Raw genomic sequence first — 115343 nt, 5'->3', positions numbered from 1 at the left:
CTGGGGGCAAACTGGCCATGAGCGGATCAGGCAAGTACCTCGCCGTTCCCGTCAGCGGTGGTGTCCGTGTGGTGGAAACGGAGACGGGCGAGCTACTCGGCGGTGTTTCAATTGCCACCACGCTCACCCCGGAAGCCCACTTCTCGCCAGACGGAAAGCTGCTTGGCCTGATCGCCGGAAGTCAGTACGTCGTGTGGGATTTGACGAGCGGCCGTGAACTGGCAGATGGAACCGTCGAAGGAGTGCCGGGCAAGTTCTTCGGCTGGATCGATAACGATTACATGATGACGCAACTGGCCGGCATCATCGACCCGGAACTGGGGATGACGCTGTGGAAGTACAGTGTCCCATCGGGAACCGATACCGTGACGCTCTCAGGCGGAATTGCTGTGCTTGATAGTTATGGCAGCCAGCCAACAACTTTGGTGACGCTGCCGGTCCCTCACGATCCAGTCACCAAAGTGAAACGCAAGCTCACCGGCAACTCAAGTGATCTCTTGCTGATCCAACCAGGGACCGAGGTCGCACTCAAGATCGATGCGATCCCCGGGGTCGATCAAGAGATGATCAAGACCGGACTATCCGAAGCGGTAGAGCGTGCTGGGTGGGTGGTGAATCCAGATTCGCCCATCGTGCTGGTCGCCAAAATCGGTCGAGGCGAACCGATGGAACTCAACTTCCGCATGTTGGGCGCTGGTTTCCGTTCGCCGGGAGAAACAGCCAAGATCACTCCCTACACGGCCAGCTTGGAAGTCAAACATGGTCCGAAGGTATTGTGGACCCGCAAAAGCGAGAACATGGTGCCGCGGCTTCTTCATCTGAAGAAAGACCAATCGGTTCAAGAGGCGGTTTCGGAATACGAGAAACCCGACCCCAAGTTCTTCACCTATCTGCGTCTGCCGCCCAAGGTGTTGAAGCCGGAAGTTGCCCAGTTCGTCGGTCGCAGCCGTATTAAGGAAGGTCGCTGGGCCGATTCCAACTAAAAGAACCGGCGTTGACCTTAACGTCCGATACCGATCGGTCTCCTTTTGAGTTCGACCAAAATCAGGTCGAACTCATCAGGTGGCATTTGCAAGGTTGGGCATAAATTGTGAAGCTGTCGCTGGTGGCCCGGCTTCGGTGGTCCACCGGCCGACATCACGCGGTACGCCAGTTCGACCGCCGTTTGCTTTTGTCGCGGCGTCATCAATTCGGCATACTGTTCCAGGTAGGTATTAAGGGAAGTCGACTCCCGCTTGGCGGCCGAGATTTCGAGTTCGAGTTGATCTTCTAACAGCGCCATCTCGAACTGCTCGTCATACAGCTTCCCGATCGCTCTGCGTTCCGCATCGTCCACCAAACCATCGGCCAGCGCCGCATAGACCATCGTGCGCAGCATTTGTTGATCGAATGGCGGCGCGCTCTTACCAGGATTCAGATTCAAAATATCCATCCCGTATTTCTCGCCGCAACGGCCACATACGAGAAAGCGTTCGAGAATCCACATCGGTAACACGCGCGCCCCAAACGCTGTCATCCACAAGCGAACTCGCCACACGGTTGCATTGCGGCCCGTTCGACAAGTGCGGCAGTAGATGAGCCGCGTACCTTCCGGCCTTTCTACTTTCGCGTGCCCCAGAACAAACATCGAATCACCTACTCGGTTACGTCGACCCAGATACGGCCAGCCTCGACTTTCACTTCAAAGCAGTCGAGGTGAATCGAGCTCAGCTCGTGCTTTCCCGTCGTGACGTCGTACTGCCAACCATGCCAAGGACAAGTGACGATCTTGCCACAGAGCTGCCCCTGTCCCAGCGGCCCACCTTGATGGGCGCACATCCCGTCGGTGGCGAACATGCCATCGGACGTGTGATAAAGCGCCACCATCCGTCCAGCGGCGACCACTTCCAACGCCGATCCTTCCGGACAAGCGGCTTCCGATGCCACATCAACCCAATTGGGCATGATTCAATTCCTTCGCTTTCACGAGTGCTTTCAACCTGCGCAGCGATGCGTTGGCTGCGACGTTGCCGCCCCATTTTCGTCCGCCAAGGGGGCTTGATGCAAGTAGATGAAGTTTCGACGACGATGGGGTGCCACGCGCGACCGAAGCTGCGATAATGCAGGTCGCCACCACACGCTCCTCAATCAAGTCGCAGGTTCCCACCATGAACGTTTCTCGTCGTCAATTCGTTTCCGCTTTGGGTGCGGCCAGCATCAGTATGGTTGGCTTGGGCCTCGCATCTCACCGTAGCCAAGCCGAAGATGCAGACGCGAAATCGAGCTTGCGAGTGATTGCTTACAACATTTACGCGGGCAAGGGATGGCCTTCCGATCGGCCTCTGGCCAAGAAGGCGGTCAAAGCAGGGCAAATGCCAGAACGGTTGGCACTGGAGCTCGCCCTGTACGATCCGCACATCGTCAACTTCTCCGAGTCCCCGAGCGAAGCATTCACGCAGGAAGTTGCCGAGCGATTAGGAATGCACCATGTGCGTTTCCCCAGCGGAGGCAACTGGCCGGGCACGCTGCTCAGCAAATACGAGATCCTCGAATCAGAAAACACGCCACTCGGTTACGATCGCCCGAAAGATCTGTACACACGACACTGGGGGAAAGCGATTATCAAACTTCCCAATGGCGATCCGTTGGTGGTCCACTCGGCCCATCTCTACCCTGTCGAAGATCCGACGATTCGCCTTAAAGAAATCCCCGCGATGCTCAAATCAATGCAGCCCGACCTGGACGCTGGTCGTTCCGTTTTGCTGATCGGCGATTTGAATCACCAGCCAGACGCCAAGGAATACGAACTGTGGCAAGCAGCCGGCCTGGTCGATACATTCGCCAAGCGAGGACAGGGGGACGGCCTAACCTTCCTGTCCGACAAACCCTACAAACGGATCGACTATATCATGGCGGCCGGACCGATCGCCCAAAAAATCACTGAAGCCAAGCCACTATTCGAAGGCGCGTTTCGTTTAAACCCTGAAGACGAGAACGCATTCGCCCTAAGCGACCACCTGCCGCAGTATGCGGTGTTTGAGATGTAAAAGCTGTTCTAAGCAAGCAGCGTTTTTCTCCGAGTAACCACGGATAACACCAGATATCACGGATGAGTTGGCAACTAGTCGAAGTCAATTCACCGAGCTTCCTAATCTGTCGCCGTCCCTGTAATCCGTGGTTCATTTAATCACTGACCAGAGATTACTTTTTTACCTCAAGCGGGCCAATGTGCTGCAGTTTGCGGTCCTTCAAGCCTTCGCGGAATTCGTCCCAGGCGAAAGCGTCTCCTGGGTCGTGCTTGCGGCCTTGGGGAATCGCGATGTCGCTGTGGCCGGTGATGTGAGTGATTTCGTATTCGCTGGTGAGGTACTCGCACAGCTTTAACAGGGAAGCATACTGAGCGTCGGTGTATGGTTCCCAGTAGCGACCATCGGCCGATTGAATCGGCGTCGGACCATCGTACTTTCGTCCTGAGTAGGTGACAAACTTTCCGTCGACTTGACGCAATGGACCCCAGTTGCAGATTTCGATTCCCACGCTGTAACTGTTGACACCCGTCTTCTCACCGATCTTGCTCTTACCGGCATGCCAGGCAGCTTTATCGAGCGGGACCATCTGCACCACCATTCCATCGCGACCAACTACGTAATGGGCCGAAACTTTCGCGTTGGGATTACGGAACCAACCGACAGTGCCTGATTGCGTGCCGCCGGCGGTGAAGTGCATGATGATTGCCGAGATCGCTTCCCCCCGGCGACCGCTCTGATGCGGGCTTGGGTTGAACGTTGCCCAATCTGGCCGGGCGTTGGCCTGAACCGAGGCCTTCTCATCGGCAGCAACCGGGGAGGCGAAGGAAGGTAGCAAGAGACAACAAATCAGACCGAACGTGATGCGTTTCATATGCTTGGTGAAGCCTGGTAGGTAATAGTCGGAATGGAACCACGCGAGTTCGATTCTAAACAACCACCCCAAAGCGACGGAATGAATGAAGACGCTCTTGGCGCGGATTTCTACGACAAATCGACACCGTTTTGGCTGACAGCGGCCGGCGTTCTCGCTTTTGCGCAGGGGACTTTTCGTTATGCGTTTTTCAGTGTCGATAGCTCTGCTTCCAGCTTCTTTATCTTGGTCTCCAATTCCTCGATGACTGGCGCAACCAGTTTCTGCGGGAAGCGTTTGTGGATGTGCTGCGGACAGTTGATATCCCAAGCTTCCACCACGAATAAGATCGCTCGTTCGACTTTGCCTCGATAGTTAGGATCGTGCAAACGCTGCTCAAGTTCGGCATCGCCTTCGACCACTTTTGCCTTGCCCCACAATTTGATGCGGCGGCTATTGATGTAGTCGATCAGAAAAATGAATGCTTGCGGATTCTCCGCCAGGTTACCCACGGTGATGTACTGGCGGTTTCCGCTGAAATCGGCGAAGCCAAGCGTCGTCTCGTCGATCACCTTCAGGAAGCCAGGACTGCCACCGCGATACTGAATGTAGGGTTGGCCAGTCGCATTGGCGGTGCCGAAGTAGAACATGTCTAAGTCGGACAAAAACTCGACCAAGTCAGGCGTGATCTTCGCTCGCCAACTACCACGCTGTTCCATCTTCTCGTACGACGCGCGTGAACCTTTGTCGGTTTGAATCGCCTTCACCGTCGGGGTGAAGGCGATATCGCTGGTATACGTTGTCATGATTTGCACTCCATGTTTGTGGGATGGGTCGGCATGTTCACTTCACGGCCGGGATACCTTCGTCTTCGCTTGGTCGCGGTCCAGGTGCCGCCCAGTGAAAACGTCGCTCTGCTTCCGCGATCTGCACATCGTTGATACTTGCTTCGCGGCGTCGCATCAGGCCTTCGTCATCGAACTCCCAAAGCTCGTTGCCGTACGCGCGAAACCACTGACCAGCGGCATCGTGATATTCGTACTGAAAGCGAACCGCGATGTGATTCTCTGTGAAACTCCAAAGCGATTTGGTCAAGCGATAGTCTTGTTCCCGTTGCCATTTGTCGTTCAGAAACTCGCGAATTGCATCACGGCCGGTAACGAATTGACTGCGATTTCGCCACTGGGAATCGACCGTATAGGCCAAGGACACGCGATGAGGATCGCGACTATTCCAGGCATCTTCGGCGGCGCGAACCTTGGCGGTTGCCGTTTCCAAAGTAAAGGGTGGGCGAAGGGTAGACATTGTAAACCTCCTGCAGGTTAGGTTTTGAAGAAAGGAGTCAGCTGGAACACGCGTTTGCCCGTTCCAGCTGACAGATGAATTTGTGGGCACTTCGATCAGCGTGCCGAGCAGGTCCCTGAGTGGCAGCTTTCCGCCGTTACGACTGGTTCTGCCTGCGGGATATCCAGCTCGGTATCGGCCACGTTGTTCAGAAAGTTCGTGAAGCAACCATGTACGACGCTGGCAACGATCTCGACGATTTCGGCATCGTCGAAACCAGCATCGCGGACGGCGGCCAGTTGGGCATCGCTGACCTTGCCACGGCTTTCCAGCACATCATTGGCAAACGTCAACGCCGACTTGATGCGCGCATCTTCCGATTGACCGGTCCGACCTGTTAGGACATCGGTGGCCGACATACCGGCTGCTGGTGCGGTAGCGCTAAGAATCGACGTGCAGTAATCGCAGTCGTTGTTTTCGCTGGTGATCAGTTTCACTTGGTTCTGTAGCTTCGTGTCGATCTTCGAATCGGCGAGGGCGGTGGTGAACCCAATGAAGCTGCTGAGTACCGCTGGTGAATTGGCCATCACTTTTGCCGCATTGGGAACCACGCCAAAGGCTTGATGCACCGTATCTAACAGTTCCTTGGTGCGACCTTGGGCCGTTTCTGGATTGACGGATTGGAGGCGTTGCATGGGAAATCTCCTGGTAATTAAGTGGGTAAACCCAAAAAAGAAACAATACTACAGACAGGTCTGTCTGGTTCGTCGAAAAAAAATGGGGATCGGAATGTTGCCTGATTCGTTGCATATTTCAAATCAGACGTTGAATTGATCGTCCCAAACATGTTCGGTCGTATCCCATTGATTTAGGTCTGAAATATAGCTCTCAATCATTAACCGGCCGTAAACACTACAGACCGGTCTGTTTCTATGATGACAAAAAAAGGGGAAGGTTACACTCAATGGGAAGGAATCATTCCTGGGAACGAGTCAATCAATTGCATCGCGGTTGCTTTCGCGGTATCGGCTGGTTTGGCGGACGCTTCTAATACAGCGCTGATGATTGCCCCTTCCACCAGAAGTGAAATTGCCGCCGACGTGGCCTTGGCGACAGCTGGGCTATAATCCTCCGCGATCAGTTCTTCGATTCTGCTGTGGAAGCGTTGTTTATGGGCGGAAGCAAATTGCGACGCATCATGCTGACTATCGGCCAATTCGACTGCCGCGTTGATGAACGAGCAACCACGAAAGCCAGGTTGTTGAAACCAACGTTTCAGCCCGCTGAAGAATCCTTCCAGCTTCGCTCCACCCTTTTGGACGGATCTCTCAATGGCTTTCTCAAACATGTTGTCGACATCGACTTCTCGCTTTTGTAAGACGGCCAGAATCAATGCATCCTTTGACGGGAAGTGGCTGTAGAGCGTTGTCTTAGCAACTTCCGCTTCGGCGATGATTCGGTCAATGCCGACTGCCCGAATCCCCTCGGCATAGAACAATCGTTCGGCCGTTTGGAGCAGGCGTTGTCGGGCACTCGGTTGTTTTTCCGTCTTACTCATGCTTGAATCATACAGACCTGTCTGTTTTCGTCAAGCGTGAAAGCAGGAAGATTTTTGGGACACTTAAGAGCAGCGTTTGTGTGGCTGCGATTTGTGTCGGAGGCAGTGGTTTCGCCAGTCGTTGGGTGAAAGGATATTTTTTGTCCACGTTCGTTTTTTTGACTTAGTAATCCTCCCCGCAATTCGCCGCCTAGGGGGCTGTTTTTCACTCCGGTAATGTTTCGCAGATTGGGCGTTGTCGCCTACGCGAGTTCACTTAGAATGCAGCACTGCTCATACAAACACTCGATTTTCGTTCTCGCAACGAATGCTTGATTCAACTGCTAGATAGGACTCCTACCGCATGGCTTCACCTACCCGCCGACAGTTCTTACAAACCACCGCCGCGACTGCCACGGCCTTGGCAACGCCGCTCTTACTTCGGGCGGAGAACAAGTCCGATTCGAATCCATTGCGCGTTGGCTCGGGTGAATATGTCTACGAGTGCCACCATTACTGGGGCGAACTGCCGGACAACATTCAGTGGGGCGCGACGCACGACGTCGCGATCGATTCGGACGGCTTGATCTACATCACCCACCAGAGCCCAGCCAAGGATCCGATCGACGCGATTGTCGTATTCGACGCCGACGGCAAGTATGTCCGGTCGTTCGGTAAAGAGTTCCATGGAGGCGGCCATGGCCTCGATCTGCGAAGTGAAGAAGGGCAAGAGTTCCTCTACTTAAGCGACGTGAAGAATCACCAAATCGCCAAGCTCGACCTCAATGGCGAAGTGGTCTGGAAAAAAGGCTTCCCGCAAGAGTCGAATCGCTACAAAGACGCCGGTCGCTATACCCCGACCAATATTGCCCTGGCGCCAGGTGGCGGCTTCTACGTGGGTGATGGTTACGGTTCGCACTTCGTCCATCAGTACGATGCTGATGCGAACTGGGTCCGCAGTTGGGGTGGCCGTGGCAGCAAGCCAGGTGAGCTGAATTGCCCGCACGGGTTGTATGTCGATACCCGCCCAGGTCGCGAGCCGTCGCTGTGCGTCACCGACCGCGCCAACAATCGCCTGCAGTACTTTACTCTCGACGGCGAGCATCTGAGCTACGTCGACAATCTGGTCTATCCTTCATCGCTCGATATCCGTGGCGAAGTGATGTTGGTCGGTGAATTGGATTCGCGATTGACGCTACTCGACAAAGAGAACAACGTGCTGACCTACCTCGACGACGATCCGGCATGGCGTAAGGAAGTTAACGCCAACGGCCGCAAGGTGCGTCAACAACGCGATAAGTGGGTCGACGGCAAATTCGTTCACCCGCACGGCGCCACCTTTGATGCCGATGGCAACATCTACCTGGCCGAATGGGTCGTCGGCGGCCGCGTCTCGCTGTTGAAGAAGGTTGGCTAAGCCAGATCCATATGACACAACCTATAAGCGGTGTTATCCAGAAGGACGACGCCGCTTTTTTTGTGGACGTTCACATGCCAGCACGTTTTAATATCTGTGCGTCGTCTCAGAGGTTCGTACGTCCATCTTCCGCCCATAAAATCAGCTATGTCCGAACGCTCCACTCGCTGCTTCTTGCTAACATTCTGTTTGCTGATTTCATTTCAGAATTTGAGTGAAGCTCAAGACCCACCATCCAATCCGAATCTGGTCGAATCTACCAACCGAACGCCACTCTATCACGCTGGTACGATTCTTCGTGATCGCGTATTAAATACTCAACCTGAGCGGACCAACTATCGTTATGAACTCGCGCTAGAGGCCGTACTGAGCTTTGCCGAGGCAACCAACGATGAAAACGCGGTCGCCAAAGTGTTCGCCATCGCACAGCAGTTGCAGATCACGCCTGAAACGAACGTTTCTTGGAAGGCTCAACCTTTTGGTTGCTCAACCTGGGCACTTTACGAAGCCTCCGAGGATGACGCTTGGCTGCCCGTATTCCGCAAACAAACGGATGACTTGCTGCAGAACGTCTGGCGAGGCCCCAACGGAGAACTACTTCATCCACGCGGTAAAACACGTGGCGGCGGTTACGCGATGTTGATCGATGCAATGCAGCAATACGTGGCACGAATGGCTCGCATGGCGACGATTGTGGAATCAGAGCAAAGCAAGTACCTGGAAGAAATTGTCCTTCAGGGTAAGATCCATCGGGACGTTCTTCGAGATCCAACTACCGGCTTGTGGTGCCAAGGGCGCGGGTGGCTAAAGGAAACACCGGAACAATTGTCACCAGGAGCCTGGTCGCGTGGACACGGTTGGTTACTTCAAGGCTTTTCCCAGGCCTTAGAAGTTCTTCCAGAAGATTCCAAGGCACGGCAGGTGGTGCTTGCGAATTTCCGTGAGCTTTGCGCGAGCTTGTTGCCGTTACAGCAGCCTGATGGAAGCTGGCATACGCTGTTGCAGCGGGATCCAACAGAATCTCCTTTAGATACGAGCGGAACTGCGATGATTGCCACCGCGATGTCAAAAGGGGTTCGGCTTGGCTGGCTGCATGATCCATCCTATGAATCGGCCGCCCAGAAAGCATTTGCCCTGCTACCCAACTACGTGACAAAAGATGGTCAAGTCTTGAGTACCAGCCCAGGTCCAGGGCCGCTGCAATCGGAAGAAGACTACTTGGTAGAGGCTTTCCCCCCTGACAATGATCATGGCATCTTCGCCGTTCTTTTTGCAGCGGCAGAACAACAACGCTTGCTTCAGTACATCACCACTCGAAAGACCGCACCTTAATTATGTTTCGTCACACTTGCTTTTACATAATCTTCGTGATGTTAGTAATCGTCTTTGCTGTCCGTCATGGCAGTGCCGCTGAGCAGAGTTTGGACAGGAGCACACCCACGGTTCAGCAGCCCATTCCACAGGACATCGTTGACAAGTTTTCGCTGGACGACTTCTATCAGAAGTGCATTTTGGTCGATGACTTTCCGATTGTGGCGTCAGCCAAGGTGCATGATTCCGCGCTGCAAGAGACCGCCTATGTCGTGCAGGCGATGCTAGAAGGGCGGGGGGATGTGTTGCGGCAGTTGGCAGCCAATCGGGTTCGCTTGACCGTGATGGCCGTTTCGGAACGAACCTGCGATGTGCCAGAGCATTCCGACTTGACGCCGAAGGAGTATTGGAACCGACGTGCGCGCGGGCTGGGGGCGACGAAGCACCGTCCGTCAATATCGTGCGCTGAGGAGAACGTACTCAACTTACCGGGCGATCCTTACCGCAAGGAATGTATCTTGATCCACGAGTTTTCGCATGCCATCCATCAAATGGCACTCGTCGATCTCGATCCGATGTTTCAAGCCAATCTGCAAGCGTGCTTTGAGGCCGCTCAAGAAAATGAAGCGTGGAAGGGAACCTACGCCGGATCCAACGTCAACGAGTACTGGGCCGAAGGGGTGCAAAGTTGGTTCGACTGCAATACCGAAAACGACTCGCAGCATAACCACGTCAACACCCGCGAAGAACTGAAAGAGCACGATCCGAAGCTGTACGCGTTGATCGAATCGGTCTTTCCGAACGCCTCGTACCGCTATGTTCGCTCCGATTCGCCTGAACGATCTGAAGCGCACCTGCAGGGATTAGATCGGACGAAGCTGGGCACGTTTAAGTGGGATAGGGGCGAGAAGTAGTTGCTATCTACTTCCAGAATTGCCACCACTTCTTTTCCTTTGCGGCAGTCTCTTGCAGCATCTTATCGTGGCAAGTCTGGCAGATAGCCAGAGGGATACCTTTGACCTGGATGACCACACCTTCTTCGACGTGCGTTTCGCAGACGATGCACTTGGTCATATCGATTTCACTCTGCGAAGCAACCGACTCCATCCGCGCTGCTTCGCCGCCGCTACGCAAGTGTTGGATGTACTGAAGTTCTCCCATCGCGATTTCGTTGTTGGGTTCAAACTCCAACGACTTTTTGAACGCAGATTCCGCCGCATCAAGCTCTTGCATCTCGATCAGCACGAACCCTTCACCGCGCCGGGCAACTGCCAGATCGCGCTGGCTGACAAACGGTCCCAAATCGGATACCTTTCGGTAGCGGGCCAGTGCCTCGTCCAGCTTCTTCTGATGTACCAAGATTTGTGCGCCCTCGAACTGAATCGCTGGCTTGGTCGGCTCTAGCTTTTCGGCGATTGTGATATGGTCCCAGGCCGAGTCATACTGCTTTAGCTTCACATACAGAAACGCCAGGTAATAATGTGCTCGTGGGTAGGCACTCGGTAGCCAATTGATGCTTGTCTCGGGGATGTGACCTGCCTGCATCCAGGCGATATAGTGCATGAAGCTGGCTTGATCCCAAAACTTGATGTCGAATCCCTCGGCGTCTTCTTCCACCACCTGATAGTCATCAGGCGTATTTTCCGTCACTTCGAGCAGCAATCGCTCTGCTTTCTTATGGTTGCCGGCCATCAGAAGTTCTAATGCCTGATCGACTTTCCTGGCGTCTGCCGCTTCTTGGTCGCCTTTTGACGGAACGCTCATGTGGTTCAACCTTACCTGTGGCCATTCATGATGTGGATGCTGGTGCCAAGGTAGATGAATTGTTCGTGCTTGTCGAACGCTTTGCCGCTGTTTAACTGAGTGAAATACGATGCGTAAACAAATTCCGCTTGTCACCTTAAATCGAGGCGATACATTGGCAGCAACTAAACTCTCGGCATCCCTAATGGATTTAAAGTGAAATACAAACAGTCGTACATATTACCGATCATGGCTGCTCTTTTAGCGTTTCTTCTTAGTGGCTGCGATCCAGCCATGGACGCCATCACCTCGTCTCGATCCATTGAAGACAATCTGGTAACGGATCGAATTAATCGTCCTGAGAATGCAATGCTAAAATCGCTCCCGGATGTCGCTCAATTGACCGAGTCATATCTCCATTCCTTTGAGAAAGAGCGATCGCTTAAACTACCGAGTGAATATCGCGAGTTTGTCCTTGATCACAATGGAGGATTTCCCTCACCGAATTGCGTGATCTTTGAGGAAGATGGTAGACAGACAGCAAGCGATGTTTTATGTTTCTTCGCGCTTAATGACGAACGCTCGTGGGCGAGCGTCGAATAGCATCTCGAAATACTCGCCGATCGCCTACCGGAAAGTACCCTTCCGATTGCTCGTGACGCACACGGCAACTTATGGCTGTTAAGTCTCCGCAAGGAGGATACAGGGGCAGTCTACTTCTGGGAATTAGGATCGTATTCCAATGTTCAAGAGACGAAGCTCGCCATGTGGCCGAAAGTGGCGAATAACTTCCAAGCGTTTCGTCAGCAGTTGACGACTTACGACCAATTCGCCGAACCAGGGGATATTCCCAGTCGTTACGCGCTGATAAAGCAAGCTACCGCCGCAATGACTCAGCGCGACGAAGGCTTTTCCTTGCAGGCCACCCCTGAATTCGTCTGGCATTGCGATTGTAATGCCGAAGGTAAGGTCCGGATGGAGTTCGTGCAGTACCAGATGCACGCTGGCGTGACGCACACGTGCGGCTATGCCCGACTGCGGGCAATTCAAAATCTCATTGAGGAAGGGGAGGCCCGCCTTCCTCAATGAAACTTAAACTTGATTTAACCTTTGCCTGGGGCATGCTGAACGATGCGTTCGGCCATGCGGCTGAAGGGGAGGCTTTGCAGGTAGACGGTTCCTTCGCCACGTAGCGTTGCCAGGAACAAACCTTCGCCACCGAAGACCATACTCTTCAAGTTGCCGGCCCGTTCGATGTTGTAGTCGATACCGTCGGTGAAGCCGACTAGGCAACCAGCGTCGACGCGAAGCGTTTCACCGTTAAGTTCCTTCTTGATGATGGTGCCGCACGCATGTAGAAACGCCAAACCGTCTCCTTCCAGTCGCTGCATAATGAATCCTTCGCCCCCGAAGAAGCCAGCCCCGAGGCGTTTGTTGAACGCAACCGATAGCTTGGTGCCAAGGGCCGCACACAGGAACGAATCCTTCTGACAGATCATGCGACCGTTTACCGTCGACAAATCGAGCGGCAGAATCTTTCCAGGGAAAGGCGCCGCAAAGGCAACGCGTTTTTTACCGCCACCATGGTTGGTGAAGTGGGTGAGGAAGATCGACTCGCCGGTGAGCATTCGTCCACCAGCTTGCATCAAGCTGCCGAAGAACCCTTGATTGGCATTGGAACCGTCGCCCATCTTCGCGTCGAATTGAATGCCTTCCTCCATGTAGCACATCGCTCCTGCTTCGGCGATCACGGTCTCGCCTGGGTCGAGTTCGATTTCGACCAACTGCATCGATTCACCTAGGATTTCGTAATCGACTTCATGCGCGAGTTGTTGCGTTGACATCAGAGTTGGGCCCTTGGATAGATTGCTGACTGCGAACTTTTCGTCGTATCGCGAACCGCATCAACCGAGCGGACGTCGACGTATGAAAACATAGCTCGCGCCGGGAGCTCGTTGAGAAGCAATCTGCCAGGTCCCGGGTCAACGCCAGGACAGCATCACTTAATTGCCGATTTCGATTGTGGTAAGCACTGCGGTTTTAAGCTTTTAACGAGATTTATTTCGTTAAAAACATCAAATGCCATGGCAATTACCTTAGTTTATTGCAGCTTACACATTCGAGAAGGGCGTTCGCTTTTCCCATAGCTGGCTCAATCAAGTTCTTTTGGTAACTTTCTCGGCCACACGCACCGAAATTTGTCGAGACAAAAAGGCGATTTTCTACGAATTCCAATTCGTTGACTAAATTACTTAGCGTTCTTAGGATCGGAAAGAAATACATCATTCTGTCCATATTTCCACAGGTTTCGTGATGAAAACAAGGTCAGGTTTCACACTCGTCGAGTTGCTTGTCGTCATTGCCATCATTGGTGTGTTGATCGCTCTGCTGCTGCCAGCCGTTCAACAAGCCCGCGAAGCAGCTCGTCGGATGCAGTGCACCAACAATCTGAAGCAGCTTGGTTTAGCAGTTCAGCTTTACCACGATGCCTTCAACGCATTTCCGGCGCTGCGGGCTGGGAACCCTCGCGGGGCGGCTTCCTATGCGGGAAACAATCGTTTGAATGCTCGTTTCGCCGTGTTGCCGTTCATGGAACAAGGTGCGATGTACGATAACGCCATGACCTCGGCCGTGGGTCCCTATGATGCGAGCGATCCGATTTGGAAGACGACGGTAGATTCCTTCCTGTGCCCGAGCAATGCAGGTCCGCTTCTGTCCCCCGAAGCTCCTGATCAAACGGCCGGTGCCGCTGACTACTACTTCTTTGTTGGCGATCGCCCTTATCGTTCCTACCCCGGGGGAACCTATACTTCTGGCAATATGAACGCCGGCGTGTTCCTCAACGACGCCTGGTCGCGGATGTCCTCGATCACCGACGGAACCAGCAACACCATGGGGCTCTCCGAGGGAGTACGCCCATCTAGTAATCGTAGCTACGGTTCGGTGGTCACCAAACCGGGCTCTACCAGTTGGTACCCGGTGGCGTTGACTCCGCTATTGAACAAGCAAACCAAGCAATACATCTCGACCGTCGGGGTATTCAGCAATCAGCCGCTACGAGGATTCCGCGCCTGGGATGGAGCCATCTTGTTCGTGGGTGTCACCGCTGCGACCCCGCCAAACTCGGTGCTGATCGCCGATGGGACGAGCCACGGAGGAAGCCAATATCTGCTCTCGCCGACCAGCTATCATCCTGGTGGCGTGAACGTTGGCATGATGGATGGTTCGGTTCGCTTTGTGACCGAAACAATCAACACCGGTAATCAAGGCGCGAACTACCGCGGTTATCCCGACACCGGTTCCCCCAGCCCTTACGGTGTGTGGGGAGCAATGGTCACCAAGTCTGGTAGCGAAGCAATTAGCGCTCCGTAAGTTAAGACTTCTCGGATTGACCGGCCTGACGTATCGCGCGCCGGTCGATGTTCTCGATCGTTATTATAAGTGCTGGAAGTTTCCTTCCGACGAGATATTCAATGCGTATCAATCAACGTCTTCTCCTGGGTATTGCTCTGCTATTTACAGTGCTACTTGTGGGTTGTGGTCCTTCGCTGGAACCTGGCAAGATTCCATTTGCCGTCACGGTGATGTACCAAGGGCAACCGATCGAAGAGGCAGTCGTCATCTTCGTGAGTGACGAAGGCAACTACGCCAACGGTTTGACCGATTCCAACGGCGTTGCTCAGATGGGTACGACAAATCCCGGTGATGGAATTTTCGCAGGCAAGTACCAAGTGGCCGTCGATAAGAGTCAGCTAATTTCAGAGAACGATCCCAACGATCCAACCGGCAACAAGCTTCTTAAGAACGAAGCAATCTATCATGTGCCGGCGAAGTATTCCGACTTCATCAAGTCAGGCCTGACTGCCGATGTGACTAAAGAAGGGTCGCACGAGTTGACGCTGGAATTGAAGGATTAACGCGTCGCAGTAGAAAATTGGGACAGGACTTTTTCCCAGGCTAACTCCACGGAAAAAGACCTGTCCCGAATTGTTCGGTATCTATCGTCGAATGATTACGACTCGAGATTGAAATCGAAGGTATTATCACCTGGCTTGACGTCAGCTTCGAGTTCGGTCTTGAGGTTGTACTTGGCTGGAACCTTTGGCTTACCCGATTTGACCGGTTTGGCTGGTTCGACAGAGTCTGGGTCTTCCGCCTCTTCTCCCTCATCTTCCCCTTCCTCGCTGGGGGCGATTTCGACTCGGTTGTGCCCGACTTTCGTTCCACGTTCGTTACGAATGTAGATCAGGTCGTACTTGCCTTCGGCATCGGTCATCCCGCGGGCCGGACGACCATTGTCTGGCTGAAAGACCACGGCAACTCCGCTAAGCGGCTGCCCATCCAACGTGACGGTTCCAGTTACTTGCCCCAAGTCGGGCTTATCCCCAGTCCCGCCGCAACCGGTCAGCCCCAGGAACATTACCAATAAGGCCACTGCGAGGTGACCAGTATGTATCAATTTCACAGCACACACTCGTAATTCTGACATAGATGATTGGGAGATTTCAGCAAGTAAGCCGTGCCGCCAAGATCGGCGGCGCGGCTAGATTTCGACGAGTTTGGCAGCTTAGTATTCGCCGAGCGTTTCGCGACCGTTACGGGTGCTCAGCCCCTGATAGGTCGGCATGTCCATGTTCTCCGATAGGAATCGGACACTCCCATCGCACATGACGAAATTCGCTCCGCCTGGGTGCCAACTACCAGCGGCTTCTTCAGCACCGCCGTTAATCGGGTCGTTTCCTTCCGCAGCAATCAGGTATTCCGACATCTCGCTCGGTGGATTGCCGTCAGCCCCGCCAGAAAAGATGGCTTTGCGATCGCTGCCGCCGCTGAAATGTCCGATCGCGTCACCACCAGAGTCGCCCACTTCGCTCACGCAGATCGTGTTCGAGAGGCCGTCTTTCACGTCGGCAAAGCGAGTCTTGCTGTCGACGTAGAAGATGCCGTTTCCATTCATGCAGCCCCACGCCTTCGTTCGCATTTCTGCGAGCGTCGACACACCCGTGCAAACGCAGTTGTCGTTGCCATTGCCGATCCGGGTGCCCATGTTGCCGTTGTAATTTGATGGCTGGTATCCGCCATTCTTCTGAGCGCCGTTGCTGACATCCGGCTGCGAGGGGCACCAGAATGCGTTCACGATGGTGGCACGAACGACCAATCCCTTTAAGCTGGTTGTTCCGCCGTTTTCGTTACCAAATCCACCAGCAGGATCCGTGATGGCGTCCTGCAACGCCCCTTGTTCGATGAACGGCAGGATGCTTGCGTGCCAAGTCCAACCGTGTCCGTAGTATTTAGTGCCCGCCGCATTCACCAGCCCATAGTTTCCGGAGGGCAGGGTGTTGTAAGTACCGTGATAATTCTGCATGGCCAGCCCGATCTGTTTCAGGTTGTTCTGGCACTGCATACGCCGGGCTGACTCGCGCGCTTGCTGCACGGCCGGCAGAAGAAGTGAAATGAGGACGCCAATAATCGCAATGACTACCAGCAATTCGACGAGCGTGAAGCCGCGCCGTGAAATCAATGTTTTTCGCACTTGAAACACCTATTCAAGACTTGGTAATCCCTGCACCCACTTCGTTCGCATTGACAAAAAGCACGCGCAGAGGGAAGAAATCGCTCTCTCGATAGAACGAAAACAATCGTTGACGAAGACCGCCAATTAAAAATGACCGCCCGAGTCTATTGCCTTCTATGATGAATGCGGAACCGCTATTTACCTTGTGCGCCGCGAATTCACCGAACCTTCATCTTCGCCTAATAAAGATCACCCAGTTGGCTTAGGGAGAGGCATAATAGGGGGCAAAAAGTGGCGAGTTAGAAACCATTCGCCAAGCAGAAGATATCGCATTAGGCCACTTGCGGTGACTTTCGTGTAGAAGTGTTGTTAGCCGCTTCGATGCTAATCGAGGATCGTTACATCGGGGTGTCTCTTTTGAAACTCATCGATCGCTTGTTTGCTAATTCTGGTCCCTTTGATTTGCAGTTCTCTCAGGGACGGTAATGATTCAAATATGGCGATTGACTCATCCGTTATACTCGTATGATCGGCCGACAACTTTTCGAGATTTGGATGATCACGAAAGTATTCCAGTCCTTGATCTGTTAGCGGCGTCTTTGCAAGGGAACAAACTTTCAGAGACTGCGAACGTGCAACTCCCACAAGTGAGTCATCTCGCAAATCGGTCCTGGCGGCCAAAAAGGTAGTAAGCTTAGGCAAGGTGCGGCCCGTAACAGAACGGCCCTGCGGTTGTATCTTGAACTATTACGTGGCCCCCAATGCTCTCAATAGTATTCCTCCAGTAGTTTATCTTTTGCGCACGTCGGTGGAGATAAGACCACCATCCCAGCGGCGCGGCGATTAAACCTATCAGCAAGATAAGTGCCCAGAGACGAAAGGAAAATCGCCAGTTCGCAGGTTTACCGTCGGCTTTGCATCGACGGGTTGGCACAGAGAAACACCATTGTTTGTTGTGAGTTGTCGTTGCGTATTATCAACCGCGTCAGGCCCTTCAAACCTCTAATCGCAATTGTCTTACCATACCAGGACTTTCTATCCCTGCTTGGTTTGGGACAACGAAAAAGGGCGGTCCTCAGTAGCGATGTGCTATGAGTCCGCCCTGTGGAATCGGCCACGCTTCTGCCTTAATCCCCGAACAAGTTCCCTAGCCCGCCGAGAACGGAACCTTCGCCTTGGCTCTTGCCGCCAGCGGCCGGGGCGTGTTGGATGATGCGGTCCGCCATGCGGCTAAACGGAAGGCTTTGCAGCAGGACCGTTCCTTGACCGCGGAGGGTCGCCAGGAACAAGCCTTCGCCGCCGAAGACCATGCTCTTCAAGTTACCGGCGCGCTCGATGTTATAGTCGATGCCGTCGGTGAACCCGACCAGGCAGCCGGTGTCAACTCGTAGCGTTTCTCCCTTTAGCTCCTTCTTGATGATCGTGCCACAAGCGTGCAAGAAGGCCATGCCGTCTCCTTCGAGTCGCTGCATAATGAAACCCTCGCCACCGAAGAAGCCAGTGCCGAGACGTTTGTTGAAGGCGACCGACAGCTTCGTGCCTAGCGCCGCACAGAGAAACGAATCTTTCTGGCAAATCACCCGGCCATTAATCTTGGAAAGATCAAGCGGAATGATCTTGCCCGGGAAGGGTGCTGCGAACGAAACCCGTTTCTTACCACTTCCTTGATTGGTGAAGTGCGTGATGAAGATCGATTCGCCAGTCAACATGCGACCGCCTGCTTGCATCAAGCTGCCGAAGAAACCTTGCGCTGGGGCAGAACCGTCTCCCATTTTGGCTTCGAAGTGGATGCCTTCCTCCATGTAGCACATCGCCCCTGCTTCGGCGATGACGGTCTCGCCCGGGTCGAGTTCGACTTCGACTAATTGCATCGAATCGCCCAAGATTTCGTAGTCGACTTCATGTGATTGCATCAGGCGTTAGCTCCTTCGTCATACGTAATTCTAGGTGGTTGTCGTAGCGATCCATCTCGCCGAGCGGCGATTGTAGAAAGTTCGCCGCCCGAGTTCTAGTTCGCTGTGGGTGGCCCAATATTGCGCATTCAGCACCGTGAAGCCTTCGATCTCGACGAGTTACCTAGCCCCTTTTAGGGTGGAACAAGCTTGACGCGGATCGCCATAGCAAGTTCAATCAAAACAAGCTGATTATTAACCATTAGGAAGGTAACCAATGCCAATGTTCCGCTTGCTTGTCGTTTGCATCGTTGCCGTTTTGTCGCTGCCCACCTTGGCTTTCGCCCAGGCCTCAGCAGAAACGGGCGGAGCGGCTGCGCGGCCGATGGTTTCGCTTGATCAAGCTTTGGCAGGCGTGCGGTGGCAAGGTCGCGTTCCTTCGCCTGCTTCAATCGGCGATAAGACGCCCGTCGTGATGGTGTACGCCACGTGGTGTCCCAAGTGCAATACGTGGACGCCTGAGTTGTTCGCCCAGTTGGCCGAGGCGATCAAAGACAAGCCGATCATTCTGTTTGCCGTGAACGCTGACGAAACGGTTCGCGGGGTCGACTATGCCCTGCAACGAAACCTGGTCGGTCCCAACATCTTCCACGGGGACGATCCCAGCATCGTGGCTCGGATGGGTTTCCAAAGCGAGTTGTTCAATTACTCGATCTTTAAGGAAGGCCAGCAGCTCGATCGCAAGCAAGCTGGCAGTTACTACAAGCAAGATGACGGCTCGAAAGAGTTCGTACTCAGCCGCCAAATCAAGACCGGGCTCGACGGTAAGTTCTCGCTGCTAACGGACGAAACGTCTGATACGCTGAAGCACGTTCTTTGGCCGATCGAGCTCGGAAGCAAGCTCGACGAACGTTCGCTGTTGGCCATGCGGAAGATGATGGACGATACGTTGGCCGAAGAGTTCAACTCGGCGATTAGCTCGTTCCTGGATCGCCAGGTGCAGAAGATTGCTGACTCGCGCGAAGGAACCGTCCCCCAGCAGATCCACGGCTACGAACTTGCCGAGTTGATCGCCACCGATTTCAAATCGACACCGCAAGGTCGCGCCTGTCGCGGGTTACTCGATAAGCTTGATGAAAACGAATCGTTCCAAAATGAGCTGACTGCGAAAAAGCTGTACGATCAAGCCATGCAGAAAGGCTCGACCCCAGTCGCCCTCCGCCGCATGATGGCCCGCGCCTCAAGCCGCTTTCCAGAGACGCACTTTGGGAAAGAAGCCCAAAAGGTGATTGACGCGGTGCAGTAATCGGAAACGAGAGATCGTCGTGGGATGGGATGCACATGCCGCTGTCGAATGCAGCGAAGACATTTGTCGATTGTGTAACTGATTCGTTACGCACGCTGCTTCCGATGAATTGCTCCGGATTCGCCATCGGCCAGACGGTTCTGCTCCTGGCAGGGACCGGGGCAGGGTTAGCCCCCGCCAGGAACAGACTTCCGTCCGATACATGCTCGCCTGACGACTCCTGGCCAGGCGGAATCGTCAGGCGTGCGGAGTGATTACTTCTCTTGAAAGTCGTCGCTCTTCTTAATCGTTTCGCAGATACCGCGAACGGTTGCCTTGTAGTGATCTTCCAGTTTCGCATCGGCCGCGAAGCCAGCAGCAACCAGTTGGCCATCGCCGGCGTCCAACACGCCTGCGGCGAAGACAAGCTCGCTGCCGGACTTCTTACCCTTGGCGGTTCCGGTGACGACGCTTGCCGATTCCTTCTTTTCGGTCGCTTCATCGAACTTGATATTGGTCATGTAATTTTGAAGTCCGTCTTCCACCTTCTTCAATGCGGCCGCTTTATCGGAGGTTGACTTGATGGTCACAAACATCGACCAGCAATGGCCATCAGGGCTGACTGCCGAGATGTAATTGTCGCCCGTCTGTTGCTTCCAGTCGGCAGGGAAAGTAACACCGAGAATCGGCTTCCCGTCTTTACGGATCACCGATTCTTCGCCAGCCTTTGAGGTTGGTGGCGTAGCTGGCGTTGCCGTCGAACCTGTTTCGCTCGACATGATCACATTGGGCGAAGACTGGTTGAAGTCGGCACCTTGATAGTTCTGATACTCAGGCGTCGATTGATACTGAGTTCGCGATTGGGATTCGCGATTGATTGCAGAACGCGTTGCCCCGGTAACGACTCCGACCTTCGCCCCTGTCCCGGCCCCAGACTTTCCCCCGACTAAGCCCCCGACGGCCGCGCCACGCATTCCCCCACGAATCGCGCCTTGCGCCAGAGCGTCTCCAGCAATCAACGACAATACCAGTACTGCCGATCCCACAATCATCAACGGTCTCATCGCATTTCTCCAAGATAATAGGTCCGATGGTTCCATCTGCCTGGAAATCGGGTGCTCGATCACCCATGGGTTGCAATACGTTCCAATCAGGTGTGGATAAAGTCTCTTGAAAAGGCAACGCGTTTGATATCGCGATGTAATCATCGAAGATTAGGAACTCATCCAAATGTCATCATGAATGGATCACGCATCTTTGGCTGGTTCGAGCACGCCGATTTCGATTGGCATAGATGTCATGATTCGCAGATGACCAGGGGACTTCGCAATCCGCTTTCGGCAAAAACCTTTCGTTTGCTTACTTCATGAAAAGCGGATGAACTCTCATAAATTCACTGGTCGATGTGTGATCGATACGATTCAATAGAGACATCTCATCTAACAACCACCATTCCGAAACTCAAAGGCAAATCGCTCATGATGGCCGACACGTTTCGCGAGTTTGAAGCTTACGCGTCCGCGATCGAAGACGCCGATCTACGCTTGATGCTTCCCAAGCTGGGGCAGCCGCGGTGGGAGTTGTGTTCGTTCCACCTAGGCGAGATCCATTTGCAATATGGCAGCGAATGGAGCGGGATCATTGCGGAGGGTGCCAGCCGCTCAGACGGACAAATCTTGTTCGTTCCATTGCATGGCGACTACCGGACCAACGGCATTCCATTAGAGAATCATTCCGTATTTCTGATCGACGCGGCTAGTGAGTTTACGATCAGTGTATTCAAGCAACACGCGTGGTGTTCGGTCTATTTACCGTGGCATTTGCTCACCGGCTCATCGCACGAAATCGAATATCTGCGTGCCAGTTCCGCTCGTCACCAGGTCACCCGCCTCCCAAGCGATGAGATCGCTTCCACGCGACGACTTCTCATTCAACTGCAGCGAATGGTCCGCAATCAACCGAGCGCCCTGACATCGACCTTCTTGTCAACGCTCGTACGCCGCGAGATGGTCTCTCTCTGGCGACGATTGCATACCATCGCCTGCGAACCGGTCAGCCAAACGGGGCGTCCACTGCTACACCGTAACGACTTAATCCGCACCGTCCGGCAACTGATTGAATCGCAGCCAAACGAGAGCCTCACGATTGACGACCTCGTTTCCGCGACACGCGTTTCCGAGCGTACGCTTCGTTCGATCTTTCTCGAGTTCTACGGACTGCCGCCCCAGCGCTACCTGATGATACGGCGGTTGAATCAGGCCCACGCTACTTTACGTTCCGCCGATCCGGAAACGACTACCGTAACCAACATCGCGGCTCGCTACGGGTTCTGGCACTTCGGCCGCTTCGCTGGCGCCTACGGAAAACTATTTGGCGAAACTCCTTCGGCAACCCTTCACGCCCGGGAGCGTACTCAAGAATCATTCTGGATTGGGGGATCCTACGTCGATGTTGACTGAAGACAACACGAATTTGACTGATCACCACACATCCAATTTGCTTTGCCGTAAGAATAGCCGAATATCGACGTAATCTTGCCGAATGTAACTGCTTTTTTGTTTACCGACGATCAGCACCATAGTAAGCATTATTTAGGCTCGCTTACTTCTCTTCCTACTACCATGCTTCACTCAACTTAACTGGGAGAAACTGCCATGAGGTTATTCGCTTGCCTTGCGATGGCCACCGTATTCACGCTGATTTCCGCAACTTCCGGTACCGCGGCGGATAAGCCCAATATCTTAGTCATCTTTGGCGATGATATCGGCTGGTCCAACTTAGGCTGCTACAACCACGGAGTTATGGGTTACAAGACACCCAACATCGACAGTCTCGCCAAAGAAGGCGTTCTGTTTACCGATCACTACGCCCAACCATCGTGCACCGCGGGACGCGCCGCTTTCATCACTGGTCAGTATCCGATTCGCTCGGGCATGACAACCGTGGGACAGCCGGGCGACGCTTTGGGCCTGCAAAAGGAATCACCCTGCCTGGCGGAGTTCTTAAAGGCGGAAGGTTATCGTACCGGCCATTTCGGAAAAAATCATCTCGGCGATCGAAACGAACACTTACCAACCGTGCACGGCTTTGACGAGTTCTTCGGCAACCTCTATCACTTGAATACTCAGGAAGAAGCAGAACAACGCGACTATCAAAACTTTGCCAAGAAGTACTCCGGTAGCTTGGAAGAGTACGAAAAGAAGTTTGGTACCCGCGGCGTGATTCACTCGTTTGCCACCGATGTCGAAGACGACACCGTTCAGCCACGGTTCGGCAAAATCGGCAAGCAACGAATTGAAGATACCGGTCCTCTGACGCAGGAACGGATGAAAAACTTTGACGCGGGCGAAGTCATTCCGAAAGCGCTCAACTTCATCGAAGACTCGCAGGAAGCAAAGAAGCCCTTCTTCGTGTGGCTGAACACGACCCGCATGCACCTCTACACGCGTGTTGACGACTCGTGGCTAAACAAGGTCGAAACGATCACCAGCGAAGCCGACTATCACGGAGCTGGTATGATGCAGCACGATCAAGACATTGGTATCGTGCTCGACGCACTGGAAAAGATGGGGTTGGAAGAGAATACCCTCGTAATCTACTCGACCGACAATGGCCCTGAGCACTCCTCCTGGCCGCACGGAGCGACGACTCCATTTCGTGGTGAAAAGATGACAACCTACGAGGGAGGCGTGCGGGTTCCGTGTGTTGCTCGCTGGCCAGGTCAGATTCCGGCCGATACTAAGCTGAACGGTATTCAGGGACATCAAGACCTGTTCACTACCATCGCGGCTGCCGCTGGGATCCCAAACATCGCAGACGTTGCCATGAAGGAGAAAACCCAATATATCGATGGTCTGAACAACCTCGATTACTGGAAGGGGGAAGCGCAAGAATCGCAGCGCGATCACATCTTCCACTATTACGAAAGCAAGCTGACCGCGGTCCGGATGGGACCTTGGAAGTTCCACTTCTCGACCAAGGAAGATTACTACGCCAACCTTGTTCCGCGGACCGCACCGCTGGTTTTCAACATTCGTATGGACCCTTACGAATCGTACGATAGTCCCGATGCATACGGACATCTGATGCAGAAGGTTTCTTGGTTGATGGCACCTATGGGTGAAATGATGGGCAACCATCTAGCGACACTCGAGAAGTATCCACCGGTGCAAGGTGGCAAGTCATTCGACATGTCGAACGTTGTCGAGCAATTCATCAACAAGGTTCGTCAATAACCATGTGACAAACGGCTCACGCAACAGACGCGCAGCCTCAAAAAGTGGGTGGCTGCGTAGGTAGACCGGAGTGACGTTAGTATCGAAGCGTGATTCCGGTAATGATGTAGTCGCGGCCTCCCATGCCACCTTCGACCATCACCATCAATCGTTCATCAATCGCCCACATCCCACCTACCAGAAAGTTCCACTGGCGTGGTTCGTATTGATCGACCTGGACCTGCAAACCGTTGCCCAGTGCTGGGTGATTGATCAACAGATCGACGGTCTGTGCGGTATCTTGATACATCGCACCGAGGTGGGCCTCCCCTTTGAAGAACGGCAGATCAATCGGCACGCCGACGCGTGGGGAGATCACCAAAGCAGTCAGCGACGATTCCACCTGAGAGAAGTTCGTCCAAGTCTTGTTCACATCTAGCGTGGCGAACCAATGTTTTCCGCCGACACCGGTCGTAATGCCCCAACCAGCTGTGGGACCTTCCAACTCGACCGGTACATGGATGGTTGCATCAGGGGAAAACATGGTAGGAAAATCGCTAACCACCACGTCGACGTTGCCCGTCGACTTTGTGTACCCAACCAGCCCATAGACGTTGATAAACGGCAAGATCCAAGCGTCAATCCGCGCGATCTGACTTGAAGCATGGAACTTCGTTGTCGGCACGCTGACGCGATTAACCGAAGTGGGTGTTCCGCCATTAAGCGCTAAGCGAACGTCAGAAACGGCCACTTTGCGGTTCAGTTCTGTGAAGACGATGCCCGTGCCAAGCTCGGGAGGTAAGGTCATCCCGCTCCCTTCAACCAACCCCTCAAAAAGCGGAATCGGTAGTGGAGAAGGAGGAATGACGGCATCGATGAGCTCGCCAATTCTTTCCTGAGCACGACCAAAACGGCCTCTCAGTGTGGGACCGCAGCAGCCGCAACCTTGGGCTCGGCTTTGGTGGTAGGCTAGGCAGTCATCGCAGTAATCCCACGGCACACAATAATCGTCGATCGCCGCGTCTCGTTGAAACAGCTGAAAACGGAGGCCGCCCCTGGAATCCTCGCAATCGCAAGTCGCATCCGAGCAGGCAGGGGTGAAGTCGTCCGCATCGTCTCCGACAACCGTGCCGACGCACAAGCAGACAAAAAGTAGGACCTTCTTAATCTGGAGAAACATGGAGACCAGCTCCCGTGTCGTGCCTTCGCCGTTTGATGATGGATCAGATTCGACGACGCGCTTACGTCGTCAAAACCTCAAAAGATAGAATTCGTCGCACTCCCTGGGGATGAATTACTCCCACAGTGGGAACTATCGGACACCAGCCAGCACGGCGGGAGGCTTTCTTGGCAAATGTCTGGCTTCAAGGCAAACGATCCGAAGCTTTGACTTTTCGAACTTCTCTACCTCACCTGACCGATACCTCCTTTCGCATTAACGCTAGCACCACAATTTGGCGTCACTCATGATTCGCCCTGAAAGAAGTCTTTTAACGGAGGTGCCATATTGGCCGGAATATTGTCTCCCCAGGCTCCGCCATCAATACTACGACCAGTCGGCTTTCCTTTGTCGTCGACTTCGTAAAACACGGGAATCGAGCTGAAATCGAAATCAGAACCTTTTAACTTCTTCGACCAGGCATCGACGTCCATTTGAATGATGTAAGTTCCCTCAAAAGCGTCCTGCATCTTTGGATGGCTCAGACTGTTACGGAGCGACCGGCACGGTGCGCACCAATCGGCCGTTCCTTCCACGTATGGCTTTCTTCCTTCTAGCTTCGCCTGCTCGATTTCTTTTTGCAGTTGATCTGATAGTTCGCCAAACTCGGGAAAAAGCTGGACGACCGTAAACGTGGTAGGTGGCGGTGCAGGTTCAGGAACCTCGCCACAACCGGCTGCGGCCGTGAGAAGTAAGAGCAAGCAAATCAGGAGACAACGACCGTCAGCGACATTCGCTATCCGTACTGATGGGGTCTGTGGCATCGTCGGATCTCCTGTGTAAGGTGAAGACGTTGATTTTGGTCAAGCCAAGATTTCGGCGATCGCTTAAAACTCGGCCTGAAACTGCGACCGAATCAGTGTGCCGGTATCTCCCACCATAATATCACTGGCCGTGTTTTGCAGGGGGCTGTTTTCGAGTTTAACCGCATCGATGGAAATCTTCATCCGCGACGTTTTGAGCGGGTACCAGTTCATGCCGGCGCCATACTCGCGCCCGGTGCCGAAATCGCCGGAGACTTGCGAATACCGAGCGTTGATGTCGAGCACGCCAGGAATCAGAAACTTCCCCGCCTCCACGTAGAATCCATGCTGAAAGAGTTGCTCGCGTGAGATCGGTCCATCAGCTTCTATCTGCTGAATCCACCGGAGGAAGACTTCCGCATCGACACTCCAGCCACGATACTTCCAAGCCAGATCGACTCCATATAGATAGACGTTGAACGAATTGATCGTCACACCAGGTCCCAACGCTCCGGTTTCGGTCAGTCGTGTTCCATCCGACAACCGAATGAAATCGGCTTCATCGATCGGAACGCCATCTACCACCCCTTGCTGCGGCGAGTAAACGAATGAATGCCCGACTCGAATCAATGGCTGCTCGCTATAATCGATGTCGGCAATCTGCTCGCCGAATGCTCCCCAAGGGTCAAAGTAGTTGGTGAAGGCAAAGGTAAGTTCGTTGTCAGAGGATGAATTGGGAGCGTTAGAAGAGAAGTAGCCGTTGCCGACCATCGCCTCGTAGTGGCCCGTTTCTCCCAGCTTGCCGACACCGAACAATCCCACGGTCAGGTTCGGGCGGAAGAAATCGAGCGACATCGGTCGATCAACGAGCCGAGTTCGGCGCGAGCTCATCAACCACTGTCGGGTGCCAGGTACTTTCCGTTTGCCAAGCTGCAATTCAAACGAGTCGCAGACCTGCCAGCGAAAGTAGTAATAGAAGAAGTCAACCGTGTGTCCGCCATCGGTGTCGCCATCCAACAGCACCAAATAGCCTAACTTCCGATCGAGGAAGTGTCCGGAGAACATCAAGCGGGCGCGTTCGATATCGAAGGCATCGCGGTTGCGAACCGGACGCGTAATCCCGGCGTTATCGGTCCAAGTAGTCACGCCACGCGAGAAAGCATGGTAACGAAACTGTCCCCATCCGTTGATCTTCAGTTCGAATGGGAATTCCTCTTTGTCAAACGGGCGGATCATAAACCCGTTATCGTAATCGGCGAAGTAGTTCAGCTTGTAGTACGACTGGTCAACCGGTGTGCCGTCGCACTGGAAGTCTAACGGTACTTCGGCCACGAGAGGTAACCGCTGCAATGACGTATCATCGCACGAGTTGGGATTGGCTACGTTGCTTGGCGCGAAATAGGCATCTCTCTGATCGAGACGGCTTCGTAGTTCCGCCAACTCTGCTGCTTGCTGTTGGAGTTGGCGCTGCAGCTGGTCGATTTGCGCATCGGTACCGGTCTGCCCCCAAGCAGAGGCCGATCCGAAGGCGCACAGAAGCATGGCGCACCATGCTATCCACCTGCTCACTCGACCTGTTCTCCCGTATGTGGCAAGGAAGCAACCCGAAGCCTGATCGGTTGTCGACGTTCGCGCGAATCACCACGATCCGGCAGCATATGGATAAGAAATCGATCGAGCACGGCGCTCGACCGTAACGATTCCCCAACCTACCGGGGGAATGATGTGCCCATCGGTAAAGCCTTCGCGCTTGCAGCGACTTTACCGACGCAAGCAGCTAGCAAGGGGTCGCCGAATGATCAATTGCTAACCATCGACCGGATTGGTAGGTGTCTCAAGCGTAAGTTGAAAGAAGCCGAAATCCAACCATCGATCGAACTTGTAGGCGGCTTGCTTGATGGAACCTGCCAAGTGAAAACCTAGCTTTTCATGCAACTGAATGCTGCCCTGGTTGCTTAAGTCGATGCAACCGACCATCACATGCAAGTCTTGCTGCTTCGCCATCGCGATCAACTGCATCATTAAGGCCATGCCCAGGCCTTTGCCACGATGTTCGGTGTGGATGTAAACGGAATGTTCGACCGTGTATTTGTAAGCAGGGAATGGACGAAAGGTTCCATACGTGGCGAATCCCATCAGTTGCCCATCAGCATTGACGGCGCCGATCACCGGAAAGTTGCCTTTCCGCTTCGCTTCAAACCAACCGGCCATACTTTCGGCAGGACGCGGATGGTAGTCGTACAGCGCGGTCGAATGAACGATTGCTTCGTTCAGAATCTCGAGAATTGCTGAGGCGTGATCTTCGTACGTACAGGCGACGAACTGCATACAGATGACTTCAGGCGGGAACCAAACAGTGAAATGCTCCCGCCTATTCTAATCTACGGCATGCCGTGTGGCAGGGGCTCCATGGTGATTGGCGTTGGACCAGTCGGAATGCCGTCGCTTGGCGAGGGGGCAGGGCCAATCATCTGTTCCAAGGCACTGACTCGTTTCTCCAGGGCGTTCATCCTGGCTTTGGCTTCCGGGCTATCGCCAGAACAATTCCGTGTTCCCAGACTCAAGCTGAAACAGCCAGAGCTCGAACCACAAACCCCGACCGCTAGCAAGGCCACACCCAACGAACGACCAAATATCATCGCCGAAACCTCAGTGGATTGTTGTTTCCAGAGACCATCACAGTGGGGGGATATTCCTGAGATTTAGAAGCGCGGTCAAGGGCAGTTTTAGAATGGATCGCCAGCGGTAGCTTGTTCCCCAACGTGATCGCTTAGCTACCAAGTGCCAGTGATACTCGCCACGCTATGCGTCCGAGTATCTGTGGATCGATACGCTTCTGTTTCTCCTTCAATTCGATTTTTCGTGAGATCGATTCGCCCTAGGGATGCAGGGACGAGATGCCGCTGACGCCTGATCGTTCTCGCTTATTGTTTCGCGCTAAGCGACTATCTCGGCATGTTCCTTGCGGCTGATTTAATTAGCTCACAACAACTGCTCACCGCTCGGTCAATCTCCATCCGCCCACTGCCCATACAGGAGTGCTTCCATGAAATGGATTCGCCAGACGTTAGCAGGACTCAGCGTCCTTGCTCTCGCAGTAACGACGACGGCTCTCTTCGCCGAACCAGCCAACGCTGACAGTCGCGACACAGATGCCCCAGCCAAACGCGTTGATACACCGCCGAAAGCTCCCTCAGCACGAGCAATGCCTCCAAGAGCACCTCTCTACTATGACACAATCCCGAGGGGAACTACCTCAATGATCGACTGTCTGACCGCTCACGACGCCTGTCTGAGCGTGAGATCAACGACATTGACCCACAGTTTGGACAGTGGCAGCGTGACAACTACTGGGAAGACAGCAACTTCATCGGCTACCCAACCTACGACTCACCCTACCAAGGCTACCCCGGTACAGGTCCGCTGAATTACGCCTACCCAGCCTATGGAAGTCGTAGTCGAGGCTACATGACCGATCCCAATTACTTCACCGATCGTTGGTGGGATTGGTAAGGCACGAGTAGCTTCCTACCCGAACAATCAACAGCCACGCCCCGACAGTCGGAAAGGTTTCGTCCGTCGGGATGAATGTGAAGATGAATTTCTTACGAGAGAAAGGAGTTACGACTCATGAAATTGTCCCCCCATCTCGCCGTGGCCCTCGCCCTTGGTATGTCCGCCACAATGGTCATGCCGGTTGCAGCCCAATCGCAGTCGGGTCGACGTGATCGAGCGGAGACCAATTCCAACCAATATGATAAGGCACAACAGCGAGGTCAGCAGCAAAATCAGCGACGGGATCAAAGTCGCGATTCGGAAGGCCATCACGAATATGAAGATGACTGGCGCGAATCGCATCAGCAATCATCGCAAGATCGAACGGATCGACGAGCATCGAACCAGTCCCAACGTCGCAACCTAGAACTCGATCTCGAGGGTTGGGTTAACATCGCCACTGATTACGATCACGATGGTCGCTACGACACGATCGAAACGATCTACCTCTACGATCTGGAGCGAGCACGACAGCAAAGCCAGGCACGGTCGCGTCAGAAGCATCGGGACGGCCAATTCGCCAATTCACAGCGAAGTCAGCAGATGCTGCAGGTTCGTGGTGAAATCCAGAGTCTCGAGCGCAAGCAGATGATGGATTCCAACCAGAAGAATGTCGTTGCCAAACTGAAGGATGATCAACAACGAATTGCAACAGTCTGTCTCGGCCCTGAGAGCAAAGTAAAGCAGTTGCAACTTTCAGAAGGCGACACGATCCAAGCCCATGGGCAACGAGCCCGCATCGATGGTCGTCCTGTGCTCATGGCCCAGAAGGTAAAGGCCAACGGTCAGACGATTCAAAACCAGATGAATCGTCAGCAACAACGACTTAAGCGTCTCAAAGGTGAAGTCGTAAGCACGCGGAAAGCAAACTTCGATGGTCGAGACGGTCAGTATCTCGTAGCGCGAGTGAACACGGATGAACAAGGGACGCAACAGATCAATCTTGGTCCCGCCAAGAAGCTTTCGGAACTTAACATTTCGGAAGGGACGGAAGTTCGCGTCCTCGCTCGTGAAGGTCGGATTAACAGTCGACCGGCGATGATCGCCGAGGTAGTTCGCGCCAACAACCACAGCGTTGATGTGCGTGGTGCCACCCGTCGCACCTTGAAACCACAATTGCCGGAAGATCAACACGATGCATCTTCGCACGATCAGTCTTCCGACCAAAAATCGGTTTCGCAACCGCAGAAGTCAGATGAACAGGACAGCGCGGTTACGGTAACTTCCGACGACGATTCGTCTGATTCCGATCGATAGTTGACACATTCACGGTCGCTAAGAACCGGGCGATGGCTCATGACTCATGGGCCATCGTCTTTTTTTGTGCGCTGATTTCAATTCGCCGTGCTTCATCGGAAAATCGCCCATACTGCAAGAAGTGGAGCGTCTCGCGCATGCCGGTTCGATGGAACATCAGCATGTTATGCCCGCACGGAATCACGATTCGATCGCGCTGACAAGCAAGCGACGTACTCTCGCACGCGACGAGCATGTCGCGTTTCCCGGCAATAATTCCCGTTTCAAAGCAAATCGGCTCGGGCAGTCTTTGAACCAAGCTATCTGGTCCATCGGAAATATCAGCCAACGCAGGCAGCGGCCAACGTAAGAAGTAGGAAGCAATCCGCGCTAACCGAGAGCCGTGGTTGGGCGGGGCGAGCATGACCACGCGACCAGGATGGCGCCAAGTCATGCCTTCCAGCGCCGCACGCAGGACGATGCCTCCCATGCTGTGGGTGACAAAGTGCGTCGGTTCGTCCGACTCGGCGTAAACGGCCAGATCATCCCGTAATCTTGCGGCATCGTCTTGGACAGAGGTTCCCAATGACCGATACCCCCAACGCGTGGCATGAAACGAGCGATGCCGCAAGTAACTTTCAAACGGGCGCAGCAACAGCGGAAATGCTGAAATACCATGAATCAGTATGACATTATCCTGCGTGCCCATGCCCAATTCTTTCATTCCGTCGGCTCCACGAACAAGATAATTCGAAACGCTGCGTGAATGCCATCCCCAATTTGATTGTGTTAAACTGGACTCTTATTGACGACTGCATCGCCAATCCAGCAGGGGCGACCGACCGCAGCCCTCGATTCGTGGCAAGTCGGCCCGTAGCACTTTCGAGTTTCGTGCGCAGACATCAATATTCGAACCTACCTTCTTGCTGCCCACCACAAGGATTCACCTCGATGCGAACCTTCCGTACCTTGGCCAACAGCGTTGGTCTTCTGTCGCTTCTCCTGACAAGCGTTGCTTTCGCCCAAAGCAAACCAAGCCTCGGCGATATCGACCCCGACATGAAAGCGGACAAGCCAGCTGCCGATGGACTGGTTTGGCACGACATCACCGAGTGGGGCGTCGAAGGACGTATCCTCCCAGACCAACCGCGCGATCGCTGGTTCGATCGTTTCCCGAAATCGGCCAATGGCCATGTGACGCCGGCCGTCTGGAGCCTTAGCCGCGATAGCGCTGGCATGATGGTTCGCTTCAAAACCGATGCCACCGAGATCCATGTCCACTACAAGCTGATGGATGCCGGGCTTGCCATGCCGCACATGCCGGCCACGGGTGTCAGCGGCATCGATCTTTATGCACGCGATAAGGATGGCAAATGGAAGTGGGTGATGGTCACCAAGCCAACCCAGCAAGAAATGAAAACCGCCATCATCAAAGGCCTGGCCCCAGGCATGCGCGAGTACGCCGCCTACTTGCCTCTATACAACGGAGTCGACTTCGTGAAGATCGGCGTGAAGCCGGGTGCCAAGTTTGAAGAGCTGGCACCACGCGAAAAGCCCATTGTGTTCTACGGAACCAGCATCACGCACGGCGCCTGTGCCAGTCGACCTGGCATGGTTCATACCGCAATTCTTGGTCGTTGGCTCGATCGTCCCGTGGTTAACCTCGGATTCAGCGGCAACGGCAAGATGGACAAGGAAGTGGGGGATTATCTGGTGCAGCTCGACCCAGCGGCCTATGTGATCGACTGCCTACCGAACATGAATGCCGCTGCGGTGACCGAGCGCTGCGTCCCGCTGGTCAAACAGCTTCGCGCGGCCCGCCCCGACACGCCGATCATCCTGGTGGAAGATCGCCGCAACACAAACGATTGGATCTTGCCAGCGCGGCACGAACATCACACCCAAAACCATGCCGCTCTGAAAGCCGCCTACGACGAACTCACCAAGGCTGGCGTCAAACACCTGGCCTACATCGAAGGAGACACCCTCTACGGAGATGACACCGAAGGAGCGACCGACGCATCCCACGCCAGCGATCTCGGCTTCATGCGTCAAGCGGAAGCTTTTAAGCCTGTGCTGGACAAGATGCTCGGCGAATCGAAATAACGTCTTCACTTCAGGCAAGTAAGCTGGAACGCAATATTGCTCGTTCCAGCTTTCGCCTGGCGAATCACCCAGTCCCTAATTTTCGACGCGCTTCGTCTTGACACCCAGGATTTCATGCAGGACTTAAACACCACATTCAGCGAACTATCCGCAGAAGTTTTTCGCGTCTTTCAATCGGAACAATTTCTCAGCAATCACACTTCGTATTCCACGCGGGTTGCCTGTTCCGGTAAGAAGGATGTCCATATTCGTATCGTCAGCAACGAGCAGTACCTGCAAGACATCGACATCCACAATGAGTCGTCCGCTTGCGTTGAACTGGATGAAGGAACAATCAGCAGCATCGAGCTGTCGTTCTTCAATTTCTCGTACCACGACATGTACGACAACTTTCAGCATGCCTCGGATGAAGCGACCCGGCTGAGCAATCTGTTGATGGAGAACGACAAGCTTCGCGTGTTTGCCACACAGTTTGCCGCAACCCAGTCGACGATCGATCCCGAAGAGCTTTACTCGCACATCATCTCACGTCCCATCTTGCACGGTACGGCCATCCTGTACGCACGCGTCATCCTCATGGGACGCCGTTACGCGATATTGGAAGCAGTGCTCGAAGCTTACAAAGATGGACTCCTGCCGTTTGGCTGGGATCTAGAAACCGATTCAATCCTTGCCATACGCCCGGTCATCGATTGATTTCGATTTTTCCCGCCGGTGTTATCGCTAACTCCCCCGATCCTCGCGTTTACCACACGCAAGCCCATCGAAAAACCCTGGCGTGAACATCTGGCCTCAATCGCAGGAGCGACCGACACCGCCCAAGTAGGCAACCTAGGTTTCATTTGGCAAGCGAATGTCTTTCTGCTTGTATTGGAAGGAATACTTGAAGCAAAGATCTGAGTCGCTAATCCATGTGAATTCCACGTGAAGTAGGTTCCTTTCTCATGGACCGTGCACTAGACTCACGACAGAAAGCAGACCGTTTCGGTTTGCCTATTCGCTTTTCGGCTTCGGAGTCTGCTTCGTATGTGCGGTTCGTCTTTCGCTCGGCTGGTTCTGGTTCTTTTTGTTGCCGCATCGTCGTGCTTCTCCTATAGAATTTCGTCGGCACAGTTTGCCGCGGACGAAACCGTCGGGCCAAAGCAGGACGGGCAGGGGATGACGCCGGTCAATCAAGTATTGACCCCCTACGGGCGGCAATTGGACCTGCCAGGCATGCGACCTCAGGCGTTGGCCCTTTCCCCCAGTGGCCGCATTCTGGTGACCTCAGGCAAAACGAATGAGCTTATCGTCGTCGATCCTGTGGAAGCCAACATCAAACAGCGCGTCAAGTTGCCGGGGGTCTTGCCGGAAGAACGTTCGCAGGAAGAATCGAAACAAGCGGTCGTACCGACCGATACCAGAGGGCAACTCAGCTATACCGGGCTCCTGTTCTCACCGGCTGGCGATCGCATCTACATGAGCGATGTCAACGGTTCGATCAAAGTGTTTGACGTCGCCGCGGATGATACCGTTAGCCCCGCTTTCGCCTGGAAGTTGCCAGCCGCCAACGCCCCGCGTCGCGCGGCAGAAATCCCCAGCGGCCTGGCACTCTCGCAAGAAGGATCGCGGCTTTACGTTTGTGGCAACCTTTCCAATCAACTGCTCGAAATCGATACCGAGACCGGCAAGGTACTGCGTACGTTCCCTGTCGGGGTCGCCCCGTTTGATGTCGTGCTGATCGGTAACAAGGCTTACGTCAGCAACTGGGGTGGACGTCGCCCGAAACAGGGTGATCTCACCGGTCCTGCTGGCCGGGGAACAACCGTCCGTGTCGATCCCGTGAAGCACATCGCCAGTGAAGGCTCGGTCAGTGTCGTCGATCTCGGTAGCGGAGAAGTCGTGAAGGAGATTCTCACGGGACTGCACGCCAGTGGTTTAGCGGCCTCTCCCGAGAATCCACTTCTGGTCTGCTGTAATGCGGGCAGCGATACGCTGAGCCTCATTGATACTCGCACGGATACCGTGGTGAAAACCGTGTGGGCCAAAGCGAGTCCGGCAGATTTACTCGGGGCAGGGCCCAATGCCGCGGCTTTTGATGACGAAGGCGAGCGGCTATACGTGGCAAACGGCTCCCAGAACGCCGTTGCTGTCTTCGAGCTGGAAGAAGACGAGCCGGAAGATACCAAGTTGATCGGCATGATCCCGGTCGGCTGGTACCCTGGCGCGATCTTGGTCGACGACGCTCGTAAGCGAATTGTGACCGCCAACATCAAAGGACTCGCCAAAGAACCCAAGCCGTACAACGGTGGTGCAACGCCTGACGCGAAGGGGTTCAATACGCATCACTACTTCGGAACGCTCTCGCTGTTCGACATTCCGCTGGATGAGCTGTTGCCTTCCCTGTCAGAGCGTGTCTCGCGGAACATGCGTGCTCCACGAATTGCAGACGCCTTACTCCCGGCTCGCGAGAATCAACCACCGCGTGCAATTCCGGAACGCATCGGCGAGCCAAGCCTGATTAAGCATGTCATCTACATCATCAAAGAGAATCGCACTTACGACCAGGTACTCGGTTCGCTCGGACGGGGCAACGGTGATCCCTCGCTTTGTATTTTTGGTCCGCAGGTGACACCGAACCACCACAAGCTCGCCAATGACTTTGTCCTGCTCGACAACACCTATTGCTGTGGAATCCTCAGCGCGGATGGTCACCAATGGAGCACGACCGCATTCTCGACCGACTACATGGAAAAGAGCTTCGCAGGTTTCCCGCGTAGCTACCCCGACGGGATGGGTGTCGATGAAGACGACGCGCTCGCGTACGCGCCGTCTGGCTTTCTGTGGGATAACGCCTTGAAGAAGGGAATCACCGTTCGCAACTACGGCGAGTTTATGGGCCCTGAGGTTCGCTGGCGTGATGCGTCGAAGAAGGGAACGCCCAACTTCCTGGCTTGCTACAACGCTTGGAAGAATAAGACCGAGGATGTCGTCTTCGGCTGTTGGCCCAGTGTCGAATCGCTTCGGCCGATCTCGCCGCCGAAGTACGTCGGGTGGAATATGTCCGTCCCTGATCAATACCGGGCCGACTTCGTGCTGAATGAACTGGCCGAGTTCGAGAAGCAGGGTGAGTACCCGCAGTTGGTGATCATCTGCCTACCGAACGACCACACCAGCGGAACTTCACCCCGTTGTCCGACCCCTGCCGCTTGCATGGCCGACAACGACCTTGCGTTCGGCCGCATTGTCGAAGGCTTGAGTCATTCCAAGTTCTGGAACGAAATGGCTGTCTTTGCAATTGAAGATGACCCACAAGCTGGCTGGGACCACGTCAGCGGTTATCGCACGATCGCCTTCTGTGCCAGCCCGTACGCCAAGCGGGGCGAGCTTGTCAGTACACAGTACAACACGACCAGTGTGATCCGCACCATCGAACAAATCCTCGGGCTACCACCGATGAACCAGTTTGACGCCAGCGCGACGCCAATGTTCGATTGCTTCCAAGACGCACCCAACAAGGCACCTTATGATGCAGCAAAGGCGCTCGTCCCACTCGATCAAATGAACCCTGATCCGAAAGCCATCGACGATCCGATTCTTAAGCAAGATGCGATCGTGTCGTCGACACTCAACTTCCGCGAAATCGACCGCGCGCCAGAAGATGTCCTTAACCAAATCCTGTGGCGCGCAATGCACGGCAGCCGTGATCCCTACCCAGCCTGGGCGGTGTCGGAAGATGTTGAGGACGACGACGATTAGCAAAGGGGCAGTCGTTGAGGTATGACGTAAGCCAACTTTGAATCGCATTTACTGTTTTGGCTCTCGTGCCATGGGGCCACCTATCCTACAAACTCCATTTTTCTGGTTCGGCCGACTAGCGGCTTCGGTTAAGCGTCGATCCGTTGGACGCACGCTTTCCGATTGCTTTGCGACCCGTTCATCATTCTCGGGACGTTCGACGATTGCAATTCATGGCACACCAATTGGGCCACCTGAAATGGTGACTTGATCATTACCTCAGACCGACTTGGAACCGACGAAAAGTCTATCCAGGATCACGCTCAGCTCATCTCTCTGTTAAGATAAGCCGTAGCCCCGCCAATCTCCCTCCTGCCGAAGACAACGATGACCAATCACCGAATGCTCTCAGCATTGCCTCTGTTCTTGCTGCTTTCGTCCGTAGCCTGGGGTACTGAGCTTGCCGAGCTAGAGCCGCTGTCTGAAACGACCACCAAGCGTACCGATTGGCTGATCGATATCGCTCCGTACAAGGCAGGCATCTATCGAACCCACAATCCACGCGAATTCGTCCTTGATAACGGCCTCGTCCGCCGAACCTTCCGCACGGCTCCGAACGGGGCGACCGTCGCGCTCGAAAACTTGATGACAGGTCAGTCGCTTTTGCGGGGCGTCAAGCCGGAAGCCGTCGTGACGATCGACGGTCGCAAGCTGAACGTCGGCGGTCTCGACGGGCAGCCGAACTACGCATACTTGTTGCCAGAGTGGCTCGACGGGATGACCGCCGACGCAGGGGCGATGCAGCTGACCGGTTTCGAAATTGGGGCACCGGTCGAGCGTTTCGCCTGGAAACAGGTTCGTCGTCACGCACCGAACGTTGCGTGGCCACCGAAAGGAGTCGCGCTGCGAATGGACTACGCGTTGCCCGACGGAAGTGGCCAGATGCCAAGTCCCAACGACACACGGCCGCTCTTGTGGAGCGATTCGTTCAAGACGATGGACAAAGCGTGGACCATTCACGCTTCGCCAAGGCACGAGCGGACTAGCTTTGAAAACGAAGGACAGCCAGGGCAGATTTACGCCTTGAGTAGCACGTTTTGCTTTGCTGATCGCCAACTTCCTGACGGCGCTGGTTTGATCGAAGTCGAGATTCAGCCAGGAACCGATCGCAGCACCAGTTGGGGCCCCGGCATGACGCTCGTCTACGACGGCCAAACAGTCGGAGTTCGCCTACGAACCGGCGACCGTGGTGTGCATGGCCACTTCGAGATGCGTGTCAACGGTCGCGAATCGCTAAAGACGATTGACTCATTCGCCGCCGAAGATGGGGGCCTCAGCGTCGATAGCAACTACCGACTTCGCGTGGTAATCGAAGCAGGCCGATTAACGTGGTACGCCGCCCAGCTCAACGAGAAGCAGCCTGTCTTCGAACGGCTCTTCACCGTCGATGTCCCCGCAGATCAGGTGCCGAAGATGGTTCGCATCGGTAAGACCGATCGCCAAGGTGGCCCATCGGACGAAGCGAGGCACCCAGGTGAGCTTGGGCGATGCCGCTTTGAGTCGATCGACGTTTACGGCCAGACGGATGCCGCAAAATTGCAGCAATGGAAATCGGCCCGACAAACAACGAGAGAAATCCAAGTTTCGGTCCATTACGAACTGTACGATGGCGTTCCGGTCATCAGCAAATGGATTACGATCCATAACGGTACCGATAAGCCAATCACGGTCGATCGATTCACCAGCGAGATGCTGGCCATCGTCGAATACGACAACCCGGTCGAGGCCCGCGAAGGGTATCCGCTATCGACGCCAGACTCGCTGCATGTCGAAACTGACTTCGCGTTTCAATCATTCAATCATGGTTCGGCCAATCGACACGTGGTCCATTGGAAGCCCGATCCGCAGTACACCACCCAGGTGAATTACCTGAAGGAAACGCCTTGTTTGCTGACCGTTGAACCAACATACGGCCCCTCGCAAGATATTGCTCCTGGAGCGACGTTCACCAGTTGCCGGGCCTTCGAGCTTGTTTACGACTCGACCGAGCGCGAACGTCGCGGCCTGGCCCTTCGCAAAATGTATCGCACGATCGCTCCCTGGGTGACCGAGAACCCTTTGATGCACCACCTGCTTAGTTCGGATCCCGAGGTCGCTAAACGGGCCGTCGATCAGGCGGCGGAAGTTGGCTTCGAGATGCTGATTCTCTCGTTCGGCAGTGGTTTCAACATGGACAATGAAGATCCTGCGTACCTGGCCAAGTGGAAGGAAGTCGCCGACTATGCGCACGCCAAAGGGATCGAAATTGGATCGTACTCGCTTCTATCGAGCCGTGGCGGCGTGCCTGCAAGCGACATGATTGTCTCCCCGCCGGGCGAACGTCCCACGCATGGTCAATGTCCAGCGTTAACCAGCGAATGGGGACAGGCGTATTTCCAACGGATGCGGCGATTCTACGAGCTTACAGGCTTCGATCTTCTGGAACATGACGGCTCGTACCCGGGCGACGTCGACGTGACACCGCGGCCGCCACTTCAGAAAGGGAAAGCTGATTCTCGTTGGGTTCAATGGCGCATCATTTCCGACTATTACCATTGGTGCCGCGAGCGAGGCATTTACTTGAACGTGCCTGATTACTACTTCTTGTCGGGATCGAACAAATGCGGAATGGGTTACCGCGAGGTGAACTGGTCGCTCCCGCGCGAGATGCAGGTCTTGCACACCCGGCAGAACATCTATGACGGAACCTGGGACAAGACGCCTTCGATGGGCTGGATGTTCGTTCCACTAAGTCAGTATCACGGAGGCGGCCCCGCAGCAACCGTCGAACCACTGCACGAGCATCTCGATCACTACCAAGCGATGATCCTCAGCAACCTGGGCAGCGGCGTGCAAGCGTGCTACCGTGGTCCGCGCCTGTACGATACCGACGAAACGAAGGCAGTCGTGAAGCAGTCGGTCGACTGGTTCAAACACTATCGCGACATCCTCGAGTCGGACGTAATCCACGGCCGCCGCGCCGATGGCCGTGATGTTGATTGGTTGCTGCACGTCAATCCAGCCCTGCCGCAAAAGGGAATGCTGGTCGTCTTTAACCCGCTTGACGAACCGGTCGAACGGATCTTGCGTGTTCCCTTGTACTACACCGGACTCACCGAAACGGCGACCGTTTCCAGTGCGCAGCTACCCGCACAGTCGTACGAACTCGATCGACAATTCACGATCGAATTGCCGGTGACCGTTCCAGCCAAGGGAATGGGGTGGTTCGCGATTGAGTAAAATCAGGATCACGCAAACTGGCGAAGCTACTTTCGGACGAACGACACCTACTGCGGAAGGTCGTTAAGATTGATCCCATATAGCTCCGCATTTTGCTTCATGTAGGTAGCACGGGGCTGAGGCGTGTCGCCTTGGGCGATGGCCGTTACGAGGTCGAGATAGGTGTGCCAGCCCATTTTGGTTTGGGCGCTGAACTCCGGCGGGATCGGCATGTGGGTTAGCGTCAATTGAGTGACAGGACCGTCGGGCTTAATCTCGAACGTGAGGTAGCTTTCGGGAAAGCTCGATTCGGTTTCGCCAGGCGAAAACACGTTCCAGGTATAGGCCAGCTTGCGGCCCGGCTTCCACTGCGTGACCACGCCACGAATGTGGCCCCCCATCAACCACACGGTGCCCCCTTCGCGCGGTTCGATCCGGCCATCGTCGCCGTACCACGCGGTAATTCTTGACGTTTCGGTAAGAAAGGCCCAAACCGATTCCGGGCTGGCAGGCAAGAATCGCACGAACTTAACCGCGTCGATGCGGACAATCTCTCCCAAACTACTCACGGCGCCGCTTCTCCCTTTTGATTTCCGTTTCCAGTGCGTCAAGCTTGGTTCCCCAGAACTTCCGCACCTTGGCAATCCACTTCACGACCTCGTCGATTCCAGCCGGATCAAGCTCATAGATTCGCTGCTGCGCCGCCACTTCGGCCCGCACCAGCCGTGCCTCACGCAGCACCTTCAAATGCTGCGAAATCGCCGGAGCACTCATCGTAAATCGCCTGGCAATCTCTCCCGCAGCAAGAGGCCGCTCGGCCAGCATCTCGACAATCTGGCGACGCGTCGGATCGGCAAGGGCAGTGAAACTGTTCATGCCTGCATGATAAAGCGGAGACTTATTTAAGACAATGCTTAATTACAAAGCTTTGGAGACTGGAGGTATCTCACCAGCATTGCGAATACTTGAACCGTCTGGTCTACGTGACTCACTCAGATGCTATCGGGTAACCCGTCTTCCGTATCGTTGACGCCACTTCTCGCAGCGATACGGCAACGTTCAATTGGCGAACCAGCGGATTAGTTAACGGGACATGGTCGAAGATCTGCTTGATGGGACTCAAATCGAAATCTTGCTCATAGTTTTCCTCGGCCCAAGTCTGGAAACCCTCGGCATCCCCAACGACCAAAAATAGTAAGAGTTCGGCACCATCCGTATCGTCACCTTGCGTGGGCAACTCGGCTCCGAAGGACCACTCCAAGTCAGCATGCAAATACCACGCGTTAAAAGTTACCCTGTTGTTTTCGATAAGGCCCTCATCAACATAACTTCGCAAGATCGATGGTGTGTTGATCCGCTGAAGTTTGCATCGATTCTTGTCTCTAATTAGGGGACAATCGTGAACCGATCCTTCCACGAGCGTTCCTGACTCCGTAAAAGCGAATACCGCACGATCCCCTTGATAGTTATCGATCAACGCTTGCCGTGCGTTCTTCCGCCACGTTGCGTCGAACGAAACCCTCGGCTCGCCGAGATCCCAAGACAAAATCTCGGTCAATACGGCCAGTGATTGAAGCCGGCGTTCAAGCGTGTTTGGGTCGGGCAGACGCTGAAGAATGTGATCCCGCGCTGACATTGCTTTTTCTCCCTGACGACACTCAGAATCCGAGTATTAAACCCCATCCGTCAACCAAGCAATGCCAGGCACTTTCAACGGCACTTCGTGGTCGAGCGTCACCCCGAAGTGCTCGTCCAAGATCGACAATAGCTGCTGCTTCGATTCGATCGATGTCTTGGTTGCTTCTCCGCTAGCGGCTCGGATCGAGAATTCGTCATTCATGATAGTCAGGCGTTTTCCTTCGGGGGCGGCGCGGGCCACCATCAAGACGTTTCGGAAGCGGGACTCGGGGTGGGTTGAGGTGTACCAGTTGCCGACTTCGCGATCGATCAGGGGCATCGGTTCGAGCGTCAGTTCGTAGACGTCCTGCCACTCGCTGCCAAACTGAACCTGGTGGTAATGCACGTCCCCCTCTTTGATGATGCGGCGTGTTTCGTGGGGCGTTGGTTGGTGCTGATCGAGCTTAAGCATCAAGGCCGAAGTTAAGCTCAACCCTCCCACACCGACGTCCGCCAGATACGATTGCCCTTCGATTTCGATTCGCAGACACATGTGCGTGCGAGGCGTGACGATGTCGCGGGGCCAGCCGATCCGAACCCGCGCGCTGAGTGGAACGACATCGAAGCCAATCGTTTCCAGCACGGCCAGAAACAATCCGTTCTGCTCGAAGCAATACCCGCCACGCCGCTGCTGCACGAGCTTGTCAAACAAAGAGGGAACATCCAGACGAATCGGGCGTCCCATCAGCGGATCCAGGTTCTCGAACGGGATCGTCTGTGAATGAGCCTGCATCAAGCCATGCAGCGTTTCGAGCGTAGCTTCGCGCGGCCCAGTGTAGCCGATGCGGGCACAGTAAGCGTCAAGATCTAGCGAGGTTTCCACCTCCGCTGAAGCAGTATCCGGGAGATCGATCACGGGGCACGTCAATCAAGAAGGAAACAAAGGGTGCAGGAATGCCCCGTATTGTTCCCGCAACAGGTCTCGTAGGCAACGGCTGGCTACCGATTCTCGTCGCGAATCTTTTGTTCCAGCTGTTCCATCGTGATCTCACCGCGCCGCAGTTGTTCTACCTCTTGCTGTGTCGTGCTGAACTGCTCCGATTGGCTGGTACTTTTTATGAAGCCCAAATCGTAATGCATGGTGGTCGAAATGGAGTACCGCCCACGAAGATCCACTACCAGATCCCCTTGCTCAGGAAACATCAGCATCCGAGACGATCCGTCCGGTTCGGACAAAAACACGCCCTGCTGGCGATCAAGCGGTCCGTCCAGATAAATCGTCCCTGAGGAATTGGTCGACCGGTTGGCAAATGTCTGCAGATCGTTCACCGTGACCGAAGCCATCGGCTTACCGTCACGCGGGATTGTCAGCGACGGTCGCCGATTTACATGATGATAAACAGCAACTATGCAGGCGATCAGGCAAGACACGACGACAACGGCAAACAGTTTCCAACGTGATCGGGTTGTATTTTTTTGCGGTGGGTTAACATCCATTGTTTTCATGACCTAGCTAAACCGATCACGGAAGCACGTATTCCCGGAGGCCGCCCGTGTTTTCCAGAAATTCAATCGATCGTAGTATTATGTCGCGACGGTTTCGTAGTAGCAGCTTTTCATTGGTTGTCGTGATTAAGGCGTCATTCTCATTCCACGACTCAGGCGCAATGTTGGATCGCAGATCGTTGGCCAGATTCTTCAGTATCTTGGGAGACAATTCCGGCTCACCGTTCACTTCTCTCACTTGGTACGTAACGGTAATGACTTCCGCTTCTAGCTTATCCAAATAGGTCAGGAACTCGTCCGGGTTCACGGTTGGTCGGCTTTCGCGAAGGCGATTTAGATAGGCCTCTATTTTTTCGTGCCAGGGTAACGTTGTCGCGATGACCAGGCAGTCTGCCTCGCCAAACCATTCAACCCGGCGAGGGCCGTCCCACTCTTCTGGGAATAGATCGAAGATTTCGTACTCTAACTCGTGGATATTTGGGAGCCGTGGAATATCAGGCACAAAGTCCGGACTGGGAGGGGGCACGCTACTCGAGCTTCTAAACAAGAGGCTATGATTGGTGATCTCGGTAGCTCGCCGCTTAGTATCACGGGTCAACGACATCCCGTACCAAATCAAGTCGCGAACCGGATATACACGAATTACGGGGGAATAGTTCGCTTCCGTTGCTGAGGTAACCTCGATCCGATCGTCCACGATTCGCCAGCCAGCCTCGTACTTGGACGAGAACTGATCGAGAGCCTGCCATACCGTGCAGTCATCCCAATGAACTGACAGCTTCCCTTCATTTGCCAAGAGGGGCGTTCGTTCTAACGAGGAGTTAATCGCACACACCGGAATGGACATGGTCTGTTCGATTTTCTTCATGACCTCGCTACAAGTCGCGCTGTTCATTTGCCCGCTGATGCGAGTGGAATGCAGCTTATCGGTGATGGCTTCGACTTGATTGATCGGCTGCGATACCTTTAGCGGCATGCCTGAATATGGGACGTCGGGTAGATCCTTCGCAGTTTTCAACTGAGCCAACAGTTGATCGATTTCCCATTGTATCTCCGGCCGTTGCCGTACGATCAACGTGTTTCGAAAGCCGTCCACAGAACCATTCCCTTCAAGCCCCAGGTCAGGCCAATAGCGATCGAGCACATCCTCAATGAGTCGTGCGATGAATCCCAGACCAGGATTGGGACCATGCCCTTTGGGTAGCAATGGTGTCGTGTCATAATACTTCGTCGTTACGAAGTCGATAGCTGTCTTTTCGTCGGTAATGACAATCTCATTTTCAGCAGGAATATAAGCCAACTGGTGCGGGCGAAGCATCATCACCAGCGTGCTATGCAACGAAACATCACGCACGTCGATTGACACCAATGTATCTGCACGAACCAGCTTTCCCCAGGCGATATGAATGGCGCAATCGGCACGCTTCGCGAGTTGCTTCATCGCCTCAGACAGGGGCATTTGCTCGCAGCGGAACGTGACTTTCGTTCGCCAGACATTTCGCTGCACTTCGTCGATGGCTCCCTGGCGGGCTTCCACACCGTTGTCGGCAACTTCGACGGTTGTAATCGCTCGAATGGGCTGTTGCGACATCGCCACATTTCCGGTCAGAAAAGACGAAAGGATCATCAATATCGCAGTATAGTTTCGCATCGTGATCTCCCTTTCCGAAGCAAGCTGTCGGTTACCACCAGAACCGATCCCACGTTGGAAATCCAAACTTGATCCCTTCCACCTTGCCTAAGATCGGCAGCGTTTCACGTAGCACCTTACGTTGGTGCCTAAGTAGCATCCTACGGTTCGTTACCACGATGTACGCGTCCTCTCCGTTCCACGAGCCAGGGGCAACCTTCTCTTTGATTTGGGCGGCCAAAGCTTGCATATTTTCAAAAGAGATTCTTTCTGGGTAGACGAAAGCGTCGACGGTGATCACTTCTTTTTCGACCTTATCAAGATAGGCCAAGAACTTCTCAGGGGCGATCGCATGCTGTTGACGACGTAATTGTTGGAGAAGGCCGGCGATCTGTTCGTGCACTTGCGGTGTGGCACCAATCACGAAACAATCCGCCATCGAAAATGATTCAATGACGGTACCGTGATACCAAGGAAGAACGGTCTCAACGGTGTGATAGTCAGGCAACGATGGAAGGTCTGAATCGAAGAACGGATTCGGCGGAGGGATACCACTTCCACCGCCCAACATCAACTTTCCCGGATCGAGTGGCAGCAGGCGGGCTTTCACTTCATCCGGAAGCTCCAGCCCGTACCATACCAGATCTCGCACGGGATACACCTTAAGCACGGCTGTTCGATGCGTTTCGGATTTTGACGTTATTTCAATTCGGTCATCCGCGATTCGCCAACCGGCATCGTATTCAGTGGTGAGTTCATCTAGTGCCTGTTCAATGGTGCGATCTTCCCAATCGACATTTAGCAGGCGTTTCCTGCCGACGAGTTCCGTATGACGAACGAACTCGGTATCACTGCAAACCGGCACACCAGAGGCCAGCCGGATCGCTTTCATCACCTGAGCGAGCGTGGTGTCTTGCTGGCTCCAAGTGATTCGCTGGGTGCGAAGTTTCTGATAGACTTCGTCCGGATTTGCTACCGCATGGGGTAACTCGATTGCAGTGGTTGAGTAGTGATCGCTGGATAGCGATTTCGCTTTCTTCACCGCCTCGATCAGGTGCTTTATTTCCCAGTGGATTCGTGGCGAAGCCTGAACCACCACGCCGTTACGATAGCTCTCGCATTTCCCCTCTTGAGCGATGCCACCAAACCGCATTTCATCATCGGCAATCTCCCGAAATGGACCAAGCACGTCCCAGTTATTCGGGTCCAAGTCAGGCGTTTCAGGCAGGATGTCGGACGTTTCGTAAAAGTGAATCGGCGGAGAATGCAACGCCGCTGACAAGGTCGTGATTACAATCTCGTCAGGATCGACACGATAGGCCAGCCCGCGCGGGCGTAAGAGCATCACCAGCGTGCTGTGCAAAGACACCTCGGATACATCGACCGTGACTGGTGTCGACAAATGCACCAAAAACCCGTTATCGACGCGGATGCTTAGGCCGGTCTTCTCAGTGAGTGCCTCAACCATCTTGTCGAGGCGCATGTTCTCGCACTGGAAGGTCACCTTCGTCTGCCAGACTTTCTGTTGGAGTTCAGCGATCGCCTCGAACCGTGACGCTTCTCCTTCAGCCGTGAACCTACCAACTGCGATCTCGCGTTTGATCCATTGATCTTGCGCCCGGCCAACGGTTGAAAGCGGAAAACAGAATATGAACACGAACAGCCAGAAGCGCATGCAGGCACAACCCATCAAAAGAAACGTCACGGAACGCGTTAACTTCTCAGCATAAGCGTCGCGCGCGGCCGGGGCAATTATTTGGCTGGGGCCGCGCATGGTTGGCGCTGCTGATTGGTTGTTATTTGTTGCCGCGAGATTTGATCATGTAGACCTGGATGCCGAAAATTGCCAGGCCGATCGGGGCGCAGATTAGCCCAGTCGTGCGCATGGTTGGGTCTTCGATGACCAGGTAAACGCCAAGCGCCGCGCACGCGAGTCCGAGGAAAGCCCACCATAATCGGTACATTAATTTCATTTGCCAAGGATCCTAAATCAAGGTGTGAAGATGGTTGTTGAAAGGCTTACTCCGAGGAAGCTCGATTCACAGTGCCTCCTTCTCAATAGCCAACAACATGCAGATGATTTCGCCCAGGTGTTCGTTGGTGCTTGCCGAATATTGGGGATTGTGGCTGCGGTTGGTGGAAAAAAGTGAAACATTGCATTAAACTCTGCCTAAACACGCCACCTTCCCGGGAGCCTTTTGCACGTGATCCAACTCACCAGAATGATCGTTCTCGCGACAATTCTGATGGTCGCTCACGTCCCGCTTCCGTGGCGACATTGCCATAAGGGTATGTCGACCGTCCAGCTGACTTCGCATCTGCAAAGGTATCATGCGTCGTCCAGCCAATCACAACTTCCCCGCGGCTGGCATTGGCATTTCTTTCAAGCCGAACAAGCGAGTGGCAATCGGCTTACCTCGCAGGGCGAAGCGAGCGTCTGGGAGGCAACCCAAAGCACCAAGTCGCGAAGTTGCCTGGCGTCGATCGGCTTTCCACGGCAAGTGAATTTAACTCCGAGGCGGGCGTTTGGTCGACCTATTTCCGCGGACGCCGTAGCGTCCGAACATCAGCAGCTCTATCTGCGATACCACGTTCTGTTGAACTAAGAACGTGCCTGGGCCAAATCTTAGATTGGCTGATATCGACACCGGTTCTTTCCATTCTTAACGCATGCCGCGCCGTTGCGCGCGTATCGATATTCAGTTATCGCTACCACTTAGGATATTAACTTATGCGAAACACAATCTCGTACGCTTTGTTTGCTACCACGACGTTCGCCGCGATCGCTTGTCTGACAGCGGCTCCAACGATGCCCACGTTTGCCGCAGCGCCGGGCAATGCTGCCGAACCTACGCCGGTTGAACCTGACATGCACGAGTTCATGGAGTACGTCTTTCAACCAAGCTTCAAAGCGTTGAAGCCTGCCATGGCTTCCGAACCAGCGGATAAAAAGGGATGGTTTGCCATCAAGTCGAACTCGCTGATTTTGGCAGAAGGGGGTAATCTGCTTCTTATTCGAGAAGCTCAAACGGATGCTGAAGACTGGGCCAAGCATTCGTACGAAGTCCGCGACTACGGCGGCAAGCTCTATCGTGCGGCTCAGGCAAAAGACTACACCGCAGCGAAGAAGAGTTATCAATCGATGGTCAAAAGCTGCAACGCTTGCCACGAACAGTTCGCCGGTGGCGAACATATTCTGACTCCGTAAGGCGGTGTCGTTTGCCGTCTGGCAGTTCTATTGAGTCTGCGCACGTAACTCAATACTGCTACGAGCCAACTTGCCACGAATTGGGGGCTTCCATGGGTCGCCCCTGTTCGCGTGGCGGCGCAGTCGTTAATAAGGCGAATTGCCAGATGGCTTTTCTTCTTCACAGTGGCCGTGTGGTTCCAGGTGCACCAGCACATCGCGCAGCGTGGGGAATTTGTCGAGCAGATGATCTTTCACACGGTGACCAATCCGATGCCCTTCGGCGACGGTCATCTCAGGATCGACCTCGATATGAATGTCGGCGAAGTATTCCAGCCCGCTCTTGCGCACCCATAACGTTTCGACCTCCTTCACACCGGAGACGGTGAGAGACGCGTCGTGAATCTCCTGGATAAAGTCCGGGTCGGCTTGCACGTCCATCAGTTCACTGGCGCTCGAACGAAACAGTTGGGCGCCAGACCAGATAATCGCGGCCGCGACAACGAGCGAGGCGACCTCGTCGGCCCACATCAGAGACTCGCCACCCAATCGAATCGCGCCCAATCCCAACAACACCGCGAGCGAACAAAGGGCGTCGCTACGATGATCCCAGGCATTCGCAATGATCGCGGCCGAGTTCGTGCGTCGTCCGATGCGAACTTTGTATTGATACAGGGCTTCCTTAATCACTACGTTGCTGCCCGCGATCCACAAGGTCCACGAGGCAGGGATCGCGTGGGCGCTGCCCATGCGTTGGAACGCTTCCCAGGCGACAAACACGGCGGAAACGATCACCAGCAACGCAACGTTCGAGGCCGCGATCGCTTCGGCTCGGGTATGGCCGTAAGGGTGTTCATCATCGGGAGGCTGTTGTGCCACGCGTAACGCAAACAAGACAATTACGGTCGTTACAACGTCGCCAATGGAGTTCACCGAGTCGGCAATCAGAGCGAACGAGCTGCCGACAATTCCGCCAATCAGCTTGACCACGCCCAGCAGAAAGTTCACCACCAAACCAAGAATGGCGGCGTTGGTGACTTCGCGGTAGACGTGCGATGCGTTGGTTTGGTCGTTCAAGATACAGCTACCTGGCGACGGTCGATTCGGGAGAGTTCCTCATTCTAACGAGATGCTAGTTCTGGGGCAGGGCGGATCGAGCCGCCAATCAACTATATCGCATGAATTCGACCATCTGTGCCGAACGTGTAGATCTCTTCCCACTTATATCCCCAGTTACCGCCCAACTCCCGAATATGCGGTTCGATCGTGAAGTACGGAACGTCGCTGAGCCGTGAGGCATTGCCTGCTTCGATGTATTTTCGATCGGTCAAACACTTCTCAATGCTATGTCCAAAATTGCCGAGAAAGTCGATGCTCTCGAATTGATGCGTCACGACTGCCTCTGCTAGCAGCGAGTGAAGTTCCTCGAACGTCATTTCGGTGTGCACGCGCTCGCAAGCGAACACGTGCAACTTCCGTAGCAGCTGGTCACCGCGGACGAATTCCGCACGAGTCGGCATCAGCGAGGCGTTCCCTTCTTCCACGTAGAACGACCGGGCACAATCTCCCCAGGCTTCCTGGTAAAGCGGACTAAGGTCAACGGTCACCACGTTCGTTTCACCGACAACTTCGTCCGCCGGAACGTAATCGCGGCCTGAAATCGAAAGGCAACTTCGCGAGCCCAGCAAGACGTAGGCGGGACAATCGTAGTACCAAGTCTGCGTGATTCCGGCGTCATGCAGCCTATCGACACATCGCTTAGCGATGGTTCGCTCGGTATCCGCAGGCTGAATCGTCGCGGCCAGATCTTCCAGCACGGACTTAGCAATCGCTTGCACGTGACGATGATCGTTCATGGCCTCGGTACCTCATTGATTCGCAGTCGAAAGATTCGTGGTATTCAAGATCGATTACCGCATCAGCCAATTCGACTCGTTCTCACTTTTTTTCAAATTCTACTGAAAGGTCAACGCAACACCGGCCATCTATCTACGGATAACCAATTTACCCGTAACTGTTATGCGAACAAGAAGAAGGCCCGATCATGTCGACCACAACTGAAGCAACCCGCGCACCGGATCATACGGTGAAGTGCATCGCCAATTTCCTCCAAACCGGCGGCTATCTCCAGAACTTCAAGTTCCCACGCATCAAGTATCCGAATTGGCCTGGTTACAATCCGGAGTTGTACGCCGAGATCGGTCGACGAATTGGCAGTGGACGGATTCCCATCTTTCTGCGGGAAGGCAATATCGAAGGTGCCAAGGCGTTCTACAACTTGACCGGCAACGAATTGAATTTGACATCCGCCACCAAGCCGCTCAATCGTCCGTCGCACTGGGGCACCATCGTGCACGAAGCGACACACATGATTCAAGACATGAAAAACTGGAGAATGACCAAGCAAGAGATGGAAGCCGACGCCCACTTCGCCCAGGCCTTGTTTCTCCATTACAAAGGAACACAGCTCGAAAGCGGCTTGCTGCAGGCGTTTAACATGGCTGCTCGCCATTTCGCCAAAGGTGACAAGAAAGAATACAAGAAGAAATTTTCGCTCATGCTCTCGCAAGCTGGAGCCAAATACCACGGCAAGGCAGGCTACGACGATCTCTACATCAATAAACGCTGGGGCGGCAATTGACCTACATCAGGTCACGCTGCATCACCAACACATCTCGCCCATGGTGATGTACCTGCTCGACTGGCTTCCAACCGAGTCGCGCGTACAGTCCGCCATCAAGGCGCTCGGTTTGAAGGCTCAGTTCGCTTACGCCATGTGATTTAGCGAGCTGAGCGATCTCTTCGGCCAGGCGACTTGCCAACCCGTGACCGCGGGCTTCCGGGGCGACATAGACGTTCCCCAGCCAGAACTCTCGTTCGGGATAGATCGCCATCTCGCGAATCTTCCATTGGGCCGTGCCCAGCGGGCGGCCACCTTCCACCGCCACAAGATGCAACGGCGCTTGATCTCGGTTCAGCTTTTCTCCGATACGTTCGCATGTCGCTTCGAACGAATTCCCCGGCACATCGCGGCCCCACTGATCGAAGAACCAGCGAGCTAAGATCGGTATCGCATCAGGAATGTCGGCGAGGAGTTTAAGTTGCATCTGATTAACTTAGAATTCATCCCTTGGCGACCCACTAGCTTTCGTAGGGAAAAGACGCTCGTTCCCCGGAAGAGGTTCACTTCGATTGCTGAGAATCACGTGCCGCTTAGTTCAGCGAGTCAAAGGCCGAGCCATTATCATTCGGCGCTAGGTCGTCGTTTTCCGCCGCGGTGGATAATCTTCGCCGGTACCTCACGGCATAGTAAACGAAAAGCGCCTCCGCACCGACCGTTAGCCCCAATAATATTAACGCCAAGTACATCATCAGACTGTGGTCGCTACGCCCCTGTAACAGTCGCAGCAACGCGAAAACAGCTGCGAAGATCGCCGTGGTTACCATCAAGGTTTTTAGCGATATCTGCTGTCGCTCGTCGCGAGCACGGTTGATGACTTGTCGTAGTTGCAGCAGGATGATCGGCAACGAGAGCATTTGATTAATCAGGAAGATGATCATGAACGGCTGGGCAGCTCGGCCTGGCCCCAAATTGAGAAACATAGCCTCAGCGATGAATAACGTGACCGCCAATATCGGCGCCGCGAAACAAGCAATCGCCAAGATCGGCCTTCTTAGGAATAATGCAGCAATGCCAGCCACAATTCCTGTCACGCTACAGATCGGACCACTTACCAAGATCGTTTCGATTTCTGTCGACGCGACATAAGTCGAAATCGCCATGGCGAGAAGATGAATGCAACAAAACACGATGCAGAGGACGACTCGGATCATAACGCTTCGCGTGCCAGGGATTTCAGGTTCATACCCACAACGAGCAACCCACAATCATGCCAATGATCACCACAATGTTCAAGCAAAGCCCATAGAAGCCGACTTTGACCGGCCCGTCGAGCGGTTCGATCACCAGAACCATCATCCAGTAACCCAGGGCTAACCCAAGGCGAACCTGAAACAGCTTTTGATGGCAAAACAACGCCACCCATTGCGCAAACCAGTTCTGAAGATTCGCCGAACTGATCATTCCCCAGTCAGCGATCAAAGGATCGTCCGGCGAATGGCTAACGGCGACACACGGTAGCAGGATGAAGGCACTGCCAGCCAGGAGAAACATTCCATAGAACCGAAAACTTGTCGCGGAGAAACTGCCAAGAAATGCCAGCTGGGTTGAGCGGTTGGTGATCGGTTGTTCTGCCGTCTCCCTCATCATCCTCTCCCTCGCGGCTCGCGGGCACACCGACTGTTAAAAACAGGGAATTGCCATCACGAACCCTAATGCGAAACAGGCAATCGCACCGCTACTCAGGAAGATGGCCAGCGAACAGATTCCTTCAGCAACACCCGGCCTCCGCACCCAAACGCTGGCCACGACCATCAGCACGAAGACACCACTCACGACAAGGCGAAGTTCCACGAAGTCCGTCCAATAGTCAGCCCATCGACAAGAGGCATGAATGTTATTCGTCTCAAGGTCCTCGCTGAGCCGATAGAACCAGATGGCCTTTTCCCACAGCGCCGGTAACACCAACGCGGGCAGGGCGATGATCGCCAACGTTACCCCGGTTCGAAACCAGGCGGACACCGTCTGCATACAATCTGCCCTTGGATATACCCCAGCAATTCCCTCAACCGATCAGCATGACTGCCTGGGGCGGATTCTAACAGAGTTCTACAGAACGGTCGCAACCTTGGTTGCCTTTTCCCAACTCAATACAACAGTTCGGTAACACGCTTCCCACCCATGCGACAATTGTCGTGCCAAACAGTATTACCGGGCCCTTTTGCCACTTCTGTGTCATGTTCGATCGTTGAGGATTGGAGAATCATCGAGTGACGACGTGGATTCAATAGCTTCAAGACGATTGATTTCCACCTGAATGATCTCGCTTAAATTGCCATCGGAATCGGCAAGCTTAGTTCGTAGAACGGGTAGGGCAGAAGGCTTGCCTATCGCTCCTATCGCTTCAACCGCAAAGTAGGTCACATCGTAATCTGAGTCACTTTGTATCTTGGCGACCAACAGTGGCAGCGCATCTTCCGATATTGGACCGAGTCGAGAAAGCGATCGAGCCGCTTCGCGCCGGACAGTGCCATTCCTTGCGTTCATCAGTCTAGCGATTCGGGGAATAATGGGCCGTGCTGCTTCTCCCAAATCTCCCAACGATGCAGTCGCATAAACGGCGAGAAAGTCGTTATCCCCTTCAGCAATAGCGAGGATCGAATTGCCGAATGATAAGTCGTGAGGATGCTTTTGCGCTGAAGAAACCAACGCCTGAATCTCTTGCGTTCTTTGTTCAACTATTTTGCGTTCTATTCTGTAAAGACCTCTCGCGGTCAGAATTGCGAGCACGGCAACAATTGCGACTACGGCAAATGTCGACGCGACCAGAATTAACACACTATGAGCGTTGCTTTGTTTTTCGCCAGACATAACGGTACAAGATTGGTTGTATCGAGTAGGAAGCACTACGAAGACAGAGGTAGCTCCCGAGCACGGAGAGGTTGGCTCAAGTCAGTCAATTTAGTCACCTGTATGCTCTCCACTCTACCAGAGCTAGGTGTTCGCTTCTAACCTCAGTTGCCTTTTCCCAACGACTTCGAGTACCTTGTGGCGGAAGCCAATTCACCTTACGGCAAAGGGGCGCATTGGCACGGACCACTCGACTTCAGCACCAGGTTTGACTTGCGATGATCATTACGGAAAAAGACAGCTGGCTGGGCATGATCTTCGCCCTGCATGGGACCTCGTGGAACCGGATTTGGCCGAGGATCATGTTCGTGACGGCGTTTTCGGTGGTGGTCACGATCATCGCGTATATGTTTCCCGACCATGCCTACAGCTTGTCACCGATGCCGTTCACGGTGGTTGGTCTGGCCCTGGCCATCTTCCTTGGTTTTCGTAACAACGCCGCCTACGACCGGTTTTGGGAAGGGCGGAAACTGTGGGGGCGGATGGTCAACGTTTGCCGTACGTTCACGATGCAAATCAACACCCTGATCGACGACGCAAACCCGGAGACCGGCCAAGCCACTTCGGCCGAGGCAATTCGTCTCCGCCGCGAGATGGTGCTGCTGATCATCGCCTATATCAACGCCCTGCGACATCGCCTGCGCGACACAGACGCCACGGAAGAGATGCGAGAACGGTTGCCAGACGATCCGGAACTAGACGCCTACCTGGCCCAATCGAACGTTCCGGCCGCCATTGCTGACCGACTTTCGCGTTGTATTAACGAAGCGTGGCGGATGGGAGCTTTGAATGCGTACCATGTGCCTCTGCTTCATAGCTGCTTAACCGAAATGATGGGAATCCAAGGGGGATGCGAGCGAATTAAGAGTACTCCGATTCCTTTCACTTACAGCGTGCTCACCCATCGCACGGTGTTTTTGTACTGCCTGGCCCTGCCGTGCGGTCTGCACGATACGGTCAAATTGGCCACGCCGATCGTTGTTTGCTTAGTTGCCTACGCATTTCTGGGGCTTGATGCGGTCGGGGACGAAATCGAACAGCCTTTTAGCACCGACGACAACGATTTGCCGCTGCTGTACCTGACCCGGATGATCGAAATTAACGTCCGGCAGCTATCTGGACACCCGGCCCAAGAGATCCCTCCACCCATCACCGCAGTCGATCATTTGCTGATTTAGGGGCGTTTTCGGCTCGTTTGAGCGGAATATGACGAAGAAAAGCCAAGAACTTCGTCAGAAGACGTCTATTTATTATGTCGCAATCATCCGGGATCCCGTATACTGATAGCTTCGCAGTGACAACCGTTAAACAAAGTGTTTCTCGGGAGTCATGCTCTAGATTTTTTGATTTGAGGTAATGGATCGATGCCGGAAGGAATCATCAAGCGATTGACCGACAAAGGGTTCGGTTTTATCGACACCGGTCGTCAAAAGGACCTGTTCTTTCACGCTTCCAACGTTGAGGGAACCAGTTTTGAGAATCTTCACGAAGGTCAAAATGTGACCTACGATGAAGGTCAAGGCCCAAAAGGCCCACGTGCTGAAAACGTGACGCCTGTCTAAACAGTGACGCCTGTCTAGATAGCGCTCCGTAGAGAACGTAATAGACCGATCACAACAAAAGATCTCGCCGCCAATTCGTGTGGTGAGATCTTTTTTCATGCGCTGTAAGCTGCGTCAGACGCTGTTGGCTTCGTCAGATCGAAGCGTAGATCCAACTCAAACTGCCGTCGTTGAGTTCGCTGATGCAAATCGTTGCGAAGGGGACCGCATAACAGTAGGTCCACGTTCGCTGGCAAACGACTGTCCCTTCTGGAAGCCCGCGGCCACTTCCCATCTCTTGATTGAGATTACCGACGGCGTTGGGTGGACCGAACTTTGGCTCGATCTGCTCGGCCGTGGTCACTTCGTCCTGCAGTTGTTTGAGCAACGCCTGTTGCTCTTCGCTCAGTTCCAGCGGTGTCCAAGCGAACCGAACCATCGAACCACACATGGGACAATGCGTGACCAAAAACTTGCGACTGGCCGCTTGTAAGTAATAACTTGCCAGCTCGACAGAATAGCGTAGGGGCGAACGACGATCTTTCACTAACCGCTCGATCCCTCCACAGTAACAACGACACTCCGGTCGCTCTTTCGGTTTCTTCCAAAACATCCGCGCCTTACTCCACCTCACGTTCGCTCCATCGCACCATGCGTTGCCTGTAGCCATGGTGATACTCTGCTGGTAGTTCCATTGTACACAAAGAAGATGCTTAACGACCTCCGTAGCGCTTACCAAAATCAGAATGATTGTCGTACTGCAGCGAAGCAATCGAACGTTGGTCGTCTAACCGCTGAGCTCCCTCGGCCGTGAACTGGGTGGAAAGAAGCGACAAATGTTCCAGCTGAGGGAAGTGCTTCAGCAAATAGGCGAGCCCTTTATCCGAGAGCCCGCCGGGGGCATCGGGCAAAGCCGTCGTTCTCCCTTTCGCACCTGGCCAAATGGCTAATCGACGCAAGTGCGGAAGTTTCTCGAGTACCTTTACTTGCTGGTCAGCAGGTGAATCTTCTGTAGGGTACAGCGTGATTGATTTGATGTGGCAGAAATAGTCAGGCCCCAATGCGTCGATCAAAAAGCGAGGAACCGGCCAGCCTGATTCCTCATAAGTAATGCGACCCTCCAGCTGGACGACTGCCTGGGTCACGCGCATTTGTCGCTTCGCTTGGGCATCCCAATAGCCGACGATCGTTGCCACCAGGGCACACAAGCCGAACAACAGTCGCAACGAGAACTTCCGTGTCACTTTCACGATGCCTCTTCAGCGCAATGCGAATTTGGTCCCTTAGAACTGTTCTAACCCAACGATACCCGACCTGAACCGCTGGCGTTCCGTAACCTATAGTAAAGGAAACCAACTACCACGCCCAGAATCTTGTCTGCGATCAAGCCTATGAAAACCCTGCTTACCTTTACTGCCGCTTGTGTCATTCTGTTCAGCGGAATCGCGACCAACGGCCACGCACAACTGGTCGATCACGAGGAAGCGATTGCTACCGAAGTTGAGAAGTACCTGAAAGACAACGCAATTCCTGGCGCCGTGGTCCTCATCCGCCAAGGGGATCATCAATGGGTCAAAGCGTTCGGTATCGCGGATTTAGAGACAGGTCAGGAAATGGATGCGAATATGGCATTTCGCGTCGGCTCGAATACCAAAACCATGACTGGCACCGTCATTCTGCAGTTGGTTCAGGAAGGGAAGCTGAAGCTTGACGACAAGGTGAGCCAATACTTCAAGGACGTCCCCAACGGCGATGAGATCACGATTGCGAACCTACTGGAAATGCGAAGCGGCATTCCTTCCTACAGCGAATTGAAGTCGGTCAACAAGATCTTAGACGAGCAGCCGAAACACGTTTTCACACCGCAAGAACTGATCCAGTATGGCATCGAGCAGAAACCGTTGTTTGCCCCAGGCCAGGGGTACGACTACTCGAATACCAACTTTGTCATGCTGGGCGTATTGATTGAACAGAAGACCGGCATGACCTTGGAAGAAGCGTTTGCGAAACGAATCTTCGAGCCGCTCAAGCTTAGCCGTACTTTGCTGCCGGCACCTAACGATACCAAGTTGCCGCCGCCGTTCTCGCACGGCTACCTGTTCGGGACTAATGTTAGCTCTCTCGAAGATCCCTCGCTGCCACCCGCCGAGTTGAAAGAGGCCCTGGCAGGCAAGCTGCTTCCCCACGATGTCACCTTCAGCAACCCTTCGTGGGCTTGGGCCGCTGGCGGCGCGATCTCGACCGCCGAACAGCTGGCGACCTACGTTGAAGCCCTGGTCGGTGGTGGCCTGCTCGACCCGGCCATGCAAAAGCAGCGTCTGGCCAGTCTAAAACCCACCAACCCTGCCGAGCCCAACGGACCGCAATACGGCCTGGGCATCGTCAAACTGGGCCCCATGCTCGGTCACGATGGCTCGCTGCCTGGCTACCAATCGTTCATGGGGCACGATCCCCAATCGAACACCACACTGATCATCTGGACCAATCTACAATCCGCCCCCAACGGAAACGACACAGCCATTGGCATTGCCAAGAACGTGATTATGAAGTTTGGCATGAAGTAAACTTGCGAACGGTCAGGCAATCTCATGAAATCAAAGCGTCTAGCGAGATGAGACCGCCAGACGCAGTGCCTCGTGCCACCAACCTGAAATCTGTGTGCCACGGGCATCCTGCCGAGCAAATGTGGGGCATTGGAAACCTCGGACTTCCCGCGAGCTCTGTCTGTCGTGACATTGTTTGCGAGCCAATTCAAATTGAAACACTCGCGAAACGCGTGACCATCGTCTATCATCGGAGCCGGGCGGTGGGGTTTTCCAAGCTGGCCTTGCTTTTGCTTCGGCTTCGTTAGGCCTCTCTGGGGTTACCCCAGGGGATCGTGAATGGTTAGACTTTCCGCTGCGTGAGTGCCCGATGCCCGCCTAGGCATGATTCCTCACGCCGAACGAGACTCGTTGGTAATCCCGCCGTCCACTTTCTTTCTTATGCGAACCTCGAAGAAGACCCTTGCTGCCGCTTTGGCGACTGCTTTCGTCGCAGGTTCGTTCGAAGTCGACGACTTGGTCGAGCGCGGATATGGCGTGATTGGCAAGAAGCCGCGTTGGATGCAACCGCTTGCCGAACGTCTTCATGCCGCATTTCCGTGGGACATGCGACCTCGCCGGGCGTCGGTCGAACGGTTCCTCTTATTCGACTACGGCTTTCATCGTGCCTATCGCCGCAGCAAGCTAACGGTGGCCAGTCGGATTGGTTCGTCCCCCGTGATGAACCAGGGAGTCGTGGCCAGCGGTTGGAAGGCAATCCGGCCGCTCACGACACCGGCAGAATTAGCCGACTGGCTGGACGTGCCGCTGCGACAACTCGATTGGTTCGCCGGGGTAGGGCCCTACAAGCGTGTGCCCACCGAAATGAAGCTGCAGCATTATCGTTACCGTGTCCTAAAGAAAGTGGACGGAAACGTTCGCTTGCTTGAAGCTCCTAAGGCGCGGCTGAAGCGCATGCAGCAGAAAATACTGACGGAGATCCTCAACCACGTACCACCCCATGCAACATGCCATGGTTTCCGCCGCGGCCGATCGATCACAACCTTTGCGAAGCCGCACCAAGGACAAGCCGTGGTGGTAAAGCTCGACCTGCGTGACTTTTTTCCTTCGATCCGAGCCGCTCAGATCCACGCGTTGTTTCTCTACCTCGGTTATCCCGAACCGGTCGCTCATCTCCTGACGGGTCTCTGCACGACGAGCGCCCCCGAAACCGTTTGGCGAGAGATCGGAGCATCCCCCCGAAACAACCTGACGCAGGAACAAATTCGCCGTTATGCGCGGCCGCACCTTCCGCAAGGAGCTCCCACGTCTCCGGCGCTGGCGAACCTTTGTGCGTATCGCTTGGACTACCGGTTGTCAGGTCTGGCGCTCGCGGCCGGGGCAACCTATACCCGTTACGCGGACGACCTGGCATTCTCAGGCGATGCCGTGTTTCGTCGCGCGGCGCAGCGGTTTGTCGTGCATGCCACGGCCATCGTGCTGGAAGAAGGCTACCAGGTTCATCATCGCAAAACCCGCGTCATGCGTCAGAGCGTTCGTCAAAAGATTGCTGGGCTTGTCGTTAACCAGCAGGCCAACGTTCCGCGTAAAGACTTCGATCGCTTGAAAGCGACGCTCACCAATTGCGTTCGACATGGACCCGAGTCCCAGAATCGCGCGGATCACGCGAACTTTCGGCTTCATTTACGAGGACGGATCGCATTTGTTGAGAGCATCAACCAGAAACGCGGCGAGCAACTGCGGAGCATCTTCGCGCAGATCACTTGGCCTCAATCAGCTTAAGCAGCAATCGCGGATGATCGGTATAAATGCGATCGATCCCCATCGCTAAGAATTGCTCCATCTGCTTCCGATCGTTTACCGTCCAGGCTCCGACCTTCAGACCGGCGGCTTGGATCAGCTGAATCTTCTCGGCCGTTACCCCTTGCTCGTTGAGAACAAGCGTCTCGAAGCGGTGCTGTTTAGCAGTTTGAATATCTTCCATTACGTTTGAATTGGCTGGCCGATCCCAGAATACCGGAATCGTTGGGTCCAACTGTTTGACCTCGGCCATCTTCGAGAGGGCACCATCGTTGAAACCAACCCACTTCTCGGCGTTCATTTCGCGAATAATTGCCATCGCATCGGCCACACAGTCCGACTTTGGTTGTATCGACACGCGTGTCTTCTGCTGTGACATGACCAGCTTCAACACATCACGCAGCAAGGGGATTTTCCGTGGCGGACAAGTTTCAAGCGTTTGCCCTTGTTGCTGCCGAAATTGCGTGGCAACATCAAGCTTTTGGAGCGTTTCGTAGGTTGAGGTCTCGACGGTTCGATTCTTGCCAGCGACTCGGTTCGTCGTCGCATCGTGAATGACGACAATCTCTCCGTCTGCGGATCGAAAGATATCGAGCTCGATCCAATCAGCGCCCACGGCGATTCCGCTTCGCATCGCGGCGATTGTGTTCTCCGGTTGCTCGCTCGAGTTGCCACGATGGGCAGTCACTCCATTGTCAAGAAAGGAGTGATCGGCGGCAATCACGTCCACAGTGAATGGCCCTGCAACGAGAATTGCCAGGAGAAGCAGACGACAATTGAATCGATTCAAAGACATCGCAGGGGCACTCTTCAAAGAGGTAGGCAGGCTATTCGCGAGATGCCGTTAGCCTACCGTCTTGCCCCATCCCCTGACCACCACCGATCAGAGCCGATTCACCCTAACCGGTCAAGCGATTCGACTATGCCCCTACGCAGTATCGTTCCACCAATTCGCTCAGTGTTTGCGTGGTGATTGGCTTAACGAGGTAGTCTTTTACCAAGTCGAATTCCTTGGCATCGGCCCGATCTTCCGCGTGATTGGACGAGGTATACATCGTCACGACCATCACGTTGCTGCCATCACCGAAGGTACTGCTTAGACGGCGAAGCACCTGGAATCCGTTCATCCGCGGCATGTTGATGTCCAACAAAACGAGGATCGGCGGAGGCGTTATTCCGAATGTGGTGAGGCGAGCCTCCTCTTGCTCGATTCCCTCGATGAAGCTGTCGCCAGACGAATACTCGATGAAATTGACCTCAAAGTCGAGATTACGGATCGCTCGCTTAACCAAATAGCGATCGGCTTCGTCGTCGTCGACAACCACAATTGAAATCTTCATAGAACCTTTTCCTCAACTAAATCTGAAGGTGCCCCTGAGGAAGCGTGACTCGAAAGGTGGTCATCCCATTGTCACAATCCACCGCGATCGTACCGCCAAGTTGGGTGACGTTCTTCTTGGTGATGGCCAGACCAAGACCGCTACCGGGATGATCGGTATCGGAGACGCGTTGAAACAATTTGAAGATGCGATCTCGATGTTCCGCCGGAATGCCAATGCCATTGTCGGCGATCGACAAAATGAAGTGCTCTTGCTCGTTCCAGGTTTCGACACTGACTACGCACTCTTTACGCGACTTATCACGATACTTCACGGCGTTGGACATCAAGTTTTCGATGATCGCATCCAAGCGAACTGGGATGCTCCAAAAGCGATCGGCGTGTCGGTACTTCGTGGTTAGTTTGCTGTTGTCGGTCGACAGTGCCGCCCATGCGGTTCGAATACGTTGATCGATATCGATCTCGACCCAATCGTCCATCACCATGTCGCTGCGAGCCAACTGCAGCATGTCTTCAATTCGTTTGGCCAAGCGATCGGCAAGCTCGCGCGATCGAGTTAAGTTGCTTTGCACCTCTTCCACGTCGCCTGCCGCCAGATCCGCCTCGGCGTAACTTAATAGACCGGCAATCGAAGCCAACGGCGCTTTCAGATCGTGCGATGCACTGTAAGCAAATTGAACCAGGTCTTGATTGAGACTTTCCAGTTGTTGGTTCTTCGCGGCGATGAACCGTTCTTTGGCCTTCCGATCGGTGACGTCGATAATAGTGCACATGGTTGACTTGCCATCCGCTTCGTGGATAGGAGTCAGTCCGATTTCCACCGGGAACTCAGATCCGTCCTTACGGACCCCAAACAGTTCGCGGCCATCGCCCATCCGCCGCGCATCGCGGGTTGCCTGATAGCTGGTCCGATAAACGGTGTGCTTGCGACGATAACGCTCCGGAACCAAAATCTCGATCGGCTCGCCCAGCATTTCATCGATTTCGTAACCGAACAAGCTGGTGGCCGACTCGTTAACTAGTTCGATAATTCCATGCTCACTGACCTGAATCATCGCGCTCGAAGCGGCGTTCAAAGCACGGAGGATCATCGCCTCGTTCTTCTTCCGTTCGCTGATATCCAAGATGGATACCATCACCATCATCTCGCCGTCGAACTCGAGTGGATCGAGCCCGATCTCGACCGGAATCATCTCACCGTCTTGGCGAACGCCGTAGAGATCGCGGCCGGTGCCCATACGGCGATTGGTGGGAACTTCAAAGTAAGCATCGCGTAAGTCGGGATGTGCCGGGCGAAACTCCTCGGGCACTAAGAGGTCGACCGATTTGCCGAGAAGCGCCCCATGCTGATATCCGAAAAGCGACTCCAGGCGTTTGTTGGTTCGCACGATCTTGCCGCTTCTAGCCACCAACAAAATCGGCATGGGACAGATTTCCAAGTCAATTTTGTATTGACCTTCTGCCTCCATCACTTACCTCCCTGCGAGTGTTTTGAAACGCGACGTCTATTCCATGCGAAGCTGCCTTGCGGCTGGTCGCCGCACGTTGCGACGCCAACCACGGGTAAATCCCGCCGATCGGAAACGAATCGAGAGGTCACTTACCCAGCAAGCAACCGCAGCAACGGCAACTTGCTTCTTTTCTTATCGGAAGAATCGCCCGAGACTAGCAATTGAAATTGGAATCAACAACATCGCATGCTCACTCGGGAGTGGATCACGCCACCACGAGCTGGCGGGTGCGGTCTTCCGTAGGGCCAGTCTACGCAAACCGTCGTGCTGTTGCACTGCTATCTTCGCTGTTTTGTGGCTGATCTACAGGCAATTCTCGGGAAGATTCGTTCGGCACACGAACGACAACCTCGCCGCTTGGATATGGTTAATCGCAAAAGCATGCGGTAGCAACTATTTGCGTAAACCGCGCGAACATTCGATCGCACCAAGCACCGTCGTGCCGCCATGACTGCCCGCTTAAGCAAGCGACCGGCAGAAAAAGATTGCCGGTGAACTGCTGCCTTTGGCCGTCTAACGCTGGAATTCGCGAATCAGCGATTGGAATTCTGCCATATCTTTTAGCGAAGCGAAGTCGGTATCGTTTGCCGCGGCTTGGACATCGCGGTAGCCAGACTGGAACGCCTCGCGTAGCGATTCCAACGCCTTGGTCGAGTTGTTTTCCACACCGTAAGCACATGCTTCGTTGTAGATCGCCAGCGAGATGGCATCTCGCTCCTTATTGGAAAGGGGACCGTACTGGTCACGGAGTTCGCGGTAGGCCTTGGCGGCGCCATGAAAGTACACATTGGCGGCAACGCGTTTCCCAGGTTGGACAGCGACCTTGAAGCCCTGCGATTGCAACGATCCTGCTCGCACCAAAAGGGCCCCACGAGCAATCTTCTTTTCGTTCGATAGCTGCGTCGCTTTCTCTGCCAATTCGATGGCGGTATCAAAGCTTCCTTTGAGTAGAGCGATACGGGCATCGGCCAGTTGCTCTTCGGCCGGAGGCAACAACGAGAAGAACCGGACTCGCTGGGTTGAAGGTTTGAGCTTAGCGCCAATTTCGTCTTCCATCAGACTGGCAAACTCTGCCGTCACAGCACCTTCTCCCGCCTGAAGTGCCTTGGTGTTGCACTGCATGATCTTATGGACATTCCCCCATACTTCGCTGTCAGGCATGATCAACGACTCACGCTCGGACTGACTCAGCAGCGTGGCATACTGCTTCAAGTGCCCCAATAGCCGCTGCTCCGAGGCTCGATCGCCGCGTTGCTTAGCAACCACGGCGCCATGCAGGAAACAGTAAACGCCTTCCTTCGCATATCCCTTAACGATCAGGAAGATGCCTAGCTCGTCCCAAAAAATCGCCGCATTGGAGAACTTGGCCAGTGTTTCCATTCGCACGACTACGCTGTTTTCTTCGCGGTCCTGCTTGATCATTGACTTATACAAAATCTCGTAAGGACGCGACTGGCCGAACGGTTGCAGACGAATCGATTCCAGCATGTACGCCTGGGCGGCTGGAAATGACTGCCCCAGAAAGCAGAGTAGTCCCAGCTGATTGAACACTTCTTCGTTGTTGGGATCGTACAGCGCGGCTTCTTCGCAATTTTGAAACAGGATTGCCCGCAATAGGAGCATCTCAAGCGATTGCTCCGCTTCGCCGCGGTTCTCCTTGTTCGATTGCAAGCGAACCTGCTCCATTAACTTCTCCGCCTTCTTCAGCAAAGCGACTGCGCGATCGGCATCGATCGTTTTGCGCGTGTACGGCTCGAAGTCAGCCATTTGGATGTCGAACAAGGGAATTGCAAAACCGACGTTGTCGACATCGGAAAGCTTAAGCGTTACGATCCCGACCACCGCGCCGGTGCGATCACTCAGCGGACCGCCAGAATTGCCTGGGTTGATGGCAGCACTGATCTGATAGTACTTGGCCCCTTCGATGTCGCGATCGACACCACTAAGGAGTCCTTCGGTGATCGTCTTGTTAAGCGTGATGTTGCTTTCAGTGGCTGGGTTGCCGATTGCGTAAAGTCGCTGCCCGGTCACCGCCTTCTGTCTCGACAAGCGACAAGGTCCGAGGATCGCGTTGTGTTCGGCCGGATCGATTTGCACCAGCGCAAGATCAAGTTCTTTGTGAACCTTGGTGACCTTCACCTTTTTGAAGATGACCGTCTGGCGTTTGCCATCCTTCATCACCTCGGCGGTGCACTCAAACGGAAGCGGATTACTGACCACGTGGGCATTGGTCAGAATGATCCCTTGCTTCGTCAAGACAACGCCTGTCCCGGTGGAGGCAGCGTTGTGAAGCCGGACAACGCTAGGACTCACCTGTTGAAAGACGGTAACCGCATCTTCTTGAGCGACTACCGCTGGCGCCAACAAAAACAAGGACAAGAAGGCCAGCAACTCGATCTTTCGCTGCATCATCTCTTCCCAAGAGCACATCGAATTCTTCAGACAAGATTACGATTGAAGTCTGCGTCAGCAATCAAGTAGGGGCGACCAACGAAAGCCCCGGATTCGTGGCCAATCGGTCGATTTTCAGGTTGGATTACGGGTGCAGATATCAATAATTGTGAGTCCCATGATATCATCCACAATCACTGATATCACCCCAAATAGAAAGAAATGAGCTACACATTGTTTGGGCATCTTCCGTGACACCGATCGCACGAACAAGGCCAACCAGTCTGCAAATTCTCGCTAGATGGAAAAGTGACCAACTTCGCACTCCTACTCACGTACTCGCTGCCACTCAAGCGGCGCGCAATACTCGCCGCTTATCGCCGCCCTAGTATCAAAGGTTCGCGAAATCGTGGCATTGTCACCTTCGCCGCCGTCGACGCCATCTTTGCCGAGACTTGAAATGGTGACATAACGGACGCCGTCTGATTCCAACAACAGGGATCGCCCCCAGCCGTCGAGAAGGGAGTTCGAGCGATTCTCGACAAGGGGCAAATCATCGATGCGCTGCGGCAAAGTACCATGCTGCTCCCAATAACGGAGAATCCGATGATGCGCATTGATCAGCGCCATTTCCGTGTCTTGTTTCGGTGATACGTCGGCATACGTCACAAAGTGCTTGGCAACCATGTCCGGCATCAACACCACGGGTAAGAAACAACCAGTTGATGTCCCCAAGACCGCCATCAACAAAAACATTCGCAAGATGCTCACCGCTGGTGCTCCCCTTCGTAAAGCTCTTTGACTTCTTCTGGCGATAGAAGCGGAACGTAGCGCGTCTCGTGCAGCAAGAGACGAGGCGACTTGTGGATAGGATCTCGCCCAAGGATCACAACCGTGGCCCAGCCGCCGTATTGCATGTCGGCGAGATCGTGCCCCATCTGCGTGCTGGAGGGGAGCGATCGACCGTTACGAAAGCTCGAAACGAGTTCGGCACCAGACCAATCCGCGCGGTGCGGCTGAAGGGAGGTGTCGTAGGGAATCAGAAACAGGTCATACTTGCTGGTCACGTACGCGCCATCCTGCGGCTTCGCATTGGTCGCGTATCCGTATTCGACGTGTAAGTAGACCGTGTCGGTTGGCCTTTCGGTCGAAGCCGCCGTCCCGAATAGCTTCACCGCGTCGACATAAGTGCCCACCTTATCGCGGGCCAAATAGCGAGGGGGCTGAAACCAAGCGGGGCCTTTCGGCTCTCGCACGTTGTCATCACGAGGCGGAACATAACTCGTTTGATGGGCCAGAAGTCGCGCGTGATCGTCAGGCGAGCTACGAGCCACGACGATCCATGTCACCCAACCACTTTGCGGCCGCTGAATTCCGCCAACCAGTTCAGCATCGGTATCAGGCCGCGCTTGGTCGAAGTGGATCGTCGTTCGACGACATGCTACGATGCCTGGCTTTTCTTTCGTTTCGTAAGGAACCCAGTAGATTTCCACAGGCAACGGCTTAGCCGGAACTTGCCCAGTTGGGGAAACGTAACGAAACGCGATCCGATAGTTAATCAGCCCGGTTGTTCGATCCTCGTCGTGCGCGAGCTCAAACTCTGTCACCCGCAGGCCGTTTGCATGGGTCTCGAAGTAGCATCCCAGCTGACGATGCCCCTCGGCATTCGCTTTTGCTTCATCCGCCGGGCAAGCGTTGCACCACAGGACGAACGACATCGCCCCAATAGAAGCAGCGATCCATCGCAAGATAGAGGTTTCCATGAGTGGACATCTCACCGGCAGTGGCATTCCGAAATAACGATCCGCCGTGGTATACCAGTTTTCCGCGCGAGCGGAAAGCGATATCTGCCTGCACGATGAAGCGGCCGGTGCTCAACGGCTGCTGGTCACCGTCGTTTCCGTTTCGATAGTCGGGCAGTCCGCTGGCGGATCAGCCAGCAGTTGATCCATCATCGCGGCCAAACGAAACGCACCGCGAGCAATTTGACGCTCGGCCAGCTTCTTGCTCTCTGCCTGATACTCGTCGCTGAGGACGATCGTTTCGATTCGTCTCGTGTTGCCCACTTCCTTTTCGTAAGCAGCTTGAAGGATCTGCGGCGAATAGACCTTCGCCTTCGCCAGTTCGTGCCCTTGTTCGACCCACTGCATCGGATCGAGTTCCGCCGCATCGGCCGCTTGGTGCGGCTTCATTTCTGCAAGCAGCGCCGAAGCACGTTCACGAGCCTCGGCGAACGAGATCTCCCACCCCAACAGCCCGTCCCAATAGGCGTGCAAGTTCTTCTCTGGCTGAACCGGAATCGCGTTGCCACCCTTGTCACCAGCGGGATCGGGAAAAGTGAGTCGGCTGTACAGAGCGGTCGTGTGATTCGGTTGCGCCAGGTCGGTGGTCAGATGATTCAGCCAACAAATATCAATCGCCTTGTCCGCAGCACTCCGTTGGCTGCGCAGATTTTGCGCGGCCAGCTTAATGGCCTGAACCGCGTTCAATTCCGCGTTGTCGATAACTTCCGGCAACGTTGGCGACATATTTACCGTCAGCTGACCATGCATCACGGCCCGATCGCCCTCGGTCAGATAAAGCGGGAGATCGATGTAATGCCACGTCGGCCGATCGAATTGCCGATTGCCACGAATCAGATCAGGCCAAATCGTGGCTTGGGCGAACAGCCATTCATTCTCAGCCGCTTCGCCCAGCGCCGTGACTTCGGCCGGAATGGCGAACTCTTGCGCGGAGCGTGGGTGCTGCCGTAACAGCTTGCCGAGCTTCTCTTGCGTTTCGCATTTCATCGAGCGCCAGGCCATGATCGCGGCAATACGATGGCCGCCACTTCCCCAGGCAAAACAGCTCATCGGCATGCTTGCCAGAACCAACCACGCGACCAACCCACGGAACATTTTGTTCATCGAAACGACTCACCCGAAAGCACGACCAATACTCGAATGTCGCATCGTAAAACGGTCACGCCGAATCTGGCAATGCGCCGCGCGAAAACTTAACACGCAGGTGCGCTTTGCCGCGGCCTTCCGGACCGAATCCTGGGAAATTGGCTGGCATCTTCCCCGTCATCTTGCGGATTTCTTGGCTTTTCCTGGCAGCTTGCGAGGCCCAACCCGGCCGATGTAGCGCTGCCGTTCCTCCGCTGCATCGGCGCCTTGATGCGATCGACACGTTGATTGGCTTGGCGCGAAGCTCTTTTCGTCCAATGGGACGGTGGCGTGTTCGACCCGATCTGGTATCGGCGGCGTGACCGCGTCCACATCGCGGACGAGCTTTTCGGCAGCAGGCGTTTGGGAGGGAAGGGGAGACGCCGGTCGTTTCGTGGTGGGCCGCAGATCGGCTTGCACGCTGGAACCGACGTCGCTGGTGATCGGCGGACGTGACGTTTTGGACGCACTCGCTGCATTCTTCTGAGTCAACTTCTCGCGGTCGAGCGTCTGCTTGAGAATCACCTTCACCATGTCTTGCACCATCTTGGCTGCCTGCAGGCGCACGTTAAGCGGGGCCGCCGCATCGAGGGCGACCTCCTTAGGAACTTCGAGTGCTGCTTGCCAATGTTCGGCAGTGATCGTGACTTGATCCATGATCCAAACCTCTCGTGAAGAAACCAAAAGCAAGGCGCGCAGAGACGCCACGAAAGTCGAACAGAACGACTTCCCCCATGCCGCAACTGCGACCGACAATCGGTCAGGTGGATCCAGAAGCCTGACCAGGTTGCGTTTGCGGCGGGAATAGATTTACCAACTAAATGTTTCAATGTTAAACGCCGCGCAGCGATTTTTTTCGGCGGGGTGGCGTTAAGTTGCTGCAGGCTGGAAGGTTAAGCCGCGCGAAACTTTCTTGTTGGGTTGATCTACCGGGGGGGCGGGTGCTGCGATCCACTGCCGATTCAAACCAAGTCAGCAAACACTGGTCCGCTGCTAATAGGCAACATCATGACTACACAATGCGGCAACTTGGGTTAACACGGCATGCTCGTAGACGATGCCGTTGTCGACCAGCAGGTTGTTGGTGTATTTGCTGGATCCTGGGGGATAGCTAGGGAAACACCCGGTGGCCAGTAACGCCGAAAGAGGAATCAAGCAGACAGCGATATTACGATCGATTCCCAATATCCCGTTGCCTTCGTCGTATAGGGTACGTCTTGACGCACAGGAGTTTGCGAATGCGGTAGACAGGAACGTTTCGCGGGACTCGCGTTTGCACGGCAGCTTGCGTCGTGAGACGTTGCCAAACTGCGAATGTTGATTGAGCTGATTTGCACAATACTTCAGGCAAGACCTAGCACTTGAATTCATTCATTGTCGTACTCATCCATGAATAAATAGTCATCTATCATGTCTGGGTTGTTAGAAAGTGCGTCTGCAACTAACTCGTTAATCGCATCAGTATTAGCAGGGTCGATTAAATTGTAGTATACGTCCGGTTCATATGTTGTTGTCCTGGTGTATTGATCACCCAAATCAGCGGCCTTCAACTCTGCATACCCGTTTAATTTCAGCCTGCAGACAGAACAAGTGAATGCATTCGGTACGACGGCCTGTTTTACAACTATCTTTCCCTCATTCTGTGTTACACTTTCTCGACCGAAAGTAGTACCTTGAACAGTTGCACTGTTTTCACAAGCAGGACAAACGACGCGATGATGACGTTGATATGCTAGTTTCTTAGCGAGCTCGTCCGATGCCTTAGCTGCCTGCATTTTCTCGTCCGTTGAATAGCCTTCATAAACACTTCGGTGGGCAGCGATGGCATTCTTCACCCGCTGTATTACCTCTTTTCTCGTTTGGTCAAGGACTTCAATGGCAACAGTGGCTTCATCGGCACCAAAGAGTGATTCGAGGGACTCATCTAACGGCAAACATAAGGCGCGGCAACATCTGTAAAATCCTGAAATCCATTGGTTTGTTGTGTATTCCTCAAATGCCGCTGCGCCAGAATGTAGCTCGTCGTTACGCCTACTTATTAACGCATTTGCTGCCTTTTGGTCTTCGGGTGTGAAATCTACGAATAATTGTTGACACAACGTTAGAACTTGCGCCGTTCCAATAGACTTTCGCGGGACACGCTCAGAACCTCGATTTAGAGCGTGCAATAGATGTTTTTGATCTCGGTCTGGTTCAGCTAAAAGCGTTGGACTGACGGACGCAATTGCAGCGCGTGCAAGTAGCTCAAGGCCAAGCGCGCACCACAATCCAAAATTAGGCGTGTCGCGAGGTTGATCGAAGGCATGTTGAAAAAACAACTTTGCTTTGGCCCATAACGGATCGCGTTCCCAACTCATACGTCATTCCACATAAATTCTTGATATTTGCCTGCTCAGCTCCGCCTCAGGACGATTACCACGCCCATGAAGCACGTGCCAATTTGAAAGTACAAGCGCAGTACCTTTCTTCCATTGAAACGGTTGAGCTTCGGAAAGAGAAGACGCACTATCCAAGTACTGCTTAATAATCGCGGCCGAATTATTTGCTGGTTTCATGCATATCGGATCATAGCGACATCCAATATGACCGTCACATTTGAACCGGATGGAACAGCAAAACCTTCGGGATGTCGTCCCTGAATACCAAACGGACTTTCCAAGACTCTCTCTCACGATATCGTCAGCGTGCGTAAAGAGTCGTTTAAATGGATGGATCACCGTTGGTCTACGTAGATCTCCCGCTGCACGTAGAACGATCAGTCGCGCCGGGCGCGGCCAATGGGCTGTGTCAGTATGAAGAGGATAAGCGCCCTCTCCAAACTTTTTGCCGAAGGTGCCAGTCCTTGCCTGCTGTGGCTTACGGATCTCGAGGCGTTTTAAGTACGTTCCGTCCGATAAAGCAATGGGATTTCCAAGATCATTTGCTAAGTCATGGAGATCTGCGTCACTTGTTACGCCAGAATACGTTGTCCAACCGAACTCCTCTAATTCTCTGATGGACATGTGATGACGCAAATTGATGCACGATTATGTAACTTGAAATTCTTATGCGGCGCTGGCCAGCTTGGCGGGGGGCGTTTCGGTTTGCTTTTTCTTTTTCGCGGGGCGTTCGTCTTTCCAGCGGTTGTGGACCCACCAATATTGTTCCGGGTCGCGGCGGACGACGCGTTCGAGCATGTCGTTGTACCACTGGGTGACTTCCTTTACACCCTTAGGCTCGTCGCAGAGAGCTGGGTCGTAAATGCCTTCGACTCCCATTTCAAATTGCATCGGGCCGCCAATGCGTCGCATGTAAAGGAACACGACCGGGGCGCCGCTGGTCATCGAGAAAACACTGATCGCCTTGTGGTACGAAGCCGGGCGGTTGAGGAATTCGACCCAGCAACCTTTTGGGCCGGCGTTCTGGTCGCACAACAGGGCCAGGGTGCCGTTTTGTTTCAGCACTTCTTCAATGTACGGGGCGCTGCCTTGCTTCGGCAGAATGATCTGGCCGGTCGCGCTGCGGAACTCTTCCAGGTAATCGTGCAGGAACGGATTGTCGAGCGGGCGAGCGACCGTGTAGGTTGGGAAGCCTAACAGCCCGGTGCAGTAACCCATCAGCTCGAAGTTGCCAAAGTGCCCCAGCAACACGACGACCGGCCGGCGACCGAGGGCTTCCTTGATTTGAATTTCGATCTGATGCATCTGGATCGATTTGTGCCAGTTGGTGGTATGCAGCTTCCGCGGAGCATGGGCGATTTCGCAGATCATCAAGCAAAGGTGGTGCCACGAGCGGCGGGCCAGCTTCTTACGTTCTTCGGCCGAAAGCTCGGGGAAGGCGTGCTGCAGGTTCGATTGAAGCAGCTTGCCACGTATTTTGAAGACGTCGTTGGCCAGCCAGGCCAGGAACTTCGAGATCTGATCGCATACCGACAGAGGAATCGCTTGGACCACGCAAATGAACAGGCGGACCGCCAGATAAACTAAATAGTCGGCAACTAGCTTGGGCCTCATTCCGCCTCCCTGCGATGCGTGGCCAAATTGGGTCGAAGGTTTCGCGGCGTATTGTGAAAGATTTGCTGCTATCAGGGAATAGCAATCGTGGTGGGAAGCTGGGAGGGAGTAACCACGGATGAAACCGATGGGTACGGATTAGAAGATTTCGAAAAACGGCGAAATCTGTGGTTCGTCCTCTTCAGGCGATGCGAAACGAGCACAGAAATTGCATATCGGGCACATTTCACCCGATTGGGGATTCGCCGATGGGTAAAGAATATTCGCCGCGGACGGTCAACTGGCGGACCGCTTCGTAGGCGACCACGGATGCGGTTGAGGCCAGGTTCAAGCTGCGGACGTCGGTTCGCATGGGTACCGAGATGGCTGTTTTTTCGTTCGCTTCCACCAGCTCGCGCGGCAGGCCAGCGGACTCGCGACCGAAAACCAGGACGTCGTCTTTCTCGAACGCGATGTCGGTGTAGGTGGTCTTGGCGGTCTTCGTTAAGTACCACCAGCGATTCCCTTTAAGTGACTTAGTGAGCGTATCCCAATCGGGGACAACTTCCCAGTTCAAATGCTGCCAATAGTCCATCCCGGCCCGCTTCAAAGCGGTATCGTCGACTTGAAACCCGAGCGGTTCGACCAGCCACAGTTTGATTCCGGTTGCGACGCAGGTTCGGCCGATGTTGCCAGTGTTTGGCGGGATCTCCGGTTCCAGTAAGACGATATGAAGGACCGGGTCATACATCGAAATTTTCTCGCTTCCAAATCAAAATGGCTTTTCGGGCAAGGGCGCTATGGTACGATACGTCCGTTGCTCGGAGGACGAGGCTATTCTGTCGCTTCCTGGCCAACGCATCCAGTGGACCTATCATCTTTCCCCGTAACCGTTTTTCGCCACCATGTCTGACGCACGCATCGACTCGTATACCCACGCCCTTGAGTTCGCCGAAAAGCAGGTCGCCCACATCGTGCAGGCGCATCCCGATTACTTCCCTATCTATACCGAGGGTGGTAAGTGGCGTCATGACAAAGAGTTATGGACCGACTGGTGCGCCGGCTTTTTCGCTGGAATGATGTGGCAGTTTCATCTGCGGACCGGTGACGCCGACTGGCGAGCCAAGGCGGAGCATTACTCGAAACTGCTCGAGCACCGCCAGCATGACCGCGACGTGCACGACTTGGGGTTCATCTTCTTAAGCACCTACTTGCCCTGGTACCAGTTGACGGGCGACAAGCACTTGAACGACGTGCTGATCCAGGCCGGACGGACGCTGGCCATGCGATTCAAGGAAAAGGGACAGTACCTACGCAGCTTTGTCTCGGATGACTCGCTGTTCATCGACATCATGATGAATGTTCCGATCATCTTTTATGCTGCCAACGAAACAGGCGACGCCGAGCTGATGCGAAAGGCGGAAGCGCACTGCCGGACAACGCGTGACAAGATTGTCCGCGAGAACGGTTCGACCGCTCACGAAGGGATGTTTGACTTGGAAACGGGCGAGTTTCTTAAGCAAACCACCCATCAGGGCCTGCGAGGCGATAGTAGCTGGGCCCGCGGGTTATCGTGGTCGCTCTATGGTTACAGCAAGGTATTCGCCCTGACCAATAACCCTGAGTTCCTAGCCGTTGCCGAGCGAAATGCCGACTACTGGGTCGCGAACTTGCCGGAAGACAAGGTGCCGTTCTGGGACTTCGACGCCGATTTAAGCCAACCAGCCCCGTGGGGAGCTCAAAAAGAAACCTCGGCGGGTGCGATCGCCGCCTCGGGCTTGCTCGACTTGTCGAAGCAGGTTTCCGATCCCGAAAAGGCCAAGAAGTACCGCGAAACGGCTCTGGCAACACTCGATTCCCTGGTTACCCCAGAATACCTGGCCATCAACGACGAAGGCTGGGAAGGCATCCTGAAACATGGGGTCTACCATACCGAAAAAGACCTGGGCGTCGACGAATCGGTGATGTTTGGCGAATACTTCTTTGTCGAAGCTTTGACGAAGGTCGTTCGGGAAAAATAGAGCCTTCCGTTCTCAGAGACCACGTTAGGAAACCAAGAAATGTAGGCTGGAATGAGCGTTAGCGCATTCCAGCCTACGGATCTATATGCCAGTGGCAAACGTGGTTGGTCGGTTTCGAATCGGTGGTATCCGTGGTTAAGAACGTCTCCTCCTGGCCTGGTAAGTAACGTCTGGGGCGAACTTCTTATCGCTCGGAATCAATGAAGAGGGAATAAAGCTTCGAATCGTGATGTTGTCAAATATCCCGCGGTTGGTGACAATAGAGCAAAAGTCTATCCACCGCGGGAGTTTACAACGTTGGAAATCGTTCGCAATCCGACACGCAGCGTCAAAATCGGCAGCGTGACTATTGGTTCCGGCCACGAAATCGCCGTTCAAAGCATGACGGCCACCAAGACCCAGGACATCGACGCCACCGTCGCCCAGGTTACCGACTTGGAAAAAGCCGGCGCAGATGTCATTCGCATTGCGGTCGATAGCAAGAAAGATGCGGAGGCTTTGGCCGAAATCCGCAAGCAAACCAGCGGTAATCTCTCGGTCGACTTGCAGGAAAACTACCGCTTAGCTGAACTAGTCGCGCCGCACGTCGACAAGATTCGCTATAACCCGGGGCACCTTTATCACCACGAACGCGAGAAGCCGTGGCAAGAGAAGGTCGAATACATCATCGGCGTGGCCAAGGACAACGACTGCGCCGTGCGAATTGGTGTGAACTGTGGCAGTGTCGATCCCGCCAAGTTGGCCCAGTACGACAAAGAAGATTCGATCACGCCAATGCTGGAAAGTGCCTGGGAGCACTGCGACCTGGTCGATAGCCTCGGTTTCGATCGCTACTGTGTTTCGTTGAAGGACAGCGATCCGCAAAAGGTGATCGAAGTGAATCGTCGCTTTGCTGAGAAGCGGTCCGATGTTCCGCTGCACTTAGGGGTGACCGAAGCCGGCATGCCGCCCGATGGCGTGATCAAAACGCGAATCGCCTTTGAACAGCTGATCGGTAACGGCATTGGCGATACGCTGCGAGTCTCGCTCACGGTTCCTAACTCGCGTAAGGGGGAGGAAATCGAAGCCGGTCGCAAGATTTTGGCCGACATCAAAGCAGGCCGCCTGCGAACGGTTCTCGATTACGGTTTGCAAACGCTGAACATCATCAGCTGCCCGAGCTGCTCGCGCGTCGAGAACGAAGCGTTCGTTGACCTGGCCGCGAAAGTGAAAGAGCTGACGGAGTACGCCAAGGACCACAAGATTACAATCGCCGTCATGGGCTGCCGCGTGAACGGCCCCGGCGAGACCGACGACGCCGATCTCGGTTTGTGGTGTGGCCCGAACTTCGTGAACTTGAAACGAGGAGGCGAACCACTGGGCGCCTTCGACTACGACGAAGTGCTGGTTCGTCTCAAGGATGAACTCGACCAACTGATTTCCGCCCAAACCGTCGGCTGATCCCACCTGCCGCTGCAAAGGACCACGGATGGCCTTTCTCCACAAATCGCCTACCGCTTGCGTAACGCTCCTGTTGGGGCTGGTTTGCATGTCCGCGCTTGGCTGCACGATGTGGAGTAACCAGTTGGCTCCGATGCCGACCACGTTTGTCGACGACGTTCCATTGAACATCGAATCGGATTTTGATCTGCAAGACGATAGTCAGGTGCTGCAGGAAATCCGCAACTTGAAGATGGAACTCCGGGATGATCTGGGGATTCCTTTCTCGAACCAGAATATCAACGTACGGATCTTTCGCGATCCCACCGCGTTCGCTCAGTTCACACGCAGACACTTTCCCCAACTTAACGGACGGCGGGCGTTGTTTGTTGTGGAAGGGGGGCAGTATTACGTCTATGCGATTTGGTCGGATAGCATCCTTTCCGACCTTCGTCACGAGCTGACGCACGCTTACTTGAACTCTTCGGTCGGTACGCTTCCGCTTTGGCTGGATGAAGGACTGGCCGAGTATTACGAGGTTGTCGGCGTGCGGGGCCGAATGAATCGCGAACATCTTCCGTGGTTGAACGACGGCCTGAAAAACTATAAATGGCAGCCCAATCTGGAACGCCTGGCAACGATCTCACGTCCCGAGCAGATGAGCGGAACCGATTACGCTGAGTCGTGGCTGTGGATTCACTTCCTGATGCAAAACCAACGTACGACGATCGTCCGCGATTATCTGGTGGCGAGACGCGAGCGAAAGATCGTCGATCCGATCCCGCTTCAGATTCGCACCAAGATTCCCGATGCGGAAGAAAAGCTCACCCAGCATCTCCTCAAGATCCAACCAGGCCAGCCGGCACAACCGTAGTGCTTTGACCTACAAAAGAGGAGAAGATCGGAAGCCACAGAAATACCGAGGGACGAGATTGATGAATTGAGAACTTTGTGTGCCCTAAGCATCCTGTCCGGGCGACCCGCTCACCCGGGGCACACGTTGTTGGTCTAGGATATATCCGATAATTGCCTTTCTCCCTCTGTGGCTAAGACCTCCCGCCCGCCTGAAGAAGAGAGCTCCTCATGATTCGTTCCGCGACGGTTCAGTTTCAACATCGTCCTGGCGACAAGCGTTATAACTTGTCCCAGGTCGAACGTTTCTGCCAGCAAGCTGCCGAGCAAAGCGTGCAGGTGATTTGCTTTCCTGAGATGTGCTTGACCGGCTATTGGCATGTGCGGAATCTCGATCGGGATGAAGTGGACACATTGGCAGAGCCCGTACCGGATGGATCGTCGACCAAGTCGCTTGTCGAGCTTGCCGCAAAGTTTGATTTGATTGTCGGGGCAGGGCTGATTGAAAGAGCCGGTGATGGGCAAATCTACAACACGTATGTTGTGGCTCTGCCGGACGGCGCAGTGTATCACCATCGCAAGCTCCACTGCTTCATCAGCCCGCACTTTAGCAGTGGCGATTCGTACACGGTTTTCGATTCGCCGCTCGGCTGCAAGTTAGGTGTCTTGATCTGTTGGGATAACAACCTGGTCGAGAACGCCCGAGCCACTGCGCTGCTGGGAGCCGACATCTTACTGGCTCCGCATCAAACGGGTGGAACCGCTTCGCGCAGTCCGTACGCGATGGGACGCATTGATCCGCAGGTCTGGGACCAGCGGGCCGTGAACCCTGATTTGTTGCGTACGGAAGTGAACGGCCCGAAGGGACGCGAATGGCTACTGCGCTGGCTACCGGCACGCGCACACGATAACGGAATGTTTTTGCTTTTCAGCAATGGAATCGGACGCGATGACGATGAAGTCCGGACGGGCAATGCCATGATTCTCGATTGCTATGGACGCATCCTCGCCGAGGTCGCTGAGCCAGAAGACGCGATGGTTGTGGCCGACTTGGACTTGAGTATGCTCGATAAATGCACTGGCCGGCGATGGATTCGGGGACGACGCCCTGAACTATACGGCGTGCTGACCAAGCGTAGCGGGCATGAACTCGATCCGCGGGAAGCTCGCTTTTCGGAAGCATCGACCGAGCGAGCTAATTAGAATAGGCCAACCTAGCACTCTCAATTAGGTAGCCGATCTGAGAAATTCGACAGGCTGTTAGTCGAGCAATTTGGCCATCATACGGACTTCGTCATAAGCTTCGAAGCCAAGCTTTTCAACGACGCCTGTGAGCATATCGTTGCTGCTGTTGACCTGCGTTTCGACGACGGCCGTTCCCCCTTCGCCCATTTGTCGGAGCGTTTCAGCCAGGAAGAACTGAGCGTGGATCTGGGTACAAGACGCCAGCGGCTCGAGATCGACAATCCCGCTCATCCGCACACCGCGCAGGTGACTGAATGCTTCCAGCTCGACGACTTCCAAGCGGGCCAGCTCGGCACCATCTTGCTTTTGGACCAACGTGTAACGGGTACGATGTTGATGCATGAAGATACATGCTTCGCGGTATGATCCAAACGGCGGATCATCGTCTCGAAGCACATTCAGCGAGCGGCGAGCCGAGATCTGCGTTCGATCGACCGGAGGACGGAAGCCTCGCAGAGCGCGCGAGTAGACGCGCCAAGCGGTCGACGGTGACAGTTCGTTCCGCTCGGCGAGGTTCATCATACGCGGATCAGAAACCAGCGCACCGCGGTTACAGCTGACTTTCGCCAAACCGAAATAGAACGGTCCAGGTTCCGAGGTACCACCCAGCAGCAGCACCTTTGCTTCCGAGTCGCGTACCCGTGATTCGACCGCCTGGAACAGAACATCTTCAATTTCCGCCGCGTTGTCGACATTGGCCGCGATAACAATGGGCACGTTCGCCGTTTCGCCACGTGCTTCCGAGGCAACCAGCGGTCCATCGGGCACTAAGTGCGCCATGCCCACGATTTTCCCGTCTTCCTCGGCTACCAACAGGTTTTGCGGCTGGAAGTAGGGCTTGGCGAACACCTGAGCTTCCAACAACGCGACAGTCATCGGCTGAGCAAGTCCCCGAGCCACAGGCTGGTGATTCCAAAGTTCCACCAGTTTGGGAGGATCGCTGTTGGAGAATGTACGAACGACGATCAAGAGAAAATCGGTCTGTGCGAAATGGGGTTGGGTTACGGCTTACACCGTAAGCGTATCGCAAAAAGAGCCAAGCGGGAAGGTGTGGATTTCGTGAGAAGGTTCCAGGTGCGGTTATCAGCATCTGGTTCCCTCGCTCCTTTGGGGAGAGGGTGAAGAACGAACCAGCTAGACGTCTCTCACAACCCTCACCCTAGCCCTCTCCCTTGGGAAGGGCGAGGATACAGGCGATTGCTGGGAAACGGGCGTTCGTTTCCAATGCCCTCGCACTGAGGATCACTGGAAGACGACGCTCTTAAACTCGACTTCCCGGAAACGCGATCACCTTCGCTTCGGCTACCATTTCGTCTTCTTCATAAACCATTTCGTAGAGAAGCTCGCGGGCCACGTCGCAATCGCGCGGGTCGGTTTGTTCGACGCTGTCGCTGACCAGGCGTTCGGTCGTTTGACCGGTGATGACCACCGTGTCGCCGATTTCGGCCTGGCTGAACGCGTAGCGAATCGCCTCTTTCCGGTTCGGAATCACGTGTGCCTTGGCAGGTCGACCAAAGCCGTCGACGATATCGTGCACGACTTCGCTATTGGTCCTTCCGTAAACGCTGCTCAGCGTAATCAGCGAGACGTCGCTTCCTCGTTCGGCAACACGGCCCAGCAGTGGACGATTGATCCGGTCGCTTAGTTCGTTGGCTCCCAGCACGCAGATCAAGCGGCCAGGAGTAACGCGGCGAAGGGTCTTCAACGCGACGGCAAGACCGTCATGGGTGTGAGCCTGATCGACGAAAACACCGAACGATTGGCCACATTCAATTCGCTGCATCCGGCCTGGAAGCGTTTCGACCGACTCCAATCCACGAACGACGGTCTTCAGATCGACCCCGTAAACCAGGCAGACCGCCGCAGCGACCAAGCAGTTGTAAACGTGGTGATCGCCGATCATCCGGGTGCAAACCGGAACCGACTGGCTGCCGGCGGTTAGCAGGAAGGTTTGTTCGCTCTTGTGACGCTCAATGACCGTCGCTGTGATCTCGCCGACCCCATGCATAGCGATCGAGAGGGAAGGGACTTCGGCCTTGTTGAGCAGACGAACACAATTAGAGTCGTCGCCGTTGAAGATCGCCACACCGGTCTCGCGAAGGTATTTCAGCAGCTTCTTCTTTGCGCGGTAGTAATTGCGGGCCGAGCCATGTAGTTCGATGTGATTCTGACGAATGTTGGTGAACGCGGCGACGTCGAGCTGAACGCCGGCCAAGTGCTGCTTAACCAAGCCTTCGCTGGAAGCTTCGATCACGGCATGGGTGCAACCGTTGTACTGCATCCGCGAGAGCATATCGGCCATGATCGCCGGGTTGGGCGTTGGGTGGCTCCACGATTGTTCGTCATAACCGTTATCGAAGCCGAGGCTCGTCAAACTGCCTACCTTGGCTCCGGCTTTTTCCAGAATGGCTTTGATCAACAAGCAGGTCGTCGTCTTGCCGTTGGTGCCGGTGACCCCGATCACTTTGATTCGATTGGTCGGCTGATCGGCCAACGCATGGCACAATTGACCATAAGCTTCGCGGCTGTCCGAGACCACACACACCGGCACGCTAACGGGGAGTGGCTTCTCGGAAACAACCGCCGCGGCTCCACGCTCGATGGCGTCTTCGACCTGGTCGTGTCCATCTTCGCTATCATCACAGATCGCGACAAAGACTTCGCCAGGGAGAACATGTTCCGGTCGAGCACAGCAAGCTTGAACAAGAATGTCGCGAGCGCCGATGAACTTGGCTTCCGGCAGTAGATTTCGGAGCGAGACTCCCACACGGGAAGTAATCGATTGCGACATCGTTGGCCTCCTTGCCAGTAATTGCTCGATTCAGAAGGGAGAAAAACCTCGAATCCATCCGAAGTTCTTACGCAAACGACTCGTCCTGGTTCTTCCTGACCAAGGACATGCCTAAAATAAGACGGTCGCTCGACGCTGTGGCTAATGTTTTCCATTTCCGCTCAAGAGTCAACCCGACTTTGCCGACACGCTCGCCGCAATTGCTCGCAGATGCGAGGAATTGCGAGAAGAGTCGTTGTAAGTTTTCAGGAATCAGTTTTCAGCGAAGTGAAACGGGCTCATACCCAGGTTCCCTAGCTCGCCAAGACAGGTAACGCCAAGCCTGAATTGCTAAAACAAATTCCAGAGAATTTCCTTCCCCGATACCCTCTCCCATGTCCGAGAAGTTTGAATCAACCCAATCGCCAGCTAGCACACTGCCAGTCATTTAACACTATGCCTTCCCAAGATTTCGATCTCGATGAACTCGCCGCCTATCTTCATTTGAACCCGTCGCAGGTCGAGAAGCTCGCGGGGCGCGATGATATTCCCGGCCGCAAGGTCGCCGGCAAATGGAAGTTTTCTAGGGCCGAAATCCATCACTGGCTCGAACATCGCATCGGCGTGTTTGACGAACAAGAGCTTGTGCGGGTCGAAGGCGTGCTCGATCGGCACGGCAAGCATGAAGAGCCGGTTGTGATCGGTGACATGCTGCACGAGAACACCATCAAGATCCCGTTGACCAGCCGTTCACCGCGGAAGGTCGTGACCGAGATCTGCGAACTGGGGACTGCGGCGGGCTATCTGTGGGATGCACCGCAAATGATTGAAGCGGTCCTCACGCGCGAAAACATGCACTCTACAGCCCTCGACAACGGTGTGGCACTGCTTCACCCTCGTCGCCCCATGCCGACGATCCTGGCTGAAGGCTTTCTGGCAATGGGACGCACTTACCAAGGCATTCCCTTTGGCGGCAGCCGCGGGATTTTGACCGATGTCTTCTTCCTGATCTGCTCGATCGACGATCCATCCCACCTGCGCACCCTTGCTCGCCTGAGCCGTATTATCAACGACAACAAATTGCTCAGCGCGATCCGTGAAGCCGATCATGGTGACGACGTTCTTCAGTTGATTCGCGATCGTGAGGACGAATTGTAAGTGGGTAACGAACCGGCCATTGAAGTGCTGATTCTGGGCGATCTCCAGGCCGCGGAGTTCTCGTGTTTGTTGCCGACGCTCGGCAAGTATGCCACCGTTCGCTGGCACCCGGCTGAGGTTGCCGACGATCACACGCACTTCGACTTGGTACTGCTTTGTGCTTCAAAGCCAGGACAATTCACCGAAGCCGATATCGAGACGGCACGACGGCAAAGTCCTTTGGCTCGCTTCGTGCAGATCCATGGACCATGGTGCTACGGCGAAGCCCGTACCTGGCCGCTGCCGCCGGCGATCGAACGAATTGCCTGGTACGAAGCCAGCTACCGCTTGCCAGCGCTCATTCGATCGGCCAATCGCCCTAACATTCCAGTGACGTCATCGCCGCAGGAACAAGCCCTCGCCGCCATTCGGGAGATGCCTCGGTCCGAGTCGGGCGGAGAAGTCGGGATTTATGCGCTCTCAGCGGCCGACTTCGGTTTATGGGAATCTGCTTGTCGAGCACTGGGACTTTCGGCAACCTGGGCAAATCTCGACACGCCACCGGATTCTCAGTGGGTAGGCTTGGTCGCGATGCTTCCCGGGACCGATCGAGCCGAGTTTGCAACCGTTGCCGCCGCGTTGAACGCCCCAGGGGACGTTCCGAAGCTGCTTTGCGTTGGTTCGCCCACCTGGGAGGACTGGCAAAAGGGTCATTCTTGCGGGGTAACCGCAATTTTGGGGCAGCCGTTTTCCCTGGCGGATGTGGCCCAACTCCTGATTCCGCAAGGAGATTGCGGCATTTTGCCCCTCGTCAATCGGGCGGGCAATCGGTAGGATGAGGAGTTCTTCGCGATGTTGCGATCCCAATTAGATGTTCTCTTGATCCAAGCTTCATGACCAGTTTGCCCATTATCGATCCGAATGCCCCTCAACCATCAGCCGCCGGCGAGTCGTGCGGAACGGGCGAGGCCCGCGGACGGTATTCGTTTATCAGTCTCGGCTGCCCTAAGAACCTGGTCGATAGCGAGCGGATGCTGGGCCTTCTGAACAAAGATGGCTACCAGCTGACCCAAGACACCGAAGGCTCCGACTTCGTCGTGATCAACACGTGCGGCTTCATCGAACGAGCTCGTGACGAATCGTTTGCCGCGATCAACGAAATGTTGGAGCTGAAACGTCAAGGCAAGATCAAGGGCGTTATCGTTTCCGGCTGTCTGGCCGAACGTCAGAAAGACGCCTTGCTGGAAACCTGCCCCGAAATCGATCAGGTGGTGGGTGTTTTCGGACGGGAAGAAATCACCCGCGTTGCCGACCGCTTGGTAGGGAATTTGGAAGAACAACGCACGGTGTTTCGTCCCGCTCCGGTTCGAGCACTGAGCGATCGCGAACGACTGCGGATTACGCCGCGTCATTTCGCGTACCTGAAGATTTCGGAAGGATGCGATCGGCTTTGCACCTTCTGTGCGATCCCCAAGATGCGCGGCAAGCATGCGACTAAGCCGATGGAAGAAGTGATCGCCGAGGCAGAAGAACTGGCCGCCGATGGGGTTCGCGAACTGATCGTCGTCGCTCAAGACACGACCTATTACGGCATGGACCTGTACGGCGAACCACGCTTGGCCGAGCTTCTTTCCAAGCTGAATCAGGTTGAGGGCATCGACTGGATTCGCTTGATGTACTTTTATCCGATGTACGTCGATCGTCCGTTGATGGAAACAATCGCCGGATGCGATAAGATTGTGCCGTACGTCGATATTCCGCTTCAGCACATCAACGACACGATGCTCCGTCGGATGTCACGCCGTGTGACCCGCAGCAGCACGGAAGAACTGGTCGGCATGATGCGGGACGTGATGCCTGACCTCAACATTCGGACGACCTTCATCACCGGTTTCCCTGGCGAAACGGACGAGCAGTTCCTGGAACTGGCCGACTTCATCGAGAAGCAGCGTTTTGAACGCGTCGGGGTGTTCACCTATTCGAAGGAAGAAGGAACCCCCGCAGTCAAGCTGGACGACCATCTTCCCGAAGAACTGATGGAACAACGCCGCGAGCACTTGATGGCAATCCAGCAGGAAGTGGTCTTCGATCACAACGAAGCGAAGGTTGGCCAAACGATGGATGTCATCATTGATCAGCCTGTCCCTGGCGAGAAGACCGCTTGGATTGGTCGCACCAAGGCTGATGCCCCTGATGTCGACTGTGTAGCGTACGTCACCGCGAAAGGTTTAAAGCCGGGGGATATCGTCCCGACTGAAATTGTGATGTACAAAGACTATGATCTGGTCGGTGTCGCTAAGGGACCGGCCAAGTAGCCCGTTGAACCCTTTACGTTGCGGTCGATCATCAAATGATTGTCGACCGGACGGCAACCGCGAATCGCCCTCATGTCTGACAAGCCGATCCCATCCAACGTGATCGTCAACGTTCCCAACACGTTGACCGGTATCCGTTTCATTCTTTCGATCGTGGCGTTCGTGCTGCTGCCGCTGAACATGATTTGGGGGGCGTTGGCCATCTTCATCGTGGCGGTCTCTACCGACTGGATCGACGGTTATTGGGCACGGCGTTACAACCAGGTCACCCAATTCGGTCGCATCTTCGACCCGTTTGTCGACAAGATTATCATCTGCGGAACGTTTGTCTTTCTGGTCGCACTGCCAGGCTCGGGAATTGCTGCCTGGGTAGCGGTGGTGATCATGGGGCGCGAAATGTTGGTGACCGTGATCCGCAGCTTCGTCGAACAGCACGGCGGCGATTTCTCGGCCAACTGGCCCGGAAAATGGAAGATGGTACTGCAGTGCGCGTCAGCGATTCTCTCGATGATTACGCTCGCTACCGACGAAGGGCAGGGGATCACCACCTGGTACGGCCTGGCTGGGTTGGATGCAACCTGGTTTGTCTATCTGTTTAATTTGATCCTGTGGGGAACGATTGGACTGACGCTGGCCTCGGGAACCATCTATATTGGCGATGCCCTACGCTTTATTCGTTCTGGAAAGCTGTCTTCCTCCCCATAAGCAAGAAACTGTGGTTGCATCGCTCGTTGGTCTTGCCGTCCTCGCATACGCCGTTGTACTGCTTTCCGTTTCGTTCTCGGTTTGGATGTATATCTTTGCTCGTCGGAAGGCAGATCTGCCAATCCTTGAGCAGCGCTCGACCGATGTCTGTCACTGGGGCGCTATCGATGTGGTCGTGGGTACCATCGGCGTGATCGCCCTGATCATCGTGCTTGCCGGCCTGTTCATGGGGCCAATCGATCGAAGCCCAGGTGCAGAATTAGACCTCGATCAGAAGATTGGCGCGATGTGGGGTCAAATGATCGCCCAATCGCTTGTTTGTATCGGACTGGCCGTCACCATCGTGATGCGGGGTGGTGGTGGGATGTTCTTCGGAACAAGCACAGCCCAGCGGAACGAAGACATCCGAATCGGCGTTGCGGCTTTTTGTGCCCTGTGCATTCCGGTGATCGCCATCCAGGTGCTTGCTGGCTACCTCACACCTTACGAACACCCGCTGATCAACATGATGATCGCTGATCCGCAGCCACAAGTGCTGATTCCGGTGTTGATCTCGGCCGTCCTGATTGCCCCACTGACCGAAGAGTTCGCGTTTCGCCTGGTCTTGCAGGGTTGGCTGGAGGATCTACTAGGCGGGCGACTCGGTAGGCGGTTCTCGATTTTGTGGGGACGGACGGACAACGAAGTAGTCGTAACGCCCCATTCCGATCCTGAGACATTCGCCCTCACCGAACCGGCGGAGACCAATTCGTACGACGAAGACGGGAATCCCTACGTCTCACCCATTATGCAGGACGAAACCGAGTTCGATGAAGATGTCGGTATTCATGTTCCGGCATTTCAAGGAATGCCCATTTTGATCAGCGCAACGTTGTTTGCGCTGCTGCATCTTGGCCAAGGTGCGGCCCCGATTCCACTATTCGTGCTGGCTTTGGGCCTGGGTTACGTCTATCAGCGAACGCGCACTCTGACCCCTAGCTTGGTCGTTCACATGCTACTCAATGGGCAGTCGATGGTGCTGCTGCTGGTTCAGATCTTCTTTGGGGAAGCAGCCCACACACCGCCGGTTTAATTGCGGCGTGGCTCCTCGTATAATGCCGACCATACAAAGGGGATCAGGACACTTGTTACTGGTTGCGAATCGGTACGGCCGTGTCTTCCTGCTATGAAAAAGTAAACAATATCACCACCCCAGCGGAGTGAAGACGAATGGCGTTTGGTTTTGGCATTATCGGCACAGGCATGATCGCGGAATTCCATGCGAGGGCAATCGCCGACATCGCCGACGCCAAGTTGGTCGGCTGTTACAACCGCACGCCTGAGAAAGCCGCTGAATTTGCCGCCAAGCATGGCATCACGGCCTACGAAAACTTAGACGAAATGCTGGCCAACCCCGACATCCATGTCATCACCATCGGCACCGCCAGTGGCGCCCACATGGAACCATGCGTTGCCGCAGCGAAAGCAGGCAAGCATGTCATCGTTGAGAAGCCGCTGGACGTTACGCTCGCCCGCTGCGACGCGATGATCGATGTGTGCCGCGAAAATAACGTGAAGCTAGCGACCATCTTCCCTAGCCGCTTCCATGGCCCGGCCACGGAGATGAAAAAAGCGATCGAAGAGGGTCGCTTCGGCACGCTTTCGCTCGGGGATGCCTACGTCAAATGGTTCCGCACACAGGAATACTACGATAGCGGCGCTTGGCGAGGAACCTGGCAGTTGGATGGGGGTGGTGCGTTGATGAACCAAGCGATCCACAGCGTTGACCTGTTGTGCTGGTTGATGGGCGACGTCGCCTCGATCACCGCCAACTGCTCGCTTATCGGGCACGAGCGCATTGAAGTGGAAGACGTCGCCGTCGCTTCGCTCAAGTTCAAGAACGGTGCCCTGGGTACCATCGAGGCGAGCACGGCCGTTTACCCTGGCTATCTCAAGCGAATCGAGTTGCACGGCACAAAGGGAACCGCCGTGATGGAAGAGGAGGACATCAAGACTTGGGACTTCGCCGAGCCGACCGACGAAGACGAAGCCATCAAAGCTCGCTTGGCTGGTAAGACTGAGACCGGTGGCGGCGCTGCCGATCCGAAAGCGATCGGTCATCATGGACACCGCGCCCAATTTGAAGACCTGTTGGCTGCCGTGAAGGAAGACCGCGAACCTGCGATTAACGGTCTGGAAGGACGTCGCTCGGTGGAAGTGATTTTGGCCATCTACCAGGCCGCCGCAACCGGCCAACGCGTTGACTTCCCACTGCAGAAAGATCCTGATCTCAAGGGTTGGACTCCGGGGAAGTAACGACCTCTGCCTTTGAGATCTTCTCGTAATCTTTAAGCCTCGATGTTGTCCCCGACAGGACGATATCGAGGTTTTCATACTTTGTTACTAAGTGCCCAACCTTGGTACCGGCTCTGGTGTCGAGCGTGGAGGGTTTTAAGCGTGCACTGACAAGGCGTCCTCCAACTCAGGCCACAATCGCTCGCCACGTTCAATTCTCTTCAGCAACGGCCTTCTAGCATCGCTTCTTCCAGTCGTGGGACTGCTCTTCTATGTATCCTCGCACCAATCAAATAGATCGAATCGAACGTACCTAAGATAGGTCATCCAGGCGGTTTACACAGTCGCCACTCCCAGTTGTTCGCGTTGGAAATCAATTGTTATGCATTCGGTGTCGGAAAATTTTTCTGCATGTCGCCAAAATTCTTAAAATAAATTAACCGCCTTTGTTTTCATCTGCGCTTATCACGCTCTTGGGGGACATGATTCAGCGACAAACGTCCCAACCTCTGAGAATAAAAGGGCTAACGGCTCGAGGTAGATGGAAGATTGGAACGCGGCCATTGGAGTGCGGATTTCCATTAACTGACATTAGCGAGATTTAGCGGCACTCTAATATCTGATTTCGCGGGGAATGAATGGTTGACGGCCTAACAGGGTAATGATACTCTAATTTTCATGTTTTTTGAGATTTCTTTTCACTTGCACTCCTCCTTTATTCATCTGGAATCCGCATGCGCATAAAGAACATCAACAAAGGTTTTACCCTTGTCGAGCTGTTGGTGGTGATCGCCATCATCGGCGTCTTGATCGCCCTGTTGCTACCGGCTGTTCAACAAGCCCGTGAAGCGGCTCGTCGTATGAGCTGCAGCAACAACATGAAGCAGATCGGTATTGCTCTGCACAATTACCACGACACCTACCGTTCGTTTCCAGCCGGCTATCTGTACCGGGGTGGTAACGGCAAGTGCAACTACGGTTGGGCCGTAGCGATTCTTCCGTTCGTCGAACAGCAGAACTTCTACGATCAATTGAACCCTGGCAAAATTCCGCTCTACCAACGCTACAACGGTAGTTCGACTGCCGCCGATAAGGCCTTGCTGCAACATCGTCTGGAAGCTTTCATCTGTCCGTCGGATGCGGGCCCAGATCTGGCCAAAAGTCAGCAGTTCAGCAGCACCGATCACTTTGACGTTGCCGTCGCGAACTACATCGGCTGTGCAGGCTGGAGCAACACGCCGCACTACCCAGTGAAAAACCAAGACGCTGGTGGGTTACTGTGGGGTAACAGCTTCCTGAGCTTCGCCGACATAATTGACGGTACCAGCAACACGTTGATGGTCGCCGAACGCGAGTACCCCAAGGGTCGTGCGGCAACGTGGCTCGGAGCAGGTAAGAACGACAGCTACGGAAACCAGGCTACGCTTCGTACGCTCTTCCGTGCTGCGTTTACCATGAACTTCGACTACGCAGCGGCTGGCCAGCCACAGAACGCCGGCAAGGGCTGGTCGAGTCTCCATCCTGGCGGCGTCATGTCGCTCACCGCAGATGCCTCAGTCCACTTCATTCCGGAAACGACGAATAAGAACAACGTTCTTCGTCCGCTTAGCCTTCGCGAAGATGGTAACGTCTTCGAATCACCGTTCTAAGGCTATCCGTACTTCTGTCTCACACAACTCAAGTGACAGCACAGCCAGGTTGTGTTGTCACTTTTTTCGTTTATCTCAAGGGATCCCAATCATGCGTCTGCCGTTTCGGACAGCGTCAAGCTTTGCCTTTCTTTTGTCTTTGATGTGTGTTGTTGGCTGTAGCGGTGACTCGATGGCTCCGGTCACTGGCGTTGTCACATTGGATGGAAAGCCGGTTTCCGGGCTTGAAGTCAATTTCGAACCAACCGGTGATACCAAGGATCGCACCACGGCAACCGGTTATACCCAAGAGGATGGCAGCTACTCCCTGGTCTACCCAGGCTTCAAGGAAGGTGCTCCCCTCGGCGAATACATCGTGCGGATTGTGGGTGGAGAAGCCCTGGATGATGGAACGGCCAAACGCGTTCCCGCAGAATACAACACCGATTCGACCCTCAAAGAAACGGTTACTTCTGGTGAGAACAAGTTCGACTTCGAATTGACCAGTAAGTAATTTCAACCAACGCTGGTTATTGAACCCAAAGAGAAAGCCACCGATTTCGCAAATGCGAATCGGTGGCTTTTTTCAATGATGATCGTACCAACCAAACTGGCTTCGAATCCTGTCAGTGGATAATTCCCATCCTAGTGAATATCGCGTTGTGACCTTCGGCACATCTTTGAGAACGCCTGCAACTCAATCGCCAACGGAGGATTCAATCGATGAAAGAGAATGTTGCCCAGACTACCCTTGAAAGATCCGACGATGAACGGGAATTTGCTCTGAACGAACGTATCAACGATTGAGCAAGCCAATAGGCTCAGGCAACAATTCAGGTGTAGTTAGCCACTAATCCCCAATCATATTTGGGGCCGTGCTTATCGTACTCTTTGGACTGAGTTTAGCTTGAAGTTCTGCCAGTCCGCTTAGATTCTCTTGCAACGACTCTTTCGAATCGAGCTCATTACGATGATCGAGAATTCCGATCGGTCCGTCGTAACCGCTTTCTAACACCGTCTTAATCATCCCGCGTTCGTACATCCCTTTGCCGATTCCCAGTATCTTCGGCTGAGCGTTGTCGTTCATGCCGTTGAGGTTGACGCACAGCAGGTAAGGTTTCATCTGCTTAAAGCTTTCGGCGAAGTCCGCGATATGTTCGTGACCGTGATGGAAGTTGTAGACGATACCCACGTTGTCAAATCCTTCCTGACGCATCGCCTGACATACGTCGACCATGTTCCGTGGTTCGCCAGACCAGCCGCCATGATTGTAAATACCGAGTTCGCAGCCGAGTTCTTTCGCGCGTTTGGCCAGTGGGGTCAAATTATTGACGGCGGAGGCCACCTTTTCCTCTTGGATGTTACCTTCCGGCTGGGGAAGCATCAACCAGATTTGTGGATGCAGGTCGTACTTCTCGAACAACTTGAATGCTTCTTCGTGCACGCCCCAAAAGGCAAAGAACTCGATGTTGTGCTTTTGATACGCTTCAATTTCCTGTTCGAAAGTTGGCACATGCTCGGCGCGCCAATCGTAGGCGCATCGACCGATGCCAAGCTCTTCAAGCATCACGGCCCGCTGCTCTGGCGTGCGTTTCGCGGCATCGAAAGGCACGATACACCAAGCAACCAGGTTATCCTGCCTTAATGGGTCGGCAGCTTTCACCGACGCGATTGGAACGAAACAAGCAAACAACAACACAGCCGTGGCAAACAAACGCATGGGAGTGGCTTCTGAAGAGTGGATAGTAAGGAAGTTCAACGTTACGGCGTTTTTTATCTTGCCTGACTTATGAAAGAAAGGCAACGCTTTTTGGGGGAATGCTTTGCGATGCCGTTTTACGGTAAATCTATAGGACTTCGCTCGTTGAAGCATTACAATCGAAGTGTGCCACGCACGACCAACTCCCGCCTTAGATCCTCCCTCCTAAGTAATCGTATGCGTCCAATGCTTTCAGCACGTGGAACCCATTTCAGTTTGCTCTTGCTTACCGTTTCTCTCGTACAGGGTTCTCTGTTTTCGTCGTTGGTAGTCGCGGAGAAAACGCCTTCGTTCGATCGGCTTGGTAACCAGTTTCAGCACGATATCGCTCCGCTGCTGAAGACGTACTGCAACGACTGTCATTCGACGGCAGATAAACAGGGGGAACTCGATCTCGAACAGTTTACGGACCTGGCGGCAATTCGGCACGATCCTGCGGCCTGGCAGAAGGTGCAGCAGATGGTCCGCCACGGCGAAATGCCGCCGGAGGATAGCGACCCGTTGTCGGCCGATCAAACCAAAACGTTGTTAGCGTGGGTCGACCAGTACTTGGTTGTTGAAGCAAAAGCGAACGCCGGCGATCCTGGCCCGGTTGTCTTACGCCGGTTGAACAACGACGAGTACACCTATACGATTCGCGATTTAACCGGTGCCCACCTCGATCCGGCGAAAGAATTCCCGGTGGATGGTGCCGCGGGAGAAGGATTTACCAACACAGGCAACGCCCTCGTGATGTCACCATCGCTGGTTCGGAAGTATTTGGACGCTGGCAAGCAAATCGCGGATCACGCGGTGCTGCTGCCCGATGGTTTCCGCTTCTCGGCAGGCGAAACGCGTCGCGACTTCACCGATGAGATTCTCGCCGAAATCCGCGGCATTTACTTCAATCACATTCGTGACGTAGGCAATGCCCACGCGCTCGACCGCTGGAACGTAAGCGATCCGAAGAAGGTCATGGCCGAAGAAGGACGAATCGACCTAGAGCCCTATTTCGCCGCCTTGATTCGTCATCGCGATCAGCTGAAAGCGGACGTCACGCAAGCCAGTTCGTTGGCCGCCCAGGAACATCTCAACGCCAAGTACTTCACCCTCCTGGCAAATATGCTGGTCGATGCCAAACCCCGGTCAGCATTGTTAGAAGATCTTCGTCAGCGTTGGCAATCCGCTGAAGAAAACAAAGCAGCGGACCTCGCCAAGACGGTCCGCGCATGGCAAGACACGCTGTGGAAATTCAACTCGGTCGGTCACTTCGGCAGCATTCGCCCCTGGCAGGAAGCGATCAATCCGATCGTGCCTCGACAAGAGTTTCGCGTGAATCTTGACTCGCCCGAGGCGCTTACGTTGTCGCTAAGTGCGATTCCCGTTACTTTCCGCGAAGCAACTTCCGACGTCATTTGGCGCCGCCCTCGCCTAGTACGACCAGGCCTACCTCCTATTCTGTTACGAGACCTGAAACCGACCGTGGCGGCCATGCGTGAAGCACGTCATGACATTGCCAATCGGACGGCAGACTACTTGGCTGTGGCCTATAAGATTGCCCATAGCGAACAGCCGGTCGAACTACCACAGCTGGCCTCCGCCGATTCTCTCGATCCAAAGTTGTTGTCCCAGTGGCTCGACCTGCTTGAGATCTCGTATCGCGGCGACACCACGATCACTTCTCACTTGCCACAGCGTCTGACCAGCGTGGCTGGCAAGACGGGCATCAATGGCTGGGGAGCCCCTGGGCTTGATGCCTTATCCATTGCAGGCAACGGCACCGACCAGACCGTTTATATCCCTGGCGAGTTGAAAGCCCACGCGGTCACCGTGCATCCTCGCCCCGAGCATTGGATTGCGACGGGATGGCAAAGCTCATTTGAAGGCGAAGTTTCGATCAAAGCTCACGTCCGTGATGCCCACAACGCGTGTGGCAATGGAGTCAGTTGGTGGCTGGAACATCGTCATGGCAGTCGCGTCTCGGTTCTGGCCAGCGGCGATGTCGATTCGGGCGCGGAAGCAGTCATTGCCCCAGTCGAGAAGCTAACGCTCGCGCGCGGTGATGTCATCGCGCTGAAAATCGGCCCCCGGGCCAGCAGTCATGTTTGTGATTTGACCGAGATCGATCTGACCATTCACGAACTCGGAAACGAAGGAAAGAAGTGGCAGTTGACGGCTGACTGTGCGGACACGATGGGGGAAGCAAACCCGCACGCTGACCACTACGGCAATCCCGAAGCGTGGCATTTCTATTACGGCCGAATGGACCAGCAAGCCGAACCGAGCCGGCTTCCGCCAGACTCGCTTCTGGCGAAGTGGAAAGCAGCAGAGAGTGCAGAAGAAGCCAACTTAATCGCCCAGCAGATTCAGCAGCGTATTGCCAAGGTGGCCGGAGACACGCCCCTGGAAGAGGCAGATTACCTGTATGCCGATCTCTTGGCCTGGAATGGGCCCCTGGTGGGCGGGATCACCGCTCAGGCCGATCCATCCGGAAGCGAGGACCTGGTCGCCACGATTCCAGCTACGATTCCCATATCGCTGCCGGACGAGATTTTTACAGGCGCCGAGTTTGTCGTCACGCTCGAAGTCCCATTGGGCGGCATGCCTGTTCAGGGGAGCGTCGGAAGAACCCCGCTAGTCAATAAACACCTTCTCGCCGGTTCGCCAATCGTCGCTGCCGCTGATCAGCTTGCTGCCCCGCAGATTACTGGGCCCTTGGATGACTTCCGCCACTACTTCCCGGCGATCGTTTGCTATCCGCAAATTGTGCCCGTCGATGAAGTGGTCACGTTGGTCTTATTTCACCGTGAAGATGACGAGCTATCTCGCTTGTTGCTCAGTGAGGAAGAGCATGCGAGGCTCGATCGGCTATGGGACGAACTCCATTACATCAGCCGGGATGCCCTCGATATTACCGTTGCGTTAGAACAACTGCTCGAGTTCGCCACGCAGGATGGCGACCCAACGCAGTTCGAGCCGCTTCGTGAACCGATTACCAACCAAGCAAGCGCCTTTAAGCAGCGGCTTATCGATACGCAGCCCGCTCACGTTGATGCGTTGGTCCGATTTGCTGAAAAGGCGTATCGCCGCCCACTCACGCCGCGCGACGAGCAAACGATCCGCGAACTTTACGCTGAACTTCGGACTCAGAAGCAGCCGCACGAAGAAGCGTTCAAATTGTCGCTGGCCCGCATCTTGGCTTCCCCCGCATTCCTATACCGCTCAGAGACTCCCGGTGCCGGGAAAATGGCGACCCAGATCGACAACTGGGAACTGGCGACTCGCTTGAGTTACTTTCTGTGGTCGACCACGCCTGACGTAACACTTCGCGAATTGGCTGCCACCGGCCAGCTGCAAGACGATACGGTATTGAAAGAACAAACGGAGCGAATTCTGAGTGATGAGCGAATTCGTCGCCTGGCGATTCAATTCGCCTGTCAGTGGCTCCATGTCCGCGATTTCGATGAGTTCGATGAGAAAAGTGAGCAGCACTATCCGCAATTCGCTGAGCTACGGGGCCCGATGTATGAGGAGTCGGTCTTATTCTTCCAAGATCTGTTTCAAAACAACGGCTCGATCATCGATATCTTGACGGCGGATCACACTTTTTTGAACGAGCAACTCGCCAAACAATACGGTATTCCCAACGTTGAAGGTCAAGAGTGGCGCAAGGTCGAAGGGGTCCGTCAGTTTGGCAGAGGGGGCATTCTGACCCAAGCGACCGTGCTGGCCAAGAACTCCGGCGCTTCCCGCACCAGTCCCATCTTGCGAGGAAATTGGATTTCCGAAACGCTGCTCGGGGAACGTTTGCCACGCCCACCTTTGAATGTGCCAGTCTTACCCGAGACAGCTCCGGAAGGACTAACCGAGCGGCAGTTGATCGAGAAGCATAGCAGCGTGGCTGAGTGTGCCAAGTGCCATAAGCGAATCGATCCATACGGCTTCGCCTTGGAAAGCTACGACACGATCGGGGCCTTTCGCCAGAAAGATCAGAGCGGACTTTTGATCGATTCAACCACCACGCTGATGGACGGCACGCCGATCGACGGACTGGCGGATATTCGTGACTATATTGCCGTGCAACGCAGGGAAACGTTCGTCAAACAGTTCTGCAAGAAACTGCTCGGCTACGCGCTGGGACGCTCGGTGCGTCTTTCGGATCAGCCGCTATTGGATCAAATTTACGCGGAGCTTAAAGCGAACGAGTTCCGCGTGCAAATCGCGATCGAGCGAATCGTGCTCAGCCCGCAATTTCGCGAGATTCGCGGCAACGAGTTTTCAGGGATCGAGTGAACACGCCACAGGATACCAACCATGAACCAACGTTTCTCACGACGTACGATGCTACGCGGCCTTGGGGTGAGCATGGCCTTGCCTTGGATGGAATCGATTCCGGTATGGGGAGAAACGACCGCCTCGACCGATAAAACAGGCGAAGCACCGCTACGTTTCGGCGTGATGTTCGCTGGCAACGGCTTCCATCGCGATCACTTCTGGGCGAAAGGGGAAGGGGCCGACCTGGAGATCGGGCAGGTGCTCGATCCGCTGGCTCCCTATAAAGACAAGCTGCTGTTCATCCGCGGCTTGTATAATGCCGAAGCGTTGAAGGGAAATATCCATAGTTCACAAACCGGCAATTTGCTGTCTGGAGCTCCGCTTTCCTCCGGCGGTGAAATCCGTTCCGGCACAAGCATCGATCAGGTGCTCGCCCAAGAGTACGGGCAAGACACCAAGGTACCCAGCTTGGTCCTGGGCTGCGAAAAGTCGAACCCGTCGGTGCACAAAAACTATTCCATGCTGTACAGCTCGCACATTTCGTGGAGTTCGCCGACAACGCCGACGCCTTTGGAACTTTATCCGGCATTGGCATTCGACCGCTTGTTCGAGGATGGTGCGAAGCGGGAAGAAAAGAGCGTGCTCGATGCGATTCTCGGTGACGCGAAGGATCTTCGGCGCAATATCAGCAAGGCCGATCGCCGCAAGTTGGACGAATACCTCGATTCGGTCCGCGATGTCGAAGAACGAATCGATCGCGCCGGCAAGCGAGGAGAGATGCAAGGTTGGAAGCCGCCGCTCGAGAAGCCGAATATGGCCCGACCGGCCGACGGTATACCGCAAGACATCGCCGAGCATATGAAGCTGATGTGCGACATCATGGTGTTGGCCTTCCAGACAGATGCAACCCGCGTCTGTACGTTGAAGCTTAATAACGACCACTCGTCGCTGCGGTTCTCGAACTTGGGAATCGATTACATGATCCACCATTTGCTTTCGCACCAGGAATCGGAGGACTGGCTGAAGGTCAACCAGTTCTTCTTCGAGCAATTGGGCTACGTTGCCAAACGCCTCAGCGAGACGCAGGAAGGAGAACGCACGACGCTCGACAATACCATGATTATGTTCTGCTCAAGCATGCTCGCCGGAAGCCAGCACGATGCCACCAAGCTGCCGGTGGTGATCCTCGGCGGAGGTGGCGGCAAGCTGCAAACAGGGCGAACGCTCGACTACCTCGATCAGCCAAACCGCAAGATGTGCAGTTTGTATCTCTCGCTGATGGACAAGTTCGGCATCCACAAAGAAACATTCGGCGACTCGGCCGAACGTCTGGCAGACATTTAATACGCAGCCATCATCCGTCCCTTCCGGTTCCCTCGCCCCTGTGGGGAAAGGGCCAGGGGCGAAGCGGGTACCAGTCCAATCTTTTAAAAAAAAGCAACGGCGAACCGAGGATCAGACGGATCCCAGACAGATGTCGGCAGCTAATCCTCCGGCGTTAGTTCCACAGCCACGGCCCAGTCTTTCGCGTGGCTGGGGCGCTGCGAAAGGAGGTTCTCGGCGGACTTCGTCGGTGGAAACTTCCGTAGTTGCCAGTCCGAGTCGAGCATACCGAAGCGAAAGACGATCCGTGTGGTCATTAGGTCGCGCCGCTTTTTGTAGTAGAACTCTAGTTCGAACGGCGACAAGGCATCAGGAAAAGTGCCCACGCCAACGATCAGGAATGCAGTGCGGCCGAGGTGGAAGAGATTGAGCACAGTCACGCCATCACACCACGTGCCCAGCTTTCTCGTGAATTCAATTTGAGAGAACGGCATCCAGTATTCCAAGAGGGATGCCAAGTCTGATTCGGCGAGGAATGTCTTGCGTTCCGCGACTGCCGTGAACCTCCACTGCCAAAGAATCGCCGAAATTCGGGCCTCTAGAGAATTGGTTTCATTAGGTGTTGTGTTGGGGAAGTTGCGACTCCTTCAAGTAGTTATGCTCTTGAACGATTGACTTTCGTCATACTACGCGATCAGTTCCGGAATAACTTTGCCGCCGAATTGACTCAGCTGCTTGAATCGACCTGCATGATAGAACGTTAGCTTGTTGTCGTCTAAGCCCAACAAGCGAAGCAAGGTCACGTGAAAATCACGGATGTGATGGACGTTTTCTACGGCGTTCATGCCAGTTTCGTCGGTGGCCCCGATCGTGTGACCGGCGTTCACACCGCCGCCAGCCATCCAAAAGGTCATCGCGTGCGGATTATGATCACGTCCATATGCCGTGCCACCGCGGACACCGTTATCGGGCGAACGACCGAACTCGCCTCCCCACACGATTAGCGTTTCGTCGAGCAAACCGGTTCGCCTTAAATCGGCAATCAGGGCAGCGATCGGCTGATCCACCGCTTGAACCAGGTTGCCGTGGGCCCGCTCGATGTAGTCGTGACTATCCCAAGATCCGTGATAAAGCTGCACAAAGCGCACGCCTTGCTGCACCAGCTTACGAGCCAGCAAGCACTTCCGGCCGAAGGAGTCGGTTTGCTGCTTGCCGACGCCATACATGTCGAGGGTCGCTTGCGGTTCGTTCTTCAGATCGAGTACGCCAGGTACTTGCATTTGCATGCGGAAAGCTAGCTCGTAGTTTTCCATCCGGGCACCAAGTTCCTTGTGCCAGGGATGTCGCCTGTAATGTTCCTGGTTCAACTCAGCAATCAGGTCAAGATTCTTCCGCTGATGTTCCGGCGAGATACCTTCCGGGGGGAACAGATCGAGAATTGGCGATCCCTTGGGACGCAGTGGTGTGCCCTGGTAACTGGCCGGCAGGTACCCGTTGCTCCAGTTCGCTGCGCCCCCTTGTGGATAGCTGACCTCAGGCAACACGATGAAGCCAGGGAGGTTTTGATTGGCCGAACCGAGGCCGTACGTTACCCACGCGCCCATGCCAGGATCGCCGCCGAAACGGTTACCACAGTTCAGCTGGTACATTGCGGTCGGATGATTCACGCTATCGACCTGACAACCACGGTAAAAACAAAGTTCATCCGCGACGCCAGCCAAATGCTGCCAATTCTCAGCCATGTCGGCACCAGATTGGCCAGCTTGGCGAAACTTAAACGGGCTTTGTACGAAGTAGCGTTTGCCACTTTCCATGGCCGACTTCTGCTCGCCGCTGCGGAAGAACTCGTTCAGGTGCAGCTCGCTGAGTTTCGGCTTGGGATCAAATGTATCAATGTGCGACGGGCCCCCTTCCATCGTCAGGAAGATGCAGTTCTTCGCTTTAGCCGGCAAGTGCGCCGCTTTCGGGGCGAGCGGATCGCTACTTCCCGCTTCTTCGGCTGCCAACAACGAGCTGAACGCAATGCTTCCGAGGCTGGCTCCCAAGCCATACAGCAAGTCGCGGCGGCTTAGCGGTGGATTAGTAGACATAGACAAACTCGTTGGAATTTAGAACGGCAAGGCAGACATCGGCCAGGGCTCGCGTCTTCACGTCAACGTCTGACGGCTGCAGGTCGGGCACGAACTCTTGGTAGGCGTACAACGTTTCATCAAACGAAAACGGCTCGCCGGTGTTCTCTTCAATCGCATCGCGCCGGACAACCAGTGGTCGATCGGCCGGAATCACTTCTCGTTTGTTCTCGACCGCTTCCATCTGTTGCCAATGCTGGAGGCACAACCTACGCTCGCCGTCGGCCGCCGATCGTCCGTAAGCCAGGCGGAACAGTCGGTTGATCGCGGCTTCCCCTTGGTGTCCTTCTTCGAGCACGCGATGCGCCAAGGCAAGGGCTCGGCTGTAACTGGCTTGCCCGTTGAATAAGGCGAAGACTTGCGGAGTGACGGTCGACGCTGTTCGCATTTCACATGAAAAGTCTGGGGCCGGGGCGTTAAACACCTCGCGGAACGGATCTGGTAAGCCGCGGACCTTGAGGGCATAGATCGAACGACGATGCCGATCGACCGCAAGTGGATTCGGGGTCCAGGCAGCGGCGAACGTTCCCATGACTTGTCGTGGCTGAAGCGCCACTTCAAGATTGATCTCCGGCCGATTGGGAATTCCGCCCATCTGCGGATTCAGTTCGCCGGTAGCGTGAAGCATGGCATCACGGATCTCAGCAGCGGTCAACCTTCGCGGCTGAAACGCGGCGTAGCTGGTGGCAAGCGGGTCTTGCTCGGCAACCTTCTGCGGAGCAGGGTGCTGGCAACTACGACAATAGGCATCGCTGTTCATGATTCGCCGATGCATGGACTTAATCGACCAGCCTTCTTCGACGAACGTAGCGGCCAGCCAATCGAGTAGTTGCGGATGCGTCGGCCGCTTGCCGGTGCCACCGAAGTTATTCGGGTTGCCGGCGATCGGTTGCCCCATGTGCCACAACCAAATTCGATTAACGATTGCCCGCGTGGTGAGCGGGTTCGCGGGGCTGGCGACCCACTGGGCAAACTTATAGCGGCGACCTTCGATCGAGTCGGGAATGTCGCCGTGAGGGACACTCGAGAGAACGCTCAATATCCCAGGCGATACTTCCGGACCACTGGCAAAGGGATCACCACCGATCAGGATGCATGACTGTTCAAGTTCCCCATGCTGCAGAGGCTGTTTCGGCATCCGCTGAGGCTGATAGATCGCTTTGATATCTGGACTTCGGCCCGTGTAAACGGCCAGCGCGTACGGCTCGTAACGTTCCTCTTCCCAGCTCAGCCGCTGCAGCCCCTTCGTCGCGACGCGATCGTTGCCGAAGTCGGCGACCGTGAATCCAACACCCTTTGGTGGAATCTCTTCTTCCGGTATACGATGCTGCATCAGCACTTTGCGGGCGCCGTCGAATGACTTCTTGGCAGCGACCGCCTTGTTCCATTCCAAGGAATCGATCCCTTGCTCGGCATACCACTCGAGCGCGGCAACCAACTGTTTGGTGTTCAACTGATCGAGGGTCTCGCGGTATTCGCGACGACGCTGATCCAGGAATCGCTTTTCGTCGAACCCGTCGATGTTCTCCACGTCGAGAAAAGGTGCTTTCCGTTCTGCCAGCTGAGTGGTCGCGAAGACCGCTTGGATCGCGTAGTAATCGTGCGTCGGGACAGGATCGAACTTGTGATCATGGCACCTGGCGCACTGCAGCGAATGCGCCAGGAACGTTTCGCCGACACTGTTGGTTACGTCGTCTAGGAACCTTTGTCGGGCAATCCTGGGGACTTCCATCCCGGTCAGTTCCCACGGGCCCATCCGCAGAAAGCCGGTGGCGATGATCCCTTCCGAATCATCCGGCCGCATTTCATCGCCGGCGATTTGTTCGCGGACGAAAAGGTCGTAAGGCTTGTCTTGATTGAAGCTACGGATGACGTAATCGCGATATCGCCACGCGTTGCCTCGTTCGTAGTCGTTGGCGAAACCAGACGTATCGGCATAGCGGGCGACATCGAGCCAGTGCTGTGCCATCCGCTCGCCGTAATGAGGCGATGCCAGTAATCGTTCGATTACCTTGGCAAACGCTTTCGATTCGGAGTCGGGATCGTTGACGAACGCGTCGATCTCGTCCGGGGTGGGAGGCAACCCTAAGAGATCGAATGTGGCACGACGAATCAAAGTCGCACGGTCGGCACGCGGCGCAACGGAAAGCCCTGCGGGCAATTTTGTCTGGAGAAAGGCATCGATCGGCGTCGTCGCCTCGACTTGGGGTGGCTCCGGCTTCACCACCGGCTGGTAGGCCCACAGGGCTTCTGGTTTGTATTTCCGATTGGCCCATTCTTCGGAGAGGGCTCCAGTGGTCTCAACGGTGATGCCATCTTCAGCCGACCACTTATCGGCGTAACTTTCCTCGATCTCTTTGATTCGAGCTTCCTGCGGCCAAGGTGCTCCGGCGGCAATCCATTGCTGGAGCCAGGCGATCTGCTGCGGGCTCAGTTGTTCGGCCTCTTTCGGAGGCATGGCCGACCAGCTATCGTCGTCCCGTTTCACCGCCAACAGCAAGGGGCTTTCGTCGGGTTTGCCGGGGACAAGGCAAGGTTCGCCACTGTCGCCCCCGGCATGGGTCGCTTCAGCCGAGCGGAGATCGAGCCCTCCTTCAATTTCGTCCTCGTTTTGGCCATGGCAAGCCAAACACTTTTCGCTGAGCAGGGGGGCAATCCGCCGAACAAAAAGAACCTCGCCGTCCGTTTCCGCAGCCGAGATGGCATACGGAAAAGAGGCAAGCAAAAACAATCCCAAGCAGGACCCGTGTGCCAGCAATGCTCGTACGGTTACCGTCATACGATCCGCCGAATGGAGTGAAGGAAAAGGGGAGGAGGGAGACGTTCAGTATAGACCTCGCCGGATTCCTTGTCACGCTCGAACTGGCCGTCGCTAGGAACCGTTTTCCTTCTTGACTTCGGCGTGGTAAAGCTGGCGAATTTCGTCCAAATCGACAGTCGGTTCTGGGAACTTCATGTCAAACGATTCAAACGCGGCGACCAAGATGCGCGCCACGACCAGATTCCGAAACCACTTCCGATTCGAGGGGATAATGAACCAAGGCGCGTGTTCGGTACTGCAACGTCGCAAAGCCTCCTCAAACGCTTTGGTGTAGTCATCCCAGTATGGCCGCTCGGAGTAGTCGCTTTCGCTGATCTTCCAATTCTTGGCTGGCTTGTCCAACCGCTTCTTGAAACGCTCGAGTTGCTCTTCCTGGTCGATGTGCAAGTAGAACTTCAAGATGTGCGTGCCGTTCTCGTACAACATCTTCTCGAAATCGTTGATCTGCTGATATCGCTTCGACCAGACTTCTTTCGGAACGATATTGTGAACCCGCTGAACGAGGACGTCTTCGTAGTGCGAACGATTAAAAACGGTAATGTGGCCCAGGCCGGGCGTGACTTTGTGACAACGCCACAGGAAGTCATGTTCAGCTTCGTCCTTCGAGGGAACTTTGAAGCTTACCACGCGGCAACCCTGCGGATTCATCGCTCTGAAAACATGTCGGACGGTTCCATCCTTACCGGCAGCATCGCGTCCCTGCAGCACGACCAGTAGCGATCGCTTCCGTTCGGCATACATTTCGTATTGCAGATCGCGAATTCTTTCGCGAAGGTGAATCGTCTCTTGCTCGGCTTCTTGCCGTTCGTTGTGCAGCTTCTTGTGCGAAGGATCGAACTTGTTGAGATCGACTTTGCTGCCGGGCGTGACACGAAAACGTTCGTAATAATCCATCAAGCACCTCGCGGATTTCAAAGGGTGCGAAACCAATAGCTCCTTATGTTGTATCCGCTGCGGCGTGATTTCCCAATGCGGCAGGCGATTCCGTTGAGGTTTCGACAACCGAGTTAGCTGCGTGGTCCACACTTGCCTCGCGGGCTAAACGTTCCTCACGAATGAAGTACCAACCACTGACCAGTAACGCAACAAAGCCAATCATCGACAACGCCAAGGAAAAGTTTTGAAAGAAGAGTAGCCGCGATTGTTCTGCCTTCCATAAGTCTTTGTAGACTTGGATTGCCGTCGATCCGGTGTAGCCGAGCGAGTCGATCAGATAGATCGCGAACACGGAAGTTCCTGAAGCACGCGTCGCCGCGAAGATCCGATCGAACAGCACCGTGTAAGGTACGTACGCCAGGTAGGCCCCGAGCCCGACGAATATCATCCAAGCCAAGCCGCTCACCAGTTCCGCTTGAAACAACAGCGTCGTCCCTCCCAGCATGACGACACCACTTAACATGATTGCAAACGTCGCGACCAAGGCATGCCGGTTATGCCGAAAGAAGCTGAGCCCGGCCAGCGTCAAAGCAATGATCACCGCGCTGACTACCTCGACCTTGGTGAAGATTCCTGGCACGTCGGCCAGGCCAAGTTCGTGCAGAATATCGGCCGCGTAGTTGTCGCGAAAATCACGGAATGCCGTAAGCAGGACGTAAATAAAGCTCAGCAAGATCAAGCCCACTGAAAAGTGTGCCAGAAACGCCCATTGATCGTGCGTGGTCATTGCCGAACGGTGCGATCGTTCCCGCTGGTCGTTCAAATCTGGCTGGGGTAAGGCATCTAACAGCCAAGCCGAGATCACCAGCGGCGGTAAGAAGACAAGCCCCGTCCAAAACGGCATCCAAAATTGATCGACGTGGCCGAACTCCAGGATGCGCTGCCCAATATCCTTAACGGCTCCGGTGGCAAAGATGTACGAGCAACTGAGCGTTGCTACCATGATCTCGGTAGCACGTCGCCCTTCTAGGTAGCGCATCGCCAGGCCCCAAACCATGCCGAGTGGAAGGCCATTGGCAAAGATGGCAGCCACCTTCCAACCGCCAGGCAAGAGGGCAAATCCTAGCAGGGCAGCTTGGGCAAGGAAGATCAGTCCGATCGTTGCCATCAATAAGTTCTCGCGTTTCAACTGCGAGCAGAACTTGATGCCAATGTACTTCGACAGGGCATAACCGAGTAGTTGTCCGAGGACGAGTGCGGTTTTCAGTTCGATGCCAGTTTCGCCAAACGAAAGCCCTGCATAGGTCGCCACGGTAAACGGCTTACGAAAGGCGTACATGCAGAAATAGACAGCAAAGGAAGTGCTCGAGGCGAATAGGACGACCGCCCATGGGCTCGCTTTTTCCAATCGATCGTGCAAGGCACGACTACCGCGAAACGGGTTCATTGCAGTCGCCTTCTCTGTCGATACTCCGAAGGAGACATGCTGACCTCGCGCCGGAACGCGCGGCACATGACTTCCGGGGAATCGAAGCCGCAGCGCGCCGCGATCTCTGACATAGAAAGGACCGATCGTCCTAATAGTTGCTTCGCGGCATCTAAACGCACCGCCAAAATTTGCCGACTGGGAGAGATATCGAGATAGCGATCGAAAAGTTGTTCGAGCAAACGTCGTGACGTACCAGCATGTTCCGCCAGATCGGCGACTTGGATCGGACGGTGGTAGTTATCCCGCACAAATCGCAGCGCATGTACCAGTCGCTCATCGGGCAGTACGGTCCAGTCGGTCGATTGTGCCGAAATCACGTTGGTTGGCGAAATGGTAACCAACTCGCTTCCATCGGCCTGACCATGCATGATGCGGTCGAGAAGTTTTGCCGCATTGTGTCCAACGCTATGGGCAGCATTGTCGAGCATGGACAACTTGGGGCGGGTGATGCCGCTGGCCAGTTCGTCGTATTCCCCTGCCAGTACGGCGATGGCATCGGGCACACCGAGCCCGACCAACTTGGCGGCTTCGATCAGCTGACGAGACGTTTGCGTATCGATCGCCAGCACAGCACACGGTGTTGGCAAAGTCTTGAGCCAAGTTCCCAACTGACGAAGCTGATCGATCCAAGGTTGCTCGGGATCGATCTCGCGGGGAGGAAAGTTAAAACAGGGAAAGCCTGCGGTCGCTAAGTACTGAGCATAGGCTCGGCCGAATAAGTCGTCGTAATAATCGGGACGCCAAGGGGAACCGCAGTACGCAAAGTGGGTGTACTTCTTCTCTAGATAATATTTAGCAGCCAAACGACCGCTCTCTTCTTCATCCAGAGTACAGCGGGCAATAATCCCTTTGCCGTAGTCGTACCACGAGACATTTACACACGGGATGCCCGACGCGAGGATCTCGTCCGCTAAGAGCGGATTGTTGACCCTGGCGATGATACCGTCTCCATCCCAACCTTTAGGAATTCGGAGCGGTTCGAACTTGCCCCGTGGTTCAAGAAAGACGTTCCAAGGCTCGCCACACTCATCCAGGTAATCGGCAATTCCTCGTACCATCCCCGAGCCCCAGCCGGTGGAGGTTTCAATGAGGACGATGACGTTCTTCATACCACGTTTCCGAAGGTCCGCCCCCTGTGGGGAGTGTTCGCCACTGTGCGCATTTCGTCAGGCAACATGCCAACTATCAGCCGTCATTGTGACCGAATCACATTTCATTGGGGACCAGCGAGGTATTAATTAACGATATATTAACATTCTGTTACATGATTTACGAGGAAATCATGAAGTGCGCGTTTAATCAAGATCAATGCGCAAATCTCCGTGGACCAGCGCGCCAACGGTTTGCAAAATAGCGCTCGTCACGCCGGCATCCATGGCCGTGAATGGAACAGAAAAGAGCTGCTGGGTGCCTCGGGTGCCGGCGTGGTTCCGGTTTCATCTATCCGTTGAACGCTTTCCATCCTTTTGCCTGCTACTCGGAGAATTATTGTCATGTCTCGAACGAGAAGATCGTCCGGCTTCACCCTCGTCGAGTTGCTGGTAGTGATTGCCATTATCGGCGTCCTGGTTGGCCTGTTGCTGCCGGCCGTCCAACAAGCCCGCGAGGCCGCCCGGCGGATGCAGTGCACCAACAACATGAAGCAGCTTACGTTGGCGACGCACTTGTACCACGACATTAATCACGCCACGCCGCTGCACATGCATCGTGCCGCGCATGATTACGGCTCCGGTACCTCCGGCAACTTGTCTTGGTACTTCGGTATCTTGCCAAGTGTGGAAGAGATCGCGGCGTTTGATTTCGTTCCGTCCGAGCTGACCGGATCAGGTTACTCGTGGAGCGGTTTGGTCGACGGTAGTACCGAGCTGGGAAAGATTGCTCGCGTTCCTATTGAAACGTTTGTTTGCCCAAGCGAAAGCGTCACCAACAGCAACGTGTCCGGGCTGGCTAACTTCAATTACGTCGCCAATGCAGGTCCCCCGCGTCAGTTGAGTTTGCCGATTGGTGGCACGAGCTCCTCGTCGCGCGGTTACATCTCGCACTCGCGAATGTCGAGTCAGGGACCAGGCACGGCGAACTGCCAAGGACAATGGCTCGCCGGGTCGAACCATACCGTTTCGTTCAAAGACCTGACCGACGGGCTTTCCAACACGGCGGCGATGAGCGAATCGCTGGTCAACGATGGCCAAGGTAATCATCCTGATAAGCGACGTAACCTGTACTACACCGGCTCGGGCATGATTCAGCAGCCTGGCACGAACATTCGTGACGTAGTCGCCGATGGTTTGGCCAATCACGTGAACTGGAGCGATTGGAGTCAATACAAAGGACTCACCTGGTTGTATACCAGCAGCTGGGAGAAGCACCTTTACAACCATGTGTTCCCTCCCAATACGATCTCGATCCCTGGCTATAACACCGATTGGTTCCGCTGCAGTGAGGCGGATGGTGCGATCACGCCGTCGTCCAATCATCCTGGCGGCGTACAGGTTTCACTAGCCGACGGTTCGGTTCGCTTCATCCCCGATACGATCGATATCGAGGCTTGGTGGGCGCTTGGTTCGTCCAATGCCGGCGATATTGTTGGTCAGTTCTAAATCGATGTATCCGTTCTACCTGCGACAACATGACAGGTTGTCGCAGGGCCACCTAATGGTTGCCACGCGTCTATCACTTCCTTCTATACCAACGGCCACGATCATGAACGCTGCCAAAGAATTTGTTTCCTGGGGAGAATTCCTCCTGTTCGCCGGTCTACTGGGATGTATCTTGGGCGTGATTGGCTGTGGATATCAAAGCACGGCCCTCAACGACCGAATGAAAGACTTCCAATATTCGGCCGAGTCACTTGGCAAGGAAATGGTAACTCGTTTGAAGACGGCTCACATCGGAGAGATGCGAAAGAAGCCATCGGCCAACTCACGCTCTTCGAAGGTAAGTCAAATGGAGGCCGATCGTGGCGGGGACGGCAATCGCCCAGATCCCAACAGTGTGCAAGCGATCGCCAGCGACTGCGCGGCGAAAGTGCGTCACGTTCAATCGCTTGGCGAAGGGGAGGGGATCGCCGCAGCGATAATTGCTCAGGTCAACGGCGCCAGTGAAATCAAAGAAGACATTCGCGAGGCGTTCGCGACGTCGTTGAAAGAAGAACTCGGGCCGGACGCTTCTTAGCACGCATGTAAGTCGCCCACAGTTTTCTCAACCGCAGGCGTTACAGTGCCCTTTGATCAACACTTCGCCAAGTGCCCCTGGAAGCTCTTGCCCGGGGTCGTCTGGCACAAGCTCGACGTGAAAGCCAGACAAGCAGGTAACCTTGCCGCAATCGACGCACATGAAATGCGGATGTCCAGAATTGCCTTGGGCATCTTGCGGCAAGAGTTCGAACCGACGCACCGAGTCTCCTAAGTCTAAACGAGCCACCAAGCCCGATTCGTCCAGTTCCGTCAATGAACGATAAATCGTCGACTTATCAAAACCGAACTCGGCTAAGTTATCGGCAACTTCCATCGGACTAAGTGGTGTCTGGTGATCACCTAGCGTCTGAATTACGGCGATGCGAGCCGCAGTACAGCGTAGGCCGGCCGACCGCAACAAAGTCTTGGCGGCTTCGATCGAGAACTGTGCGTTGCGATTACGTGCCATCTGCGAACCATACAATTGAACGAAATAGTTCCTCCAAGAATATCGCACTTGCAACCTACTTGCAACTGCGAGCCCGCCCGATATGTGCCAACAGGCCTCCGTTCGCAGATGCCGAAATTATGAATTTGTCTCGCGGATCCATCTAAATCGACTCAAGCCAAGGAATGTGGGAGATAGCCCCTTGAGCGATTCGCGCCGCTAATGCAGATTGGGCTTTTGCCACAAAAACGGGGGAAGGTGCGTGCATGAAGGTTTCGATTATCGGTGTCGGCAAGGTGGGCGTTACGCTGGGATATGCCATGGTGATGAAGAACCTGGCCAGCGAACTGGTCCTGGTTAGCCGCAGCGCTGGTCGGACGCGGGGTGAAGCCCTAGACTTGCAGCATGCGGCCGCGCTCTCGCCAGGTCGTGTGGCGGTTCGCTCTGGCGATATCGAAGCAACGAAGAACTCGCAAGTGGTGATCCTGGCATTGGCCGAGTCAGCAGATAAAGGTGGGAATGCCAAAGATCGCCTGGCTTCGGCTGAGCCGAACGCGAAACTGTTTCAGTCGGTTGTCCCTAAGGTGGCCGAACTGAGCCCCGACGCGATCTTGCTGATTGTTTCCAATCCGGTCGATGTACTGACGTACGCTACGCTCAAGCTCTCGGGCTTTCCTCCTCACCGCGTGATCGGGACCGGCACATTGATCGATAGTGCTCGGTTTCGTTCGTTGCTCTCGGCCCATTACAACATCCACTCGGACGACATTCGGGCTTATATCTTAGGTGAGCATGGCGATTCGCAATTTCCTGTTCTAAGTGCCGTCTTTGCGGGTGGTTGGCATATGGGTCAAGATCCGGTGGTCAAGCAATCGTTCGAGAAGACGCTTAGCGTTGCGCCGGAAGTCTTTCTAGCGAAGGGGTACACCAACTTCGCTGTGGCAAGCGCGGCCGCGATGATTCTGGAAGCGATTCGCGACAATTCGCATCACACGATGCCGGTATCGACGCTGGTCCAGGGATATTACGGAATCGAAGACGTTTGCCTCTCTCTCCCGGCCGTGATCGGACGCACAGGGATCGCACAAACGTTACAAATCGCGTTGAACGAGGAAGAACAAGCGCAACTTCATCACTCGGCTCGCCAGTTAAGCGCAGTCAATTCGAGCCTGCAGTCGTGTTGGTAAGAGACGAATCATTAACAACACGCGGACTGGCACTGCCTAACCGTTACAACCACTACCAATTTCGGTGATAGGTCACCGATGGCTCGCGGGCAACCGCGACCATTCGTCCAGATCCGTAATATGCTTTAGGCATGAACGCAGAAACTTCTCCATCCCGCGCGTCCGCGCTGATCTGGCCGAGGATGCCGGACTCTTATCTCCTTGCTCGCGAGAAAAGCACCGTGATTGCCACCAACCAAGAAGCCTTCGAGTATTTGTACGATCGCTGGGGTCTCGTATCGGTTCAGGTCATGATCAGCGCCGTGGCGGCTTATGGAGCCGACACCGGTAGCGTTCAAGTCTTGACCCTCCTGACCGGCACCAGTGAAACGGTTAGCCACGAAGAAGAAAAAGCCCTGGTGCGTGCGATGCACTACGTGGAGGAGAACTTGTCAGCTTGGCAAGAGCAACGTGTGATCGCAATGCCTGACGGCCAGACACTGACCATCGATGCGGCATTGGTCGCAGAAGATTAGTCCGCAGGTGGTAAGCGATCGAAACATTCCGCGAGAGCAATGTAGTCGCACGCAACCCACGAAAACGGTAGCGACGCGAAATCAAGATTTCCGTCGCTGCTCCAAAGCATAAACGCATCGCCTTCGTGCCAGTCGACGGGAAAGATCCTCGTCACCTCCGCGAACGCATGTTCTTGCGTGGAAGCCATCTCGACGCTGAGCTGTATGTCGTACACCTCTGCAATCTTCCAATAGGGCTGAACCACTTCGACCTTCGTGCGGCCCAATCTTACTAAGCGATCGCGGAACTTCTGGGTACTCATGTGCGCATATCTTTCTAGATCCGTCGGAGTGAAAGCTCGGAAACTCAGAAGTGCTCTTGGATTGAGCTTGCTCGTATCTGCAGCTAGTATCATTTGAAATTCCATTTTTCACGAAATCAGGAACCGAAAATTGCTTCGCCGCGTCCTTCTGTCTTTCGGCTTGGTTGTCTTGCTGGTCGTCTTGGGAACTTTCACTGGCGCAATCGATTGGTCGGGATGGGAGGTACTCTTGTCGCTCCAGTGGCAAGATTCAGGCGGCGATCTGGGTGCCGACCTAGTCACCCATCGAGTATTCCTGCGGCTTCCGGTGATCGCCTTCGCTGCAATGGTGCTGGTATCCACCGCAGTATTCACCATGCTGAGCTCTGTCTTAATTAGGACACGAACGAACCCTTCCGATCCTGATACGAAATAAGTTTCCTCATTCGAGCATCCGTGGTATCGTAGCGGTCTCCTACCTCGATCGCTCCCGCCTCCTCGGATCACTCGCAATGCGTCTATTTGCTCAACTGCTGTCTGGCTGTTTGCTCCTCTCGATCTTCGCCCCAACTTTGGCTCAGATGCCTGAACGCCAATTTGGGCCGCCTCTGGCAGGCACTCGTCCGCTGGAAATGGATGACGATATCGCCTCGAAATTGGTCGACGGGGTCGATCGATTTCTATTGCAGCAGACCGAGCTCGCCGCTCAACAGCGAGAAACGTTTTGGCAGCGCGATACCAAGTCAGAAGCCGCCTACGAGAAGTCAATCGCGAAGAAGCGCGCTAAGCTCGGGCACCTACTCGGTGTGCGTGATCCACGGCACGAAACGATTCAATTCCAGCGTAGCACCGCGATCGATCAGCCAGCGATCCTTGCCACTTCCGACACGTTCGATGTGCTGGCGGTTCGCTGGCCAGTGTGCGGTGAGATCGAAGGCGAGGGATTGCTATTGCTACCTAAAGGAGAAATCCGCGGCAATGTGATCGCGATTCCCGATGCGTCGCAAACGCCAGAACAACTCGTTGGCTTGGAAGAAGGTATCCCAGAAATTGATCAATTCGCACGACGATTAGCGGAAAACGGAATCCGTGTGATTGTACCAACCGTGATATCGCGTGAGCGGGGTCTCTTGCAGTTTGCGGGACCGCGGCAAAGCCAATTGCCAGGTCGCGAACTCTTGTACCGCTCCGCATTTGAACTTGGCCGCCACTTGATCGGCTACGAGGTGCAAAAGGTACTTGCAGCAGTCGATGCGTTTGAGGCAGCTAACGAGTTGCCGATTGGAGTGATCGGCTACGGGGAAGGTGGGCTACTCGCGTTTTATTCGGCGGCTCTCGACACGCGGCTGAAGTCGGTCGCCGTGAGCGGTTACTTTGGACCGCGGGAAACGCTTTGGCAACAACCGATTGATCGCAACGTATTCGGCCTTCTCAACCAGTTCGGCGATAGCCAAGTCGCCTCGATGATCGCCCCCCGCACGTTAATTATCGAGGACGAACACTTTGCGACGGATGACATCCCAGGCCAGCATGGTTCCGCCCCGGGAAAGATCGTGGCTCCCGAGCGAACGGAAGTGGTCAAAGAGTGGAAGAAGGCTCTCGACGTCGTAAGACCGCTGACCAATGAGACTTGGTCGACGATTAACGGGTCACCCCAGGACATACGTTTTGGCAAAGAGATCACTTTGCTGTCGCTTCTCGAAGGCCTGCCCGCAAAGTTCGATCTTAAACCACCGGGCAAGTTGCCGAAGTATCAGGCCAATCCGATCGATCCCACCGCCCGCATGGTGCGGCAGATGCAGCAGATCGATCAATTCAATCAGCGTTTACTCCGCGAAAGCACGTATGCTCGTAAAGCGTTCTTCCAACCCGACACCTCATCCTTGGAAGCGTTCGAGGAGAGTGTTGCGCCGTATCGGGAAACATTCGCCCAGGAAACCATTGGCCAGTTCGATTTACCTCGGCTGCCCGCCAATGCCCGTAGCCGACAAGCTTATCGAACGGACCAATGGACAGCCTACGAAGTGGTGCTGGACGTCTTTCCTGAGGTTATCGCATACGGTCTACTCATTCTTCCCAACGACTTGAAAGAAGAAGAGCAGCGTCCAGTTGTCGTCTGCCAACATGGACTTGAAGGGCGACCTCGCGACCTGATCGGCGAAGAGAAGCATGCCGCTTACAAGGCATATGCCGGAAAGCTGGCCGAGCGAGGTTTCATCACCTTTTGTCCGCAAAACTTGTACATCTTCACCGATCGTTTCCGCTCTCTTCAACGGAAGGCGAACCCGCTGGGCAAGACGCTATTTTCAATCATCATTCCGCAGCATCAGCAGATTGTCTCTTGGCTTAAGGAGCAGCCATTTGTCGACCCCGAACGAATTGCCTTCTACGGCCTCAGTTACGGGGGCAAGTCGGCGATGCGGATTCCACCGTTAGTCCCCGAATATTGTGCCGTGATTTGCTCGGGGGACTTCAATGAATGGATCGATAAGAACGCGTCGACTCGCAACCCGCGTAGTTACATTTGGACGGGCGAATATGAGATTTTCGAGTTTGATTTAGGGAGCACGTTTGGCTACGCGGAAATGGCCGGACTAATTGCACCGCGGCCCTTCATGGTCGAACGTGGGCATTTCGACGGGGTCGCGGACGATGAGACGGTGGCTTACGAGTTCGCCAAGGTTCGCCACCTTTATGCCGCTCGGCTCCATCTACCTGATCGCTGCGAGATTGAATGGTTTGATGGTCCCCATACGATCAACGGCGAGGCAACCTTTGACTTTCTGCATCGCCATTTGAATTGGCCTAAACCGGAGTAACCGCGACCTACCACTCCGGAAGCCACATGAGTCCCGTGACGTAAGGAGAGACTTGGACAGGTCGATCACGCTCAAAGAATTCGCTGACCTCCCAGACCGGTTCTCCTTCGTGGTGCAAGCGAAGTGCCCGATAAGTGAATCGAACTGGCTGATATTGCCAAATGATCCCATCCTCTTGCTTCGTCGCTTCGATCCGCACAATTAGCTCTGGATCGGTTCCGTTGTCCCACACAAACGCAAACAACGCTCCGTCGCGTTCCTGTGTCGAATCCTTGTATCGATAGATCGGCTGAGCCAACATTCGTAGCCTGTTCTTTTGATCACGATGATCCATCTCGGCACTGAATTGCCGAGCCAGGGCGCGCATTTGTGCAAGACGACGGGCTTCATTGGGTGCCACCGGGCTCGCCTCAGGAAAGCTCTTGAAGGCGAGGGCCGTTACGTCTGGATTCCAATTTTTTCCGGGGAAACCGACAAATTTCATCGGCTCGATTGGCTGTGGCTTTAGCAAGTGAAATTCGGTGAACTGCGTTTGAACGCTATTAAAGGGAAGCGACCCCAGCGTTCCAATCGCTGCGAGCCGCTGATCGGTATCTTCCCAAACGTAGACCGATCCGAAAATGTTTCCTTCAATCGAGAATCGCATCAGGGGCGGCATTACCACCTTGAACGGTTTACTTGCCGACTTCTCTTTCATCTCCAGCGACACTACTTGCTTATCGAACTTGTCGAACCACACTTTTGCGCGGGTCACTTCTTCGTTTACAGGCTCCTTCGTCTCGTCTTCCTGAGCGTTGGCTACGCTTACAAGAAGAAACGCGGCCAGACACCATGCGGGCACGGTAGTACGAAGAAATAGCTGACGGGACAACCTGGGCATCACTGGGGTCTCCTCAACAAGATTCGTTGTGCACGGTAGCCATCCATATTCGACTCGAATTGGATGGTTACCTCGGGGCGCACGCCAAACGGGTTAATGGGGGTTTCCTCGACTGACGCGTCATCGTTCGACGCCGCCTCATCTTCATTCGGCTCCTCGTCCTCAGCGGCGATTTCTTCCGTTACATCTTCGTCATCCTCCGTGACTTCCGGGTCTTCGACGACCACCGGTAAGTAGGGCAACTGCACTTCCTTCCCTCGACCGTCCCCATTGTCTTCTAGTTGGGCATGCTCGGTCTGCAACCGGTCGAGTGTTTTGAATGTGGCATCGATTTCGAGGTTTACGGAAAGATAAAGATCGAGCAGCGAAAGAGATCGATCTTTATCGACGTCTTCCAATTGATAATAGTCGCCACTCCCTGCCAGGTGACTGGCCAACGCGTACGGCATTTCCGTGCCGGTGAACTCAGCATCAGCCTCGGTGGCAGATACGATCACACGAGTATCATTTGAGAGCGGTTTGATCCAAAACCCACTGACTGGCATGGTCACCCAGAAGACTTGTTCCTGGCACTGAATCACCTCGGCCCACTGAGCGAACTCTGCTTGATGAAAGTCAGGTCCAGCGACGTTGAACTTGCTTTCGAGTCCGTATAAATGCGAATGCCCCAAGAGGAATACCCAACATCCATCACGACGTTGCGCCAAGCCACCAAGTTCGCTGAGCGTGGCGGGCATAGTTTCCTTGGTACAAATCCCTACGTCGATCGCTTCATTGGCGAGGTCGTTTTTCATCGTCTCATCACCGGCGAGGATGCGGATCTGCTCTGGCGAAGCGCCAAGAGTCGTCTCGGCTCCGCTTATCAGCTGACGACAAGCCTTTGTTAGACGCACGCGATGTTCGTCGTCCCCTGGCAAACCGCACGCAATCAACACCCATCGCTTAGGCAGGTCAACCTTCGTTTCCTCCGCGGTCTCTTGTGCATGAGCGAATGTAGCAACACAAACGAAGGAAACGAAAACGATCGCTGACAACGGGTGGCATAGATGAAATCGCATTAGCCTGTTTTCCTTCATGGCGACTTTTGTAAAGGTGAGTCTTGGCACAATACGAGCGATGAGACATGGTGTTTCGGTATTTGCCCGAGAAGGACTCCTGTCGTTAAGTCAGTGATATGGCCCGTCCATCGCACGGAGTACCAACCTCCTGTCGTGGAGGGAACAACCACGGCCGTACCGATCGGCGGCGACACATTGAACTTGGGGCGAAGAGTTTGACTGTCAACAACGAACAATTGTTGCGGTTGGCCGAGGTCTTCCCATGCCCCGCATAGGATTGCCAGCGACTGGCCATCGTTAGACAAGCGAACCGATTGAACCGAAGAAGAAGTTTCAGCCCACGTGGCGAGGACCTGGCCGGACTGAACATCCCACCGCATCACCGAGCCAGCTTCATCGGCAGAGAAAAGGCCTGCTTTCTCGTGATAGGCTACGCTCGTCACGGGGGCAGGGTGCAAACCAATCAACGAAACCGGCATGGCGGCGGCCAGGTCCCAAAGTCGCAACTGTCCCTCCTGATTGCCGATCACAACACGCTTGGTTGCGGCGATCTCGGCGACCGAAGTTAGCTCCTCCGTCTTGAATTGCAGCGTCTTTCCGTCCGCTGTCATGAAGCGTACCCCTTCATCTGCGTCTGCCACCAATCGCGCTCCTGGCAGCGAGAGCGACACGTCCGCCCAGCGTGTTTTCGGACGACTATTCCAAAATCCTTCCGGTTCTGGTGGCAAATCGAGAGGCTCGGCAGTATGGTTATTCGCCGGTCTTGTTGAATCTGATTTCAACTGGTTGAGGTTGGAATCGGAATCGCGTGTCGCAACCACGTTCGTCGGCAAAGGCAGCGGACGGTAGAGCTTAACGATCGGGTGCAACACACAAAGCATCAGACAAGCCATGCCGAACCAAGTACGAAAGCGGCGTGCTTGTTCGATTGGTCGGCCACCTTTCATGATCAGGTGCAAGCGTTCTTCCAGCGTATAAGTTGGCTGCATCCCGCTAGCCAGTCGCACCATCCCCACTTCGTACTCACTGATGAAGTCGACCACCTGTAACAAGGCTTCGGCATATTGCCTTGGTGACGCTTCCAGCATCCGGACTGCCCAGGCATCGCAACAGGCTTCTTCATGGCGTTCTAATTGACGGCGAGCGAAATAGACCAACGGAAACCACCAGTACAACGCCGTGACCGACCATTCGAGCCACCGCACCCAATGATCGCGGCGGTGGTAGTGAGCCGTTTCGTGGGCAAGGAACGCGTTTCGCTCCTCTTCATCGAATGCATCCCACAAAGAATCAGGGCAAACGATGTAAGCTCGGGTTCCCCACCCGAACAGCATCGGCGACACTCGCATGGGAACTCGCAACACTTGCGGACATCGTGGCGGCGAAGTGCTACCACGTGCCCTAACGAGCAAACCCCTTACGAATCCGGTCGCTGCTTCATCGACGGTACCGTGGCGTCTCAGCAGCCGATAAAAGCGGATTAGCTTGACACAACCTCGAACCGCAATCCAAAGAAAACCCATCAACCAAACGCCAACCAACACATACGACCAATGGATTGGCATAGTCCAATTCCAACTAGTTGCTGGAGTTGCGGCCGGTAGATCTGTGTGAGCGCTGCGATTGGAACGAGCAGAACTGGTTTCTTCACCACTGTGAGCGACCGTAGCCGTTTCGCCCGCGGTGACTGCTTTGTTGTCGAACTCAACGACGGCGAGTTCGGTCGGCCACCAAGTCTCAGGGAAGGGGAGTGGCACCGTTACTAACGGCGGCGTAATCAGTTTAACGAACAGCAACAACCACAACGTATGCGCAAGCGTTGCCTGGCGACCATTACGGCCAACCAGCCAAGCCAGGCTGCCGATCAGGCAGGCCATGACCAAGTTGCTTGCGATTAGTTGGCCCCAAAAGCTCATTTGCTATCCAGATCGTCCAGAAGTTTACGAAGACTCTTCCGCTGTTTCGCGTTAAACTTGGCCGACTTCACCAAGTGCGTTAGCAAACTGTTCAACGTTCCATCACACAGCTCGTCGGCAGTGGCCTGCAAACGTTTGCTGATCAAGTCTTCACGCTTGATTGCCGCTTGAAACAAGTGAGGCCACTCGTCTCGGTTGCGTTTGATGCATTCTTTGGCTTCCAGCCGCGCGACCAGCTTTTGCACGGTGGCAATGTCAGACGCACTGGTCGATCCATACAACCAACCTGACAACTCTTTCAAGGTGGCCGACTGGTGCTCCCACAGTTGTTCTAAAATCGCCAACTCCGCGGCGGTGACATCCTTCGAAGGCTTAAGCATCCGATAATCCTCTAGTTGGTAACCGAACGTGATCCGGTATTCCGCAAGTTAGGTCTCGATCGATCGCATCTGGCACGATCTCTGTTTTCTTTGATTAGGCCAGTCCTGTTACGCGCCGCCAAAACCATTCGGTCGACAGGAGGCCTATTAAGCTTAACCATAACCACCAGTGGCTCCATGCGGGAGTGACATCCCTCCGTGGGAGCCCTTCGATTAGCTGGCGTGTTCGCAGCAGTTCGGCCAGTTGGCTGGGATCGGTCAACACTTGCCCCCCGGATACGGCAGC

At 54.7% G+C, this 115343-nt stretch carries 107 protein-coding genes and 1 pseudogene (2 of these 108 only partly in view); 44 read left to right on the top strand and 64 right to left on the bottom strand.

Features of this window, described 5'->3' with window-relative positions:
- Positions 1-983, top strand: partial view of an SHD1 domain-containing protein gene (locus tag C5Y83_RS07195; RefSeq protein ID WP_105328974.1) — the 3' portion only. It extends 973 nt beyond the left edge of the window; only the last 983 of its 1956 coding nucleotides appear in the window; its start codon lies beyond the left edge, outside the window; the stop codon is at positions 981-983.
- Positions 984-1000: 17 nt separating this feature from the next.
- Here C5Y83_RS07195 and C5Y83_RS07190 read toward each other — a convergent pair whose 3' ends face one another.
- Both C5Y83_RS07190 and C5Y83_RS07185 read right to left on the bottom strand, forming a co-directional pair.
- Entirely contained in the window at positions 1001-1627 is a 627-nt protein-coding gene (locus C5Y83_RS07190; RefSeq protein WP_105328973.1) for a TerB family tellurite resistance protein, read from the bottom strand.
- An 8-nt stretch (positions 1628-1635) separates the two neighbouring features.
- On the bottom strand, positions 1636-1944 hold the full coding sequence (locus C5Y83_RS07185) for a Rieske (2Fe-2S) protein (RefSeq protein WP_105328972.1): 309 nt from the start codon (positions 1942-1944) through the stop codon (positions 1636-1638).
- A 203-nt stretch (positions 1945-2147) separates the two neighbouring features.
- Here C5Y83_RS07185 and C5Y83_RS07175 point away from each other — a divergent pair, with 203 nt between their 5' ends.
- Positions 2148-3026, top strand: a complete 879-nt coding sequence (locus tag C5Y83_RS07175; protein WP_105328970.1) for an endonuclease/exonuclease/phosphatase family protein — start codon at positions 2148-2150, stop codon at positions 3024-3026.
- A gap of 154 nt (positions 3027-3180) precedes the next feature.
- Here C5Y83_RS07175 and C5Y83_RS07170 read toward each other — a convergent pair whose 3' ends face one another.
- From C5Y83_RS07170 to C5Y83_RS07150, 5 genes are all read right to left on the bottom strand, one after another.
- Positions 3181-3879: an N-acetylmuramoyl-L-alanine amidase gene (locus tag C5Y83_RS07170; RefSeq protein ID WP_105328969.1), complete on the bottom strand. Its 699-nt coding sequence runs from the start codon at positions 3877-3879 to the stop codon at positions 3181-3183.
- A 179-nt stretch (positions 3880-4058) separates the two neighbouring features.
- Positions 4059-4664, bottom strand: coding sequence for a pyridoxamine 5'-phosphate oxidase family protein (locus C5Y83_RS07165; protein ID WP_105328968.1), 606 nt, complete (start codon positions 4662-4664; stop codon positions 4059-4061).
- A 37-nt stretch (positions 4665-4701) separates the two neighbouring features.
- The gene (locus tag C5Y83_RS07160; protein ID WP_105328967.1) at positions 4702-5163 is read right to left on the bottom strand and encodes a DUF1348 family protein; all 462 of its coding nucleotides are present in this window, start codon (positions 5161-5163) and stop codon (positions 4702-4704) included.
- Between the two features lie 95 nt (positions 5164-5258).
- Entirely contained in the window at positions 5259-5837 is a 579-nt protein-coding gene (locus C5Y83_RS07155; RefSeq protein WP_105328966.1) for a carboxymuconolactone decarboxylase family protein, read from the bottom strand.
- Between the two features lie 266 nt (positions 5838-6103).
- The gene (locus tag C5Y83_RS07150; RefSeq protein ID WP_105328965.1) at positions 6104-6700 is read right to left on the bottom strand and encodes a TetR/AcrR family transcriptional regulator; all 597 of its coding nucleotides are present in this window, start codon (positions 6698-6700) and stop codon (positions 6104-6106) included.
- A gap of 343 nt (positions 6701-7043) precedes the next feature.
- On the opposite strand from C5Y83_RS07150, the gene C5Y83_RS07145 reads away from it, so the two are divergent.
- The 3 genes from C5Y83_RS07145 to C5Y83_RS07135 all read left to right on the top strand — a co-directional run bounded on the left by C5Y83_RS07145 (position 7044) and on the right by C5Y83_RS07135 (position 10321).
- Positions 7044-8096, top strand: a complete 1053-nt coding sequence (locus C5Y83_RS07145; RefSeq protein ID WP_105328964.1) for a twin-arginine translocation signal domain-containing protein — start codon at positions 7044-7046, stop codon at positions 8094-8096.
- Between the two features lie 147 nt (positions 8097-8243).
- Positions 8244-9428 (top strand): glycoside hydrolase family 88 protein, encoded by a 1185-nt coding sequence (locus C5Y83_RS07140; protein WP_105328963.1) that lies wholly within the window; start codon positions 8244-8246, stop codon positions 9426-9428.
- A 38-nt stretch (positions 9429-9466) separates the two neighbouring features.
- Positions 9467-10321, top strand: a complete 855-nt coding sequence (locus C5Y83_RS07135) for a hypothetical protein (RefSeq protein WP_146117683.1) — start codon at positions 9467-9469, stop codon at positions 10319-10321.
- Between the two features lie 7 nt (positions 10322-10328).
- On the opposite strand, the gene C5Y83_RS07130 is transcribed toward C5Y83_RS07135, so the two are convergent.
- Positions 10329-11171: a hypothetical protein gene (locus tag C5Y83_RS07130; protein ID WP_146117682.1), complete on the bottom strand. Its 843-nt coding sequence runs from the start codon at positions 11169-11171 to the stop codon at positions 10329-10331.
- Positions 11172-11399: 228 nt separating this feature from the next.
- On the opposite strand from C5Y83_RS07130, the pseudogene C5Y83_RS29975 reads away from it, so the two are divergent.
- Positions 11400-12239 (top strand): annotated as a pseudogene (locus C5Y83_RS29975) (SMI1/KNR4 family protein).
- Positions 12240-12253: 14 nt separating this feature from the next.
- Here the strand turns inward: C5Y83_RS29975 and C5Y83_RS07115 are convergent.
- Positions 12254-12994 (bottom strand): TIGR00266 family protein, encoded by a 741-nt coding sequence (locus tag C5Y83_RS07115; RefSeq protein ID WP_105328958.1) that lies wholly within the window; start codon positions 12992-12994, stop codon positions 12254-12256.
- Positions 12995-13463: 469 nt separating this feature from the next.
- Here C5Y83_RS07115 and C5Y83_RS07105 point away from each other — a divergent pair, with 469 nt between their 5' ends.
- Together C5Y83_RS07105 and C5Y83_RS07100 are read left to right on the top strand one after the other, a co-directional pair.
- Positions 13464-14522, top strand: coding sequence for a DUF1559 domain-containing protein (locus C5Y83_RS07105; RefSeq protein WP_146117680.1), 1059 nt, complete (start codon positions 13464-13466; stop codon positions 14520-14522).
- 101 nt (positions 14523-14623) lie between these two features.
- Positions 14624-15067, top strand: coding sequence for a hypothetical protein (locus C5Y83_RS07100; RefSeq protein ID WP_105328955.1), 444 nt, complete (start codon positions 14624-14626; stop codon positions 15065-15067).
- Positions 15068-15162: 95 nt separating this feature from the next.
- Here the strand turns inward: C5Y83_RS07100 and C5Y83_RS07095 are convergent, their stop codons facing one another.
- From C5Y83_RS07095 to C5Y83_RS07080, 3 genes are all read right to left on the bottom strand, one after another.
- Entirely contained in the window at positions 15163-15615 is a 453-nt protein-coding gene (locus C5Y83_RS07095; protein ID WP_233207132.1) for an Ig-like domain-containing protein, read from the bottom strand.
- 102 nt (positions 15616-15717) lie between these two features.
- Positions 15718-16683 carry a DUF1559 domain-containing protein gene (locus C5Y83_RS07090; protein ID WP_233207130.1) on the bottom strand — a complete coding sequence of 322 codons (966 nt, stop codon included), beginning with the start codon at positions 16681-16683 and terminating at the stop codon, positions 15718-15720.
- Positions 16684-17792: 1109 nt separating this feature from the next.
- Positions 17793-18578, bottom strand: coding sequence for a TIGR00266 family protein (locus C5Y83_RS07080; protein ID WP_105328952.1), 786 nt, complete (start codon positions 18576-18578; stop codon positions 17793-17795).
- Between the two features lie 256 nt (positions 18579-18834).
- On the opposite strand from C5Y83_RS07080, the gene C5Y83_RS07075 reads away from it, so the two are divergent.
- Positions 18835-19863 (top strand): protein disulfide isomerase family protein, encoded by a 1029-nt coding sequence (locus C5Y83_RS07075; protein ID WP_105328951.1) that lies wholly within the window; start codon positions 18835-18837, stop codon positions 19861-19863.
- Positions 19864-20117: 254 nt separating this feature from the next.
- Here C5Y83_RS07075 and C5Y83_RS07070 read toward each other — a convergent pair whose 3' ends face one another.
- Positions 20118-20906 (bottom strand): hypothetical protein, encoded by a 789-nt coding sequence (locus C5Y83_RS07070; RefSeq protein WP_105328950.1) that lies wholly within the window; start codon positions 20904-20906, stop codon positions 20118-20120.
- A gap of 414 nt (positions 20907-21320) precedes the next feature.
- On the opposite strand from C5Y83_RS07070, the gene C5Y83_RS07065 reads away from it, so the two are divergent.
- On the top strand, positions 21321-22301 hold the full coding sequence (locus C5Y83_RS07065; RefSeq protein ID WP_158262269.1) for a helix-turn-helix transcriptional regulator: 981 nt from the start codon (positions 21321-21323) through the stop codon (positions 22299-22301).
- A gap of 195 nt (positions 22302-22496) precedes the next feature.
- Positions 22497-24077: an arylsulfatase gene (locus C5Y83_RS07060; protein ID WP_199194999.1), complete on the top strand. Its 1581-nt coding sequence runs from the start codon at positions 22497-22499 to the stop codon at positions 24075-24077.
- 76 nt (positions 24078-24153) lie between these two features.
- On the opposite strand, the gene C5Y83_RS07055 is transcribed toward C5Y83_RS07060, so the two are convergent.
- From C5Y83_RS07055 to C5Y83_RS07045, 3 genes are all read right to left on the bottom strand, one after another.
- A complete protein-coding gene (locus C5Y83_RS07055; protein ID WP_105328947.1) occupies positions 24154-25236 on the bottom strand; it encodes a hypothetical protein in 1083 nt (360 codons plus the stop codon).
- Between the two features lie 284 nt (positions 25237-25520).
- Positions 25521-26039: a hypothetical protein gene (locus tag C5Y83_RS07050; RefSeq protein WP_105328946.1), complete on the bottom strand. Its 519-nt coding sequence runs from the start codon at positions 26037-26039 to the stop codon at positions 25521-25523.
- Between the two features lie 63 nt (positions 26040-26102).
- Positions 26103-27560 (bottom strand): porin, encoded by a 1458-nt coding sequence (locus C5Y83_RS07045; protein WP_105328945.1) that lies wholly within the window; start codon positions 27558-27560, stop codon positions 26103-26105.
- An 8-nt stretch (positions 27561-27568) separates the two neighbouring features.
- Here C5Y83_RS07045 and C5Y83_RS29340 point away from each other — a divergent pair, with 8 nt between their 5' ends.
- The gene (locus tag C5Y83_RS29340) at positions 27569-27715 is read left to right on the top strand and encodes a hypothetical protein (RefSeq protein WP_158262268.1); all 147 of its coding nucleotides are present in this window, start codon (positions 27569-27571) and stop codon (positions 27713-27715) included.
- Between the two features lie 109 nt (positions 27716-27824).
- Here C5Y83_RS29340 and C5Y83_RS07040 read toward each other — a convergent pair whose 3' ends face one another.
- The gene (locus C5Y83_RS07040) at positions 27825-28346 is read right to left on the bottom strand and encodes a GNAT family N-acetyltransferase (RefSeq protein ID WP_105328944.1); all 522 of its coding nucleotides are present in this window, start codon (positions 28344-28346) and stop codon (positions 27825-27827) included.
- A gap of 53 nt (positions 28347-28399) precedes the next feature.
- Positions 28400-28657, bottom strand: a complete 258-nt coding sequence (locus C5Y83_RS07035) for a hypothetical protein (RefSeq protein ID WP_105328943.1) — start codon at positions 28655-28657, stop codon at positions 28400-28402.
- 991 nt (positions 28658-29648) lie between these two features.
- On the opposite strand from C5Y83_RS07035, the gene C5Y83_RS07030 reads away from it, so the two are divergent.
- Positions 29649-30830, top strand: a complete 1182-nt coding sequence (locus C5Y83_RS07030) for a hypothetical protein (RefSeq protein WP_105328942.1) — start codon at positions 29649-29651, stop codon at positions 30828-30830.
- 37 nt (positions 30831-30867) lie between these two features.
- Here the strand turns inward: C5Y83_RS07030 and C5Y83_RS07025 are convergent, their stop codons facing one another.
- A complete protein-coding gene (locus C5Y83_RS07025) occupies positions 30868-31533 on the bottom strand; it encodes an esterase/lipase family protein (RefSeq protein WP_105328941.1) in 666 nt (221 codons plus the stop codon).
- A gap of 227 nt (positions 31534-31760) precedes the next feature.
- On the opposite strand from C5Y83_RS07025, the gene C5Y83_RS07020 reads away from it, so the two are divergent.
- The 4 genes from C5Y83_RS07020 (at position 31761) to C5Y83_RS07000 (ending at position 39911) form a co-directional block, all read left to right on the top strand.
- Entirely contained in the window at positions 31761-32915 is a 1155-nt protein-coding gene (locus C5Y83_RS07020) for an SGNH/GDSL hydrolase family protein (RefSeq protein ID WP_105328940.1), read from the top strand.
- A 114-nt stretch (positions 32916-33029) separates the two neighbouring features.
- Positions 33030-33611 carry a hypothetical protein gene (locus tag C5Y83_RS07015; RefSeq protein ID WP_146117679.1) on the top strand — a complete coding sequence of 194 codons (582 nt, stop codon included), beginning with the start codon at positions 33030-33032 and terminating at the stop codon, positions 33609-33611.
- A gap of 330 nt (positions 33612-33941) precedes the next feature.
- Entirely contained in the window at positions 33942-36653 is a 2712-nt protein-coding gene (locus tag C5Y83_RS07005; protein WP_105328937.1) for a bifunctional YncE family protein/alkaline phosphatase family protein, read from the top strand.
- Between the two features lie 366 nt (positions 36654-37019).
- Positions 37020-39911 (top strand): hypothetical protein, encoded by a 2892-nt coding sequence (locus C5Y83_RS07000; protein WP_105328936.1) that lies wholly within the window; start codon positions 37020-37022, stop codon positions 39909-39911.
- A gap of 47 nt (positions 39912-39958) precedes the next feature.
- On the opposite strand, the gene C5Y83_RS06995 is transcribed toward C5Y83_RS07000, so the two are convergent.
- From C5Y83_RS06995 to C5Y83_RS29335, 8 genes are all read right to left on the bottom strand, one after another.
- A complete protein-coding gene (locus C5Y83_RS06995) occupies positions 39959-40459 on the bottom strand; it encodes an SRPBCC domain-containing protein (RefSeq protein ID WP_158262267.1) in 501 nt (166 codons plus the stop codon).
- Positions 40452-40766, bottom strand: coding sequence for a metalloregulator ArsR/SmtB family transcription factor (locus C5Y83_RS06990; protein WP_105328934.1), 315 nt, complete (start codon positions 40764-40766; stop codon positions 40452-40454). Before C5Y83_RS06990 ends, C5Y83_RS06995 begins: the two co-directional genes overlap by 8 nt.
- A 112-nt stretch (positions 40767-40878) precedes the next feature.
- Positions 40879-41526, bottom strand: a complete 648-nt coding sequence (locus tag C5Y83_RS06985) for a hypothetical protein (protein ID WP_105328933.1) — start codon at positions 41524-41526, stop codon at positions 40879-40881.
- A 36-nt stretch (positions 41527-41562) separates the two neighbouring features.
- Positions 41563-42423, bottom strand: coding sequence for an arylamine N-acetyltransferase family protein (locus tag C5Y83_RS06980; protein ID WP_199194998.1), 861 nt, complete (start codon positions 42421-42423; stop codon positions 41563-41565).
- An 83-nt stretch (positions 42424-42506) separates the two neighbouring features.
- Entirely contained in the window at positions 42507-43013 is a 507-nt protein-coding gene (locus C5Y83_RS06975) for a hypothetical protein (RefSeq protein WP_105328932.1), read from the bottom strand.
- Between the two features lie 16 nt (positions 43014-43029).
- Entirely contained in the window at positions 43030-44664 is a 1635-nt protein-coding gene (locus C5Y83_RS06970; RefSeq protein WP_146117678.1) for an STN domain-containing protein, read from the bottom strand.
- 31 nt (positions 44665-44695) lie between these two features.
- Complete coding sequence (locus C5Y83_RS06965) at positions 44696-46318, bottom strand: hypothetical protein (protein ID WP_146117677.1); 1623 nt, start codon at positions 46316-46318, stop codon at positions 44696-44698.
- Positions 46319-46439: 121 nt separating this feature from the next.
- Positions 46440-46616, bottom strand: coding sequence for a hypothetical protein (locus C5Y83_RS29335; RefSeq protein WP_158262266.1), 177 nt, complete (start codon positions 46614-46616; stop codon positions 46440-46442).
- Positions 46617-46847: 231 nt separating this feature from the next.
- Between C5Y83_RS29335 and C5Y83_RS06960 the strand changes: the two genes are divergently transcribed.
- Both C5Y83_RS06960 and C5Y83_RS06955 read left to right on the top strand, forming a co-directional pair.
- Positions 46848-47249, top strand: a complete 402-nt coding sequence (locus C5Y83_RS06960; RefSeq protein WP_146117676.1) for a hypothetical protein — start codon at positions 46848-46850, stop codon at positions 47247-47249.
- Between the two features lie 125 nt (positions 47250-47374).
- A complete protein-coding gene (locus C5Y83_RS06955; protein WP_105328928.1) occupies positions 47375-47851 on the top strand; it encodes a cytochrome c in 477 nt (158 codons plus the stop codon).
- Between the two features lie 126 nt (positions 47852-47977).
- On the opposite strand, the gene C5Y83_RS06950 is transcribed toward C5Y83_RS06955, so the two are convergent.
- Positions 47978-48907 (bottom strand): cation diffusion facilitator family transporter, encoded by a 930-nt coding sequence (locus C5Y83_RS06950; protein ID WP_233207129.1) that lies wholly within the window; start codon positions 48905-48907, stop codon positions 47978-47980.
- A gap of 92 nt (positions 48908-48999) precedes the next feature.
- On the bottom strand, positions 49000-49686 hold the full coding sequence (locus C5Y83_RS06945) for a M24 family metallopeptidase (RefSeq protein ID WP_105328927.1): 687 nt from the start codon (positions 49684-49686) through the stop codon (positions 49000-49002).
- 188 nt (positions 49687-49874) lie between these two features.
- On the opposite strand from C5Y83_RS06945, the gene C5Y83_RS06940 reads away from it, so the two are divergent.
- Positions 49875-50471, top strand: coding sequence for a hypothetical protein (locus C5Y83_RS06940; protein ID WP_105328926.1), 597 nt, complete (start codon positions 49875-49877; stop codon positions 50469-50471).
- A gap of 1 nt (position 50472) precedes the next feature.
- On the opposite strand, the gene C5Y83_RS06935 is transcribed toward C5Y83_RS06940, so the two are convergent.
- The 5 genes from C5Y83_RS06935 to C5Y83_RS06915 all read right to left on the bottom strand — a co-directional run bounded on the left by C5Y83_RS06935 (position 50473) and on the right by C5Y83_RS06915 (position 53321).
- Positions 50473-50937, bottom strand: coding sequence for a GNAT family N-acetyltransferase (locus C5Y83_RS06935; protein WP_105328925.1), 465 nt, complete (start codon positions 50935-50937; stop codon positions 50473-50475).
- A gap of 106 nt (positions 50938-51043) precedes the next feature.
- On the bottom strand, positions 51044-51664 hold the full coding sequence (locus C5Y83_RS06930; RefSeq protein ID WP_105328924.1) for a hypothetical protein: 621 nt from the start codon (positions 51662-51664) through the stop codon (positions 51044-51046).
- A 28-nt stretch (positions 51665-51692) separates the two neighbouring features.
- Positions 51693-52100 carry a hypothetical protein gene (locus tag C5Y83_RS06925; protein WP_146117675.1) on the bottom strand — a complete coding sequence of 136 codons (408 nt, stop codon included), beginning with the start codon at positions 52098-52100 and terminating at the stop codon, positions 51693-51695.
- A 33-nt stretch (positions 52101-52133) separates the two neighbouring features.
- Positions 52134-52481: a hypothetical protein gene (locus tag C5Y83_RS06920; RefSeq protein ID WP_105328922.1), complete on the bottom strand. Its 348-nt coding sequence runs from the start codon at positions 52479-52481 to the stop codon at positions 52134-52136.
- Positions 52482-52685: 204 nt separating this feature from the next.
- Positions 52686-53321 carry a HEAT repeat domain-containing protein gene (locus C5Y83_RS06915; RefSeq protein WP_105328921.1) on the bottom strand — a complete coding sequence of 212 codons (636 nt, stop codon included), beginning with the start codon at positions 53319-53321 and terminating at the stop codon, positions 52686-52688.
- A 257-nt stretch (positions 53322-53578) separates the two neighbouring features.
- Between C5Y83_RS06915 and C5Y83_RS06910 the strand changes: the two genes are divergently transcribed.
- Positions 53579-54538: a bestrophin family protein gene (locus C5Y83_RS06910; protein WP_105328920.1), complete on the top strand. Its 960-nt coding sequence runs from the start codon at positions 53579-53581 to the stop codon at positions 54536-54538.
- A gap of 186 nt (positions 54539-54724) precedes the next feature.
- Complete coding sequence (locus tag C5Y83_RS06905) at positions 54725-54922, top strand: cold-shock protein (RefSeq protein ID WP_105328919.1); 198 nt, start codon at positions 54725-54727, stop codon at positions 54920-54922.
- 133 nt (positions 54923-55055) lie between these two features.
- On the opposite strand, the gene C5Y83_RS06900 is transcribed toward C5Y83_RS06905, so the two are convergent.
- Complete coding sequence (locus C5Y83_RS06900; protein ID WP_105328918.1) at positions 55056-55514, bottom strand: hypothetical protein; 459 nt, start codon at positions 55512-55514, stop codon at positions 55056-55058.
- Positions 55515-55614: 100 nt separating this feature from the next.
- Positions 55615-56151: a hypothetical protein gene (locus tag C5Y83_RS06895; protein WP_105328917.1), complete on the bottom strand. Its 537-nt coding sequence runs from the start codon at positions 56149-56151 to the stop codon at positions 55615-55617.
- Positions 56152-56292: 141 nt separating this feature from the next.
- Here C5Y83_RS06895 and C5Y83_RS06890 point away from each other — a divergent pair, with 141 nt between their 5' ends.
- Positions 56293-57465, top strand: coding sequence for a serine hydrolase domain-containing protein (locus tag C5Y83_RS06890; RefSeq protein ID WP_105328916.1), 1173 nt, complete (start codon positions 56293-56295; stop codon positions 57463-57465).
- Between the two features lie 363 nt (positions 57466-57828).
- Positions 57829-59226 (top strand): reverse transcriptase family protein, encoded by a 1398-nt coding sequence (locus C5Y83_RS06880; RefSeq protein ID WP_199194997.1) that lies wholly within the window; start codon positions 57829-57831, stop codon positions 59224-59226.
- On the opposite strand, the gene C5Y83_RS06875 is transcribed toward C5Y83_RS06880, so the two are convergent.
- The 12 genes from C5Y83_RS06875 to C5Y83_RS06820 all read right to left on the bottom strand — a co-directional run bounded on the left by C5Y83_RS06875 (position 59204) and on the right by C5Y83_RS06820 (position 72134).
- Positions 59204-60040 (bottom strand): glycerophosphodiester phosphodiesterase, encoded by an 837-nt coding sequence (locus C5Y83_RS06875; RefSeq protein WP_105328913.1) that lies wholly within the window; start codon positions 60038-60040, stop codon positions 59204-59206. The genes C5Y83_RS06880 and C5Y83_RS06875 overlap by 23 nt on opposite strands.
- 124 nt (positions 60041-60164) lie before the next feature.
- Positions 60165-60584 (bottom strand): response regulator, encoded by a 420-nt coding sequence (locus tag C5Y83_RS06870; RefSeq protein ID WP_105328912.1) that lies wholly within the window; start codon positions 60582-60584, stop codon positions 60165-60167.
- 16 nt (positions 60585-60600) lie between these two features.
- Positions 60601-62052 (bottom strand): sensor histidine kinase, encoded by a 1452-nt coding sequence (locus C5Y83_RS06865; protein WP_105328911.1) that lies wholly within the window; start codon positions 62050-62052, stop codon positions 60601-60603.
- Between the two features lie 555 nt (positions 62053-62607).
- Positions 62608-64524 carry a S1C family serine protease gene (locus C5Y83_RS06860; protein ID WP_105328910.1) on the bottom strand — a complete coding sequence of 639 codons (1917 nt, stop codon included), beginning with the start codon at positions 64522-64524 and terminating at the stop codon, positions 62608-62610.
- A 288-nt stretch (positions 64525-64812) separates the two neighbouring features.
- A complete protein-coding gene (locus C5Y83_RS06855; RefSeq protein ID WP_105328909.1) occupies positions 64813-65256 on the bottom strand; it encodes a type II secretion system protein GspG in 444 nt (147 codons plus the stop codon).
- Entirely contained in the window at positions 65253-66248 is a 996-nt protein-coding gene (locus C5Y83_RS06850) for a hypothetical protein (RefSeq protein ID WP_105328908.1), read from the bottom strand. The genes C5Y83_RS06855 and C5Y83_RS06850 overlap by 4 nt, the downstream gene beginning before the upstream one ends.
- A gap of 111 nt (positions 66249-66359) precedes the next feature.
- Positions 66360-67391, bottom strand: coding sequence for a S1/P1 nuclease (locus C5Y83_RS06845; protein ID WP_105328907.1), 1032 nt, complete (start codon positions 67389-67391; stop codon positions 66360-66362).
- A gap of 159 nt (positions 67392-67550) precedes the next feature.
- On the bottom strand, positions 67551-68069 hold the full coding sequence (locus C5Y83_RS06840; protein WP_105328906.1) for a hypothetical protein: 519 nt from the start codon (positions 68067-68069) through the stop codon (positions 67551-67553).
- Between the two features lie 336 nt (positions 68070-68405).
- Complete coding sequence (locus tag C5Y83_RS06835; protein ID WP_105328905.1) at positions 68406-68597, bottom strand: hypothetical protein; 192 nt, start codon at positions 68595-68597, stop codon at positions 68406-68408.
- A gap of 182 nt (positions 68598-68779) precedes the next feature.
- Entirely contained in the window at positions 68780-69769 is a 990-nt protein-coding gene (locus C5Y83_RS06830; RefSeq protein WP_105328904.1) for a hypothetical protein, read from the bottom strand.
- A 687-nt stretch (positions 69770-70456) separates the two neighbouring features.
- A complete protein-coding gene (locus tag C5Y83_RS06825; RefSeq protein WP_105328903.1) occupies positions 70457-71404 on the bottom strand; it encodes a lysophospholipid acyltransferase family protein in 948 nt (315 codons plus the stop codon).
- Between the two features lie 226 nt (positions 71405-71630).
- Positions 71631-72134, bottom strand: a complete 504-nt coding sequence (locus C5Y83_RS06820) for a tRNA (cytidine(34)-2'-O)-methyltransferase (RefSeq protein WP_105328902.1) — start codon at positions 72132-72134, stop codon at positions 71631-71633.
- A 154-nt stretch (positions 72135-72288) separates the two neighbouring features.
- Here C5Y83_RS06820 and C5Y83_RS06815 point away from each other — a divergent pair, with 154 nt between their 5' ends.
- The 4 genes from C5Y83_RS06815 to C5Y83_RS06800 all read left to right on the top strand — a co-directional run bounded on the left by C5Y83_RS06815 (position 72289) and on the right by C5Y83_RS06800 (position 76878).
- Positions 72289-73404, top strand: coding sequence for a glycoside hydrolase family 88 protein (locus C5Y83_RS06815; protein ID WP_105328901.1), 1116 nt, complete (start codon positions 72289-72291; stop codon positions 73402-73404).
- A gap of 297 nt (positions 73405-73701) precedes the next feature.
- The gene (gene ispG, locus C5Y83_RS06810) at positions 73702-74844 is read left to right on the top strand and encodes a (E)-4-hydroxy-3-methylbut-2-enyl-diphosphate synthase (protein WP_105328900.1); all 1143 of its coding nucleotides are present in this window, start codon (positions 73702-73704) and stop codon (positions 74842-74844) included.
- A 28-nt stretch (positions 74845-74872) separates the two neighbouring features.
- Positions 74873-75697: a hypothetical protein gene (locus C5Y83_RS06805; protein WP_105328899.1), complete on the top strand. Its 825-nt coding sequence runs from the start codon at positions 74873-74875 to the stop codon at positions 75695-75697.
- 209 nt (positions 75698-75906) lie between these two features.
- Positions 75907-76878, top strand: a complete 972-nt coding sequence (locus C5Y83_RS06800; RefSeq protein WP_105328898.1) for a nitrilase family protein — start codon at positions 75907-75909, stop codon at positions 76876-76878.
- 57 nt (positions 76879-76935) lie between these two features.
- Here C5Y83_RS06800 and C5Y83_RS06795 read toward each other — a convergent pair whose 3' ends face one another.
- Together C5Y83_RS06795 and C5Y83_RS06790 are read right to left on the bottom strand one after the other, a co-directional pair.
- Positions 76936-77889 carry a GNAT family N-acetyltransferase gene (locus C5Y83_RS06795; RefSeq protein WP_105328897.1) on the bottom strand — a complete coding sequence of 318 codons (954 nt, stop codon included), beginning with the start codon at positions 77887-77889 and terminating at the stop codon, positions 76936-76938.
- 292 nt (positions 77890-78181) lie between these two features.
- The gene (locus C5Y83_RS06790) at positions 78182-79711 is read right to left on the bottom strand and encodes a Mur ligase family protein (protein WP_105328896.1); all 1530 of its coding nucleotides are present in this window, start codon (positions 79709-79711) and stop codon (positions 78182-78184) included.
- Between the two features lie 435 nt (positions 79712-80146).
- Here C5Y83_RS06790 and C5Y83_RS06785 point away from each other — a divergent pair, with 435 nt between their 5' ends.
- From C5Y83_RS06785 to C5Y83_RS06750, 8 genes are all read left to right on the top strand, one after another.
- A complete protein-coding gene (locus C5Y83_RS06785; protein ID WP_105328895.1) occupies positions 80147-80848 on the top strand; it encodes a PTS sugar transporter subunit IIA in 702 nt (233 codons plus the stop codon).
- Positions 80849-81661: a hypothetical protein gene (locus C5Y83_RS06780; RefSeq protein ID WP_105328894.1), complete on the top strand. Its 813-nt coding sequence runs from the start codon at positions 80849-80851 to the stop codon at positions 81659-81661.
- 59 nt (positions 81662-81720) lie between these two features.
- Positions 81721-83142: a 30S ribosomal protein S12 methylthiotransferase RimO gene (gene rimO, locus C5Y83_RS06775; RefSeq protein ID WP_105328893.1), complete on the top strand. Its 1422-nt coding sequence runs from the start codon at positions 81721-81723 to the stop codon at positions 83140-83142.
- 72 nt (positions 83143-83214) lie between these two features.
- Positions 83215-83847: a CDP-diacylglycerol--glycerol-3-phosphate 3-phosphatidyltransferase gene (gene pgsA, locus C5Y83_RS06770; RefSeq protein ID WP_105328892.1), complete on the top strand. Its 633-nt coding sequence runs from the start codon at positions 83215-83217 to the stop codon at positions 83845-83847.
- Between the two features lie 10 nt (positions 83848-83857).
- Positions 83858-84919, top strand: a complete 1062-nt coding sequence (locus C5Y83_RS06765) for a CPBP family intramembrane glutamic endopeptidase (protein ID WP_158262264.1) — start codon at positions 83858-83860, stop codon at positions 84917-84919.
- Positions 84920-85056: 137 nt separating this feature from the next.
- Complete coding sequence (locus C5Y83_RS06760; RefSeq protein WP_105328890.1) at positions 85057-86142, top strand: Gfo/Idh/MocA family protein; 1086 nt, start codon at positions 85057-85059, stop codon at positions 86140-86142.
- A gap of 713 nt (positions 86143-86855) precedes the next feature.
- Entirely contained in the window at positions 86856-87770 is a 915-nt protein-coding gene (locus C5Y83_RS06755) for a DUF1559 domain-containing protein (protein WP_105328889.1), read from the top strand.
- A 91-nt stretch (positions 87771-87861) separates the two neighbouring features.
- Positions 87862-88263, top strand: a complete 402-nt coding sequence (locus C5Y83_RS06750) for a hypothetical protein (protein WP_105328888.1) — start codon at positions 87862-87864, stop codon at positions 88261-88263.
- Between the two features lie 336 nt (positions 88264-88599).
- Here C5Y83_RS06750 and C5Y83_RS06745 read toward each other — a convergent pair whose 3' ends face one another.
- Positions 88600-89469 (bottom strand): sugar phosphate isomerase/epimerase family protein, encoded by an 870-nt coding sequence (locus C5Y83_RS06745; protein ID WP_105328887.1) that lies wholly within the window; start codon positions 89467-89469, stop codon positions 88600-88602.
- Between the two features lie 225 nt (positions 89470-89694).
- Between C5Y83_RS06745 and C5Y83_RS06740 the strand changes: the two genes are divergently transcribed.
- Positions 89695-93780 carry a DUF1592 domain-containing protein gene (locus tag C5Y83_RS06740; RefSeq protein ID WP_158262263.1) on the top strand — a complete coding sequence of 1362 codons (4086 nt, stop codon included), beginning with the start codon at positions 89695-89697 and terminating at the stop codon, positions 93778-93780.
- A 21-nt stretch (positions 93781-93801) separates the two neighbouring features.
- Positions 93802-95106 (top strand): DUF1552 domain-containing protein, encoded by a 1305-nt coding sequence (locus C5Y83_RS06735; protein WP_233207128.1) that lies wholly within the window; start codon positions 93802-93804, stop codon positions 95104-95106.
- A 140-nt stretch (positions 95107-95246) separates the two neighbouring features.
- On the opposite strand, the gene C5Y83_RS06730 is transcribed toward C5Y83_RS06735, so the two are convergent.
- The 6 genes from C5Y83_RS06730 to C5Y83_RS06705 form a co-directional block, all read right to left on the bottom strand.
- On the bottom strand, positions 95247-95579 hold the full coding sequence (locus tag C5Y83_RS06730) for a hypothetical protein (RefSeq protein WP_105328885.1): 333 nt from the start codon (positions 95577-95579) through the stop codon (positions 95247-95249).
- Positions 95580-95771: 192 nt separating this feature from the next.
- Positions 95772-97175 (bottom strand): DUF1501 domain-containing protein, encoded by a 1404-nt coding sequence (locus C5Y83_RS06725; RefSeq protein WP_105328884.1) that lies wholly within the window; start codon positions 97173-97175, stop codon positions 95772-95774.
- Positions 97165-99939 (bottom strand): PSD1 and planctomycete cytochrome C domain-containing protein, encoded by a 2775-nt coding sequence (locus C5Y83_RS06720; protein ID WP_233207127.1) that lies wholly within the window; start codon positions 99937-99939, stop codon positions 97165-97167. Before C5Y83_RS06720 ends, C5Y83_RS06725 begins: the two co-directional genes overlap by 11 nt.
- Positions 99940-100086: 147 nt before the next feature.
- Positions 100087-100929, bottom strand: coding sequence for a polyphosphate kinase 2 family protein (locus C5Y83_RS06715; RefSeq protein ID WP_105328882.1), 843 nt, complete (start codon positions 100927-100929; stop codon positions 100087-100089).
- A 43-nt stretch (positions 100930-100972) separates the two neighbouring features.
- Entirely contained in the window at positions 100973-102358 is a 1386-nt protein-coding gene (locus C5Y83_RS06710) for a DUF5690 family protein (protein WP_105328881.1), read from the bottom strand.
- Positions 102355-103509, bottom strand: coding sequence for a xylose operon transcription regulator XylR (locus C5Y83_RS06705; RefSeq protein WP_105328880.1), 1155 nt, complete (start codon positions 103507-103509; stop codon positions 102355-102357). The genes C5Y83_RS06710 and C5Y83_RS06705 overlap by 4 nt, the downstream gene beginning before the upstream one ends.
- A 384-nt stretch (positions 103510-103893) precedes the next feature.
- On the opposite strand from C5Y83_RS06705, the gene C5Y83_RS06700 reads away from it, so the two are divergent.
- On the top strand, positions 103894-104997 hold the full coding sequence (locus tag C5Y83_RS06700) for a DUF1559 domain-containing protein (protein WP_105328879.1): 1104 nt from the start codon (positions 103894-103896) through the stop codon (positions 104995-104997).
- 103 nt (positions 104998-105100) lie between these two features.
- Positions 105101-105571 carry a hypothetical protein gene (locus C5Y83_RS06695; protein ID WP_105328878.1) on the top strand — a complete coding sequence of 157 codons (471 nt, stop codon included), beginning with the start codon at positions 105101-105103 and terminating at the stop codon, positions 105569-105571.
- A 27-nt stretch (positions 105572-105598) separates the two neighbouring features.
- Here the strand turns inward: C5Y83_RS06695 and C5Y83_RS06690 are convergent, their stop codons facing one another.
- A complete protein-coding gene (locus tag C5Y83_RS06690; protein WP_105328877.1) occupies positions 105599-106042 on the bottom strand; it encodes a Fur family transcriptional regulator in 444 nt (147 codons plus the stop codon).
- A 245-nt stretch (positions 106043-106287) separates the two neighbouring features.
- Here C5Y83_RS06690 and C5Y83_RS06685 point away from each other — a divergent pair, with 245 nt between their 5' ends.
- Both C5Y83_RS06685 and C5Y83_RS06680 read left to right on the top strand, forming a co-directional pair.
- Positions 106288-107208 (top strand): malate dehydrogenase, encoded by a 921-nt coding sequence (locus C5Y83_RS06685; RefSeq protein WP_105328876.1) that lies wholly within the window; start codon positions 106288-106290, stop codon positions 107206-107208.
- A 182-nt stretch (positions 107209-107390) separates the two neighbouring features.
- Positions 107391-107723, top strand: a complete 333-nt coding sequence (locus tag C5Y83_RS06680) for a hypothetical protein (RefSeq protein WP_105328875.1) — start codon at positions 107391-107393, stop codon at positions 107721-107723.
- Here the strand turns inward: C5Y83_RS06680 and C5Y83_RS06675 are convergent.
- The gene (locus tag C5Y83_RS06675) at positions 107720-108025 is read right to left on the bottom strand and encodes a hypothetical protein (RefSeq protein ID WP_146117673.1); all 306 of its coding nucleotides are present in this window, start codon (positions 108023-108025) and stop codon (positions 107720-107722) included. The two genes, C5Y83_RS06680 and C5Y83_RS06675, sit on opposite strands and share 4 nt — an antisense overlap.
- Positions 108026-108155: 130 nt before the next feature.
- Between C5Y83_RS06675 and C5Y83_RS06670 the strand changes: the two genes are divergently transcribed.
- Positions 108156-108440 (top strand): hypothetical protein, encoded by a 285-nt coding sequence (locus tag C5Y83_RS06670; RefSeq protein ID WP_105328873.1) that lies wholly within the window; start codon positions 108156-108158, stop codon positions 108438-108440.
- A 76-nt stretch (positions 108441-108516) separates the two neighbouring features.
- Positions 108517-110823 (top strand): dienelactone hydrolase family protein, encoded by a 2307-nt coding sequence (locus tag C5Y83_RS06665; RefSeq protein WP_105328872.1) that lies wholly within the window; start codon positions 108517-108519, stop codon positions 110821-110823.
- Positions 110824-110830: 7 nt separating this feature from the next.
- Here the strand turns inward: C5Y83_RS06665 and C5Y83_RS06660 are convergent, their stop codons facing one another.
- The 5 genes from C5Y83_RS06660 to C5Y83_RS06640 all read right to left on the bottom strand — a co-directional run.
- Positions 110831-111703: a hypothetical protein gene (locus C5Y83_RS06660; RefSeq protein ID WP_105328871.1), complete on the bottom strand. Its 873-nt coding sequence runs from the start codon at positions 111701-111703 to the stop codon at positions 110831-110833.
- Positions 111703-112761, bottom strand: coding sequence for a hypothetical protein (locus tag C5Y83_RS06655; protein WP_105328870.1), 1059 nt, complete (start codon positions 112759-112761; stop codon positions 111703-111705). Before C5Y83_RS06655 ends, C5Y83_RS06660 begins: the two co-directional genes overlap by 1 nt.
- A 14-nt stretch (positions 112762-112775) precedes the next feature.
- The gene (locus C5Y83_RS06650) at positions 112776-114677 is read right to left on the bottom strand and encodes a M56 family metallopeptidase (protein WP_105328869.1); all 1902 of its coding nucleotides are present in this window, start codon (positions 114675-114677) and stop codon (positions 112776-112778) included.
- A complete protein-coding gene (locus C5Y83_RS06645) occupies positions 114674-115057 on the bottom strand; it encodes a BlaI/MecI/CopY family transcriptional regulator (RefSeq protein ID WP_105328868.1) in 384 nt (127 codons plus the stop codon). The genes C5Y83_RS06650 and C5Y83_RS06645 overlap by 4 nt, the downstream gene beginning before the upstream one ends.
- A gap of 94 nt (positions 115058-115151) precedes the next feature.
- A protein-coding gene (locus tag C5Y83_RS06640; RefSeq protein WP_105328867.1) for a vWA domain-containing protein crosses the window boundary here: on the bottom strand, positions 115152-115343 show its 3' end. Its footprint extends 2304 nt past the window's final position; only the last 192 of its 2496 coding nucleotides appear in the window; the start codon falls outside the window, past its right edge — the gene reads right to left on this strand; the stop codon is at positions 115152-115154.

It is taken from the genome of Blastopirellula marina, assembly GCF_002967765.1.
GTDB classification, from domain to species: domain Bacteria; phylum Planctomycetota; class Planctomycetia; order Pirellulales; family Pirellulaceae; genus Bremerella; species Bremerella marina_A.
Note: the sequence above shows the minus strand (reverse complement) of the source record. Positions and strands in the feature narration are given on the sequence as shown.

Coding starts and splice junctions, on each gene's coding strand:
- C5Y83_RS07190 (WP_105328973.1), bottom strand. CDS start 1,627: ATGTTTGTTCTGGGGCACGCGAAAGTAGAAAGGCCGGAAGGTACGCGG.
- C5Y83_RS07185 (WP_105328972.1), bottom strand. CDS start 1,944: ATGCCCAATTGGGTTGATGTGGCATCGGAAGCCGCTTGTCCGGAAGGA.
- C5Y83_RS07175 (WP_105328970.1), top strand. CDS start 2,148: ATGAACGTTTCTCGTCGTCAATTCGTTTCCGCTTTGGGTGCGGCCAGC.
- C5Y83_RS07170 (WP_105328969.1), bottom strand. CDS start 3,879: ATGAAACGCATCACGTTCGGTCTGATTTGTTGTCTCTTGCTACCTTCC.
- C5Y83_RS07165 (WP_105328968.1), bottom strand. CDS start 4,664: ATGACAACGTATACCAGCGATATCGCCTTCACCCCGACGGTGAAGGCG.
- C5Y83_RS07160 (WP_105328967.1), bottom strand. CDS start 5,163: ATGTCTACCCTTCGCCCACCCTTTACTTTGGAAACGGCAACCGCCAAG.
- C5Y83_RS07155 (WP_105328966.1), bottom strand. CDS start 5,837: ATGCAACGCCTCCAATCCGTCAATCCAGAAACGGCCCAAGGTCGCACC.
- C5Y83_RS07150 (WP_105328965.1), bottom strand. CDS start 6,700: ATGAGTAAGACGGAAAAACAACCGAGTGCCCGACAACGCCTGCTCCAA.
- C5Y83_RS07145 (WP_105328964.1), top strand. CDS start 7,044: ATGGCTTCACCTACCCGCCGACAGTTCTTACAAACCACCGCCGCGACT.
- C5Y83_RS07140 (WP_105328963.1), top strand. CDS start 8,244: ATGTCCGAACGCTCCACTCGCTGCTTCTTGCTAACATTCTGTTTGCTG.
- C5Y83_RS07135 (WP_146117683.1), top strand. CDS start 9,467: ATGTTAGTAATCGTCTTTGCTGTCCGTCATGGCAGTGCCGCTGAGCAG.
- C5Y83_RS07130 (WP_146117682.1), bottom strand. CDS start 11,171: ATGAGCGTTCCGTCAAAAGGCGACCAAGAAGCGGCAGACGCCAGGAAA.
- C5Y83_RS07115 (WP_105328958.1), bottom strand. CDS start 12,994: ATGTCAACGCAACAACTCGCGCATGAAGTCGATTACGAAATCCTAGGT.
- C5Y83_RS07105 (WP_146117680.1), top strand. CDS start 13,464: ATGAAAACAAGGTCAGGTTTCACACTCGTCGAGTTGCTTGTCGTCATT.
- C5Y83_RS07100 (WP_105328955.1), top strand. CDS start 14,624: ATGCGTATCAATCAACGTCTTCTCCTGGGTATTGCTCTGCTATTTACA.
- C5Y83_RS07080 (WP_105328952.1), bottom strand. CDS start 18,578: ATGCAATCACATGAAGTCGACTACGAAATCTTGGGCGATTCGATGCAA.
- C5Y83_RS07075 (WP_105328951.1), top strand. CDS start 18,835: ATGCCAATGTTCCGCTTGCTTGTCGTTTGCATCGTTGCCGTTTTGTCG.
- C5Y83_RS07070 (WP_105328950.1), bottom strand. CDS start 20,906: ATGAGACCGTTGATGATTGTGGGATCGGCAGTACTGGTATTGTCGTTG.
- C5Y83_RS07065 (WP_158262269.1), top strand. CDS start 21,321: ATGATGGCCGACACGTTTCGCGAGTTTGAAGCTTACGCGTCCGCGATC.
- C5Y83_RS07060 (WP_199194999.1), top strand. CDS start 22,497: ATGAGGTTATTCGCTTGCCTTGCGATGGCCACCGTATTCACGCTGATT.
- C5Y83_RS07055 (WP_105328947.1), bottom strand. CDS start 25,236: ATGTTTCTCCAGATTAAGAAGGTCCTACTTTTTGTCTGCTTGTGCGTC.
- C5Y83_RS07050 (WP_105328946.1), bottom strand. CDS start 26,039: ATGCCACAGACCCCATCAGTACGGATAGCGAATGTCGCTGACGGTCGT.
- C5Y83_RS07045 (WP_105328945.1), bottom strand. CDS start 27,560: ATGCTTCTGTGCGCCTTCGGATCGGCCTCTGCTTGGGGGCAGACCGGT.
- C5Y83_RS29340 (WP_158262268.1), top strand. CDS start 27,569: ATGCTATCCACCTGCTCACTCGACCTGTTCTCCCGTATGTGGCAAGGA.
- C5Y83_RS07040 (WP_105328944.1), bottom strand. CDS start 28,346: ATGCAGTTCGTCGCCTGTACGTACGAAGATCACGCCTCAGCAATTCTC.
- C5Y83_RS07035 (WP_105328943.1), bottom strand. CDS start 28,657: ATGATATTTGGTCGTTCGTTGGGTGTGGCCTTGCTAGCGGTCGGGGTT.
- C5Y83_RS07030 (WP_105328942.1), top strand. CDS start 29,649: ATGAAATTGTCCCCCCATCTCGCCGTGGCCCTCGCCCTTGGTATGTCC.
- C5Y83_RS07025 (WP_105328941.1), bottom strand. CDS start 31,533: ATGAAAGAATTGGGCATGGGCACGCAGGATAATGTCATACTGATTCAT.
- C5Y83_RS07020 (WP_105328940.1), top strand. CDS start 31,761: ATGCGAACCTTCCGTACCTTGGCCAACAGCGTTGGTCTTCTGTCGCTT.
- C5Y83_RS07015 (WP_146117679.1), top strand. CDS start 33,030: ATGCAGGACTTAAACACCACATTCAGCGAACTATCCGCAGAAGTTTTT.
- C5Y83_RS07005 (WP_105328937.1), top strand. CDS start 33,942: ATGTGCGGTTCGTCTTTCGCTCGGCTGGTTCTGGTTCTTTTTGTTGCC.
- C5Y83_RS07000 (WP_105328936.1), top strand. CDS start 37,020: ATGACCAATCACCGAATGCTCTCAGCATTGCCTCTGTTCTTGCTGCTT.
- C5Y83_RS06990 (WP_105328934.1), bottom strand. CDS start 40,766: ATGAACAGTTTCACTGCCCTTGCCGATCCGACGCGTCGCCAGATTGTC.
- C5Y83_RS06985 (WP_105328933.1), bottom strand. CDS start 41,526: ATGTCAGCGCGGGATCACATTCTTCAGCGTCTGCCCGACCCAAACACG.
- C5Y83_RS06975 (WP_105328932.1), bottom strand. CDS start 43,013: ATGAAAACAATGGATGTTAACCCACCGCAAAAAAATACAACCCGATCA.
- C5Y83_RS06970 (WP_146117678.1), bottom strand. CDS start 44,664: ATGCGAAACTATACTGCGATATTGATGATCCTTTCGTCTTTTCTGACC.
- C5Y83_RS06965 (WP_146117677.1), bottom strand. CDS start 46,318: ATGCGCTTCTGGCTGTTCGTGTTCATATTCTGTTTTCCGCTTTCAACC.
- C5Y83_RS29335 (WP_158262266.1), bottom strand. CDS start 46,616: ATGAAATTAATGTACCGATTATGGTGGGCTTTCCTCGGACTCGCGTGC.
- C5Y83_RS06955 (WP_105328928.1), top strand. CDS start 47,375: ATGCGAAACACAATCTCGTACGCTTTGTTTGCTACCACGACGTTCGCC.
- C5Y83_RS06945 (WP_105328927.1), bottom strand. CDS start 49,686: ATGAACGATCATCGTCACGTGCAAGCGATTGCTAAGTCCGTGCTGGAA.
- C5Y83_RS06940 (WP_105328926.1), top strand. CDS start 49,875: ATGTCGACCACAACTGAAGCAACCCGCGCACCGGATCATACGGTGAAG.
- C5Y83_RS06935 (WP_105328925.1), bottom strand. CDS start 50,937: ATGCAACTTAAACTCCTCGCCGACATTCCTGATGCGATACCGATCTTA.
- C5Y83_RS06930 (WP_105328924.1), bottom strand. CDS start 51,664: ATGATCCGAGTCGTCCTCTGCATCGTGTTTTGTTGCATTCATCTTCTC.
- C5Y83_RS06925 (WP_146117675.1), bottom strand. CDS start 52,100: ATGATGAGGGAGACGGCAGAACAACCGATCACCAACCGCTCAACCCAG.
- C5Y83_RS06920 (WP_105328922.1), bottom strand. CDS start 52,481: ATGCAGACGGTGTCCGCCTGGTTTCGAACCGGGGTAACGTTGGCGATC.
- C5Y83_RS06915 (WP_105328921.1), bottom strand. CDS start 53,321: ATGTCTGGCGAAAAACAAAGCAACGCTCATAGTGTGTTAATTCTGGTC.
- C5Y83_RS06910 (WP_105328920.1), top strand. CDS start 53,579: ATGATCATTACGGAAAAAGACAGCTGGCTGGGCATGATCTTCGCCCTG.
- C5Y83_RS06905 (WP_105328919.1), top strand. CDS start 54,725: ATGCCGGAAGGAATCATCAAGCGATTGACCGACAAAGGGTTCGGTTTT.
- C5Y83_RS06900 (WP_105328918.1), bottom strand. CDS start 55,514: ATGTTTTGGAAGAAACCGAAAGAGCGACCGGAGTGTCGTTGTTACTGT.
- C5Y83_RS06890 (WP_105328916.1), top strand. CDS start 56,293: ATGAAAACCCTGCTTACCTTTACTGCCGCTTGTGTCATTCTGTTCAGC.
- C5Y83_RS06880 (WP_199194997.1), top strand. CDS start 57,829: ATGATTCCTCACGCCGAACGAGACTCGTTGGTAATCCCGCCGTCCACT.
- C5Y83_RS06875 (WP_105328913.1), bottom strand. CDS start 60,040: ATGTCTTTGAATCGATTCAATTGTCGTCTGCTTCTCCTGGCAATTCTC.
- C5Y83_RS06870 (WP_105328912.1), bottom strand. CDS start 60,584: ATGAAGATTTCAATTGTGGTTGTCGACGACGACGAAGCCGATCGCTAT.
- C5Y83_RS06865 (WP_105328911.1), bottom strand. CDS start 62,052: ATGGAGGCAGAAGGTCAATACAAAATTGACTTGGAAATCTGTCCCATG.
- C5Y83_RS06860 (WP_105328910.1), bottom strand. CDS start 64,524: ATGTGCTCTTGGGAAGAGATGATGCAGCGAAAGATCGAGTTGCTGGCC.
- C5Y83_RS06850 (WP_105328908.1), bottom strand. CDS start 66,248: ATGGAAACCTCTATCTTGCGATGGATCGCTGCTTCTATTGGGGCGATG.
- C5Y83_RS06845 (WP_105328907.1), bottom strand. CDS start 67,391: ATGAACAAAATGTTCCGTGGGTTGGTCGCGTGGTTGGTTCTGGCAAGC.
- C5Y83_RS06840 (WP_105328906.1), bottom strand. CDS start 68,069: ATGGATCAAGTCACGATCACTGCCGAACATTGGCAAGCAGCACTCGAA.
- C5Y83_RS06830 (WP_105328904.1), bottom strand. CDS start 69,769: ATGAGTTGGGAACGCGATCCGTTATGGGCCAAAGCAAAGTTGTTTTTT.
- C5Y83_RS06825 (WP_105328903.1), bottom strand. CDS start 71,404: ATGAGGCCCAAGCTAGTTGCCGACTATTTAGTTTATCTGGCGGTCCGC.
- C5Y83_RS06820 (WP_105328902.1), bottom strand. CDS start 72,134: ATGTATGACCCGGTCCTTCATATCGTCTTACTGGAACCGGAGATCCCG.
- C5Y83_RS06815 (WP_105328901.1), top strand. CDS start 72,289: ATGTCTGACGCACGCATCGACTCGTATACCCACGCCCTTGAGTTCGCC.
- C5Y83_RS06805 (WP_105328899.1), top strand. CDS start 74,873: ATGGCCTTTCTCCACAAATCGCCTACCGCTTGCGTAACGCTCCTGTTG.
- C5Y83_RS06800 (WP_105328898.1), top strand. CDS start 75,907: ATGATTCGTTCCGCGACGGTTCAGTTTCAACATCGTCCTGGCGACAAG.
- C5Y83_RS06790 (WP_105328896.1), bottom strand. CDS start 79,711: ATGTCGCAATCGATTACTTCCCGTGTGGGAGTCTCGCTCCGAAATCTA.
- C5Y83_RS06785 (WP_105328895.1), top strand. CDS start 80,147: ATGCCTTCCCAAGATTTCGATCTCGATGAACTCGCCGCCTATCTTCAT.
- rimO (WP_105328893.1), top strand. CDS start 81,721: ATGACCAGTTTGCCCATTATCGATCCGAATGCCCCTCAACCATCAGCC.
- pgsA (WP_105328892.1), top strand. CDS start 83,215: ATGTCTGACAAGCCGATCCCATCCAACGTGATCGTCAACGTTCCCAAC.
- C5Y83_RS06760 (WP_105328890.1), top strand. CDS start 85,057: ATGGCGTTTGGTTTTGGCATTATCGGCACAGGCATGATCGCGGAATTC.
- C5Y83_RS06755 (WP_105328889.1), top strand. CDS start 86,856: ATGCGCATAAAGAACATCAACAAAGGTTTTACCCTTGTCGAGCTGTTG.
- C5Y83_RS06750 (WP_105328888.1), top strand. CDS start 87,862: ATGCGTCTGCCGTTTCGGACAGCGTCAAGCTTTGCCTTTCTTTTGTCT.
- C5Y83_RS06745 (WP_105328887.1), bottom strand. CDS start 89,469: ATGCGTTTGTTTGCCACGGCTGTGTTGTTGTTTGCTTGTTTCGTTCCA.
- C5Y83_RS06740 (WP_158262263.1), top strand. CDS start 89,695: ATGCTTTCAGCACGTGGAACCCATTTCAGTTTGCTCTTGCTTACCGTT.
- C5Y83_RS06735 (WP_233207128.1), top strand. CDS start 93,802: ATGAACCAACGTTTCTCACGACGTACGATGCTACGCGGCCTTGGGGTG.
- C5Y83_RS06730 (WP_105328885.1), bottom strand. CDS start 95,579: ATGCCGTTCTCTCAAATTGAATTCACGAGAAAGCTGGGCACGTGGTGT.
- C5Y83_RS06725 (WP_105328884.1), bottom strand. CDS start 97,175: ATGTCTACTAATCCACCGCTAAGCCGCCGCGACTTGCTGTATGGCTTG.
- C5Y83_RS06715 (WP_105328882.1), bottom strand. CDS start 100,929: ATGGATTATTACGAACGTTTTCGTGTCACGCCCGGCAGCAAAGTCGAT.
- C5Y83_RS06710 (WP_105328881.1), bottom strand. CDS start 102,358: ATGAACCCGTTTCGCGGTAGTCGTGCCTTGCACGATCGATTGGAAAAA.
- C5Y83_RS06705 (WP_105328880.1), bottom strand. CDS start 103,509: ATGAAGAACGTCATCGTCCTCATTGAAACCTCCACCGGCTGGGGCTCG.
- C5Y83_RS06700 (WP_105328879.1), top strand. CDS start 103,894: ATGTCTCGAACGAGAAGATCGTCCGGCTTCACCCTCGTCGAGTTGCTG.
- C5Y83_RS06695 (WP_105328878.1), top strand. CDS start 105,101: ATGAACGCTGCCAAAGAATTTGTTTCCTGGGGAGAATTCCTCCTGTTC.
- C5Y83_RS06690 (WP_105328877.1), bottom strand. CDS start 106,042: ATGGCACGTAATCGCAACGCACAGTTCTCGATCGAAGCCGCCAAGACT.
- C5Y83_RS06685 (WP_105328876.1), top strand. CDS start 106,288: ATGAAGGTTTCGATTATCGGTGTCGGCAAGGTGGGCGTTACGCTGGGA.
- C5Y83_RS06680 (WP_105328875.1), top strand. CDS start 107,391: ATGCCGGACTCTTATCTCCTTGCTCGCGAGAAAAGCACCGTGATTGCC.
- C5Y83_RS06675 (WP_146117673.1), bottom strand. CDS start 108,025: ATGAGTACCCAGAAGTTCCGCGATCGCTTAGTAAGATTGGGCCGCACG.
- C5Y83_RS06665 (WP_105328872.1), top strand. CDS start 108,517: ATGCGTCTATTTGCTCAACTGCTGTCTGGCTGTTTGCTCCTCTCGATC.
- C5Y83_RS06660 (WP_105328871.1), bottom strand. CDS start 111,703: ATGCCCAGGTTGTCCCGTCAGCTATTTCTTCGTACTACCGTGCCCGCA.
- C5Y83_RS06655 (WP_105328870.1), bottom strand. CDS start 112,761: ATGCGATTTCATCTATGCCACCCGTTGTCAGCGATCGTTTTCGTTTCC.
- C5Y83_RS06650 (WP_105328869.1), bottom strand. CDS start 114,677: ATGAGCTTTTGGGGCCAACTAATCGCAAGCAACTTGGTCATGGCCTGC.
- C5Y83_RS06645 (WP_105328868.1), bottom strand. CDS start 115,057: ATGCTTAAGCCTTCGAAGGATGTCACCGCCGCGGAGTTGGCGATTTTA.